Source organism: Ralstonia sp. A12 (genome assembly GCF_000801955.1).
In the GTDB taxonomy this organism is placed as follows: Bacteria; Pseudomonadota; Gammaproteobacteria; order Burkholderiales; family Burkholderiaceae; genus Ralstonia.
In genome coordinates this window covers 115,344-230,056 of sequence record NZ_JSZO01000028.1, presented here as the reverse complement: position 1 = coordinate 230,056, position 114,713 = coordinate 115,344, and the positions used below count along the sequence as shown (strand labels likewise).

General features: G+C 64.0%; 105 protein-coding genes and 1 pseudogene (2 of these 106 cut by a window edge). 53 read left to right on the top strand and 53 right to left on the bottom strand.

All coding sequences use genetic code 11. From position 1 onward, the window contains the following. The 6 genes from PI87_RS23070 to PI87_RS23045 all read left to right on the top strand — a co-directional run. Positions 1-265, top strand: partial view of a YhdP family protein gene (locus tag PI87_RS23070; RefSeq protein ID WP_039600043.1) — the 3' portion only. 3,995 nt of this gene lie to the left of the window's left edge; only the last 265 of its 4,260 coding nucleotides appear in the window; the start codon falls outside the window, past its left edge; its stop codon occupies positions 263-265. Positions 266-270: 5 nt separating this feature from the next. Next, positions 271-1,143, top strand: a complete 873-nt coding sequence (locus PI87_RS23065; RefSeq protein WP_039600042.1) for a carbon-nitrogen hydrolase family protein — start codon at positions 271-273, stop codon at positions 1,141-1,143. Positions 1,144-1,169: 26 nt separating this feature from the next. Next, positions 1,170-2,633: a metalloprotease TldD gene (tldD, locus tag PI87_RS23060; protein WP_039600041.1), complete on the top strand. Its 1,464-nt coding sequence runs from the start codon at positions 1,170-1,172 to the stop codon at positions 2,631-2,633. Positions 2,634-3,011: 378 nt separating this feature from the next. Beyond that, positions 3,012-4,091 carry a 3-deoxy-7-phosphoheptulonate synthase AroG gene (aroG, locus tag PI87_RS23055; protein WP_039600040.1) on the top strand — a complete coding sequence of 360 codons (1,080 nt, stop codon included), beginning with the start codon at positions 3,012-3,014 and terminating at the stop codon, positions 4,089-4,091. A gap of 241 nt (positions 4,092-4,332) precedes the next feature. Further along, the gene (locus tag PI87_RS23050) at positions 4,333-6,510 is read left to right on the top strand and encodes a c-type cytochrome (RefSeq protein WP_039600039.1); all 2,178 of its coding nucleotides are present in this window, start codon (positions 4,333-4,335) and stop codon (positions 6,508-6,510) included. 159 nt (positions 6,511-6,669) lie between these two features. Beyond that, positions 6,670-7,572, top strand: a complete 903-nt coding sequence (locus PI87_RS23045; protein WP_039600038.1) for a mechanosensitive ion channel family protein — start codon at positions 6,670-6,672, stop codon at positions 7,570-7,572. A 70-nt stretch (positions 7,573-7,642) separates the two neighbouring features. Here PI87_RS23045 and PI87_RS23040 read toward each other — a convergent pair whose 3' ends face one another. Then, positions 7,643-8,200: a cob(I)yrinic acid a,c-diamide adenosyltransferase gene (locus PI87_RS23040; protein ID WP_039600037.1), complete on the bottom strand. Its 558-nt coding sequence runs from the start codon at positions 8,198-8,200 to the stop codon at positions 7,643-7,645. A gap of 160 nt (positions 8,201-8,360) precedes the next feature. Between PI87_RS23040 and PI87_RS23035 the strand changes: the two genes are divergently transcribed. From PI87_RS23035 to PI87_RS29465, 12 genes are all read left to right on the top strand, one after another. Further along, entirely contained in the window at positions 8,361-9,779 is a 1,419-nt protein-coding gene (locus PI87_RS23035; RefSeq protein ID WP_039600036.1) for an FAD-binding oxidoreductase, read from the top strand. Positions 9,780-9,792: 13 nt separating this feature from the next. After that, positions 9,793-10,683 carry a LysR substrate-binding domain-containing protein gene (locus PI87_RS23030; RefSeq protein WP_039600035.1) on the top strand — a complete coding sequence of 297 codons (891 nt, stop codon included), beginning with the start codon at positions 9,793-9,795 and terminating at the stop codon, positions 10,681-10,683. 360 nt (positions 10,684-11,043) lie between these two features. Continuing rightward, positions 11,044-12,537, top strand: a complete 1,494-nt coding sequence (locus PI87_RS23025) for an FAD-linked oxidase C-terminal domain-containing protein (RefSeq protein WP_039600034.1) — start codon at positions 11,044-11,046, stop codon at positions 12,535-12,537. Positions 12,538-12,553: 16 nt separating this feature from the next. After that, positions 12,554-13,492, top strand: coding sequence for an ion transporter (locus tag PI87_RS23020; RefSeq protein ID WP_052321700.1), 939 nt, complete (start codon positions 12,554-12,556; stop codon positions 13,490-13,492). A 21-nt stretch (positions 13,493-13,513) separates the two neighbouring features. Then, entirely contained in the window at positions 13,514-14,647 is a 1,134-nt protein-coding gene (gene glcE, locus PI87_RS23015; protein WP_039600033.1) for a glycolate oxidase subunit GlcE, read from the top strand. A gap of 12 nt (positions 14,648-14,659) precedes the next feature. Continuing rightward, positions 14,660-15,904: a glycolate oxidase subunit GlcF gene (gene glcF / locus PI87_RS23010; protein WP_039600032.1), complete on the top strand. Its 1,245-nt coding sequence runs from the start codon at positions 14,660-14,662 to the stop codon at positions 15,902-15,904. Between the two features lie 52 nt (positions 15,905-15,956). Next, on the top strand, positions 15,957-16,334 hold the full coding sequence (locus PI87_RS23005; RefSeq protein ID WP_039600031.1) for a CidA/LrgA family protein: 378 nt from the start codon (positions 15,957-15,959) through the stop codon (positions 16,332-16,334). Continuing rightward, on the top strand, positions 16,331-17,062 hold the full coding sequence (locus PI87_RS23000) for an LrgB family protein (protein ID WP_039600030.1): 732 nt from the start codon (positions 16,331-16,333) through the stop codon (positions 17,060-17,062). Before PI87_RS23005 ends, PI87_RS23000 begins: the two co-directional genes overlap by 4 nt. Positions 17,063-17,231: 169 nt before the next feature. Continuing rightward, positions 17,232-17,627, top strand: a complete 396-nt coding sequence (locus tag PI87_RS22995) for a VOC family protein (protein ID WP_039600029.1) — start codon at positions 17,232-17,234, stop codon at positions 17,625-17,627. A gap of 61 nt (positions 17,628-17,688) precedes the next feature. Next, positions 17,689-18,168: a cupin domain-containing protein gene (locus tag PI87_RS22990; RefSeq protein ID WP_039600028.1), complete on the top strand. Its 480-nt coding sequence runs from the start codon at positions 17,689-17,691 to the stop codon at positions 18,166-18,168. Between the two features lie 41 nt (positions 18,169-18,209). Continuing rightward, entirely contained in the window at positions 18,210-18,908 is a 699-nt protein-coding gene (locus PI87_RS22985; protein WP_039600027.1) for a helix-turn-helix transcriptional regulator, read from the top strand. 10 nt (positions 18,909-18,918) lie between these two features. Next, complete coding sequence (locus tag PI87_RS29465; RefSeq protein ID WP_052321699.1) at positions 18,919-20,025, top strand: TPM domain-containing protein; 1,107 nt, start codon at positions 18,919-18,921, stop codon at positions 20,023-20,025. Between the two features lie 14 nt (positions 20,026-20,039). On the opposite strand, the gene PI87_RS22975 is transcribed toward PI87_RS29465, so the two are convergent. The 9 genes from PI87_RS22975 to PI87_RS22935 all read right to left on the bottom strand — a co-directional run bounded on the left by PI87_RS22975 (position 20,040) and on the right by PI87_RS22935 (position 29,504). Beyond that, positions 20,040-20,546, bottom strand: coding sequence for a glutathione peroxidase (locus tag PI87_RS22975; protein WP_039600026.1), 507 nt, complete (start codon positions 20,544-20,546; stop codon positions 20,040-20,042). A gap of 97 nt (positions 20,547-20,643) precedes the next feature. Further along, entirely contained in the window at positions 20,644-23,895 is a 3,252-nt protein-coding gene (locus tag PI87_RS22970) for a pilus assembly protein (protein ID WP_039600025.1), read from the bottom strand. A 31-nt stretch (positions 23,896-23,926) separates the two neighbouring features. Next, the gene (locus PI87_RS22965) at positions 23,927-24,508 is read right to left on the bottom strand and encodes a pilus assembly PilX N-terminal domain-containing protein (RefSeq protein WP_039600024.1); all 582 of its coding nucleotides are present in this window, start codon (positions 24,506-24,508) and stop codon (positions 23,927-23,929) included. A 3-nt stretch (positions 24,509-24,511) separates the two neighbouring features. Then, complete coding sequence (locus tag PI87_RS22960) at positions 24,512-25,555, bottom strand: PilW family protein (protein WP_039600023.1); 1,044 nt, start codon at positions 25,553-25,555, stop codon at positions 24,512-24,514. Next, positions 25,552-26,148, bottom strand: coding sequence for a type IV pilus modification protein PilV (gene pilV, locus PI87_RS22955; protein ID WP_039600022.1), 597 nt, complete (start codon positions 26,146-26,148; stop codon positions 25,552-25,554). Before pilV ends, PI87_RS22960 begins: the two co-directional genes overlap by 4 nt. Further along, positions 26,145-26,621, bottom strand: coding sequence for a GspH/FimT family pseudopilin (locus PI87_RS22950; protein ID WP_039600021.1), 477 nt, complete (start codon positions 26,619-26,621; stop codon positions 26,145-26,147). Before PI87_RS22950 ends, pilV begins: the two co-directional genes overlap by 4 nt. 2 nt (positions 26,622-26,623) lie before the next feature. Further along, positions 26,624-27,061, bottom strand: a complete 438-nt coding sequence (locus PI87_RS22945; protein ID WP_039600154.1) for a type IV pilin protein — start codon at positions 27,059-27,061, stop codon at positions 26,624-26,626. Between the two features lie 199 nt (positions 27,062-27,260). Continuing rightward, positions 27,261-28,400 carry a PilT/PilU family type 4a pilus ATPase gene (locus tag PI87_RS22940; protein WP_084210066.1) on the bottom strand — a complete coding sequence of 380 codons (1,140 nt, stop codon included), beginning with the start codon at positions 28,398-28,400 and terminating at the stop codon, positions 27,261-27,263. Positions 28,401-28,460: 60 nt separating this feature from the next. Then, the gene (locus PI87_RS22935) at positions 28,461-29,504 is read right to left on the bottom strand and encodes a type IV pilus twitching motility protein PilT (RefSeq protein WP_039600020.1); all 1,044 of its coding nucleotides are present in this window, start codon (positions 29,502-29,504) and stop codon (positions 28,461-28,463) included. Between the two features lie 122 nt (positions 29,505-29,626). On the opposite strand from PI87_RS22935, the gene PI87_RS22930 reads away from it, so the two are divergent. Then, positions 29,627-30,349 (top strand): YggS family pyridoxal phosphate-dependent enzyme, encoded by a 723-nt coding sequence (locus tag PI87_RS22930; protein ID WP_039600019.1) that lies wholly within the window; start codon positions 29,627-29,629, stop codon positions 30,347-30,349. 30 nt (positions 30,350-30,379) lie between these two features. Continuing rightward, a complete protein-coding gene (proC, locus tag PI87_RS22925) occupies positions 30,380-31,204 on the top strand; it encodes a pyrroline-5-carboxylate reductase (RefSeq protein WP_039600018.1) in 825 nt (274 codons plus the stop codon). Positions 31,205-31,322: 118 nt separating this feature from the next. On the opposite strand, the gene PI87_RS22920 is transcribed toward proC, so the two are convergent. The 6 genes from PI87_RS22920 to PI87_RS22895 form a co-directional block, all read right to left on the bottom strand. Then, the gene (locus PI87_RS22920) at positions 31,323-31,940 is read right to left on the bottom strand and encodes a 3'-5' exonuclease (RefSeq protein WP_039600017.1); all 618 of its coding nucleotides are present in this window, start codon (positions 31,938-31,940) and stop codon (positions 31,323-31,325) included. A gap of 142 nt (positions 31,941-32,082) precedes the next feature. Further along, positions 32,083-32,958, bottom strand: a complete 876-nt coding sequence (gene ubiA / locus PI87_RS22915) for a 4-hydroxybenzoate octaprenyltransferase (protein WP_039600016.1) — start codon at positions 32,956-32,958, stop codon at positions 32,083-32,085. 75 nt (positions 32,959-33,033) lie between these two features. Beyond that, positions 33,034-35,211 (bottom strand): catalase/peroxidase HPI, encoded by a 2,178-nt coding sequence (katG, locus tag PI87_RS22910; RefSeq protein WP_039600015.1) that lies wholly within the window; start codon positions 35,209-35,211, stop codon positions 33,034-33,036. Positions 35,212-35,349: 138 nt separating this feature from the next. Beyond that, positions 35,350-35,856, bottom strand: a complete 507-nt coding sequence (locus PI87_RS22905; protein WP_039600014.1) for a Dps family protein — start codon at positions 35,854-35,856, stop codon at positions 35,350-35,352. Positions 35,857-35,995: 139 nt separating this feature from the next. Beyond that, on the bottom strand, positions 35,996-36,238 hold the full coding sequence (locus tag PI87_RS22900; RefSeq protein WP_039600152.1) for a hypothetical protein: 243 nt from the start codon (positions 36,236-36,238) through the stop codon (positions 35,996-35,998). A 318-nt stretch (positions 36,239-36,556) separates the two neighbouring features. Continuing rightward, the gene (locus PI87_RS22895; RefSeq protein ID WP_039600013.1) at positions 36,557-37,504 is read right to left on the bottom strand and encodes a LysR substrate-binding domain-containing protein; all 948 of its coding nucleotides are present in this window, start codon (positions 37,502-37,504) and stop codon (positions 36,557-36,559) included. A 169-nt stretch (positions 37,505-37,673) separates the two neighbouring features. On the opposite strand from PI87_RS22895, the gene PI87_RS22890 reads away from it, so the two are divergent. From PI87_RS22890 to PI87_RS22880, 3 genes are all read left to right on the top strand, one after another. Next, positions 37,674-38,525 (top strand): AraC family transcriptional regulator, encoded by an 852-nt coding sequence (locus tag PI87_RS22890; protein WP_198139608.1) that lies wholly within the window; start codon positions 37,674-37,676, stop codon positions 38,523-38,525. A 90-nt stretch (positions 38,526-38,615) separates the two neighbouring features. Continuing rightward, positions 38,616-39,512 (top strand): alpha/beta hydrolase, encoded by an 897-nt coding sequence (locus PI87_RS22885; protein WP_039600012.1) that lies wholly within the window; start codon positions 38,616-38,618, stop codon positions 39,510-39,512. Positions 39,513-39,635: 123 nt separating this feature from the next. Further along, complete coding sequence (locus tag PI87_RS22880) at positions 39,636-40,472, top strand: undecaprenyl-diphosphate phosphatase (protein ID WP_039600011.1); 837 nt, start codon at positions 39,636-39,638, stop codon at positions 40,470-40,472. Positions 40,473-40,535: 63 nt separating this feature from the next. Here PI87_RS22880 and PI87_RS22875 read toward each other — a convergent pair whose 3' ends face one another. Beyond that, positions 40,536-40,967 carry a winged helix-turn-helix transcriptional regulator gene (locus PI87_RS22875; RefSeq protein ID WP_052321698.1) on the bottom strand — a complete coding sequence of 144 codons (432 nt, stop codon included), beginning with the start codon at positions 40,965-40,967 and terminating at the stop codon, positions 40,536-40,538. A gap of 104 nt (positions 40,968-41,071) precedes the next feature. Between PI87_RS22875 and PI87_RS22870 the strand changes: the two genes are divergently transcribed. Continuing rightward, the gene (locus tag PI87_RS22870; RefSeq protein WP_157003210.1) at positions 41,072-41,743 is read left to right on the top strand and encodes a hypothetical protein; all 672 of its coding nucleotides are present in this window, start codon (positions 41,072-41,074) and stop codon (positions 41,741-41,743) included. 154 nt (positions 41,744-41,897) lie between these two features. Here the strand turns inward: PI87_RS22870 and PI87_RS22865 are convergent, their stop codons facing one another. Continuing rightward, complete coding sequence (locus PI87_RS22865; protein WP_157003209.1) at positions 41,898-43,643, bottom strand: hypothetical protein; 1,746 nt, start codon at positions 43,641-43,643, stop codon at positions 41,898-41,900. An 802-nt stretch (positions 43,644-44,445) separates the two neighbouring features. Here PI87_RS22865 and PI87_RS22860 point away from each other — a divergent pair. The 3 genes from PI87_RS22860 to PI87_RS22850 all read left to right on the top strand — a co-directional run bounded on the left by PI87_RS22860 (position 44,446) and on the right by PI87_RS22850 (position 46,401). Next, a complete protein-coding gene (locus tag PI87_RS22860; RefSeq protein WP_039600009.1) occupies positions 44,446-45,480 on the top strand; it encodes a sensor domain-containing diguanylate cyclase in 1,035 nt (344 codons plus the stop codon). Between the two features lie 218 nt (positions 45,481-45,698). Next, on the top strand, positions 45,699-46,130 hold the full coding sequence (locus PI87_RS22855; RefSeq protein ID WP_039600008.1) for a hypothetical protein: 432 nt from the start codon (positions 45,699-45,701) through the stop codon (positions 46,128-46,130). 58 nt (positions 46,131-46,188) lie between these two features. Next, positions 46,189-46,401: a GDCCVxC domain-containing (seleno)protein gene (locus PI87_RS22850; RefSeq protein WP_039600007.1), complete on the top strand. Its 213-nt coding sequence runs from the start codon at positions 46,189-46,191 to the stop codon at positions 46,399-46,401. A 13-nt stretch (positions 46,402-46,414) separates the two neighbouring features. On the opposite strand, the gene recG is transcribed toward PI87_RS22850, so the two are convergent. Further along, positions 46,415-48,592, bottom strand: a complete 2,178-nt coding sequence (gene recG, locus PI87_RS22845) for an ATP-dependent DNA helicase RecG (RefSeq protein ID WP_039600148.1) — start codon at positions 48,590-48,592, stop codon at positions 46,415-46,417. Between the two features lie 93 nt (positions 48,593-48,685). Here recG and queA point away from each other — a divergent pair, with 93 nt between their 5' ends. From queA to PI87_RS22805, 8 genes are all read left to right on the top strand, one after another. Further along, positions 48,686-49,756, top strand: coding sequence for a tRNA preQ1(34) S-adenosylmethionine ribosyltransferase-isomerase QueA (queA, locus tag PI87_RS22840; protein ID WP_039600006.1), 1,071 nt, complete (start codon positions 48,686-48,688; stop codon positions 49,754-49,756). A 2-nt stretch (positions 49,757-49,758) separates the two neighbouring features. Next, positions 49,759-50,910 carry a tRNA guanosine(34) transglycosylase Tgt gene (gene tgt, locus PI87_RS22835; protein WP_039600005.1) on the top strand — a complete coding sequence of 384 codons (1,152 nt, stop codon included), beginning with the start codon at positions 49,759-49,761 and terminating at the stop codon, positions 50,908-50,910. A gap of 108 nt (positions 50,911-51,018) precedes the next feature. Further along, a complete protein-coding gene (gene yajC, locus PI87_RS22830) occupies positions 51,019-51,348 on the top strand; it encodes a preprotein translocase subunit YajC (protein WP_039600147.1) in 330 nt (109 codons plus the stop codon). 111 nt (positions 51,349-51,459) lie between these two features. Next, positions 51,460-53,340, top strand: coding sequence for a protein translocase subunit SecD (secD, locus tag PI87_RS22825; RefSeq protein WP_039600004.1), 1,881 nt, complete (start codon positions 51,460-51,462; stop codon positions 53,338-53,340). A 76-nt stretch (positions 53,341-53,416) separates the two neighbouring features. Further along, positions 53,417-54,385 (top strand): protein translocase subunit SecF, encoded by a 969-nt coding sequence (secF, locus tag PI87_RS22820; protein ID WP_039600003.1) that lies wholly within the window; start codon positions 53,417-53,419, stop codon positions 54,383-54,385. Positions 54,386-54,775: 390 nt separating this feature from the next. Next, complete coding sequence (locus PI87_RS22815) at positions 54,776-56,026, top strand: cytochrome c (protein WP_442965510.1); 1,251 nt, start codon at positions 54,776-54,778, stop codon at positions 56,024-56,026. Beyond that, positions 56,023-56,496: a (2Fe-2S)-binding protein gene (locus PI87_RS22810; RefSeq protein ID WP_039600001.1), complete on the top strand. Its 474-nt coding sequence runs from the start codon at positions 56,023-56,025 to the stop codon at positions 56,494-56,496. Before PI87_RS22815 ends, PI87_RS22810 begins: the two co-directional genes overlap by 4 nt. After that, positions 56,497-58,776 carry a xanthine dehydrogenase family protein molybdopterin-binding subunit gene (locus PI87_RS22805; RefSeq protein WP_039600000.1) on the top strand — a complete coding sequence of 760 codons (2,280 nt, stop codon included), beginning with the start codon at positions 56,497-56,499 and terminating at the stop codon, positions 58,774-58,776. It abuts the gene before it with no gap. Between the two features lie 82 nt (positions 58,777-58,858). On the opposite strand, the gene PI87_RS22800 is transcribed toward PI87_RS22805, so the two are convergent. The 4 genes from PI87_RS22800 to purB all read right to left on the bottom strand — a co-directional run bounded on the left by PI87_RS22800 (position 58,859) and on the right by purB (position 62,397). Further along, positions 58,859-59,458 carry a YceI family protein gene (locus PI87_RS22800; protein WP_039599999.1) on the bottom strand — a complete coding sequence of 200 codons (600 nt, stop codon included), beginning with the start codon at positions 59,456-59,458 and terminating at the stop codon, positions 58,859-58,861. Between the two features lie 49 nt (positions 59,459-59,507). Further along, positions 59,508-60,080 (bottom strand): YceI family protein, encoded by a 573-nt coding sequence (locus PI87_RS22795; protein WP_039599998.1) that lies wholly within the window; start codon positions 60,078-60,080, stop codon positions 59,508-59,510. 91 nt (positions 60,081-60,171) lie between these two features. Then, positions 60,172-60,753 (bottom strand): cytochrome b, encoded by a 582-nt coding sequence (locus PI87_RS22790; RefSeq protein ID WP_039599997.1) that lies wholly within the window; start codon positions 60,751-60,753, stop codon positions 60,172-60,174. 264 nt (positions 60,754-61,017) lie between these two features. Beyond that, positions 61,018-62,397 (bottom strand): adenylosuccinate lyase, encoded by a 1,380-nt coding sequence (gene purB / locus PI87_RS22785; protein WP_039599996.1) that lies wholly within the window; start codon positions 62,395-62,397, stop codon positions 61,018-61,020. A gap of 229 nt (positions 62,398-62,626) precedes the next feature. Between purB and PI87_RS22780 the strand changes: the two genes are divergently transcribed. Continuing rightward, a complete protein-coding gene (locus PI87_RS22780; protein WP_039599995.1) occupies positions 62,627-63,235 on the top strand; it encodes a glutathione S-transferase N-terminal domain-containing protein in 609 nt (202 codons plus the stop codon). A gap of 26 nt (positions 63,236-63,261) precedes the next feature. Here PI87_RS22780 and PI87_RS22775 read toward each other — a convergent pair whose 3' ends face one another. From PI87_RS22775 to PI87_RS22765, 3 genes are read right to left on the bottom strand one after another with little or no spacing between them, the layout of a single operon-like run. Beyond that, the gene (locus PI87_RS22775) at positions 63,262-64,680 is read right to left on the bottom strand and encodes a YfcC family protein (RefSeq protein ID WP_052321696.1); all 1,419 of its coding nucleotides are present in this window, start codon (positions 64,678-64,680) and stop codon (positions 63,262-63,264) included. Positions 64,681-64,715: 35 nt separating this feature from the next. Then, positions 64,716-65,480, bottom strand: coding sequence for an IclR family transcriptional regulator (locus PI87_RS22770; protein ID WP_039599994.1), 765 nt, complete (start codon positions 65,478-65,480; stop codon positions 64,716-64,718). Beyond that, positions 65,477-66,349: an N-formylglutamate amidohydrolase gene (locus PI87_RS22765; RefSeq protein ID WP_039600145.1), complete on the bottom strand. Its 873-nt coding sequence runs from the start codon at positions 66,347-66,349 to the stop codon at positions 65,477-65,479. The genes PI87_RS22770 and PI87_RS22765 overlap by 4 nt, the downstream gene beginning before the upstream one ends. A 246-nt stretch (positions 66,350-66,595) precedes the next feature. Between PI87_RS22765 and PI87_RS22760 the strand changes: the two genes are divergently transcribed. Next, positions 66,596-67,627 (top strand): porin, encoded by a 1,032-nt coding sequence (locus tag PI87_RS22760; protein ID WP_039599993.1) that lies wholly within the window; start codon positions 66,596-66,598, stop codon positions 67,625-67,627. Between the two features lie 24 nt (positions 67,628-67,651). On the opposite strand, the gene PI87_RS22755 is transcribed toward PI87_RS22760, so the two are convergent. The 3 genes from PI87_RS22755 to PI87_RS22745 form a co-directional block, all read right to left on the bottom strand. Continuing rightward, a complete protein-coding gene (locus PI87_RS22755; RefSeq protein WP_039599992.1) occupies positions 67,652-69,250 on the bottom strand; it encodes an FMN-binding glutamate synthase family protein in 1,599 nt (532 codons plus the stop codon). Between the two features lie 91 nt (positions 69,251-69,341). Next, a complete protein-coding gene (gene mnmA, locus PI87_RS22750; protein WP_039599991.1) occupies positions 69,342-70,457 on the bottom strand; it encodes a tRNA 2-thiouridine(34) synthase MnmA in 1,116 nt (371 codons plus the stop codon). Continuing rightward, positions 70,457-70,960 carry an NUDIX hydrolase gene (locus PI87_RS22745; protein WP_039599990.1) on the bottom strand — a complete coding sequence of 168 codons (504 nt, stop codon included), beginning with the start codon at positions 70,958-70,960 and terminating at the stop codon, positions 70,457-70,459. Before PI87_RS22745 ends, mnmA begins: the two co-directional genes overlap by 1 nt. 274 nt (positions 70,961-71,234) lie before the next feature. Between PI87_RS22745 and PI87_RS22740 the strand changes: the two genes are divergently transcribed. The 9 genes from PI87_RS22740 (at position 71,235) to PI87_RS22700 (ending at position 81,494) form a co-directional block, all read left to right on the top strand. After that, positions 71,235-72,374 (top strand): Re/Si-specific NAD(P)(+) transhydrogenase subunit alpha, encoded by a 1,140-nt coding sequence (locus PI87_RS22740; RefSeq protein WP_039599989.1) that lies wholly within the window; start codon positions 71,235-71,237, stop codon positions 72,372-72,374. Between the two features lie 87 nt (positions 72,375-72,461). Next, on the top strand, positions 72,462-72,824 hold the full coding sequence (panD, locus tag PI87_RS22735) for an aspartate 1-decarboxylase (protein ID WP_009241493.1): 363 nt from the start codon (positions 72,462-72,464) through the stop codon (positions 72,822-72,824). Between the two features lie 79 nt (positions 72,825-72,903). After that, a complete protein-coding gene (locus PI87_RS22730; RefSeq protein WP_039599988.1) occupies positions 72,904-73,239 on the top strand; it encodes an NAD(P) transhydrogenase subunit alpha in 336 nt (111 codons plus the stop codon). Further along, positions 73,239-74,696 (top strand): NAD(P)(+) transhydrogenase (Re/Si-specific) subunit beta, encoded by a 1,458-nt coding sequence (locus PI87_RS22725; RefSeq protein WP_039599987.1) that lies wholly within the window; start codon positions 73,239-73,241, stop codon positions 74,694-74,696. The genes PI87_RS22730 and PI87_RS22725 overlap by 1 nt, the downstream gene beginning before the upstream one ends. Positions 74,697-74,881: 185 nt before the next feature. Continuing rightward, positions 74,882-75,919 carry a response regulator gene (locus PI87_RS22720; protein ID WP_039599986.1) on the top strand — a complete coding sequence of 346 codons (1,038 nt, stop codon included), beginning with the start codon at positions 74,882-74,884 and terminating at the stop codon, positions 75,917-75,919. A gap of 640 nt (positions 75,920-76,559) precedes the next feature. Beyond that, positions 76,560-77,954, top strand: a complete 1,395-nt coding sequence (locus tag PI87_RS22715; protein WP_039599985.1) for a class I SAM-dependent methyltransferase — start codon at positions 76,560-76,562, stop codon at positions 77,952-77,954. After that, positions 77,955-79,298 (top strand): sensor histidine kinase, encoded by a 1,344-nt coding sequence (locus PI87_RS22710; RefSeq protein ID WP_052321695.1) that lies wholly within the window; start codon positions 77,955-77,957, stop codon positions 79,296-79,298. It abuts the gene before it with no gap. A gap of 8 nt (positions 79,299-79,306) precedes the next feature. After that, on the top strand, positions 79,307-80,413 hold the full coding sequence (gene phcR, locus PI87_RS22705) for a two-component system hybrid sensor histidine kinase/response regulator PhcR (protein WP_039599984.1): 1,107 nt from the start codon (positions 79,307-79,309) through the stop codon (positions 80,411-80,413). Positions 80,414-80,483: 70 nt separating this feature from the next. Continuing rightward, on the top strand, positions 80,484-81,494 hold the full coding sequence (locus PI87_RS22700) for a response regulator (protein WP_039599983.1): 1,011 nt from the start codon (positions 80,484-80,486) through the stop codon (positions 81,492-81,494). A gap of 37 nt (positions 81,495-81,531) precedes the next feature. Here PI87_RS22700 and PI87_RS22695 read toward each other — a convergent pair whose 3' ends face one another. The 8 genes from PI87_RS22695 to PI87_RS22660 all read right to left on the bottom strand — a co-directional run bounded on the left by PI87_RS22695 (position 81,532) and on the right by PI87_RS22660 (position 90,858). Next, the gene (locus tag PI87_RS22695) at positions 81,532-82,953 is read right to left on the bottom strand and encodes a THUMP domain-containing class I SAM-dependent RNA methyltransferase (protein WP_039599982.1); all 1,422 of its coding nucleotides are present in this window, start codon (positions 82,951-82,953) and stop codon (positions 81,532-81,534) included. A gap of 16 nt (positions 82,954-82,969) precedes the next feature. Next, entirely contained in the window at positions 82,970-83,392 is a 423-nt protein-coding gene (locus PI87_RS22690) for a CopD family protein (protein ID WP_039599981.1), read from the bottom strand. Between the two features lie 59 nt (positions 83,393-83,451). Beyond that, positions 83,452-84,732 (bottom strand): glutamate-5-semialdehyde dehydrogenase, encoded by a 1,281-nt coding sequence (locus tag PI87_RS22685; RefSeq protein WP_039599980.1) that lies wholly within the window; start codon positions 84,730-84,732, stop codon positions 83,452-83,454. 76 nt (positions 84,733-84,808) lie between these two features. Continuing rightward, positions 84,809-85,885, bottom strand: a complete 1,077-nt coding sequence (gene holA / locus PI87_RS22680) for a DNA polymerase III subunit delta (RefSeq protein WP_039599978.1) — start codon at positions 85,883-85,885, stop codon at positions 84,809-84,811. A gap of 18 nt (positions 85,886-85,903) precedes the next feature. After that, complete coding sequence (locus PI87_RS22675) at positions 85,904-86,428, bottom strand: LPS-assembly lipoprotein LptE (protein ID WP_039599977.1); 525 nt, start codon at positions 86,426-86,428, stop codon at positions 85,904-85,906. A 30-nt stretch (positions 86,429-86,458) separates the two neighbouring features. After that, entirely contained in the window at positions 86,459-89,104 is a 2,646-nt protein-coding gene (leuS, locus tag PI87_RS22670; RefSeq protein ID WP_039599976.1) for a leucine--tRNA ligase, read from the bottom strand. A gap of 176 nt (positions 89,105-89,280) precedes the next feature. After that, on the bottom strand, positions 89,281-90,072 hold the full coding sequence (gene dapB / locus PI87_RS22665; protein ID WP_039599975.1) for a 4-hydroxy-tetrahydrodipicolinate reductase: 792 nt from the start codon (positions 90,070-90,072) through the stop codon (positions 89,281-89,283). Positions 90,073-90,198: 126 nt separating this feature from the next. After that, positions 90,199-90,858 (bottom strand): outer membrane protein assembly factor BamE, encoded by a 660-nt coding sequence (locus PI87_RS22660; protein WP_039599974.1) that lies wholly within the window; start codon positions 90,856-90,858, stop codon positions 90,199-90,201. Between the two features lie 163 nt (positions 90,859-91,021). On the opposite strand from PI87_RS22660, the gene fur reads away from it, so the two are divergent. Beyond that, positions 91,022-91,453 carry a ferric iron uptake transcriptional regulator gene (gene fur, locus PI87_RS22655; RefSeq protein ID WP_021196003.1) on the top strand — a complete coding sequence of 144 codons (432 nt, stop codon included), beginning with the start codon at positions 91,022-91,024 and terminating at the stop codon, positions 91,451-91,453. Positions 91,454-91,525: 72 nt separating this feature from the next. Here the strand turns inward: fur and PI87_RS22650 are convergent. From PI87_RS22650 to PI87_RS22590, 13 genes and pseudogenes are all read right to left on the bottom strand, one after another. Beyond that, a pseudogene (locus PI87_RS22650) lies at positions 91,526-92,559 on the bottom strand (LysR family transcriptional regulator). A gap of 322 nt (positions 92,560-92,881) precedes the next feature. Next, positions 92,882-93,880 carry a type I glyceraldehyde-3-phosphate dehydrogenase gene (gene gap / locus PI87_RS22645; RefSeq protein ID WP_039599973.1) on the bottom strand — a complete coding sequence of 333 codons (999 nt, stop codon included), beginning with the start codon at positions 93,878-93,880 and terminating at the stop codon, positions 92,882-92,884. Between the two features lie 85 nt (positions 93,881-93,965). Further along, positions 93,966-95,981 carry a transketolase gene (tkt, locus tag PI87_RS22640; protein ID WP_039599972.1) on the bottom strand — a complete coding sequence of 672 codons (2,016 nt, stop codon included), beginning with the start codon at positions 95,979-95,981 and terminating at the stop codon, positions 93,966-93,968. Positions 95,982-96,104: 123 nt separating this feature from the next. Beyond that, the gene (gene dgoD / locus PI87_RS22635) at positions 96,105-97,253 is read right to left on the bottom strand and encodes a galactonate dehydratase (protein ID WP_039599971.1); all 1,149 of its coding nucleotides are present in this window, start codon (positions 97,251-97,253) and stop codon (positions 96,105-96,107) included. Further along, positions 97,250-97,885, bottom strand: coding sequence for a 2-dehydro-3-deoxy-6-phosphogalactonate aldolase (locus PI87_RS22630; protein WP_039599970.1), 636 nt, complete (start codon positions 97,883-97,885; stop codon positions 97,250-97,252). The genes dgoD and PI87_RS22630 overlap by 4 nt, the downstream gene beginning before the upstream one ends. Positions 97,886-97,888: 3 nt before the next feature. Then, positions 97,889-98,686, bottom strand: a complete 798-nt coding sequence (locus PI87_RS22625) for an SDR family oxidoreductase (RefSeq protein WP_039599969.1) — start codon at positions 98,684-98,686, stop codon at positions 97,889-97,891. Positions 98,687-98,689: 3 nt separating this feature from the next. Beyond that, positions 98,690-99,568: an aldose 1-epimerase gene (locus PI87_RS22620; protein WP_039599968.1), complete on the bottom strand. Its 879-nt coding sequence runs from the start codon at positions 99,566-99,568 to the stop codon at positions 98,690-98,692. Then, the gene (locus PI87_RS22615; RefSeq protein WP_039599967.1) at positions 99,549-100,460 is read right to left on the bottom strand and encodes an SMP-30/gluconolactonase/LRE family protein; all 912 of its coding nucleotides are present in this window, start codon (positions 100,458-100,460) and stop codon (positions 99,549-99,551) included. The genes PI87_RS22620 and PI87_RS22615 overlap by 20 nt, the downstream gene beginning before the upstream one ends. Beyond that, positions 100,457-101,467 carry an L-arabinose ABC transporter permease AraH gene (gene araH / locus PI87_RS22610; RefSeq protein WP_039599966.1) on the bottom strand — a complete coding sequence of 337 codons (1,011 nt, stop codon included), beginning with the start codon at positions 101,465-101,467 and terminating at the stop codon, positions 100,457-100,459. Before araH ends, PI87_RS22615 begins: the two co-directional genes overlap by 4 nt. A 17-nt stretch (positions 101,468-101,484) precedes the next feature. Next, positions 101,485-103,020, bottom strand: coding sequence for an L-arabinose ABC transporter ATP-binding protein AraG (araG, locus tag PI87_RS22605; protein WP_039599965.1), 1,536 nt, complete (start codon positions 103,018-103,020; stop codon positions 101,485-101,487). Between the two features lie 33 nt (positions 103,021-103,053). Continuing rightward, positions 103,054-104,058, bottom strand: a complete 1,005-nt coding sequence (locus tag PI87_RS22600; protein ID WP_039599964.1) for an arabinose ABC transporter substrate-binding protein — start codon at positions 104,056-104,058, stop codon at positions 103,054-103,056. Positions 104,059-104,168: 110 nt separating this feature from the next. Next, positions 104,169-105,188 carry a 2-dehydro-3-deoxygalactonokinase gene (locus tag PI87_RS22595; RefSeq protein ID WP_039599963.1) on the bottom strand — a complete coding sequence of 340 codons (1,020 nt, stop codon included), beginning with the start codon at positions 105,186-105,188 and terminating at the stop codon, positions 104,169-104,171. A gap of 166 nt (positions 105,189-105,354) precedes the next feature. Then, the gene (locus PI87_RS22590) at positions 105,355-106,419 is read right to left on the bottom strand and encodes a porin (protein ID WP_039599962.1); all 1,065 of its coding nucleotides are present in this window, start codon (positions 106,417-106,419) and stop codon (positions 105,355-105,357) included. A gap of 175 nt (positions 106,420-106,594) precedes the next feature. Here PI87_RS22590 and gcvA point away from each other — a divergent pair, with 175 nt between their 5' ends. The 4 genes from gcvA to PI87_RS22570 all read left to right on the top strand — a co-directional run bounded on the left by gcvA (position 106,595) and on the right by PI87_RS22570 (position 109,512). Then, positions 106,595-107,521, top strand: a complete 927-nt coding sequence (gene gcvA, locus PI87_RS22585) for a transcriptional regulator GcvA (protein WP_039599961.1) — start codon at positions 106,595-106,597, stop codon at positions 107,519-107,521. 78 nt (positions 107,522-107,599) lie between these two features. Continuing rightward, positions 107,600-108,022, top strand: coding sequence for a VOC family protein (locus PI87_RS22580; protein WP_039599960.1), 423 nt, complete (start codon positions 107,600-107,602; stop codon positions 108,020-108,022). Positions 108,023-108,061: 39 nt separating this feature from the next. Then, complete coding sequence (locus tag PI87_RS22575; protein ID WP_039599959.1) at positions 108,062-108,811, top strand: 16S rRNA (uracil(1498)-N(3))-methyltransferase; 750 nt, start codon at positions 108,062-108,064, stop codon at positions 108,809-108,811. Positions 108,812-108,894: 83 nt separating this feature from the next. Next, complete coding sequence (locus PI87_RS22570; protein ID WP_039599958.1) at positions 108,895-109,512, top strand: YidB family protein; 618 nt, start codon at positions 108,895-108,897, stop codon at positions 109,510-109,512. A gap of 84 nt (positions 109,513-109,596) precedes the next feature. Here PI87_RS22570 and PI87_RS22565 read toward each other — a convergent pair whose 3' ends face one another. From PI87_RS22565 to PI87_RS22555, 3 genes are all read right to left on the bottom strand, one after another. Next, the gene (locus PI87_RS22565) at positions 109,597-110,211 is read right to left on the bottom strand and encodes a barstar family protein (protein ID WP_039599957.1); all 615 of its coding nucleotides are present in this window, start codon (positions 110,209-110,211) and stop codon (positions 109,597-109,599) included. Further along, positions 110,208-110,639, bottom strand: a complete 432-nt coding sequence (locus PI87_RS22560; protein ID WP_039599956.1) for a ribonuclease — start codon at positions 110,637-110,639, stop codon at positions 110,208-110,210. Before PI87_RS22560 ends, PI87_RS22565 begins: the two co-directional genes overlap by 4 nt. Positions 110,640-111,115: 476 nt before the next feature. Continuing rightward, positions 111,116-113,461: an NADP-dependent malic enzyme gene (locus PI87_RS22555; RefSeq protein ID WP_039599955.1), complete on the bottom strand. Its 2,346-nt coding sequence runs from the start codon at positions 113,459-113,461 to the stop codon at positions 111,116-111,118. 240 nt (positions 113,462-113,701) lie between these two features. On the opposite strand from PI87_RS22555, the gene thiL reads away from it, so the two are divergent. Together thiL and PI87_RS22545 are read left to right on the top strand one after the other, a co-directional pair. After that, positions 113,702-114,709 (top strand): thiamine-phosphate kinase, encoded by a 1,008-nt coding sequence (gene thiL / locus PI87_RS22550; RefSeq protein WP_039599954.1) that lies wholly within the window; start codon positions 113,702-113,704, stop codon positions 114,707-114,709. After that, positions 114,706-114,713, top strand: partial view of a phosphatidylglycerophosphatase A family protein gene (locus PI87_RS22545; RefSeq protein ID WP_039599953.1) — the beginning only. 571 nt of this gene lie beyond the right edge of the window; 8 of the gene's 579 nt are visible here — the first part of the coding sequence; it begins with the start codon at positions 114,706-114,708; its stop codon lies beyond the right edge, outside the window. Before thiL ends, PI87_RS22545 begins: the two co-directional genes overlap by 4 nt.

The window sequence follows — 114,713 nt, the reverse complement described above, 5'->3', positions numbered from 1 at the left end:
CTCGGCCAACATCCTCGATGAAACGCAGGATCTGCACGTGAAGGTCACGCCCAAGGTGGACGCCACGTCTGCATCGCTGGCCGCAGCGTTCATCAACCCGGCCATCGGGCTGGGCACGCTGGCAGCCCAGTTGGTGCTGGGCGACCAATTGTCGAAAGCATTCGCTACGCAGTATCACGTCACTGGAAGCTGGGCCAAACCGAAGATCGATAAGGTCGCGTCCAACTCCGGCACAGGCAGCCATTCCGAAACCTCGGCAAAATAGGCCCTATGACTTCCTCCACGACCGTTGCTCCTGCCCATGCCGCATCCGGCTCGGGTGTGCCCTTTGAGGCACCTTTCCGCGTCGCCGCCATCCAGACGGTGACGGGCATCGAGGTGGACGCCAACCTGGCGCGCGCCGAGGCGTTGCTCGCCGAGGCCGCCGCCCAAGGCGCGCAACTCGCATTGCTGCCCGAGTACTTCTGCAAGATGGGCCGCAAGGATAGCGACAAGGTCGCCATCCGCGAGGATGACCAGGATGGCCCGATTCAGGCATTCCTGGCTGACGCTGCACGACGCCACAAGCTGTGGCTTGTCGGCGGCACGCTGCCGATGTGGTGCGAAGACAAACAACGCGTGCGCAATACATCGCTCGCGTTCAATCCGGCCGGCGTGCGCGTTGCGCGCTACGACAAGATCCACCTGTTCAACTTCGTGCGTGGCGAAGAACGCTACGATGAAGCCCGCACCATCGAGCCCGGCGCCACGCCGGTCGCCTTCGATGCGCCGTGCGGCCGCGTGGGCATGTCGGTGTGCTACGACCTGCGCTTTCCGGAGCTGTACCGCGCGCTGTCGTCGCAGGGCAACCTGAACTTGATTCTGATGCCGGCGGCCTTCACCTACGTGACGGGCGCCGCGCACTGGGAAATCCTCCTGCGCGCCCGCGCTGTCGAGAACCAGTGTTACGTGCTCGCCGCCGCACAGGGCGGGCGCCACGAAAACGGCCGCCGCACGTGGGGCCACTCTATGCTGGTCGATCCCTGGGGCGAAGTCATCGCCGCCTTGCCGGAAGGCGAAGGCGTGGTCGTCGGCGACATGGACCCGACCCGACTCGCACAAGTGCGCCAGGATCTGCCGGCGCTCAAACACCGCGTGATGTAGCCCAACCGAATTTCAAAGGACCCACCATGAACGCAGGCAACATCGCCATCCAGAACCTGTCCATCGCACGCCGCGTGCTGCTGGACCCGTACGGCCTTGACGAAGCGCACCTGCAACGCGCGCTGGCCGACATCTTCACGCACCGCGTCGACTATGCCGACCTCTACTTCCAGTACACCCGCAACGAGGCGTGGAGCCTGGAAGAAGGCATCGTCAAATCCGGCAGTTTCAGCATCGACCAGGGCGTGGGCGTGCGCGCCGTCTCGGGCGACCGCACCGCGTTTGCCTACTCCGACGACATCAGCCTGCCCGCGCTGATGCAGGCCGCTGGCGCCACGCGCACCATCGGCAAGGCTGGCGCCGGCCGCGTGAAAGTGGCGAACAGCCTGGCCAGCACCGCCGGCAGCCGCGAACTCTACGCACCGAACGACCCGCTCGATTCGATGACGGCCACCGAAAAGGTCGCCCTGCTGGAGCGCATCGAAAAGCTCGCCCGCGCCAAAGACCCGCGCGTGGTGCAGGTCATGGCCGGCCTGGCCGGTGAATACGACGTGATGCTGGTCGCGCGCAGCGACGGCGTGATCGCCGCCGATGTGCGCCCGCTGGTGCGCATCTCCGTCACCGTCATTGCCGAGCAGAACGGGCGCCGCGAAATGGGCAGCTCGGGCGGTGGCGGCCGCTATGCCTACGGCTACTTCACCGACGATCTGCTGCGCGAATACGTGGACGAGGCGGTTTCCTCTGCACTCGTCAACCTGGAAGCCAAGCCGGCACCGGCGGGCACGATGACTGTGGTGCTCGGCCCGGGCTGGCCCGGCGTGCTGCTGCACGAGGCCATCGGCCACGGGCTGGAAGGCGACTTCAACCGCAAGGGCTCGTCCGCGTTCTCCGGCCGCATGGGCGAGCGCGTGGCGGCCAAGGGCGTCACCGTGGTGGATGACGGCACGCTGGCCAACCGCCGCGGCTCGCTCAACCTCGACGACGAGGGCAACCCCACGCAGTGCAACACGCTCATCGAAGACGGCATCCTCACCGGCTACATGCAGGACACGCTCAACGCGCGCCTGATGAAGATGCCCGTGACCGGCAACGCCCGCCGCGAGAGCTACGCTGCCCTGCCGATGCCGCGCATGACCAACACCTACATGCTCGGCGGCGACAAAGACCCGCAGGAGATCATCGCCAGCGTGAAGAAGGGCCTGTACGCGGTCAACTTCGGCGGCGGTCAGGTCGACATCACCAACGGCAAGTTCGTGTTCTCCGCCAGCGAGGCGTACATGATCGAGGACGGCAAGATCACCTACCCGGTCAAGGGTGCGACGCTGGTCGGCAGCGGCCCAGAATCGCTCAAGCACGTGACCATGATCGGCAACGACATGCGACTGGATTCGGGCATCGGCGTGTGCGGCAAGGAAGGCCAGAGCGTGCCGGTGGGCGTCGGGCAGCCGACCCTGCGCATGGAGAACATGACGGTGGGCGGCACGGCCTGACGGCCGCAACGCCGTCGCTTTGACGCCGCGGGCCCGGAAAACCCGCGCTTGCGGCGCTCAAAAAAAGCAGCTATAAAGACGGTTCGATTGGTGCGGCGCAGTAGCGCTTCCCTGATTTTTGTTGCAGTACTTAGCATTCTCTCCATGTCCTTCGCCAAGTTTTTTTACTTTTACTTTTGGCATCTCGCACCGCTGGCGGAAGGAGAGGGGCGCTTGCAGCAAAAATAAAGCACCCAACAGATACCGAAAACCGCCAGCGACCCTGGCGGTTTTTTTTTCGCCCTGTCACCTGCCCCACCCCGGCGCCGACGCGAAACATGATCCGAACACAGTAGACGTTTCCAATACACGAACCAAGACATCCCCCTGGAGCTTTCCATGCCGAAGAACACCGATGATTTGCGCATTCGCGAACTGAAAGAGCTGACGCCGCCGTCGCATCTGATCCGCGAATTCCCGTGCAGCGACACCGTATCCGACCTGATCTATCAAAGCCGGAACGCGATGCACCGCATCCTGCACGGCATGGACGACCGCCTGATCGTCATCATCGGCCCCTGCTCCATCCACGACACCAAGGCCGCGATGGACTACGCCCGCCGCCTGGTCGAGCAGCGCGAGCGCTTCAAGAACGAGCTGGAAATCGTCATGCGCGTGTACTTCGAGAAGCCGCGCACCACGGTCGGCTGGAAGGGCCTGATCAACGATCCGCACATGGATAACAGCTTCAAGATCAACGACGGCCTGCGCACCGCGCGCGAGCTGCTGATGAACATCAACGAGCTGGGCTTGCCGGCCGGCACCGAATATCTCGACGTGATCAGCCCGCAGTACATCGCCGATCTGGTGAGCTGGGGCGCGATCGGTGCGCGTACGACGGAAAGCCAGGTGCACCGTGAGCTGGCGTCCGGCCTGTCGTGCCCGGTCGGCTTCAAGAACGGCACCGACGGCAACGTGAAGATCGCCGTGGACGCCATCAAGGCCGCGTCGCAGCCGCACCACTTCCTGTCGGTCACCAAGGGCGGCCACTCGGCCATCGTGTCGACGGCCGGTAACGAGGATTGCCACATCATCCTGCGCGGCGGCAAGGCGCCCAACTATGACGCGGCCAGCGTGCAGGAAGCCTGCGAAGCCATCGCCAAGTCGGGCCTGGCCGCGCGCCTGATGATCGACGCCTCGCACGCCAACAGCAGCAAGAAGCACGAGAACCAGATCCCGGTGTGCGAAGACATCGGCCGCCAGATGGCCGCGGGTGACAATCGCATCGTCGGTGTGATGGTGGAGTCGCACATCAACGCCGGCCGTCAGGACCACGTGCAGGGCACGCCGGTATCCGACCTGGCCTACGGCCAGAGCGTGACCGACGCCTGCATCGGCTGGGACGATTCGCTGAAGGTGCTGGAAACGCTGGCCGAGGCCGTGCGCAAGCGCCGTCTGGTGCCGGGCAGCGGCAATTGATCTGCGTTGACCGATTGTGAGAAAGGACGCCTGCGGGCGTCCTTTTTTTTGTGCCGCCCCGTCCCCGGTCACCGCGCCTGCAAGGGCCTGCTCGCCCCGCAACACAGTCATGAGGTGGATCAAACAGAGGCGAGGTCGATGTGATCTTGAGAGTACCCATCTCCATAGAATAGGGTCGTACCCGAGGATGCCGATCACCCCAGAAAAATAACCTGTCGGCAGGGGCAACGCTCACACACCTATGCGTACGACAAAGCGAGTTCTGCAGCGCACCCTGATCACGATGGCTTTCGCAGCATTGCAGTGGGGGGCGCACGCGCAGCCACAACAACCATCCGCTGCAGCGCCTGCAACTGAAGCCACCACATCCACACATGCGCAGGTGCCGCAGGTCATTGACGACTTGCCCGCGAGCATTGCCAAGGACATGGACGATGCCACGCGCGCGCAGGTGGAGCGCGGCCGTTATGTCGCGCGCCTGGGCGACTGTGTTGCCTGCCACACCAGTGACAAATCCAAGCCGATGGCGGGCGGGCTTGCGCTGCAGACACCGTTTGGCGCGCTGTATTCGACCAACATCACGCCGGATGCCACGACAGGCATTGGGCGCTATACGTTCGAGCAGTTTGATCGTGCGATGCGCAAGGGCGTCGCCGCGGATGGCCATAACCTGTATCCGGCGATGCCGTATCCGTCCTACGCCAAGACAACGCCGGAGGACATGCGCGCGCTGTACGCGTATCTGATGAAGGGCGTGGCGCCGGTGCAGCAGACCAACAAGCCGCTGGGGATGTCGTTTCCGTTCAACCAGCGCTGGGGGCTGTCGCTATGGAACTGGGCCTTTCTGGAGAGTGAGCCTTTCCAGCCGAATGCTTCGCAGTCTGCGGAGTGGAACCGGGGCGCGTACATCGTGCAGGGCCTAGGGCACTGCGGCGCGTGCCATACACCGCGCGGTCTCGGCTTCCAGGAAAAGACCCTGTCTGAGGCCAGCGCCAAGGGCAAATACTTCCTGGCCGGTGAAACGGTGGAAGGCTGGCGCGCCCTGAGCCTGCGCAGCCTGTGGACACCGCAGGACGTGGCTGAAATGCTCAAGACCGGGCGCAACCGCTACGGCGCCGTGTCCGGCAACATGGTGGACGTGGTCCAACACAGCACGCAGTACATGACGAACGGCGATCTGCTGGCCATTGGCGAGTACCTCAAGTCCTTGCCCGCCAGCAAGGTCGATAAGCCGATGCAGGTTGCGCAAGGTCCGGCACCCGTCATCGTGCCGCCGCAGTCGGGCGCATCTGCACAGCCCGCGAGCCTCTACACCAGCCGCGGCGGCCTGGGCTACTTGCAGTTCTGTGCCGACTGCCACCGCGGCAACGGCGATGGCGTGCCCAACGTGTTCCCGCCGCTGGCAGGCAATCCAGTACTGAGCGACGGCAACCCGGCCACGCTGCTGCACATCCTGCTGACCGGCTCTGCCACAGCGCAGACGGTCAGCCATGCCCGGGTACTGACCATGCCTTCGTTTGCCCGGCTGGGCGACCAGGAAATTGCCGACATCGTGAACTTCACACGCGAGAGCTGGGGCAGCGCCAAACGGCAGCCGGTGGCGGCATCCGACGTGAGCAAGGCCCGCAAGGAACTGGAAGTCAGAAAGCTGGATGCCACGCAGTTCGAAACCCCGCGCTTGGCCGCCATGCTCAATGAACCCAACGCCAAGCAGTTGGTGCTGGGGGCGCGCCTGAACATCGATACGCACAACCTATTGCCCAAGAACGTCGGCAACAAGCTCAATTGCGCCAGTTGCCACCTCAATGCGGGCACGGTTGCCGATGGGTCCCCGTATGTCGGTCTCTCGGCGTTCTTCCCGAGCTATGCGCCGCGCGCTGGGCGCGTCATCACGCTCGAAGACCGCATCAACGGCTGCTTCCTGCGCTCGATGAACGGCAAGCCTCTGCCGGTGAATTCCGAAGAAATGAAAGCGATGGTCGCCTACTTCGACTGGATGAAGCGCGAGACCAAGCCGGAAGACAAGGTGGCTGGGCGCGGCGTGGGCAAGATCGACAAGAGCCTGGTGCCCAATGCAGAAAATGGCCGGGGTATCTACGCAGCGCAATGCGCGCTGTGCCACGGCGCCAACGGCGAAGGCATCACGAACGCACAGGGCCAGTACGTCTATCCGCCGTTGTGGGGCGACCAGTCGTTCAACATCGGAGCCGGCATGGCACGTACCTACACAGCGGCCGCGTTCGTGAAGAACAACATGCCGATCGCGTTTCATAATCGGTTCCCGCTGGGGCAAGGCGGGCTGACGGATCAGGAAGCCCTGGATGTGGCGCAGTTTTTCTCACACATGCCCCGCCCGGATTTTGTACCCAAGGTCAACGACTGGCCCCGGGACAAAAAGCCTGCCGACGCCCGCTATTGACCCATGACGCCCCTGCCCAGCAGGGGCCACGCATGTCGGTGCCGACGGTTGGTGCGGCGCAATATATAACAAATGTGACCAAAACGTATCAAAGTCACACAAGTGCGTTGTCTTTGACATATCTTAGGTGGGATCCCCTGCTCACCCTTGGAGGCAACCATGGCAGACACCCTGGCGGATACCGCCGTCAACACCGCAAGCAAGTACCAGGCGATCATCGCGCAGTACGCCACCGACGTCGGCATGAAGATCCTCGCCGCCATCGTCTTCTGGGTGGTCGGCCGCTGGCTGATCAACCTGGCAGTACGCATGGTGGAAGGCTCGTTGAGCCGGCAGAAGGTCGATCCGACCGTGCTGCGGTATGTGGGCTCGATCATCACCGTCACGCTGAACGTACTGCTGGTGATCGGCATCCTGGGCTACTTCGGCATCCAGACGACGACGTTCGCAGCGCTGATTGCAGCGGCCGGTGTGGCCATCGGCATGGCGTGGTCGGGGCTGCTGTCGAACTTTGCGGCGGGCGCGTTCCTGATCGTGCTGCGGCCGTTCAAGGTGGGCGACTTCGTGACGGCCGGCGGCGTGACGGGCACGATCAAGGAGATCGGCCTGTTTGCCACGACGATCAACACGCCGGACAACGTGGTCACGATTGTCGGCAACGGCAAGATCTTCGCGGACACGATCCAGAACTACACGTCGAACCCCTTCCGCCGCGTCGAGCTGAAGGCGCAACTGGCCGGCAGCGCCGACCACCGCGCCGCCATCGCGCTGCTCAAGGAGAAGGTTGCCGCCATCCCGAACGTGCTGGCCGATCCGGCGGTCGACGTGGAGATCCTGGAATTCAACCTGGTCGGGCCGGTGCTGGCCGTGCGCCCCTACACGCACAACGACAACTACTGGCAGGTCTACTTCGACACCAACCGCACGATCAAGGAAGCGCTGGCCGAAGCCGGCTTCCCGGCGCCCACGCCTTCGCAAGCGCTGACCATCACGACGCCGGGTCAGCTGGCAGGCCTGACCGCCGTGGCACAAAGCACGACGACGCCGACGAGCGTGAACTGATCCACGCATCCGCAAAAGCAAACGGCCCGGTGCAGAACCGGGCCGTTTTGTTTTGGTGCGCCGATGACGACTACGCCGGCTTGTGCTCGTCGCGTTTCCACAGGACATCGGTGCCGCCATCCACGCGATTCAGCACACGTGCCAACACGAACAGCAGGTCCGACAGGCGATTGACGTACTGGCGCGGCGCCTCGCCGATGGTCTCTGCGCGACCGAGCGCAACGATGCTGCGCTCGGCACGGCGTGCAACGGTGCGGCACACATGCGCCTGCGCCGCCGCGCGGCTGCCGCCGGGCAGGATGAATTCGGCCAGACGCGGCAGATCGGCGTTGTAATCCGCCAGCCATTGGTCAAGCCGCAGCACGTGCGCGGTGGTGACCATCGTGTAGCCCGGGATGCACAGCTCGCCGCCCAGATCGAACAAGTCATGCTGGATGGCCGTGAGTGCCGCGCGCACGCCGTCGGGCAGCGTTTCCGTCAGCAGCACGCCGATATGCGAGTTCAGCTCGTCAACGTCGCCAATAGCGGCGATGCGCAGGCTATCTTTTGCTGTGCGGCTGCCATCGCCGAGGCCGGTGGTGCCGTCGTCGCCGGTGCGCGTAGCGATCTTGGATAAGCGGTTGCCCACGGTGCGTCTCCTGGTAGGTGTGCCCTGCATTATCGCAAGTGCGGAAAGCGCCGGCCACGTGCGGCGTTAGAATCGCAGGATCAGGCCCGCCGCCAGAGCGGCCCCGGCGCTTCCAGTGTGATGCGGAACAGCGCCCTCACAGCATCCGCGCGAGACCATCATGAACCACCCCGTTCCCCCGCATCAGTTGATCCGCAAACCGATTCCGCCCGTGATGCTCGACGCGTTGCGCTCACGCTTTGGCGATCGCCTCTCCACCACCGAAGCCGTGCGCGCTCACCACGGCCGCGACGAATCCGCCTACGACCCGATGCTGCCCGACGCCGTCGTCTTCGCGCAGACCACCGAAGACGTCGCCGCTGTCGCCAAGCTGTGCTTCAAGCACGAGATCCCGCTGATCCCCTACGGTGCCGGCTCGTCGCTCGAAGGCCATCTGCTGGCCGTGGCCGGCGGCGTGAGCCTCGATCTCTCGCAGATGAACCACGTGCTGTCGGTGCATCCGGAAGACCTGACGGTGACGGTCGAGCCGGGCGTCACGCGCAAGCAGCTCAATACCGAGATCCGCGAGACGGGCCTGTTCTTCCCGATCGACCCGGGTGCGGATGCGTCCATCGGCGGCATGTGCGCGACGCGTGCTTCGGGCACCAACGCCGTGCGCTACGGCACGATGCGCGAGAACGTGCTGAACCTGACGGTGGTGACCGCCGACGGCCGCATCATCAAGACCGCCAACCGCGCGCGCAAATCGTCGGCGGGCTACGACCTGACGCGCCTGTTCATCGGCAGCGAGGGGACGCTGGGCATCATCACCGAGATCACGCTGAAGCTGTATCCGCAGCCGGAGGCGGTGTCCGCCGCGGTGTGCGCCTTCCCGAGCATGGGCGATGCGGTGTCGGCCGTGATCGACACCATCCAGATGGGCGTGCCGATTGCACGCGTGGAGTTTGTCGACGCGCTGGCCATCCGCGCGATCAACCAGTACGACAAGCTGACGCTGCCTGAAATGCCGACGCTGTTCTTCGAGTTTCACGGCTCGGAGCACGGCGTGCAGGAACAAGCCGAGACCGTCCAGCAGATTGCCGCCGAACACAAAGGCCAGGGCTTCGAATGGGCCACGCGCCCAGAAGACCGCAGCCGCCTGTGGAACGCCCGCCACAACGCCTTCTTCGCCTTCCTGCAGCTCAAGCCCGGCTGCCGCGCCGTCACCACCGACGTGTGCGTGCCGATCTCGCGCCTGGCCGAATGCGTGGTCGAAACGGAGCAGGACCTGCGCGCCAGCCCGCTGCAACTGCCCGCGCCCATCGTCGGCCATGTGGGCGACGGCAACTTCCACGTGTGCCTGCTGATCGACCCCGACAAGCCGGAAGAGCGGGAAGAAGCCGAACGCATCAACCGGCGCATCGTCGCGCGTGCGATTGCCATGGATGGCACCTGCACGGGCGAACACGGCGTGGGGCTACACAAGATGGACTCGCTGGTTGCCGAGCATGGCGACGGCGCCATCGACCTGATGCGCAGCGTCAAGCAGGCACTGGACCCGAAGCACATCCTGAACCCCGGCAAGATCTTCCACCTGTAATAGACCGACCCGCATGGCTTCCGTCTTCAAGCGCGTTCCTCCGCTGCATCTGCTGATTGCCTTCGAGGCGGGGGCGCGCCACGCGAGCTTCGCGCGTGCGGCCGAAGAGCTGTCGGTCACGCCGAGCGCGGTATCCCACCGCATCAAGAACCTCGAAGAGCTGTGGGGCGAAGACCTGTTCGTGCGCACCGGCACGGCGCTGCGGCTCACGGCTGCCGGCACGCGCTACCTGCGCAGCGTGCAGGACGCGCTCAAGAGCCTGCACGAACTGGCGCGGCCCGAATTCAGCAAGCAGCGCGCGCGGCTGCGCGTGGCGATTCCGCCCACCTTCGGGCGCCAGCACCTGGTGCCGCGCATTCCCGAGTTCAACGCGCTGTACCCGCACATCGACGTTGAGCTGCACCTGTCCATTCCGTTCCTCGACGTGAAGGCCGAGGACACGGACGTCGAGATCCGCTACGGCACCGGCCGCTATCCGGACCTGAAGACCACGCTGCTGCTCAACGAGCCGGTGTTCCCCGCGTGCGGGCGCGCCTACTTCGAGCAGATCAGCGGCAACACCATCACCGAAGCCGCGCAACTGCTGAACCTGACGCTACTGCGCAGCCCGCTGGAGCCGTGGCGCCCGTGGTTCGAGGCCGCCGGGCTGGATGCTCCGGAGCCGTCCACCGGATCGCTGTTCAACGACATTGGCCTGATGCTCGAAGCGGTGGCCTCCAACCAGGGCGTGGCGCTGGTGCGGCAGGCCATGGCCCGCAACTGGCTGGCCTCGGGGCAGATCGTGCGGTTGCTGGACATCGAATCGACGTCGCCGCATGCTTATTACATCGTCCAGCGCGAGCAGGCGCCGATGAAGCCCGAGGCGCAGCATTTTGTGGATTGGCTGCTTGGGCTGGATTGGTAGATCGCCCGGGCCTTGTGCGGCTGCCCCTTACCGCCGGAGTTCAAACTCTCGGATTCGATACCTTGAGTGCCGACGCTGAGGCTCAGATTCGAAACTTTTAGTGTGGAACGCGAAGGTTTGAGCCTCACCGTCGGCCGTCGAAGCCTCGATCGTGAAGGTTGGAACCCCGTGTACGGCCGCCTTCCGGGTCTCGACACGCGAGCGCAACCCTTTGCTGCAGCGCGATGAACGCGATTGGCCGTTTGCGCGAGCCAAATTCATCGCCGCAAAAGTCCTTAACACGCCGCGCGGCGCGGCGGCCGGGCTATAGTGCCTCCGACCCCGGCCCCTGCGCCCGGTGATAACGATGCGAGACACCCCATGAATGCGCCGCTGCCCGCCACCGCCCGTGACCAGTCTGCCCTGCAGGCCGAGTTGACCGCCGCGCTGTCGCAGATCGTTCCCGACGACGCGCTGCTCTGGGAGCGCGAAGACACCACCCCGTATGAATGCGACGGCTTGGCCGCCTACCGGCAGGTGCCGCTGGCCGTAGTGCTGCCGGACACTGAGGCGCAGGTCATCGAGATCCTGCGCGTCTGCCACCGCATGGGTGTGCCCGTGGTGCCGCGCGGTGCGGGGACGAGCCTGTCGGGCGGTGCGATGCCCACGCCGGGCGGGCTGGTGCTGTCGCTGGCCAAGTTCAAACGCATCATCAAGGTTGATGCGTACACGCGCACGGCAGTCGTGCAGCCGGGCGTACGCAACCTCGCCATCTCGGAGGCGGCCAACCCGCACGGGCTGTATTACGCGCCCGATCCCTCATCACAGATCGCCTGCACCATCGGCGGCAACGTGAACGAAAACTCGGGCGGTGTGCACTGCCTCAAATACGGCCTGACCGTGCACAACGTGCTGCGCGTGCGCGCCGTGATGATGGACGGCGAGGTGGTCGAGTTCGGCAGCGAGGCGCCCGACGCGCCGGGCCTGGACCTGCTCTCCACCGTGATCGGCTCCGAAGGCATGCTGGCCGTGGTGACCGAGGTGACCGTGCGCTTGATCCCCAAACCGCAGTTGGCGCAGGTGATCATGGCGAGCTTCGATAACGTAGAAGCCGGCGGCAACGCCGTGGCCGACGTGATTGCCGCGGGCATCATCCCCGCCGGTCTGGAGATGATGGACAAGCCCGCCACCGCAGCGGTGGAAGAGTTCGTCTGCGCCGGTTACGACCTGAACGCCGCTGCGATCCTGCTGTGCGAATCCGACGGCACGCCCGAAGAGGTGGCCGAAGAGATCGCCCGCATGAGCGAAGTGCTGCGCGCCTCGGGTGCCACGCGCATCCAGGTCTCGCAAAGCGAGGCCGAACGCCTGAAGTTCTGGAGCGGCCGCAAGAATGCCTTCCCCGCAGCGGGCCGCATCTCGCCCGACTACTACTGCATGGACGGCACCATCCCCCGCAAGCACATCGGCACGCTGCTGCGGCGCATCCAGGAGATGGAGCAGAAGTACGCCCTGCGCTGTATCAACGTGTTCCACGCGGGCGACGGCAACATGCACCCGCTCATCCTCTTCAACGGCGAAGACCAGGACGAATGGCACCGCGCTGAACTGTTCGGCTCGGACATCCTGGAAACGTGCGTGGAACTGGGCGGCACGGTGACGGGTGAGCATGGCGTGGGCGTCGAGAAGCTCAGCTCGATGTGCGTGCAATTCTCGACCGAGGAGCGCGATGCCTTCCTGCGCGTGAAGGCGGCCTTCGACCCGGTGCGTTTGCTCAACCCCGATAAGGCCATCCCTACGCTCGCCCGCTGCGCTGAGTACGGCAAGCTGCACGTGCGCAACGGCCTGCTGCCGCATCCGGACCTGCCGCGCTTCTGAGCCTCCTTAGCCGCCCATGAGCCAGAACCCCTCCCGCACGAACCGATACCGGTGGCACGCCCACAACGCGCGCCTGGGCGAGTACCTCGGCAAACCCGAAGAAGACGGTTGGCGCCGCCGCTGGTACGTCATCATCTTCGAAGCCGAGACCCGCGCGGGGCGCCAGTTTGACGTGACCCTGCTGATCGCCATTCTCGCCAGCGTGCTGGTGGTGATGCTCGACAGCCTGCCGAGCATGCACGAGCGCGCCGGCACGCTCTTCACCGTGGTCGAATGGCTGGCCACGCTGCTGTTCACCGCGGAGTACATCATGCGCATCCTGGTGGTGCGCAAGCCGTGGCGCTATGTGCTGAGCTTCTACGGCGTCATCGATTTCGTCTCGATCCTGCCGACGTGGCTGGCGGTGTTTGCGCCGGAAATGGCTTACCTGATCGACGTGCGCCTGCTGCGCTTGCTGCGCGTGTTCCGGGTGCTCAAGCTCACGATCTACTTTGAAGAAGCGCAGGTGCTGCTGCGCGCGTTGGTCAACGCCCGGCACAAGATCTTCGTGTTCCTGGGCACGGTGTTCATCATCACCATCATCCTGGGCACGGTGATGTACGTGGTGGAAGGGCCGCAGCACGGCTTCACCAGCATTCCGGTCAGCATGTACTGGGCGGTGGTCACGCTCACCACCACGGGCTTCGGTGATCTGGTACCGAAGACGCCGCTCGGGCAGTTCATCACCTCGCTCACCATCCTGCTCGGCTACAGCATCATCGCGTTCCCCACCGGCATCATCGGTGCGGAACTGGTGAACACCATGCGGCAGAACGCGCCCAAGGCCCGTACGTGCACGCACTGCGCCACCGAAGGCCACGACACCGACGCCGTCTTCTGCAAGCGCTGCGCGACCAAGCTCCCGCCCATCCCGAACGAAACCGCGGAGACCGCGGAGACCGCGAACCACCCGTGAGCTGCACCCCGAAGGTTTGACATGCCAACCACGCCAGACACCGCCCTCTCGCCCGTGCTCGCCCGCTTTCGCGGTGCCATCGCGCAGGCTGCCGACAGCCGCACACCGCTCACCCTGCGCGGCGGCGGCACGAAGGATTTCTACGGCCGCGCACCGGTGCCGAACGGCACCGTGCTCGACACGCGCGAGTGGTCCGGCATCGTCGACTACGACTGCGCAGAACTCGTCATCACCGCACGCAGCGGCACCCCACTCGTCGAGATCGAAGCCGCACTGGCCGAGCACAAGCAGATGCTGGCGTTCGAGCCGCCGCACTTTGCTGCAGACGGCAAGCTCGCCACCGTGGGCGGCGCGTTTGCGTCCGGCCTGTCGGGCCCGCGCAGACAGTCGGTGGGCGCGCTGCGCGATTTCGTGCTCGGCGCGGTGGTGATGGATGGCCGTGGTGACATGCTCAACTTCGGCGGCCAGGTGATGAAGAACGTGGCCGGCTACGACGTCTCGCGCCTGATGGCGGGTGCGCTCGGCACGCTCGGCCTGGTCGTGCAGGTGTCGCTGAAGGTGCTGCCGATGCCGTTCTGCGATGCCACGCTGCGCTTTGCCATGCCGCAAGCCGAAGCCATCGACACGCTCAACCGCTGGGGTGGCCAGCCGCTGCCGATTGCGGCCTCGGCTTGGACGAACGGCACGCTGTGGGTGCGCCTGAGCGGCGCTGATGCCGCCGTGCGTGCCGCCATCACCAAACTCGGCGGCGAGCGTGTTGATGATGCCGAAGCCACCACGTTCTGGCGCGACCTGCGAGAGCAATTGCATGCGTTCTTCGCTCGCGCGGTGCAAGGCAACCAGCCGTTGTGGCGCATTGCCCTGCCCCCGGCCACGCCTCCGCTGGCGCTTGGGGCTGCATCGGCTGACGAACAGCTCGTCGAATGGGGCGGCGGCCAGCGCTGGTGGATCGACACCGCCAACACCCCCGCTGAGATCATCCGCGATGCCGTGAGCAAGGCCGGCGGCCACGCCACACTGTTCCGCAACGGCGATCGCGCCAGCACCATCTTCACACCCGTCGCTGCGCCGTTGATGGCCGTGCACAAGCGCCTGAAAGAGAGTTTCGACCCGCACGGCATCTTTAACCCGGGCCGTCTCTACGCCGATTTCTAACGCACGCTCATCATGCAAATCACGCTCGCGGCGTTCCTGCGCAACACCCCCGATGGCGAAGAAGCCCAAAGCATCGTGCAGAAGTGCGTGCATTGCGGCTTCTGCACGGCCACCTGCCCGACCTACCAACTGCTCGGCGACGAGCTGGACGGCCCGCGCGGGCGCATCTACCTGATGAAGCAGGTGCTGGAAGGCCAGCCCGCAGGCCAGGCCACCCGCCTGCACCTGGACCGCTGCCTGACCTGCCGCAACTGCGAATCGACCTGCCCGTCCGGCGTGACGTACGGACGCTTGGTGGAGATCGGCCGCAAGATCGTCGACGACCAGCTCGACGCGAAAGGTGAGTCGCGCCCCCTGGGCGAGCGCGCCGTACGCTGGGTGCTGCGTGAAGGCCTGACGCGGCCCGCACTGTTCGGCCCCGCGCTCAAGCTTGGGCAGGCCGTGCGTCCACTGTTGCCGCCGGTGCTGCGCAACAAGGTCCCGGCCAAACAACCGCGTGCCGGTGTGCGGCCAATCGCCACACACGTGCGCAAGATGTTGCTGCTCGAAGGCTGCGTGCAACCAGCCATGTCGCCCAACATCAACGCGGCCACGGCGCGCGTGTTCGACAAGCTGGGCGTGCAGCTCATCAGCGCAGACCGTGCCGGCTGCTGCGGCGCCATCCGCTATCACATGAACGACCACGTGGGCGGCCTCGGCAACGCACGCGCCAACATCGACGCATGGTGGCCACATATCGAAGCCGGTGCCGAAGCCATCGTCATGACGGCCTCCGGCTGCGGTGCGATGGTCAAGGACTACGGCCACCTGCTGCGTGACGACCCTGCCTATGCCGAGCGTGCGGCGCGCGTGTCGGCCATGACGCGCGACCTGTGCGAGGTGCTGCCGGCCTTCTCCAATCAGCTGTTGCAGAAAGCCAAACCTGAAGCACAGCGCCCGCGCGTGGCCTGGCATCCGCCCTGCACGCTGCAGCATGGTCAGCAGATTCGTGGTGCGGTGGAAACGCTGCTCGGCTCGCTGGGCGTGGACGTCAAGCTCTGTGCCGACAGCCACCTGTGCTGCGGCTCGGCGGGCACGTATTCGGTGCTGCAACCCGAGCTGGCCTACCGGCTGCGCGACGACAAGCTGAGCAAGCTGCAGGCCACGCAACCGGAGCGCATCGTCACCGCCAACATCGGCTGCGTGACGCATCTGCAGAGCGGCACGGACACGCCGGTCGAGCACTGGATCGAACTGGTGGACCGGATGCTGGCCTGAAGCGTCGGCGCGTCGGTTCTATACTGCCCGCTTCGTTTTGCCCGGAGGCCCCATGCTGCAAACCTTCGCGATCCTGTTGACGTTCCAGTCGGTGGGAGAGCTGCTCACGTATTCGCTGCACCTGCCGGTGCCCGGTCCGGTGATCGGCATGGTGCTGCTGGTCATCTACCTGTTGGTGGACAAGGGTCGCGTGCTCGAAGTCATGCAGGGCACCGTCAGCGAACTGATGCGCCACCTGACCATCCTGTTCGTGCCGGCCGGTGTGGGTGTGATCACGCAACTGAGCCGCATCGGCCAGGAGTGGCTGCCGATCGTGGTGGCGACTGTCGTGTCGACATGGCTATCGATTGCCGCGGGCGCGCTCGTCACGCGCGCCCTGATGCGCCGCATGGGGGACCACGGCGAGGCCAACGAGGAGCTTGCCCCATGAACACGATGGCGCCCAACCTGTACCAACTCTGGGTCTACCTGTCCGCCAGCCCGCTGCTGGGCCTGACCGCCACGCTCATCGCGTACCTGATCGGCGTGCGCCTCCATGAGCGCAGCCACTTCAACCCGATGGTCAATCCGCTCCTGATTGCGGTGGCCATCCTGGGCACGCTCCTGACAGTGACGCACACGCCGTACAAGACCTACTTCGACGGCGCACAGTTCGTGCACTTCCTGCTGGGGCCGGCCACGGTGGCGCTGGCGGTCCCACTCTACCAGCAATGGGCGAAGCTGCGCCGACATGCGATCCCGCTGATGATCGGGCTGCTGGCGGGGTCGGTCGTGGCGGTGGTGTCAGCAGTGGGTATTGCGTGGCTGCTGGGCGCATCGCCCGAGACGCTGCGCTCCATGGCGCCGAAATCGGTGACGATCCCGATCGCCATGGGCATCTCGGAGAAGATCGGCGGCGCACCAACCATCACGGCGGTGCTGGTGCTGATTACCGGCATCGTGGGCGCGACCACCACCACGCGGCTGCTGAACCTGCTGCGCATCCGCGAGTACAGCGTGCGCGGCTTTGCCACCGGCATCGCGGCGCATGGCATCGGTACGGCGCGCGCGTTCCAGGTCAATCCGGAGGCGGGCGCGTTCTCGGCGCTTGGCATGGGCTTGAATGGCGTGCTGACGGCGGTGCTGGTGCCGCTGCTGGCGGGCTGGATTCCGCGTTAGATTCCCCTTCTCTCCGCCCAACGTTCACTGCCTGGGCAATCTACAACACCTTCCGCACCCCTCCTGAATGCTCCTGACAGAACGCTGTCAGGAGCCCCCCGCCACAATCGCTCCACCTTAACCGGCAACGGCACCCCCAACCGCCTGAGCCACCTACCGGAGCGACATCATGGCAAGCGTCATCAACTGGTTTGAAATCCCGGCGAACGATTTCCCCCGCGCCGTGAAGTTTTACGAGAACGTCTTCGACACCCAGCTCAAGCAGGAAGACATGGGCGACCTGACCATGGGCGTGTTCCCGGCAGGTGAGACGACCATCCACGGCGCGCTGGTCAAGGGCGAAGGCTTTGCACCGTCCGACAAGGGCAGCGTGGTCTACCTGAACGCACCTGATCTGGATGCCGTGCTGGAGCGTGTGAATGGCAACAAGGGCCAATGCGTGTTCGGCCCGATGACGCTGCCTGACAACATGGGCCGCATCGCCCACATCCTGGATACCGAAGGCAACCGGATCGGCTTGCACGAGCCGGATGCGAAGACGCAGGCGTACCTGCTACAGCAGTAACGCCCCCCCCAAAGGCCGGTGCACGGGTGCCGGCCTTCCCTACGAGACAGAGAAAAACACCATGCCGAGTCAGTCCCCGTATCTCATGCGCGCCGCCGATATTGCTGCGCGCACGCAGTCGTTTTCACACCCCTGGAACAGCCTGTCGGAAATCCACGGCACGATGATGGGCCGGCTGCTCGGGCTCAAGCGCACCGGCGTGAATTTCGCGCGTGTGCCGCCGGGCAAGGAATCGTTCGTCTACCATTCGCACCAGCGTGAGGAGGAATGGATCTACATCCTCTCGGGCGAGGCGCAGGCCGAGATTGCCGACAGCATGTTCACCGTCCGCGCAGGCGATTTCATGGCCTTCCCGGTCGGCATTGCGCACCACCTGCGCAACTGCGGCAAGGACGACCTGCTCTACCTGTGCGGCGGCGAGCATCTCAATATCGAGATTGCCGATTTCCCCCGGCTCGGCAAGCGCATGCTGCGCCGTGGCGAGCAGGTCGACGTCGTCGATATCCACCCGCAGCGTGAGCTGACGCCCTTCGGCGCGTAGGGGAAATGGCCCGCATTGCACCCGGGCCGAAGCCCACTACAATGCCGCGCATGACCCGCCGCGCCGACCGTCTCTTCCAGATTGCCCAGATCCTGCGAGGCCGCCGCCTGACCACGGCGGCGATGCTGGCCGACCGCCTTGGCGTGTCCGAGCGCACGGTGTATCGCGACATCCGCGACCTCTCCGTCTCGGGCGTGCCGATCGAAGGCGAGGCCGGCATCGGCTACCGCATGCGTGCCGGCTTTGACCTCGCCCCGCTCATGTTCACAGCGGATGAAGTGGAAGCACTGGTGGCCGGTGCGCGGATGATCAAGGCGTGGAGCGGCGGCACCATGGCCGGCTCGGTTGAAGCCGCGCTGGAAAAACTCATGGGCGCCCTGCCCGCCGAGCGCCGCTCCGAAGCCGAGACCACGCGCATCTTTGCCCCCGGTTACGGCATGGGCAGCGAGGTCAAGCAGGTCTTCGATACGCTGCATTCCGCACTGGGCCGCCATGCCGTTGCGCGGCTCTCCTACCGTGACGCGCAGGGCCAGTTGACCGAGCGGTGCATCCAGCCGCTCGGACTGTTCTTCTGGGGGCAGGTGTGGCTGGTGGCCGCCTGGTGCGAACACCGCCAGGACTACCGCACCTTCCGCCTGGACCGCTGCGTCAAGGTCGACATCCTGGAGCGGCAATTTGCCGAATCCGCCGAGCGCTCGCTGGCGGATTTCATGCGCAAGGTGCGCGGGTCGTCGGACTGACGGGACGCGGATGCACGCATTGCTCAACGCACGCACCCGCAGCGCCGATGCCGCCCTGTGGCAGATCTTCCTGACACTCTTCCTGGGCACCCTGTCCGCACTGCTACCGGCAGCGCCAGCTCATGCACAGACACTGCGGCCTGTGCCCGCGCTTGCCCGGCAGGTGACCGACCTGACCGATACGCTCAGCAGCACGTCCGCGGTGCGGCTTGAACGCAAACTGGCCATCTTGCAGGAACGCACGGGCGCGCAGATCGCCGTGCTGATCATCGACAGCACCCAACCCGAACCTGTCGAAGCTTTTGCGGTGCGCGTGTTCGATGCGTGGAAGCTCGGCCGGCGCGGCGTCGACGATGGCGTCCTGCTGGTGATCGCCAGGCAGGACCGCAAGATGCGCATCGAAGTCGGCTACGGGCTGGAAGGCCAGATCACCGACCTCAAGGCCAGCCGCATCAACCGCGACATCATGGTGCCGGCTTTCCGCCAGGGTGATTTCATCGGTGGCATCGACCGGGCGGTCGATGCATTGATTGCGTTGATTCCGGGGGCGGGAGCGCCCATCGTCGTCTCGGATGCCCCGCTCCCTCCGGCACAGAGCAACCCCGCATCCTCCGGACATTTGCCGTACGAAGGATTCGCGCTGCTGATGGCAATACTAATGGGCGTGATGGGTGGCCCCGTGCTGGCGGCACGGCCATCGCGCGGGCTCTGGTTGCTGCCGGCCATTGCGATCATGAATGCAATGCTGGCGGCCAAGATCGACGGGCCGGAATGGATCCGTTGGCTATTCGCACTGCCTGTTGTCGTGCTGACGAGTGGCGCGATCAGTGCGGCTGTATGGCATACGTGGTTCCGCATGCCGCCCGACACCCCGGCCAACACGAGCCCACTGCTATCGAAGGGCGCCAAGCGAAAGGCAGCGCGCAAGGCTGCACACCGGCCACCGCGCCAGCCAGGCCGCAAGCAAGTCCGCGAGCAGGATCGCTCCAGCACATCGGACAACTATGCGCCCTGGACCATCGACAGCGGCAGCTCCAGTTCCAGCGTGTCGAGCGACAGCAGCTTTTCCGGCGACGGTGGCTCCAGTGGTGGTGGTGGCTCGTCGGATAGTTGGTAGGGCTTGCGCTGGCCTCAAGCCGCCGGCAACGGATCCGGCTCCGCCAGCAACGCCTCGATATCACCGAGGATTTCTTCCGGCTTGGTCAGCGGCGCATAGCGCTTGTAGACCGTGCCATCGCGACGCAGCAGAAACTTGGTGAAGTTCCACTTGATGGCCTCGATGCCGAGCACGCCCGGTTTTTCCGAGGTCAGCCATTTGTAGAGCGGATGCGCGTTCGCCCCGTTCACGTCGATCTTGCTGAACATCGGGAACGACACACCGTAGTTCTTCTCGCAGAACGCGCCGATCTCTTCTGCGCCGCCCGGCTCCTGCTTGCCGAACTGGTTGCAGGGGAAGCCAAGCACCTCCAGGCCCTTTTCGTTCAGTCGCTTGTAGACAGCCTCCAGCCCCGCGTATTGCGGCGTGAAACCGCAATTGCTTGCCGTGTTCACGATCAGCAGCACCTTGCCGCGATATTGCGAAAGCAGCACGCGCTGCCCTGCCAGCGAATCCGCTTCGAACGCGTAGACGTCACTCATGATCACCCTCCGGATGTCTGCGGAAATGTTCCGCACCTGACAAGAATTGTAGCGGCCCGCGCTTGGCGGGCCGTCTGGAGTCAAGGATGCTTATCGCTCAGTGCTTGTCAGTCTCGGAGTACCAGAAGGTGCGCTTGCGCTTACCCAGCCCGGTGGGTGTGACCTTGACCGGCGCCAGTGCGGAACCGCCGCCGCCCGTGCCCGTCTGGTTGCCGCAGCCAAAGCACACTGGCACCGGCGTCGTACCACCACTGCCGTTGTTCACCAGCACCACGCCATACACGGACGACGGTGGGAAGCCACCGCCATCGAGCACGACAGAGCGGTTGGGGTTCTGGCCAGTGCCGGTCAGGAAGCTGACCGAGTACGTGCGGGCGATGCCCAGGTTCGGGTAGCACGCGCCCGCCGAAGGCACGGCCGGCGTGTTGGTGCCGAAGGTGGTGTAGCCGGCCACCGTGAGCGGCGCGTTCACGACCTTCTCACCCGCATTGGGCAGCGTGACGAAGAAGCCCGAACCCGAACCGCTGTAGGCCACCGAGGTGGCATCGGTCAGGTTGGCCTCGGTCAACGGCACCCAGCCTGTCGGCATGGGCCCGAGGTTCGGGTCCTTAAGCATGTAGAAGCGGTTGACCACGTTATAGGCCGTGCCCGGCGTGGTCGACGCGGAATACAGCGGATGCTCGCGGTCGCCAGTGCCGGCCATGACGGCGTTGAATCCGGAGGTGGGCACCACATCGGGCGCGTAGAAGAACTTGCGCGCGTTGTTGGTGTTGGCCGCACCGCCCAGCGTGGCGAACAGCGTCAGTGCCCAGTTGGCCGGGGCGTTGCCGGAGGCGGACTGGAAGTCCACGCGCCAGATGTTGCCGCCCACATCGCCCACGTAAGCCATCTGGATATAACCGCTGCCGGTGCGGTCGACCGTGGTCACATCCGAAGCAATCGAACGCGTCAGGCTGGTGTTCTTTACGCACACGCCGGCCACGCCATTGCAGTTGGCCAGCGCGCTCCACACCGGCACGCCGGTGTAGGCGTCGAGCACGACGATGCCGCGGCCCATCGTGTCGGTACCGGGTGCCGGGTCGCTGTCTTCGGAGGCCGCATCGTAGCCGGCACCCATGATCAACACCGGGTTGGAATAACCAGCCACACGCATCAGGCGCGGCTTGGACCAGGTCTGGCCGAGCTCCGGAATATCGGTATTGCTGCGCGACCACAGGTAGCGCGGATTGACCGGGTCCGTCACATCCAGTGCATAGAGCAGACTGCCACCGCGCCGTGCGGTCAGGTAGATGATCGTGCGCGGGCTGGCCGGGGTGCGCTGATCCTGCATGACGGTGGTGCTGCCGTCGAAGAAGTCGTCACGCGGCGTCGGTGTCGGCGTGATGCCGCTGGGCGTGGTGGACAGCTTCACTTCCGGCGAGTTGGCATACAGCCGGCTCAGCTTACCGATGAATTCCGGTGGAATGAAACCCCACAGCTCGCCCCCTGGGCGCACACCGTTGACACCCATCGTCTGGTTGCCGTTGATGGCGTGGAACACCCCATCGTTGGCGCCGTAAAAGACCACGATCCCGGTGGTACCGCCGTAGTTGATCACCACGGGGCGCGAGTGCAGCACGTCACCATGGATCGACGGGCGCACCGTCACCGGCGAACCCGGCCCGGTCTCTGCTTCCTGCCCCGCTACGGTGGAGCCGTCGAGCGCATAGACATCACGCCCGCGCACCCAGTTGATGAAGTTGGTCTGCTCGCTCGACGCAATGGTGGGTGCGCCGTTGGTACTGTTGTAGGAGTTGATGGCGCTCAGGCCCGAACTGCCGGCAAGCCACGTGTTGGCCGTGTCGAACGTCGGCATGGCCTTGGCGGTTGGGCATGTGCCAGCGCCGTTGCAGGTCAGCAGGGTGCGGCTGGTCTGGCTGGTCAGAAGCTGCACACGCAGCATTTCACCCGCGCCGCCTTTCTCAACCACTTCACCATCCGGCGAGTCAAACGCCCATCCCTTGCTGGACGGGCTGTTCTGCCAGAAACCGCCGCTCGGCCAGTTGGCAACGGCACTGCCATAGCCGCTGGAGCCGAATGACAGCGGCGGATCGGCCGTCCAGAAGCTGGTGGCGTTGGGCGACATGAAACCGGTGCCCGCGTTGCTGAGCGCTGCCTTGCCGACCGAGTCCAGCAACTGGAGATTGCCGTTGGCGTCATAGCCAACCTGATACTGCTTGAGGTTGCCCATCCAGCGCGGCGCGGCCGTGGCGTCCGGGCGGAACATGCCGATGTACACCTGGTTCAGGAACTGACCCTGCGCATTCACGGCGGCCGGCAAGCTGACCGAGGCAAACACGCTGTTGACGGCCTGGATTTCGTTGAGGATCGACAGCAGTGCATCCTGCAGGCCCTGCACATCGCCAAGGTTGACCGTGTAGGACTTGCCGCCACCATTGGTGGCCATGCTGTTGTCGAAATTGATGTAGTCAGGATTGGCGTAGTTGCCCTTGCTATCGAGCCCGGCAACCGAGATCGAGTACGTAATGACGTTCTGCGGATTGGCGGTGTTGGCGGTGCCCTGCAGATCGCTCTGGTACATGTAGCGCGCCCACTCATCACCCCAGTTCGACGCGTACTTGCTGTTGATGTTGATCTGCGTGGTTTGTGCCGCCGTGGGCGTGGGCACTGCGGCCTGCAGCGCGGCCAGCATCTTCGGGTCGCTTTCCGCCGGGTGACCGCTGTTGGTCGCGTTGCCGATGTAGATGATGAAGTTGCGCTGACACGGATTGCTGATGGGCGACGTGTACTGCGTGCCCGATAGACCCGTCACGCCGGTATTCTTGTAGCCCGCATAGAACGCCCAAGCCTCCTGCATCGCGCCGGAAAGCTGCACGTTGTTGCCGTTCAGATCATTGGGAAACTGGTTCTGTATGTAGGACAGAAAGCTGTTGACGCCATTGCTGTCCATCAACTGCAGCGTCTGCGAAGACTTTGGGTTCGCACTGGGGAAAGTGAACAGGCCGCCCGAACTCTTCGGGTCGAACATCATCAGTCCAAGATTGACGTTGGCCAGCAGCGAAGGGTTTTTCGCGATCGACTGCGCGGCGCCATACAGTGCGCACTGCTCCGCCCCCGAGCTCTTGGAAGGGTTGGCAACCGTCAGCCCGGTCGCCGAGCAGGTGAACGTGGCGTTGGCATCCGAGTTGGCACCATCGTCAAAGATGATGACCACATTCGGCTTGCCGGCGTTCTGCTGCAGCCCCGTGTAAAGGTCAATGTCTTCTGCACACGCGGGCTGGGCGCCCACCAGTGCAAGCGCCAGGGTTGCCGTGGCGGTCAGTGCAAGTCGTCGGGCAATGGAGCGCATATCGATTCTTCCTGGCTAGGTGCCGTCAGGCTTACGGACACGCGGTACCGGTCAGTACCCGTACCGCAACCCCTTGATGCAAAGTGGTGTTGGTGTTCGTTGCGTTGGCGTCGTTGACGTTGGCAGACACGTCCCATTGCGTGGCGCTGCAGTTCGACATGCCGCCGGGCGTACCGTTGGCCGTCAGGATGCCGGTGTCGGAGTTGTTGTTGACGCCGCCAAAGCAGGACGAATCCGAGGTGTAGTTCGGGTTGGCCGGGTCCGTCGTCAGTTGCGTGTCGGCAATCTGCTTGGTTGCCATGCACACGGGTGCTGCCACCTGCGCCGTGTAATCCGTCTTGCCGTCGCCGTTCACGTCCACCGGCACGCTGGTGGCGACCGGGTTCGACGTGAAATCCTGGCTGATGACCTGCTCGATGCCCTGCTGCGCCGCGCCGCGCGCTTCCACGCTGTACTGCTGGTTGGCGGCAATCTTCGTGTTGATGACGCTCGAGTTCATGATCATCACGACCACGGCCATGAAGATGGCCAGGAAAATCAGCGTGACAACCAGGGTCACGCCCGACTGGCGTGCTGGCCGACGTACCGGCGGGCGAACCAATAGACGCCGCATGGCTTACTCCCGTGGGCCGGCCACGTTGGCCGCCCGTGCAACTTCTACGTAGACGTGCCGTTTGTAGCTGTCATTGAAAGGACCGGACATCGCGTTGCTGCCGCGCCCCAGGTCATAGGTGCGGTTGTCTGTCCAACCAGCCGCCGGCTTGAGCGTGCTGGCGAGCACGTTGATGCGCACGGCGGTCACGTTGCTCCAGTTGGTCGTGGCGGAAGTGTTCCAGTTGTAACCACCCACGTTGTTGCAGGCGGCACTGTTATTGATGCCGGGGTTGGCCACGTAGCAATCGGGCGAGCCATTGCCATCCACATCCACGCCGTAGGAGAAATGCATGTCCTGGATGCCCTCGGCGATCGATTGGGGTTGCATCGCCCCCCCCGACAGCTCCGCCACCTTGAGCGTGAGAACACCGTTGTCATTGCCCTTGCAGAGGTCACACGTGGCGATGTAGAAGGCGCGTACGCTGACCTGGCGCAGTTCGGCCGGGTTCGAGCAGGTCTTGTCCTTCAAGGTGAAGTCCGTCGAGGTGCCGCTGAAGACAAACGGTGCCGTGTCCGTGGTGCAGAACGAATCCTGCAAATAGGCTTGGCCCGCAGTGATGGCGCTGGGCGACGCGACCTTGGTGCTCGATACGCGTCGCACCACCAGGATCTCCGAGCTGGGCGACAGATTGGGAAGGCAAGTTGCCGGATTCGTCCCGGGTGCATACCCGTAGATCGCCACCGGCACCGTCGCCGGACTGTTGGTGAAGCCCAGCGCGGTGGTGGCCACGTTGCACACGTCGGGGGTGGAAATCGCGGACGTGCCCAGCAGGTTCAAGTCCCCCAGGTAGCCGGCCAGCCCGATCTCCTGGCTGATGACGTCGAGGGCGTAGCGGCCGTTTTCGATCTGCGTAGCACTGTTGCCCAGTTGCACGCGCGACTGCGAGGTCGACGCATACAAGCTGGCCAACGCGGTGAGCAGCAACAGGCCGAGTGTCATCCCGACCATCAACTCGATCAGCGAGATCCCGCGCTGCCGGCGCAACGGCTTGTGCAGCGGCCTCATGACAGCACTCCGATCCGGACCTGCGTGCTGATGGCGCGACGATAGGCCTCGTTGCCGAAACTGCCGCTGCCACATGGCAAAGACGACGGCACCGTCTGCACCAAGCCCTGCCAGGCCACGGTCACACGGTAGATCTGGTTGACCGTATCGACGGCTTCGATGCACCCGCGTGCGCCGATCATGGCGCCAAGTGCAACCGTGCCGCTGGCGGCCGTCTCCGCGCTACCGAGCAGCGCCGTGTTCCAGGCGGCAAGGTCAGCCGTGACGGTGGCTTGCTGGGCTGCGCTGCCGGTCGAGCAAGCCGGTGCCGACATGCCGCCGTTGCCTACCGTGGTGGTCGCACCGGCAATCGCATAGCAGGTGGCAACCTGCCGATTGGCATTGAGCCGTGCGGACATGTCCTGCAGCAGGGTCAGTGCCTGTTCGCGTTGATAGGACTCCATCTCGGACTGGCTGGAGCGCGCCATCATGCCTGCTGCGCCAAGCAGAGCCACCAGTAGGATCACCACCGAGATCAGAATTTCGATGAGGGTCGTGCCGCGCTGCCCAGTCTTGCGCGGCCACGCGCGGTGCAGGCGTGTGGATGCACTCATGAGCAAACTCCCGAGACGATGGCAACCCGGCCAGTTCCACCCACCTGCACGCAAGCAGGTGAGACAGACTGTCCCTGCCCGGAGGGTGTGACCTGGAATGTGCTCGTGCCCGCAGTCGGCCGGCCGTCATTGCCAAATGACAATGACAGGGGGTTGCTGCTGCTGGACGTAATGGTGACGCCGCTGTACGGACCAAACGTGCGAACAACCGTGGCGTTCACGGTCAGCACCCAACCCGTCGCCCAATTGCTCGTGGTCGACACGGTGGCGATGGCGTTTTGCTTGACCGCTTCGCTGCGCGCCATCGCCATGGCCGAGGACAAATCGAACGACGCATTGCGCGTGGCCTGCGTCGCCACCATGTTCGAGAAGGACGGCACGGCAATGACCACGAGGATGGCCAGCACGGCCAGCGCGACCATCAACTCAGTCAGCGTGAACCCCTGGCAGAGCGGCTTGCGAATCGTCTTCATGCCTACTTCCAGCAAGTAGAGCCGCTACCGGAAGCCGTCTTGGCACCCGTGTTGGTCAACGTCAACTGACCGCAGGCAGTGTCGTTGGTCTGCTGCGAACCCTGTGGTTTGGCAACCAGTTGGTAGGAAGGCGGTACGCTGCTGGCGCTCAGCAGGAACGTGTAGTTGGGCGCAACGTTGGCAGGCACGTTGCTGGCGTACTGCAGCGTCGTCAAATCGGGCGCATAGGCCCGGTTGTCGAGCAGGAAGCGCTCCTGTGCCGCGGCAACCTCCTGCATGAAGGATTCCGCGGCCGCGCGATTGGAGCGCACGATGTACTGGACGTACGAGGGATAAGCGATGACCGTCAGGATGGCAACGATCGCCACCGTGATCATCAGCTCGATCAGCGTAAAGCCTCGCGCCGCTTGCGCGCGCTGGCATATCGGCTTGTTAGCCACGTGTTCACCCACCCGTATTTGCTGAAGCAGCTATTTCTTGTAGTACACGCCTGTCAAGCGGATCGATAGGCGTGCTGGCCGGTTATACGGCACTTCTCAGCAAATATTAAGGAAAGACAATGAAGTTAGGGTGACGCGTAGCCAGGCGCAAACGTTATGCGCCCCAAAATACCTCAGATGGTGTAGCCGTCGAGCGACATCACACGACGTTCAGATGCTCGGTACCGGCCGACAGGTCAGTCTGGCCGCCGCGCTTGCTGTTCAGCTTGATCTGCAGGCGCAAGTCGTTGAGCGAGTCAGCGTTGCGCAGCGCGTCCTCGTACGTGATCTTGTTTTCCTCGTACAACTCGAAGAGCGCCTGGTCGAACGAAATCATCCCCTGCTCGCGGGATTTCTTCATCACCTCTTTCAGCTCGTGCACCTCGCCCTTGAAGATGAGGTCCTGCACCAGCGGTGTCGCCAGCATGATCTCCACCGCCGGCACACGCCCCTTCTTGCCCTGACGCGGTAACAGGCGCTGCGCAATCATCGCGCGCAGGTTCAGCGACAAGTCGATCAGCAGCTGCTGACGCTTCTCTTCCGGGAAGAAGTTGATGATCCGGTCGATTGCCTGGTTCGAGCTGTTGGCGTGCAACGTGGCCAGACACAGGTGGCCGGTTTCCGCGTACTGGATGGCGTACTCCATCGTATCGCGATCCCGGATTTCGCCGATCAGGATCACGTCCGGCGCCTGGCGCAGCGTGTTCTTCAGCGCCACGTGCCACGACTCGGTGTCGACGCCCACCTCGCGCTGCGTCACCACGCAGTTCTGGTGCGCGTGCACGTATTCCACCGGGTCTTCAATCGTGATGATGTGGCCGTACGAATTCGCATTGCGATGCCCCACCATGGCTGCCAGCGAGGTCGACTTGCCCGAGCCCGTCGCACCCACCACGATCACCAGCCCGCGCTTGCTCATCACGATCTCGTTCAGGATCGGCGGCAGGTCCAGTTCGCCCAGCGAGGGAATCTTCGTGTTGATGGTCCGCAGCACCATGCCGGCGCGGCCCTGCTGTATGAACGCCGACACGCGGAAGCGCCCCGCGCCCGCCGCCGTGATGGCGAAGTTGCACTCGGAGCTGTCTTCGTACTCGCGCAACTGCTTCTCGTTCATGATCGACTTGACCAGACCGATGGCCTGCACCGCACTCAGCGGCTGCTGCGAGATCGGCGTGACCTTGCCGTCCACCTTGATGGCCGGCGGGAATTCAGCGGTGATGAACAAGTCCGAGCCACGGCTGTTCACCATCAACTGCAAGAGTTCGTGGATGTATTTGGTGGCGGCTTCGCGGTCCAGCATGGCGTGCCCCTCCTAAAAGGAATTGGAATGCGCGCTGACGTGTCAGTCAGCGCATCAGCATCAGTTCGCGAACGCGTCCGGGTTCTTGGCGATGGCGCGTGCGTCTGCGTAGTTGATCGCCGAGCGCTTGATGAGCTCCGACAGGCACTGGTCGAGCGTCTGCATGCCCATGCCGCTGCTGGTCTGCATCATCGAGTACATCTGCGAGATCTTGTTCTCGCGGATCAAGTGGCGGATGGCCGGCGTGGCGATCATGATCTCGTGCGCCGCAATCCGGCCCGAACCATCGCGCGTCTTGAGCAGCGTCTGCGAGATCACCGCCTCAAGCGATTCGGACAACATGGTTCGGACCATCTCCTTCTCGTCGGACGGGAACACGTCGACGACCCGGTCAATGGTCTTTGCTGCAGAACTGGTGTGCAGCGTGCCAAACACCAAGTGGCCGGTTTCCGCCGCGGTGAGCGCTAGGCGGATGGTTTCGAGGTCACGCAATTCGCCGACCAGCACCACGTCCGGATCTTCACGCAGCGCCGACTTCAGTGCATTGGCGAACGAGTGCGTATGGGGCCCCAGCTCGCGCTGGTTGATCAGGCTCTTCTTGGATTCGTGCACGAATTCGATCGGGTCCTCCACCGTGAGGATGTGGCCCATGTCGTTTTCATTGCGGTGGTTCACCATGGCCGCCAGCGTGGTCGACTTGCCCGAGCCGGTCGGGCCCGTCACCAGCACGAGACCGCGCGGTTTCATGGCGAGGTCGGCAAACACCGCCGGCGCCTTCAGGTCATCCAGCGTGAGCACCTTGGACGGAATCGTCCGGAACACGGCCGAAGCGCCGCGGTTCTGATTGAACGCGTTGACCCGGAAACGCGACAGCCCCGGGATCTCAAACGAGAAGTCGACTTCCAGGTTTTCTTCGTAGACCTTGCGCTGCCCGTCGCTCATGATGTCGTACACCATGGAGTGCACGTCCTGGTGCGTGAGCGGTGGCACGTTGATCCGGCGCATGTCGCCGTGGATCCGGATCATCGGCGGCAAGCCGGCCGACAAGTGCAAGTCCGACGCTTTGTTCTTGGCGGAAAACGCCAGAAGCTGCGCGATGTCCATCTTATAATGACCCCCGACTTTTTTATGTCGCCCAGGCGTCGCAATGGCGCTTCCCCGGGTGCTGCCGGCATTGTCAACAACATGCCGGAGCCTTGTTTATTTGTAACAAACGTCGCCGGATTATGTCTGTAATCGCCGCCAACTTGCAAGCCGTGCGTCAACGGATCACAACGGCCTGCACACTGGCTTCGCGCGATCCCGCGGGTGTCATATTGCTGGCCGTTTCCAAGACGTTCGACGCCGATGCCGTGCGTGCCGCGTATGCCGCCGGGCAACGCCTTTTCGGCGAAAACTACGTGCAGGAAGGCCTCGCCAAAATCGACGCACTGGCCGATCTGCGCTCCGGCGCTGACCCGATCGGCTGGCACTTTATTGGGCCGCTGCAAAGCAACAAGACACGCGCCGTAGCCGAGCGTTTCGACTGGGTGCACAGCGTCGACCGACTCAAGATTGCCGAGCGCCTGTCGGCCCAGCGCCCTGAGCACCTCCCCCCCTTACAGGTCTGCCTGGAGATCAACATCAGCCGGCAGGCCAGCAAGCATGGCTTGCTGCCGGATTTCGAGGAAGTCCTTGCCGTGGCACGCGCGGTAACGGCCCTGCCCCGCCTGCAGTTGCGCGGCCTGATGGCCGTGCCTGAGCCTACCGACGACCCGGCGGCCCAGCGCGCGCCTTTTGCCGCCCTGAGCACATTGGCCAACCAGCTAAGAGACGCCGGCATCGCCATCGATACCCTGTCGATGGGCATGTCCGCCGATCTGGAAGACGCGATTGCCGAAGGCGCCACCATCGTGCGCGTCGGCAGCGCCATCTTCGGGGCGCGGCAGTATGCGCACGCGCCCGCCTGATTTCCCGTTGTTATTCATCCCACCACTCTCATGCTCGACACTCTGAAACTCGGCTTCATCGGCGGCGGCAACATGGCGGCAGCCCTCATCGGCGGCCTGATTGCCAAGGGCGCGCACGGCGCCAATATTGTGGTGGTGGATCCGACTGAGCCGGCCCGCACGCGCGCCGAGCAAACCTGGGGGGCCCGCGCAGCAGCCGCCCCCGGTGTTGAACTGGCCGACCGCGACGTGATTGTCCTGGCCGTCAAGCCGCAGCAGATGCGTGAGGTGTGCGCACAGCTCGCGCCGCATCTGGGCAACAGCCTGGTGCTGTCGGTGGCGGCGGGCATCCGTATTCAGGATCTGTCGCGCTGGCTGAATGGGCATGCGCGCATCGTGCGTGCGATGCCGAACACACCGGCACTGTCGGGCCTGGGTATGACGGGGCTGGCAGCCAACGCTGGCCTGTCCGAAGCCGATCGCGCTACGGCCAGCACCGTCGCCAACGCTGTCGGCAAAAGCGTGTGGGTGCCTGCCGAGGCGCAGATTGATGCCGTCACCGCCATCTCGGGCAGTGGGCCGGCCTACGTGTTCTATTTCATCGAAGCCATGCAGCAGGCTGCGCAAGAGCTGGGTCTGTCGGCCGAAGACGGTCGCACGCTGGCCGTGGAAACGTTCATCGGCGCGGCCACGCTGGCTGGCCAGTCGAATGAGCCTGTGGAAGTGCTGCGCGAGCGGGTGACGTCCAAGGGTGGTACGACCTACGCGGCACTTACGGCGATGGAAGGTGCGGACATCAAGGCTGCCTTTGTGCGTGCGATGCATGCTGCGGCTGCACGCGGTAAGGAAATGGGCGAGGAATTCGGCCGCGATTAAAGGCCAATCACTCAACCCCAGCCAAAACGACAAGGCCAACCTCACGATAGGTTGGCCTTTGTATTTTGATGCTCCGAAGAGGCCGGGTCGAATAGCGCAGAGAGACAATCAAAGTAACTCAGCGCTGATCGCCAGACAGCGACCGCAAGAACGGCGCAACCTTCGCCTTGCTGGTCTTCTGTAGCCGAGCCATGAAAGCGTGATCAATCTGGCCCAGCCCGTAAATCTGAGCGATGTCGTGCTGCATGCGACACCAGAGGTGACTGGCAGTCTCGGCATCAACCATCGCTCGGTGGGCCCGGCCCAATTTCGGGAGCCTTAGCATGTCCGCCAAGCTTGATAGGCGGTGACTCTGAGCGTGCGGGTAAATGCGCCTTGAAACGAGCATCGTGCATGCGAATGCGTGCTCCGCGGCCACACCAAGACACTCGAGCTCAGCTTGCCAAAATCGCTTATCGAAACCAGCGTTGTGAGCGACGACAGGATGGCCTCCCACAAATGCGGCTGCCTCCTTCATGACCTTTGAAGCTGCGGGAGCCGACGCGATCATGTCGTTCGTAATCCCGGTGAGCGCGACGACGTCGGATGGAATACGTCGGCCTGCATTCATCAAGCTCTGGTAGCGGTCAATGATCTGGCCATCACGTAGAAGGATGATGGCGATCTCGGTAGCCCTGTCTCCCAGGTTTGGGGAAAGCCCGGTTGTTTCAAAGTCCAGTACCGCGACGGTTTGCATGGTTTAGCCAGATGAAAGATTCTTGGCGCGCGACGCGGGGGATGTGATGCTTGCTCGGGTTCAATTCTTCGTGTTCTTGTCCGATGCCCAGCCCCGACACGGGATGAAACAAAGGATGCACCACAAGCACCCAGCTTGAGAATCAGCGCAGCGCGTACGCAGCAGCCACACCCGCAAACACGCAGGCGCCCAGCCAGTTGTTGTGGCGGAAGACGAAGAAGCACTTCATGCGATCCCGCGTACGCAGCATCGGGTAGTACCAAAGCGCCATCGCCACGGCAGCCGCTAACCCAATCCAGAACGCCACACCCAGCGCCATCACATGCCCAGCCCAGGCCATGATCCCAAAGAACGCCGCATAGCACAGCATGATGGCTGCGACGTCATAGCGGCCGAAGGTGATCGCTGACGTCTTGATGCCGATGAGCAGATCATCATCCCGATCGACCATTGCGTAAGCAGTGTCATAGGCAACGGCCCAGAACACGTTGCCAATGAGCATCAGCCACGCCAGCACCGGCACCTGGTCCTGCACCGCCGCATACGCCATCGGAATACCAAACCCAAACGCAATGCCCAGGTACGCCTGCGGAATCGCAAAGAACCGCTTGAAGAACGGATACGTACCGGCAATCACAATGGCCGCCACCGACATCCACTTGGTCAGCGCATTGAGCGGCAGGATCAAGGTGAAGGCGATGAGCGAGAGCACCGCCGCCACGGCCAGTGCCTCCCACGGGGCAATCAGGCCCGCAGTGAGCGGCCGCTCTTTGGTGCGTTTGACGTGCTTGTCGAAATCCCGGTCCGCCCAGTCATTGACGGCGCAGCCGGCCGAGCGCATCAGGAACGTGCCAACCGAGAAGATCACCACGAACGCAACCGGCGGATGCCCATCGGATGCCATCCACAGCGCCCACAGCGTCGGCCACAGCAACAGCAGCGTGCCGATCGGTTTGTCCATGCGCATCAGGCGCGCATAGAGCACGAGGCGGCTGGGTTGGGCAGCAGACGATTGCATGGGAAATCACCAAAGAAAAATGGCGCCTGCACGAGGCAAGGCGCCATTTTAGTCCTGATGACTTGGGCTTAAGGCTTAGGCCAGATCGAAACGGTCGAGATTCATCACCTTGACCCAGGCCGCCACGAAGTCGGTCACGAAACGCGCTTTGCCGTCGGCACTGCCATACACCTCGGCGAGCGAGCGCAGGATCGCGTTCGAGCCGAACACCAGATCAACGCGCGTGCCGGTCCACTTGACTTGCCCTGTCTTGCGATCGACGCCCTCGTAGACGTCGCCAGCCGCCTTCCACTCCGTCCCCATGTCGAGCAGGTTGACGAAGAAGTCGTTGGTCAGCGCACCCGGGGTGCTCGTGAACACGCCATGCTGGCTGCCGTCAGCGTTGATGTTGATTGCTCGCAGGCCACCAAGCAGCACCGTCAATTCGGGCGCCGTCAGCGTCAGCAACTGGGCCTTGTCGATCAGCAGCGCTTCGGCCGGTACCGAGAACTTGGCCTTCTGATAGTTGCGGAAGCCATCGGCGATGGGTTCGAGCACGGCCATTGCGACGGGATCGGTCTGCTCGGGCGTGGCATCGACGCGGCCCGGCGAGAACGGCACCGTAACACTCACGCCGGCTACCTTCGCCGCCAGTTCGATACCCACATTGCCTGCCAGCACAATCACGTCAGCCAGCGAGGCCTTGCCCGAGGCTTGCTGGATCGCTTCCAGCTTGGCCAGCGTGCCTGCAACCGACTGGTTGGCAGCCCAATCCTTCTGCGGCGCCAGGCGGATGCGCGCACCGTTGGCGCCACCACGCTTGTCCGAACCGCGGAAGGTCGAGGCAGATGCCCAGGCCACGGCCACCAGTTCCGATGCCGACAGGCCAGACGCCGCGATCTTCGCCTTCACGTCGGCAATGTCCGCGTCGCTCGGCTTGTGCGTTGCAGCCGGCAGCGGGTCTTGCCAGATCAGGTCTTCGCGCGGCACTTCCGGGCCGAGGTAACGCGACTTCGGGCCGAGATCGCGGTGCGTCAGCTTGAACCAGGCGCGTGCGAAGGCGTCGGCAAAGGCTTGCGGGTTGTCGTGGAAGCGTTGCGAGATCGCTCGGTAGGCCGGATCCTTGATCAGCGACAGATCGGTGGTCAGCATGGTCGGGCGACGCTTGGGCGAATCGGGCGTCGGGCCGGGAATGATCGCCTCGGCACCCTTGGCCACCCACTGCAGCGCGCCAGCAGGGCTCTTCTCTTGCTCCCATTCGTTTTCGTACTTGAACAGGATCTCGAGGAAGTCGTTGCTCCACCGCGCCGGCGTCGTCGTCCAGGTGACTTCCAGACCGCTGGTGATCGCATCAGCGCCCTTGCCGGATTGGAAGGTGCTGGCCCAGCCCAGGCCCTGTGCCTCAAGCGGTGCAGCTTCGACGTCCGGCCCGACGTTGCTTGCCGGGCCCGCGCCGTGTGTCTTGCCGAAAGTGTGGCCGCCGGCGATCAGCGCCACGGTTTCTTCGTCGTCCATCGCCATGCGGGCGAAGGTTTCGCGAATGTCACGCGCGGCCGAGATCGGGTCGCCGTTGCCGTCCGGGCCTTCCGGGTTCACGTAGATCAGGCCCATCTGCACGGCGGCGAGCGGGTTGTCGAGATCGCGCTCGCCCGAGTAGCGGCTATGCGGGTTGTTGGTGGGCGCGAGCCAGGTTTTCTCGGCGCCCCAGTAGACGTCGTTGTCCGGTTCCCAGGTGTCTTCACGGCCGCCGGCAAAGCCAAATGTGCGGAAGCCCATGGTTTCCAGTGCAACGTTGCCAGTGAGGATCAGCAGGTCAGCCCACGAAATCTGCTGGCCGTACTTCTGCTTGATCGGCCACAGCAGGCGGCGCGACTTGTCGATGTTGACGTTATCGGGCCACGAGTTGAGCGGTGCGAAACGCTGCTGGCCACGACCGGCGCCACCACGGCCGTCGCCAGTGCGGTAGGTGCCGGCAGCATGCCAGGCCATGCGGATGAACTGCGGGCCATAGTGGCCGAAGTCGGCTGGCCACCAGTCCTGCGAATCAGTCATCAGGCGGCGCAGATCCGCCTTGAGCGCGTCGTAGTCGAGCGCCTTGAAAGACTTGCGATAGTCAAATTGGGACCCGAGCGGATCGGATTTTTCGGAATGCTGGGCGAGCAGATCAACACGCAGTTGATTGGGCCACCAGTCCTTGTTGGTCGTGCCACCGCCATCGGCTTGGGAAGCCGCAAGCGCTTGGCTGGAAAACGGGCATTTAGCTTCAGTAGTCATCGCTCTCTCGTTTCGGTCTGGGGGGATGAGGCCCCACCCGCAGCACAGCAGGCTGACGGGCGGGGGGAGGAATTCACTGTTGTCGAAACACCTGTCGTCGCTTGGCGGCGCGACCGCTCGCGCAGACTTCGCCCTGGCCTATGCCAGCAGCGAGCGCAGCATCCACGCGGTCTTTTCGTGGGTGTCCATGCGTTGCGTGAGCAGATCGGCGGTCGGCTCGTCGGCGGCCTTGTCGACGTCGGGGAACAGGCTGCGGGCGGTACGTGTCACGGCTTCGTGGCCGGCCACCAACTCGCGCACCATGTCCATCGCCTCGGGAATGCCCTTCGATTCCGGGATCGACGACAGCTTGGCGAACTCGGTGTACGAACCCGGCGCCGGATAGCCCAGAGCACGAATGCGCTCAGCCACGGGGTCGACGGCGTTCCACAGTTCGTTGTACTGCGTCTCGAACATCAGATGCAGCGTGTTGAACATCGGGCCGGTCACGTTCCAGTGGAAGTAGTGCGTCTTCAGGTAGAGCGAATACGTATCGGCCAGCAAGCGCGAGAGGCCGTCAGCAATCTTCTTGCGGTCCTTGTCAGCAATACCGATGTTGATCTGGGCTGCTGCTGTAGCGGTAGCAGCACTGTTCTTCTTTGCCATCTGGATTCCCTTGAAAAGTGGTATGCAAAAACGCAAGTGCCTAGCCCCGGTGGGGTCGGACGGCGTGCTTCGAGCATGTCGTTCGGTTGCCGCCAGCACAACAAGTTCCGATTGTGGCACTCGCCTACAACGAAGGCGATCAGACCATCGTGTGCACCATGCCGTGCAGGAACACGATCATAGCGCCGGCGGCAACGATGGTCAGGCCGATCTGCTTGCGCACCCATTTGCGGTGCAGGCGGGCGGGTTCAGTGCTCGGCGTGCTTCGGCCACCGGCCGCACTGCCGGGCAAGCCGGACAGCATCGGCACCTCAGCCTGCGATGCGCGTACTGCGCCTCCAAACGCCTGCCATTCCGAAACGAACATCCGCACCATTGCCATGATCTTTTCTCCTTGCTGCATTGCATGACTTCAAACCCCGTGCTTGCTAGTGCTCGCACCGCAAGCCAGGGCGATCTCGGGAACCCGCGAGATCAATGCGATTCACCATAGGCGGCGAGCCATTCCAGCACGGTTGCGACAGCATTCGAGGCAAGGTGGTAGGACATGACGGGCTCCATGGCGATGCTGCGATGAGCAACGCGCTCACCATGGAAAAGAGTTTACCAATCAGCTATTAGAACGGTAAGTTGATTGTTTTTATCTATCAATTAGGCGTGCGCTATCGCCGTCATGAAACGTGACGACAGCGCATGACAATCAGTGGATCAGCGGTGTAATGGGCAGCGGTTTGATGCCCGGCAGATCGCATTGCGCGACCGCCTTGGCCACCGCCTCGATGGCGGCGATGCGGGTGAAGCTCTTGCGCCAGGCCAGCACGACGCGGCGGTCCGGCACCGGCTCCTGGAATGGCACATAGGCCAGCAAATCGGTGGCAGCCGGCTGCATGTTCGGCACCGAGGTGCGTGGCAGCACGGTAATGCCGACGCCGCTGGCCACCATATGACGGATCGTCTCCAGCGACGAACCTTCAAAGGTTTTCTGGATGCCGTCTGCGTTCTGCGAGAAGCGCGACAGCTCCGGGCAGACGCCCAGCACGTGGTCACGGAAGCAATGGCCGTTGCCCAGCAGCAGCATGGTCTGCTGCTTGAGCGCTTCCGGGTCCACCGCCGGCATCTTGGCCAGGTCATGACCGCGCGGCACGGCCACCACGAAGGGCTCGTCGTACAGCGGCACGGTCATCAGCCCGGCTTCGGGAAATGGCTCGGCCATGATGGCGCAGTCGATCTCGCCCTGCTTGAGCAACTCCACCAGCCGCACGGTGAAGTTCTCCTGCAGCATCAACGGCATCTGCGGGACGGTGTCGATCATCTGCTTGACCAGCGCCGGCAGCAGGTACGGCCCGATCGTGTAGATCACCCCAAGGCGCAGCGGCCCAGCCAGCGGGTCCATGCCCTGCTTGGCGATCTCGCGAATCGCCATGGTCTGCTCCAGCACGCGCTGGGCCTGCGTGACGATCTGCTCACCCACCGGCGTGACGCTCACCTCCGACGCGCCGCGCTCGAAGATCTGCACGGCCAGCTCGTCCTCCAGCTTCTTGATGGCGACCGACAGCGTCGGCTGCGAGACGAAGCAGGCCTCGGCGGCACGGCCAAAGTGGCGTTCCCGTGCAACGGCGACGATGTATTTGAGTTCGGTTAGCGTCATGGCAATCAATCGGCTTTTGGGAGTCGATAGATTTTAACTTGTGACGCGGGAGATTGCTTGGACTTCGCGAGGTCTTGCTGGCACTGCGTAAAGCGTGGACCAACGTCGGCGGAAACCGGCTGCAGCCGTCCACTACACTTGTGCGCAATCATTCGCTTTACCAAGACACATGCCGCCCTCGCCCAAACCTGATGACTGTGCGCACCGGCCTCGCCAACTGCGTGGCCCGGCGGTCGACGCCAAGAGCCTGAACCCGCGCGACTACCAACACACGCCGGGCCTGGCGGCGGTGATGCCCAAGCGGTTCCCCAACGGTTTCGTGGTGGCGGCACACGAGCACGCGCGGGCGCAGCTGATCTTCGCCACGAGCGGCGTTGTGGAAGTCACGGCCAACCACTCGCTCTGGCGCATTCCGCCCCAGAAGGCGCTGTGGATTCCGCAGGGCATGCCGCACGCCATGCGTGCCTGTGGTGATGTCGAGATGCGCACGGCGTATGTCAGCCCAGAGGCTTTCGGACAGAGCGCGCCGCCAGTGCCACGCATGGTCAATGTGTCGCCGCTGTTGCGCGAGCTGATTGTGCGCGTGGCGGCGCTGCCCGTCGGGCATCCGCCGGCCGGCCGCGAGGCATTGATGACCGAACTGATGCTGGCGGAGATCGAGTGGTCGCCAGACCAGCCCCTACCCCTGCCCTCCGGCTCGGACCGCCGCCTGGCCCGCATCTGTAGCGCCATCCTCGCCGACCCGTCAGACCAGCGCACGCTGGAAGACTGGGCCGCCGAGGCTGGCGCATCCAGCCGCACGCTTTCGCGCCTGTTCGTTGCGCAGACGGGGTTGTCCTTCGTGCATTGGCGGCAGCAGGCCCGCCTCTGTGCTGCGCTGCCGTTGCTGGCCGCCGGCATGCCCGTTACGGCGGTGTCGGCCGGGCTGGGCTATGAGACCGTGGGGGCGTTCTCGACCCTGTTCAGACGCTTTATCGGCGTGCCGCCCAGCGCGTACGCCACGTTGTCCGATTCGGCGTAGCAAACGTCCGCCACGCAGATGCGCCGCTGAGGTGCGCCACCTATCGTGTTGCCCAGCACAACCCGTGCAGCAAACAAATAGGGACCCGACATGGTGCGTGAAGACGTTGAATTTCTATCCGAAGGCGTGATCCTGCGCGGCTGGTTCTATCCGGCCGTGGATGCACGCTCAGACCAGGCCAGCGCCGCCATTGTGATGACGCACGGCTTTTCCGGCGTCAAGGAGCAATACCTTGACCGCTATGCCGAAGTCTTCGCCCGCAGCGGCTTGGCGGTGCTGGCCTATGACCATCGCAGCTTTGGGGCAAGCGATGGCCTGCCGCGCCAGGAGGCCGACCCCGTGATGCAGAAGCGCGGCTACCGCGATGCCATCAGCTATCTGCTCACACGGCCAGAGGTGGACGGTCAGCGCATCGGCCTCTGGGGGACGAGCTTCAGCGGGGGGCATGTACTGGAGGTCGCTGCTGTCGACAAACGGGTCAAGTGTGTGGTGTCGCAGGTGCCCACCATCAGCGGCTACCAATCCGCTTTGCGGCGCACGCGTGCGGATCTCGTGCCGGCAGCGCTCGCACGCTTTGCACAGGATCGGCAGCAGCGCTTCGAGGGCGGCGCACCAATGATGGTGCCTGCCGTGTCCGCCGACCCGACAGCGGCGTGTGCGATGGCCGGTGCGGACAGCTTCCGCTTTTTTATCGACACCGCGCCGTTCGCGCCGAACTGGCGCAACGAAGTCACGCTACGCAGTGCGGAACTGTCGCGCGAGAACGAGCCGGGCGCCTTTGTCGACCGCATCTCGCCCACACCCCTGCTGATGATCGTGGCTGACCAGGACGTGCTGACGCCGGTCGACCTCTGCCTGCAGGCTTACGAGCGCGCGCTGCAGCCCAAGGCACTGGTGCTGATCAAGGGCGGACACTTCACACCCTACATCGAACATTTTGAGCAGACCAGCAGCGCCGCAGCCGACTGGTTTGCCAAGCACCTTTGACCTTGCCGACCAGGGGCAGCGCAAACCCGTCTTGATGATCTGATACCGTTTCGGTCTGGCGCGCCTTGGCCATGCCACGCGCACGTCACTACACAACGTTCAGTCCATCGCCCCCAACCAAGCATGACCACGCTTCACATCATCATCCTGGCCTGCGTCCAGGGCCTTGCCGAGCTGCTGCCGGTTTCCAGTTCCGCCCACGTCATCCTGGCCGAGAAATGGCTTGGGCTGGATCCAACCTCCCCTGACATGACGCTGATGCTAGTCATGTTGCACACGGGCACCATGTTTGCCGTCATCGTGTATTTCTGGCGCTCGTGGCGGCAGACGTATTTCTCGTCGACCAAGGCGCTGTGGAACAACGGTGTTCAGTTGGCGGTGGCGACAGCCGCCACGGGCGTGGTCGGGCTGACCTTGTTGTATGCGATCAAGCACGCCTTCATGGGTGGCGCAGACAGCTTCGAGGTGGAGCATCTCTTTGGCAACACCAAGTTGATGGCGGTCAGCCTGGCGGTGGCCGGCGTGCTGATCATCGTGTCGTCCAGGCATGCCAACACGGCCACCGGTGAGCTGACCGGCTGGCGTGCGCTCTGGATCGGGGCCGTGCAGGGGCTGTGCCTGCCGTTCCGCGGGCTGTCGCGTTCGGGTGCAACGATCTCCAGCGGGATGCTGGTGGGCGTGCAGCGCCGCCGTGCCGAGGAGTTCAGCTTCGCGCTCGCCGTGGTGCTGACACCGGCAGTCATCGCCAAGGAAGGCTATCGCTTCTACAAGGCCTATGCAGGCGCGGCCGGCGGCATGCTGCACATGCTGGCACCCAGCCTGCTGGGCATGGTGTTCAGCTTTATTGCCGGCCTGGTGGCCCTGCGCTGGCTGTCGCGCTGGCTGGAGCAGGGGCGTTGGTACCTGTTCGGCTGCTACTGCCTGGTCGCGTCGGCGGCTGTGTGGATGTTTGCTGGCTGAGACTGCGTCTGCTTCGTCGAAGGCGGTTGGCCGCAGCACCTTTGCGGCCATCGGAAGCATGCGCTAGCCGGCATTCGGCTTGCGCCGCGCCCGGGTCGAACGCGGGGCCGGCTCACTGCTTTCCACTGCGCCGGACGCCAGTTCGTCGAGCGTATATGTGCCGGGCAGATGCTGCTTGCCCCACTCCACCATCGCCTGCAATACGCCCCGCAATGCCTGGCCTTTTTCGCTGAGCGCATAGGCGTAGCGCACCGGGCGCTCCTGATAGGCACTGCGCACAATGATCCCGGCCTCTTCAAGGCGCTTGAGGCGATCGGCGAGGATGTTGGTGGGGATGCCCTCGGGCGAATGCTGCAGTTCGCCGTACGTGCGCTCGCCGCGGCGCAGATCGCGGATCACGAGCAACGACCATTTGTCGCCCATCACGTCCAGCGTGTTCGCAATCGGACAGGGGGAGCGGCGAAACGCATTCTCCTTCTCGGGCTTCACGTTCATCTCCTACCGGAATCGTACTGACGAGTCACTTGCATATTACAAGTGTCAAGACTAGGCTGACAAGTAGCTTGCATTATGCAAGTGACCCAGTAAGGAGAGCCGCCATGTCGAACGCCATCCTGTCGTCTTCCAGAGAATCGAGACCACCGGCGCCTTCTGGGGTGCACGTGTTCGTTGCCGTGGCGCTCGCCGTCTGGCTCGGGCTCGTGCTGTTCCTGGGCGCCAAGGGTGCCTTCGCCAGACCGCTCGGGGCGCCGCCGCTACCGATTCTGATTGGGGTTGTGGTCCCTATCGTCGCGTTTGTTGCGATTTTCAGGACCTCCAGTGCCTTCCGCGATTTCATCCTGGGAATTGACCTCCGCTTGGTGATCGCCATACAGGCATGGCGATTCGCGGGTCTCGGGTTTCTAGACCTGTATGCGCATGGGTTGTTGCCTGGCCTGTTCGCGTGGCCAGCAGGTCTCGGCGATGTCGCGATTGGGTTGAGCGCGCCCTGGCTGGTCCTGACCCTTATCCGACAACCCGGTTTTGCGGCCAGCAAGGCATTTGCTACGTGGAATGCGGCCGGCATGCTGGATCTGGTGGTAGCGCTTGGCACCGCAGCAGTCAGCACGATCTTCGTGGGCAACGGCGCTGGACAGGCCACCATGGCGCCGATGACGCAGTTGCCGCTTGTGCTGGTTCCGGCATACCTCGTGCCGTTGTTTGCCATGCTGCATCTGACCGCGTTCCTGCAGCGGCGGCAGCTCATGGCGACGTCTGGCCGCTCGCACTGAGCACTCTGCTGGCGCGGCGAAGCCGTTGCCGGAAGGGCCGATCTCGTCCGGCAAATGGAGGCGCAAGCGCAGCCTTGATCCACACGTAGCGCGGGGCATCGACGGAATCGTTCGTATCCGTCGATGCCCCCGCGTCTCATTACAGCGTTGCGGATCAGGGCAGCGGCGTCAGCCTCGGATAGACGTGGCTGACCGGCACCTTGTTGGTCGTATGGCACGAGAAGCAGTTGGCGCTCGGGGCAGACGGCGTGGCACCTTGCGCGAAGGTTTCCATCGTCGCATTGGCAAGATGGTTCGTGCCGACCTCGTTGCCACCGTTGGGCGGCGCACCGAAAATCGTCCACGTCGTGCCAAGCTGGAAGTACTGCCGGCGCACGTCGGCCGCGTTGAGCTGGGAAATCACGCTGGCGTTGGCCGAAATCACCTGCGTGTTCAGGCCCGCCGCATTGGCAGGGTTACCGCCGTCATTCGAGCCCCAGGGCTTGGCACGGAGCACCGGCGACGGGCCGACCGGCGTGCCGGTGATGGCGGTGCCCGTCCAGCTGTTGTTGGTGGCATTGAACGGACCACTCGACCCACTGGGCGTGAACAGCCAGTTGCCCGCGGTGTCCTGTGTGACCGTCTTCATGCCGCTGGTCGAGTTGTAGGCGTACGTTGCGTTCGGTGCGTTGCCCTCGTGCTCAAACGTGCCCCACACCATCTCGCCGTGCCCGCTGGTCGAGCCCACCACGTGCAGGCCCAGCATCACCAGCTTCAGCGTCGTCTGCCCGTTGGGAACCCAGTTGTTCGGGTTGCTCTTGTCGAACGTCGGGACCACGGCCTCAACCTGAATGTAGTCGTTCGGGTTGGCCACCTTGCTGGCATCCATCCAGCTCGATTTGCTCTCGATGGCCAGCGCCTTCGGGTCCTGGATCGTGTGGCCCTTGCTGGCCGCAAAGCTGACCACAGCATTCACGTCGGCCATCGAAGTTGGGAACGCGATATTGGTGTTGCCCGGAATCACCGCCGCACCCTGCATCGTGCGGTGGAAGGCAAAGACATCGTTCACCGCGATGATGTAGTAGATCAGCGACCCGTTCTGCGAGATCAGCACGCCGCTGTCTGCCTGACCGGGCTCGACGTCGATCACGTTACCGGCCGGGTCGATAAAGATCGGGAAGCCCTTGATGATCAGCTTGCGTGCCTGAATGGCAGAGGTGAACGCCTTCATCGGCACCACCGGCACCGGCCGATCCGCCGTAAGCAGTGCACGCTGGCGAATGATCGGCGTGAGCTTGAGCACCTTCGGCGCCAGCAGCTTGCCGCGCGCATCGAGCAACTCCAGCGTGCCTTGCTCGGTCTTGCGCACGTTCTGGATTTGCGTGCCCGGGATCAGCCTGCCGTTGGCCAGGCGGATCGACGGCGGCTTCTGCCCTGGCTTCTCGTGCGGCACTTCCACGATCTGCCCGGTGCGCGCCATGACGATCGGCAAGCCGTGCGGGCCGAGTTCCATCGCGCGCAGGAACATGTTGATCGGCCGCCCCGGCGAGTTGGGGATGAAGTTGCGGCGCCCGCTGCTGTCTTCAGGGCTGACCGTATAGAACTGCGGCGAGAACATGACGTGGCTGCCGCCGCCATACGTGGCCGGTGCGGGCGACGTCAGCCACAGGAACATCTGCTCGGTCCACTGGAAGAAGCCGCAGTTGGGCGCGAGCGCCACCGTGCTGTCGGCGGGCTTGACCACACCATTCAGCGTGACGGTACCGCTCTGGAAAAAACTCGCGACGGTGGCCGGTGAAATCGGGCATCCACCGGCGGCATCGGTCGGCACGGCTTGTGCCGCAGCTGTCTGCGCAAACCCCAATGCGGCCAGCAGCGCCGCACCTCGCAAAGCTTGCTGAACTCCGGAACGCAGTGACATAGCTCCTCCCCAGGTCGTGGTCATTGTTCCTTCGGTGCTGATCGCGCTGAATCGGGTGCGTTCATCTCCTGATGGATACGCCGCAGCATCTGCAGCACGCAGGCGCAGACAGCGGCATGAACGGCGCAGTCGGGTCGGAGGCGTGTGGATACGCACGCTGCAGTTCGAGGAGGTACCCCGATGACTGCACTCGCTTGCACAGTGCGTTGCCGTGATTGTTGTGTGTGGATCTGGCACGCACTGCGCGGGGACTGCGCAATGGCAGTCCTAGCCTAGGAGATGACCTGGGCGCTCAAGCATGAAATTTTCTTTGCTCTGATGTGCATGCAACCGCATGAGATACGCCTGCATTGGAGCGCCTTCGAAGCCAAACGTTTTGCGCGCAAGGCAACATCTGCACCCCCGACGCAGCGAGAGAAATGCCGTGCCTCGACCACGGAAAGAAGAGCGATCGCGTCGTCGGAAAACGCAGCACGTCACGTCTGGCGTCTGTGGCGTTAGGTGATCTGCGTTGTCCGCTTCGCAGTCGTCCCGCCTTTCGCGAAGCGTTTTTGTAGAGGACATAGCCCCGTACGGAAAACAACGCGGTTCCTGAAGCCCTCTGACATCCATGCGCTTCAACGGAAGAGGCCATCCGGACGAAGAGTGAAGCCCGGCGCAGCTCTTGTACAAGGTTAAACGCACGCACCATTGCGGGGCATCCGAAAGTCCTAAGCCCCTATGCCTGCCGCGGCATTTTGATCTACGCAATTCGGCCGACCACGCTAGAATTTCCGGCTCGAACGTCCCGCTTTGCCGCCCCATGCAGTCCGTCGATCACCTTAACCTGCAGGACCCCGCCACCCTCATCGAGATCGTGCGGGCACAGTCCGAAATCGCCAAACTCGGCACGGACCTGGGCGCCATCATGGCGCTCGTCACCGAGCGGGCGCAGCACCTGACCTGCGCAACCGGCGCCGTGCTGGAGCTGGCCGAAGGTGAAGAGATGGTCTATCGCGCCACGTCCGGCCTGACCGATTCACTGCTGGGTCTGCGCCTGGCGCGCAAGGGCAGCCTGTCGGGCCTGTGCGTGCAGACCGGCGACATCCTGAACTGCGAAGACTCCGAACTCGACCCGCGGGTCGACCGCGAAGCCTGCCGCCGCGTAGGCCTGCGTTCGATGGTGGTGACGCCGCTGCGGCACCTGGACACGACCGTCGGCGTGCTCAAACTGGTGGCACCCGAAGTGGGCGTCTTCACCGAGCGCGACATCGGCGTGCTGGGGTTGATGTCCGAGCTGATTGCCGCGGCCATGTTCCACGCCGCCAATGCCGAGCGCGACCAGCTCTACCTGCGCGCCACGCACGACGCGCTGACGGCCCTGCCCAACCGCGCGTTGTTTTACGACCGCCTGCGCCAGTCGATCCACCTCGCGCAGCGTGCACAGGGCGCGCTGGGCGTGCTCAACGTCGACATGGACAACCTCAAGCTCATCAACGACCGCTACGGCCACCGCGCGGGCGATGCGGCCATCCGCGAGACCGCGCAGCGCATGAGCCGAAGCGCGCGCCGCTCCGACACCGTGGCGCGCGTGGGCGGCGACGAGTTTGCCGTCATCCTGCCGGGCATCGATGCGCGAGGCGACGCGCAAACCCAATGCGAGCGCCTGATCGAAGAGGTGCAGCAACCGTATGCGTTTGAAGGCCAGTCGCTGGATCTGCGTGTGAGCGTGGGCGTGGCCGTCATGCCCGAAGACGGCACCGAGATCACCACCCTGCTCGATCAGGCCGACCGCGCGATGTACGCGACCAAACGCCTGCGCAAGCAGACCCAGCCGAGCGTCGCCACCCCGAATTGAAGGCCGACGTATCGGCCACATCACCTGGCAATAAACCGTTACACCTGCAACGTGCCCGCGCTGGAATAAAGCGCGGGCACGTTCGGTTTACGTGGGTGCAGGACGCGCCGTGCAAGCATGTCGGCGCCATCCCGCAGGCAAACCGATGTGCCGAACAATACGACCGGACAGGTCACTGAAGTGCCGTATTGAGACGTCGGGCATTCCTGGAGTGGGGGATGAACATGAAGCGTCTGACAGTCTTGACGATGGCGCTGATGAGCTTCGGCATCTGCGCATGCGCGACGGCGCAAGACGTGCCCGTCGGCACCTGCCAGCCGATGGTGGGACAAACCGAGATCAACGGCGTCATGCAAGAGGTGCAGGGCACCGCGTGCCTGCAACCGGACGGCACCTGGCAAATGGTGGACACCGACGGCTACCCCGTCACCTATGCTGGCCCACCGTACTACGTCGATGACACGTGGTACTGGGGCCCGCCTGTGTTCTTTGGCAGCGTGGTCTTCATCGATCGCTTCCACCACGTGCACCGCATGCATAGCGTGTTCTTCCGCCATGGCGGCGGCGTTGGGCGGGGCGGTTTTCGAGGCGGATTCCACGGTGGGCACACTGGCGGCTCCCATGGCGGGAACGGCAACTCACACCGTTGACGGCAACGGGCGGGCACTCCAATACTGGTCCCCATCCACTGAAGGCAAGGGAGTCCCGATGGGTACCGCAACGCTCGAATCCATCCTGACGTGCCCGCGCTGCGGCTTCGCCCGGCAGGAAACCATGCCCACCGACGCCTGCGTCTTCTTCTACGAATGCTCGGCTTGCCACACGTTGCTGCGCCCTGAGCCGGGCGATTGCTGCGTGTTCTGCTCGTACGGCTCGGTCAAATGTCCGCCGGTGCAGGAACAACGCGGTTGCTGTGGCTAGTGCCGGCTACCGGCTAAACGCGCAGATAGTGCTCGCGCTCGCCCAGCCAGCGCTTGAGATGCGCTTCCACGGCTTCGGGAAAACGCGCGAGCATCTGCTCCGCCGCGCCCTGCGCAAACTCGACCAGCCACGCATCGTGATTGAGATCGGCGAAGCGCAGCATGGCCTCGCCCGATTGCCGCGCGCCGAGAAATTCGCCAGGGCCGCGGATGTCCAGATCGCGCCGGGCGATCTCGAAACCATCGGTGGTCTCACGCATGGTCTGCAGGCGCTGCTTGGCCGTGGGTGACAACGGCGCCTGATACAGCAGGATGCACACCGATTCCGCCGTGCCGCGCCCCACCCGCCCGCGCAACTGGTGCAGCTGCGCAAGGCCGAAGCGCTCGGCATGCTCGATCACCATCAGCGAAGCATTGGGCACGTCCACCCCAACTTCGATGACCGTGGTAGCCACCAGCACGTGCAGTTCACCGCTGGCGAAGGCGCTCATCACGGCGGCCTTGTCGGCGGAGGGCAGGCGGCCATGCACGAGGCCCACCTTCAAGCCTTGCAAGCTTTGCGAGAGCGTCTCGAAGGTCTCCACAGCGGTCTGCAATTGCAGCGCTTCACTTTCTTCGATCAGCGGGCAGACCCAGTAGACCTGGCGCCCTTCCTGCGCGGCGGCATGGATGCGCTCGATCACTTCGTCGCGGCGCGCATCGTTCACCAGCCGCGTGACGATGGGCGTGCGGCCGGGCGGCAACTCGTCGATGGCGGAGACGTCCAGATCGGCGTAGTACGTCATCGCCAGCGTGCGCGGGATGGGCGTGGCGGACATCATCAACTGGTGCGGCACTTGGGCGCTGGCGGCGACAGGTGCATCGCCGTTGCTTGCCTTGCCACGCAGGGCCAATCGCTGCGCCACGCCAAAGCGGTGCTGCTCATCCACCACCGCCAGGCCAAGGCGCGCAAAGGTGACGGAATCCTGAATGAGCGCGTGCGTGCCGATCACCAGCTGCGCGGTACCGGCGGCCACGCGTGCGGCGGCTTCGTCCTTCTGTTTGCGCTTGAGGCTGCCGGCCAGCCAGACGATATCCACACCCAGCGGCGCAAGCCATGTGGACAACTTGCGGTAGTGCTGCTCGGCCAGCAGTTCGGTCGGCGCCATCAGCGCGGCCTGCCAGCCGGCATCGATGGCCTGACACGCCGCCAGCGCGGCGATGACGGTCTTGCCGCTGCCCACGTCGCCCTGCAACAACCGCTGCATCGGGTACGGGTGGGCGAGGTCGGCGCGAATCTCTTCCCACACGCGGGCCTGGGCACCGGTCAGCTTGAACGGCAGCGCATTCATGAAGCGCGCGAGCAGACCATCCTTGCCGCTGGTGCGCAAGATGGGCGCGTTGCGCATGCGGCGCGCAGCCTGCGCGCGCTTGAGCGAAAGCTGCTGCGATAGCAGCTCATCGAACTTGATCCGCAGCCACGCCGGGTGCGTGCGCTCGACGAGGCTGTACTCATCCACGTCGGGCGTCGGCTGATGCAACAAGCGCACGGCTTCGGCCGGGGCCATCAGCTTGAGCGGCGCCAGCGGGCCGGTGATCAGGCTGTTCGGCACCGTTTCCGGCAACGGCGTGCGCGTGAGCGTGTTCAGGATCGCCTTGCGCAGATACGCCTGCGGCACCCCCGCCACGGTCGAGTACACCGGGGTCAGCCGATCGGGCAGCGGCTCATCGGGCGCCACGGCGCGCACGGTGGGGTGCACCATTTCCGCGCCGAAGAAGCCGCCGCGCACCTCGCCGCGCACGCGCAGGCTCACGCCTTCGGCCATCTGCTTGACCTGGCTGCCGTAGAAATTGAGGAAACGCAGTACGAGTTCGCCGGAGTCATCCGCGATATGCACGACGAGCTGCCGACGCGGCCGGAACGCCACTTCGTTGCGCGTGACCGTGCCTTCCACCTGCGCGACCCAGCCGGTATTGGCACGGGCAACCGCCTCGGCGATGGTCAGGAGTGTGGTTTCGTCCTCGTACCGCATCGGCAGATGCAGGACGAGATCGACGTCGCGGTGCAGGCCCAGCTTGGCGAGTTTGTCGGCTGGGCGGGCAGTCTTGGCCGACTTGTCTACCGCGGCCGCGCGCTTTGGCTTGGGTGCCGGCGCATCATCATCGTCGGGCAGAGAAGCAGCATCAGTGGCGGAACGGGTGCGAGGCGGCACAGGACGTTTACAATGGCGAACTTTGCGGTTGCGCCCGATTGTACCGGCGCCCGCCACCATCACTTGGCGCAATCCACGTCTGCGCCACTTTTCATGCTGACGCTGTCCGATTTCGATTTCGATCTGCCGCCCGAGCTGATCGCGCAAACCGCCCTGCCCGACCGCACCGCGAGCCGCCTGCTGGCCGTGCGCCGTGAGGCCGATGGCGTGCACTCGGGTGTGTCCTATGAAGACCGCCAGTTTGCTGACCTGGTCGATTACCTGCGCCCCGGCGACCTGCTCGTCTTCAACGACACGCGTGTCATCAAGGCCCGCTTCTTCGGCCACAAAGCCAGCGGCGGCAAGGTTGAAGTGCTGGTCGAGCGCCTCCTGGACGAGCACACCGTGCTGGCGCAGATCCGTTCCAGCAAATCGCCGGTGGAGGGCACCACGCTGCGCCTGGCCGACGCCTTTGACGTGACGGTTGGCCCGCGCGCCGAGCCGTTCTTTACGCTGCGCTTCCCGCAGCCCGCACTGGACCTGATCGAGCAGTACGGCCGCCTGCCACTGCCGCCCTATATCGAACACGATCCGGACAGCTTTGACGAAACGCGCTACCAGACCGTCTATGCACGCAACCCGGGCGCCGTCGCGGCACCCACGGCGGGCCTGCATTTTGACGATGCGCTGTTCGCCAGGCTCGACGCCATGGGCGTCCAGCGCGGCTTCCTGACGCTGCACGTGGGCGCGGGCACGTTCCAGCCGGTGCGCGTGGAGAACATCGCCGAGCACCGCATGCACAGCGAGTGGTACGCCATCACACCCGAGCTGGCCGAGGCCAGCCGCGCCACGCGGGCAGCCGGCGGGCGGGTAATCGCCGTGGGCACGACCTCCATGCGTGCACTCGAATCGGCTGCACAGCCTGACGGCACGCTCCACGCGGGCAGCGGCGAGACCGACATCTTCATCACCCCCGGCTATCGCTTCCGCGCCGTTGACGCGCTGGTGACCAACTTCCACCTGCCCAAGTCGACGCTGCTGATGCTGGTGTCGGCGTTTGCGGGCCTGGCGGCCATCCGCGGCGCCTACCAGCACGCCATTGCCCAGCGCTACCGCTTCTTCAGTTACGGCGACGCCATGTTCCTCACGCGCGCTGAACCCGACACCGAATCCACCTCCGCCTGACCATGCTCAAGTACGAACTGCTCACCACCGATGGCCTCGCACGACGCGGCCGCATGACCCTGAACCACGGCGTGGTGGAAACGCCCATCTTCATGCCGGTGGGCACCTATGGCGCGGTCAAGGCGATGTCGCCGGCAGAGCTGAAGGACATCGGCGCGCAGATCATCCTCGGCAACACCTTCCACCTGTGGCTGCGTCCAGGGCTGGAGGTGATGGATGCGCACAAGGGGCTGCACGGCTTTAATGGCTGGAACAAGCCCATCCTGACCGATTCCGGCGGTTTTCAAGTCTTTTCGCTGGGCGATCTACGCAAAATCACCGAAGAAGGCGTGACGTTTGCTTCGCCCATCAACGGCGACAAGCTGTTTTTGTCGCCCGAGATCTCCATGCAGATCCAGCGCCGGCTGAACTCCGACATCGTCATGCAGTTTGACGAGTGCACGCCGTACAAGATCGGGGATCGCCCCGCTACCGAGGCTGAGGCGGCCGCATCGATGCGCATGAGCCTGCGCTGGGCGCAGCGCTCGCGCAATGAGTTCGAGCGCGAGAACAATCCCAACGCGCTGTTCGGCATCGTCCAGGGCGGCATGTTCGAGCAACTGCGCGATGAATCGCTGGCCGGGCTGCAAGCCATCGACGAGAACGCCGGCGGCCAGGGCTTTGGCGGTTACGCCATCGGCGGGCTGTCGGTCGGCGAGCCGAAGGAAGACATGATGCGCGTGCTGCAGCACGTGGCACCGCGCCTGCCCGCCAACAAGCCGCACTACCTGATGGGCGTGGGCACGCCGGAAGACCTGGTGGCGGGTGTCGCCACCGGCGTCGACATGTTCGACTGCGTGATGCCGACCCGCAACGCCCGTAACGGCTGGCTGTTCACCCGCTTTGGCGACATCAAGATCAAGAACGCGGTGCACCGCAATGATCCGCGCCCGCTGGACGAGACCTGCGGCTGCTACACCTGCAGCAACTTCTCGCGCGCGTATCTGCATCATCTGCAGCGCGTGGGCGAGATCCTGGGCGCGCGCCTGAACACCATCCACAACCTCTATTACTACCTGGAACTGATGGCCGAGATGCGCACCGCCATTGAGTCGCACAGCTTTGCTACCTTCCAGGCGCGCTTTGCCGCCGACCGGGCCCGCGGCGCACTCTGACGGCCCCTTGACAGGACTGGCCATGCGCCCATTTGCCGCAAGGCGGCAATGGTAGAATGTCCGGTCCAATTTTTGACCGATTGACGAACCATTTACGGAGTTTTGACCGTGTTCCTCATTTCCGACGCTTACGCGCAAACCGCACCGGCTGGTGGTGCCGCAGGTGGCCTGATGAGCTTCCTGCCCATCATCCTGATGTTCGTGGTGCTGTGGTTCATCATGATCCGCCCGCAAATGAAGCGCCAGAAAGAAACCAAGACGATGCTCGAAGCCCTGGCCAAGGGCGACGAAGTCGTCACCGCCGGCGGCATCCTGGGCAAGGTAACCAAGGTAGCCGAGCAGTACGTCACCGTGGAAGTCGCTGCCAACACGGAAATCACCGTCCAGAAGAGCGCCGTAACGACCGTGCTGCCCAAGGGCACGCTCAAAGCGCTGTAATCGGCCTCTCCCGGCGCCATGCGTGATTCACGCTGGCGCCGGAATCTTAGGCAGCGCCTATTCTTAGAATCCGCGCCCGCGCTGCTTGGCGCCGCCTCACTGCCCTCCAAGATGAATCGTTATCCGCTCTGGAAATACATTGTGATCCTGGTGGCGCTTGCCATCGGGTTCCTCTATACGCTCCCGAATTTCTTCGGCGAGGCGCCTGCCGTGCAGGTGTCGTCGGGCAAGGCGACCGTCAAGGTCGACCTGAACGTGCAGAAGCAGGTCGAGAGCCTGCTGGCTGCAGCCAGCATTCAGCCCACCGGCGTGTTCTTCGACAACAACGGCACCTCCAACAGCGTGCGCGTGCGCTTTGCCGATACCGACACGCAGCTCAAGGCCAAGGACATCCTGGCCCGTGGCCTGAACACCGACCAGACCGACCCGACCTACATCGTCGCGCTGAACCTGCTGTCGGGCTCGCCGCGTTGGCTGACCTCCATCCATGCCCTGCCGATGTTCCTGGGCCTGGACTTGCGCGGTGGCGTGCACTTCCTGCTGCAGGTCGACATGAACGGCGCGGTCACCAAGAAGCTCGACTCGCTGGCCGGTGACATCCGCACGCAATTGCGCGACAAGAACATCCGCCACAGCGGCATCGACCGCAGCGGCAACACCATCACCATCAAGTTCAGCAGCGCTGACGACGCCGATCGCGCCCGTGGCGTACTGGCCGACTCCACCCGCGAACTGGCCTACAACGTCGACAAGACCGCTGACGGCGCCACCCTCACCGGCACCTTTACCGCAGCCGCGATGAAGGAAGTGCAGGACAACGCCGTCAAGCAAAACGTCGTGACGCTGCATAACCGCGTGAACGAACTGGGCGTAGCTGAGCCGGTGATCCAGCAACAAGGCCCGGACCGCATCGTCGTGCAGCTGCCCGGCGTGCAGGACACCGCCAAGGCCAAGGACATCATCGGTCGCACCGCCACGCTGGAAGCCCGTCTGGCAGACCCGAATGCACCGCTGGTGCCGCGCGCCGGCGACCCGGTTCCGCTGGGCGACGAGCTCTTCACGCAAGGTCGCAGCGCGCCCGTGCTGCTGCAGAAGCAAGTGATCTTCACGGGTGACCGCATCACCAGCGCCTCGGCCGGCTTCGACCAGAACCACAATGCGTCGGTGGACATCACGCTCGACGGCCAGGGCGGCCGCATGCTGCGCGATGTCTCGCGCGACAACATCGGCAAGCGCATGGGCATCGTCCTGTTCGAAAAGGGCAAGGGCGAAGTGCTGACGGTGGCCACCATCCAGTCCGAACTGGGCTCGCGCTTCCAGATCACGGGCATGGGCTCGACCGAAGCCTCGGCCGACCTGGCGCTGCTGCTGCGCGCCGGCTCGCTGGCCGCACCGATGGAGATCATCGAAGAGCGCACCATCGGCCCGTCGCTGGGTGCCGACAACATCCGCAAGGGCTTCGACTCGGCGCTGTACGGTTTCCTCGCCGTGTCGGTGTTCATGGTCCTGTACTACATGCTGTTCGGCGTGTTTTCGGTGGTGGCGCTCGGCGTGAACGTGTTCCTGCTGATTGCCGTGCTGTCGATGCTGCAGGCCACCCTCACGCTGCCGGGCATTGCCGCTATTGCGCTGGCACTCGGTATGGCCATCGATGCGAACGTGCTGATCAACGAGCGTATCCGTGAAGAATTGCGCAACGGCGCCTCGGCCCAGATGGCGATTGCCGCGGGCTTCGAGCGTGCGTGGGCAACCATCGTGGACTCGAACGTCACCACGCTGATCGCGGGCCTGGCGCTGATCGCCTTCGGCTCCGGTCCGGTGAAGGGCTTTGCCGTGGTGCACTGCCTGGGCATTCTGACTTCGATGTTCTCGGCAGTGTTCTTCAACCGCGCCCTGGTCAACCTCTGGTACGGCCGCCGCAAGAAGCTGCAAGGTCTGGCAATCGGTCAGATCTGGAAGCCGGGCAATACTGAAACGCCGGCGAAGCAGTAACGCGCATCACCCACAGAAATCTTGCATAACCGGCACCGGCCCGTACCTTCGGGCCGGTTGCCACAAAGGGCAGACCATGGAGTTTTTCCGCATCCGCCGCGATATTCCGTTCATGAAGCACGCGTTGATCCTCAACGCGCTGTCGTTCCTGACGTTTATCGCCGCTGTCTTCTTCCTGTTCCACAAGGGGCTGCACCTGTCGGTGGAGTTCACCGGCGGTACGGTGATGGAAGTCGCCTACACCCAGGCCGCCGATCTGCCAAAGGTCCGTGCCGACGTTGAGAAGCTCGGCTATGCCGATGCCCAGGTGCAGAACTTCGGCACCTCGCGCGACGTGATGATCCGCCTGCCGCTCAAGAACGGGCCGGACGGCAAGCCCATCGCCTCGGCCGTGCAGAGCCAGCAGGTGATGACGGCCCTGAACGCCACCACGCCGGATGCCAAGCTGCAGCGCGTCGAGTTCGTCGGCCCGCAGGTCGGCAAGGAACTCGCCACCGACGGCCTGCTCGCGCTGCTGTTCGTGGTGATCGGCATCGTTATCTACCTGTCGATCCGCTTCGAGTGGAAGTTTGCAGTGGCGGGCATCATCGCCAACCTGCACGACGTGGTCATCATCCTGGGCTTCTTCGCCTTCTTCCAGTGGGAGTTCTCGCTGTCGGTGCTGGCGGGCATCCTGGCCGTGCTGGGCTACTCGGTGAACGAATCGGTCGTGATCTTCGACCGGATTCGCGAGGCGTTCCGCAAGTACCGCAAGATGAACACGCACGAGGTGATCGACCACGCCATCACGAGCACCATCTCGCGTACGATCATCACCCACGGCTCGACCGAAATGATGGTGCTGTCGATGCTGGTGTTCGGCGGCCCGACGCTGCACTACTTCGCCCTGGCGCTGACGATCGGCATCTTGTTCGGTATCTACTCGTCGGTGTTCGTGGCAGCCGCGCTGTGCATGTGGCTGGGCGTCAAGCGCGAAGACTTGGTCAAGGCCGAGAAGAAGGCCACCGGCCCGAACGACGATCCGAACTTCGGCGCGCAGGTCTAACCTCCCTCGCCAGCCAATCAGGCAACAAGAAAAGCCCCGCAGTCGCGGGGCTTTTTCTTTGGCAAGCCACCGAAGCCACACGGATCGTTTCGCGCCAGATCGCGCTCGATATCGGACTTTTCCGATTTCGGAAGTCCGGGCGATCCCGCAAAGTCTCGGGTAGACGCGCTCCATACGTGCCCCCGGGGCCGATTCGAGCAGCCCGCCCTCCCGCATGGCAGATCGGACACCCGAAAGCGCAACGCTTGCCCAACCCGGCGCGACGCTCAACCGAACCTCGCCTGTCGATTCCCCTGGCTTTCACCGCACGCCAATGCGGCGCGTCACGTTCAGCAACGGCTTTCTTCGCAACTGCGAGAGCCATTGCAGACTTCGACAAAGGACAGGCCGTTGAGAACCCGACTTCCCGCAATACTCGTGCTGTTGAGCACCATCGGCATCGCCCGGGCAGATCAGCCAGGCCCCGATCACATGCTGATCGAACGCGGGCGCTATCTTGCGCAGGCCGGCGACTGCGCCGCTTGCCATACCGGCAAGGGTGCCGCGCCCTTCTCTGGTGGTCTGAAAATGAACGTGCCGATGCTCGGTGCGATTTTCTCGACCAACATCACACCCGACCCGGAAACCGGCATCGGACGCTACAGCGAAGCCGAATTCGCGCGTGCATTGCGCGACGGGGTGGCCAAGGACGGGCACAACCTCTATCCGGCGATGCCCTACCCGTCTTACGCCAAGGTATCGGATGAAGATGCCGCTGCGCTGTACGCGTACTTCATGCATGGCGTCGAACCCGTGAAGCGGGCCAATCAGGCCCCCGAGATTCCGAAGCTGCTGCAGATGCGCTGGCCGCTGAAGATCTGGAACATGCTGTTTCTCGACAATCAGCGTTTCAAACCCCTCCCCGCCAAGAGCGTGGAGTGGAACCGTGGCGCCTATCTGGTGCAGGGTCTGGGCCACTGCGGTACGTGCCATACGCCGCGCGGCATCGGTCTTCAGGAAAAGGCTCTCGACGAGCGCAGCAGCACGTATCTATCCGGTGCGGTACTGGATGGTTGGTTTGCCTCCAACCTGACAGGCAACCCAACCACGGGCCTCGGCAAGTGGAGTGACCAGGACATCGTGGACTTCCTCAAGACCGGTGCCAACACACACGCGACCGCGTTCGGGCCGATGACAGAGGTGGTGAACCACAGCACACAGTGGATGACCGACCGCGACCTCGCCGCGATGGCGCGCTATCTGAAGTCTTTGCCTGCCGCGGGTGCATCTGCAGTGCCGCCAGGCGCGATCAGCCCGCAAACGATGGCACATGGCGCCCAGGTCTACCAGAACTTCTGCGTGGCCTGCCACCTGCCCAACGGGAACGGCACGGCGCCGTGGCTGGCACCGCTGGCAGGCAATCCCAACGTGCTGGAGCCCAACCCGCTCTCGCTCATCAATGTGACCTTGAACGGTACGGAAGCGCTCGTCATCGACGGTGTGCCTGCGCCGTATCCGATGCCGGCCCACCGCCCCGCCCTCAGCGATGCGGAGATTGCCAACGTGCTGACCTACACGCGCAACAGTTGGGGGAATCAGGCCCCCGCCGTAACGGCTGATGAAGTCAAGGCACTGCGCAAAGAAACCGGAAGCGACAAATGACCGCCACCACTCACAATCACATCGCGCTGCACGTCAACGGGAACGTAGTTGACGTCAAGGCAACGCCCGAAACACCGCTGCTGTATGTCTTGCGTGACCAGCTGCACCTGAAGGGACCTCGCTTCGGTTGCGGGCTTGGACAGTGCGGCGCGTGCTCTGTGCTCATCGATGGCGCAGTCCAACGTTCGTGCGTGCTGCCGGTCTCGGCTGTGGCGGGCCGCGCGGTTACGACGCTCGAAGGCATGGGCACGCCTGCCAAACCCGACCCATTGCAACAGGCATTCATCGACGAGCAAGCCGTGCAGTGTGGCTACTGCATCAACGGCATGCTGATCGCGGCACGCTCGCTGTTGAACACCAATCCGAAGCCAACCGAAGCGCAAGTCAAAGAGGCGCTCGCCTCCAACCTCTGCCGCTGCGGCACACACATGCGGATCGTCCGCGCCATCCTCAAAGCCAGCGAGGCCTAAATGCGCGCCAGTCATTCCACCTCCGAATCCACGTCCTTCTCGCGCCGGCGCTTTCTCAAGCAAGGGGCCGCGCTTGCGATTGGTTTCTCCTTCTCCGGGCTGGCTGCGGCCAAGGTTCTGGGCGAAATTGCCGAAGTCGGTGCAACCGCCACAGCCAAGACCAAGTCCATCGACGCCAAGCGGGTTGATGCTTTCCTCGTACTCGAAGGCGACGGCACGCTCACGATCTACACAGGCAAGGTCAATCTCGGCACAGGCAACACCACGGCACTCGCTCAAATGGCGGCGGAAGAGCTGGAGTTTCCGATCGATCGCGTCCGCGTGGTGCAAGGTGATACAGCCATGACGGTGGACCAGGGCGCCACGATTGGCTCGCTGTCGATTTCCAACGCCGGCATTCAGCTACGCCAGGCCGCGGCCACGGCTGCTGCGGCCATCCGCGAGGTAGCTGGCAAGGCCTATCGCATCGCACCGGCCGATGTGCGCCTGGAAGACGGCCTCGTCTTTCGCAACGCGACCGACAAGCAAGGCACGCCGTACCACCGTTTGCTGGCGGCACACCCACTGGCACTCAATCTCGATCCCAACGCACCGCTCAAGGCACCCGGCAGCTACAAGCTCGTCGGCCAGCCGGTCAAGCGCGACGACGTGCGCGCCAAGGTCTTTGCCGACTTCCTGTTCATGCAAGACGTGAAGGTGGAGGGCATGGTGCACGCCCGCGTCATCCACCCCAATGCGTACGGCGCGCAATTGGAGAAGTTCGATGACACCCACGCGAAGAAGGTGCCGGGCTTCCTGCGCACCGTACACGTGGAGAACCTGCTGGCCGTCATCGCCAGCGACGAGTGGGCGGCCATCCGCAGTGCGCGCGCCGTACAAACCACGTGGTCTGCATGGGCGGGCCTGCCCGAGCAAGCCAAGTTGTACGACGCTGTGCGCGCTCTGCCGATACATGATCAGGGCAAGGTGCTGGAGCGCGGCAACGCCGTCGAGCAGATCAACAAGGCCAGCAAGGGCAAGGTGGTGCGCGCCACGTACTGCTGGCCGTTCCAGACGCACGGCTCGATTGGTCCGTCGTGCGCGATTGGTGACTACCGCAACGGCAAGTTGACAGTGTGGTCGGCCACGCAATCGCCACACCTCACGCGCGATCAGATTGCCAAGATGCTGAAGATGGACAAGGGCGATGTGCGCCTGATCTACGTGGAAGGCGCGGGCTGTTACGGCCGCAACGGCCACGAAGACGCCGCCGCGGAAGCCGCCATCCTCTCCAAGGAAATCGGCCGACCCGTGCGCGTGCAATGGATGCGCGACGACGAACACGGCTGGGACCCGAAGGGCCCGCCCGTCATCTCCGACGTGGCCGCCACGCTGGACGACCAAGGCAAGATTCAGGCATGGCAATACGAATCGTGGGTGCCGTATCGCGCTTCGGGCAGCATCGACGTGCCCCTGCTGGCCGGCGAACTCACCCGCACGCCAACGCTGGCCGAGCCGCTAGACAACCCGGGCGGCATGGAATTCAACATGGTCTCGTCGTATGCGGCGCCCAACGTGAGCGTGGTGGTCAACCGCATTGCACGCACGCCGCTGCGCCCGGCGTGGCTGCGTGGCCCGGGCCGCCTACAACACACGTACGCGAACGAATCATTCATCGACGAACTGGCCGTGGCCGCCAAGGCCGACCCGATCGAATTCCGCCTGCGCCATCTGTCCGAACCGCGCACCATTGCGGTACTGAATGTGGTGGAGAAACAATCCGGTTGGGTACGCCGTCCGCTGTTTGCGACCAAGCCCAGCGGCAATATTGCGCACGGGCGCGGCGTTGCCTGCGTGCGCTACGAGCCCAACAATTCCTTCGTGGCAGCCGTCATTGAAGTGGAGGTGGACCGGACCACCGGCGTCATCCAGGTCGGCAAGGTCACGCTGGCGCACGACTGCGGCCTGATCGTGAACCCCGACGGCGTGCGCAACCAAGTGGAAGGCGAGGTCGTGCAGACCATTAGCCGGACGCTGTTTGAGGAGGTCAACTTCACAACGTCAGCGGTCACTAGCCTCGATTGGCTGACCTACCGCTTGCTGAAGTTCCCGGAGTTGCCCAAGCAGGTGGACGTGGTGCTGATCGATCGGCCAGACCAGCCGCCCACGGGGGCGGGCGAACCCGCTGTCGCGGTGATCCCGTCGGCCATTGCCAGCGCGGTATATGACGCCGTAGGCGTGCGCCCGCGTACGCTGCCGTTCAACCCGGCATCCATGCGCGAATTGCTCAAGCAAACATAACGCGCGATTGGATATACAAGAAAGAACGCCCCGACCTCACTGAAAGGTCGGGGCGTTCGTTCTTCAGCTTGCGCGTTGAGCTTTACTGCTGTGCAACGCTAGCCGCATCCTGCTTCAAACCTTCCACCTGGATCTTCAGCTTGGTTTCCATGTTGAAACCGTAGGCCTTGCCGTAGTCGAGGCCGAACTCGTCGCGCTTGAACGTCATTTCGGCGTCGGCGCCGCAGACTTCACGCTTGAGCATCGGGTGCTGCATGCACTTGAACGCATCGATTTCCATCTTGACCGGCTTGCTCACGCCACGCAGCGTGAGTTGGCCTTCGGCTTCGGTCGGCACGTCACCCTTGAACTTGGTGAAGTTGCCCTTGAAGGTGGCGGTCGGGAACTTGGCCACGTCAAACATCTCGGCGCCCTTGGCGTGCTCGTTCAGCTTAGCCATGCCGAAGTCGATGCTGTCGGTCTGCACGGTCACGTCGATCGTGCCCTTCTTGGCTTCACGGTCCAGGGTGACGGTGCCGCTGGACTTTTCGAACTTGCCGCGCCACTTCGACAGGCCGCCCATGTGGTCAGCTTCGAAGCTCGGGTAGGTGTGGGTCGGGTCCAGTTGGTACGTGGCCGGTGCAGCAAACGCGGCGGTAGCGGCAACAGCGGACAGTGCAGCAACGAGGGTACGCAATTTCATGTGAACTCCAGCGAATGATTGGGGCAAAAGTGAGGCGTCGAGGGGTGAGTTACTTCTTGGCGATGACGACGCGGAACTTGATCGTCACGTCATCGGCAACGACGGAGGTGTCCTTCCAATCGCCGTCACCGACCTTGAACGCGTTGCGCTTGACGGGCAGCGCGCCTTCAAAGACTTGGGTGGCACCATCCTGCTTGACGGTGAAGGGCGCGGTCACGTCTTGCGTGATGCCCTTGATGGTCAGCTTGCCGACCACGTCCACCTTGCCATTGGCGCCAGGCTTGAACGCCGACGACACGAAGGTGGCCTTCGGATACTTGGCAGCGTCAAACCAATCCTTCTTCTTCAACTCGTCGTTGTATTCCTTGCTGCCCACGTCGACGCTGTTGATGTCGATATCGACCTTGGCCGTGGAGGCGGCCACGTTGGCCGCGTTGTAGTTCACGGCGGCGTCGAACTTGCCGAACTTGATGTCCATCGGCACGCCGAGCTGCTTGCCGGTGGCCGTCACACTGCTCTTGGCGGCGTCCACTTGGGCAAAGGCCGATACCGATACCGCAGCGATCGACAGCGCGCCGGCGGCAACCAGGGCAATAGCGCGGGGGCGCACAAAACGTTTCATCGTCAGACTCCTTCGGTCAGGCCGGATCGTGCCGGCGGTCTTGGTCAGGATGGGAAGCTAGGGCACCGGCACACACCGGTGCGTTTGGAAATCAGCGCAAGAAGGGCAGCATGCGGCGCAGCGTGCCATCGCGGTCCACGATGTGATGCTTGAGCGCGGCCAGGATGTGCAGCACAACGATGGTGGCCATGGTCCAGTTCAGCCATTGGTGCGCAACAGTGAAGATGTCCTTGAGCGCATCGCTCTTCTCGAACGGCATCGGCATTTCCCACACGCCAAGGTAGACAACCTTGATACCGGCCGCCACGCTGAGCAGGTAGCCGGTGAGCGGCACCGCCAGAATCAGCAGATAAAGCACGATATGCGCGCCCTCGGCAGCCCGATGCTGCCACTTCGGCATGCCGGCCACGGGCGCGGGCGCCGGATGCGTCAGGCGCCACAGTACGCGCAGTGCGGCAAAAATCAGCACCGTGATACCGATCCATTTGTGATACGAGAACAGCTTCAGCTTGGTCGGCGTGAAGCCGGGGATATCGGTCATGTACAGACCGAGCCCGAACGCGGCGAAGATCAGCAGCGCGATGATCCAGTGCAGCGCAATGGCGGGCTTGCCGTAGGCGCCGTCGTCAGCGGCGGCGCGCGCGGTGAAGTTCGGTTGGGCAGCTTGTGACATCGATTCCCTCGGTTCAGAGGTGCTCTAGGTTGGCGGCACCTGTGGGTAAGACCACGGCGCCAGAAGTTTGTGCATTATTGAAGCGATCCGGGCAGACAGGACGGCCGGAAGTTCATCGAGAAATTCAAATTTTTTGATGAACAAAAAGCGCGGTCTGACCTAACAAGGCCGCCCATTCTACAGAGCCCACATGGCAAAACAGCCTCCTCCGTAACCGTACGGAGGAGGCTGTTTTTGGGTCAGCCCAACAAATTTTCGGAACAATCAGAGCGTATTGATCCGGCGCGCCAGTTCTTCGGCCTTGCCGATATAGCTGCCGGGGGTCATATCCAGCAGCAGCTTGCGGGCGTCTTCCGGAATGGCCAGCGTGCCGATGAATTCACGCAGCGCCTCGCGCGAGATGCCCTTGCCGCGCGTCAGCTCCTTCAGTTGCTCGTACGGGTTGGCGATGCCATAGCGACGCATCACGGTCTGCACCGGCTCGGCCAGCACTTCCCAGCAGTTGTCCAGGTCTTCGGCCAGACGCGACGGGTTGGTTTCCAGCTTGCCCAAACCGCGCAGGCACGCGTCGTAGGCCAGCAGGCTGTAGCCAAAGGCCACGCCGATGTTGCGCAGCACGGTCGAATCCGTCAGGTCACGCTGCCAGCGCGACACCGGCAGCTTCTCCGACAGATGGCGCAGCACCGCGTTGGCCAGGCCGACGTTGCCTTCCGAGTTCTCAAAGTCGATCGGGTTGACCTTGTGCGGCATGGTCGACGAGCCGATTTCGCCAGCCTTGGTCTTCTGCTTGAAGTAGCCCTGCGAGATGTAGCCCCAGACGTCGCGGTCCAGGTCCAGGATGATCGTGTTGGCGCGCGCCACGGCGTCGAACAGCTCGGCCATGTAGTCGTGCGGCTCGATCTGGATGGTGTACGGGTTGAACGTCAGGCCCAGGCGGGTCTCGATCACGTTCTTCGAGAAGGCTTCCCAGTCCAGCGACGGATACGCCGACAGGTGCGCGTTGTAGTTGCCCACCGCGCCGTTCATCTTGCCCAGCAGTTCGACGGCCTCGATACGGCGGATGGCGCGATCCAGACGCGCGGCCACATTGGCCATTTCCTTGCCCAGCGTGGTCGGGCTGGCCGGCTGGCCGTGCGTGCGCGAGAGCATCGACACGTCGGCATTGGCGTGGGCCAGTTCCACCAGGCGGGCCTGCACGCGGCGCAGCGCCGGCACGACCACCGTGTCGCGTGCACCCTTGAGCATCATGCCGTGCGAGGTGTTGTTGATGTCTTCCGAGGTGCAGGCGAAGTGGATGAATTCGCTGGCGGCTTCCAGCTCGGCGTTGCCCTTCACGCGCTCCTTCATCCAGTACTCGACGGCCTTCACGTCGTGGTTGGTGACCGCTTCAATTTCCTTGATGCGGGCGGCGTCTGCCTCGGCAAAGTTCTCGACCAGAGCCAGCAACGCTTGCTCGGCTGCGGCCGAGAAACGCGGGATCTCCGCCAGACCGGCCTGCGACAGGGCGATCAGCCAATGCACCTCCACCTTCACGCGGTTGCGCATGAAAGCGGCTTCCGACAACCACTCGCGCAGCGGATCGGCCTTGGCGGCATAGCGGCCATCAATGGGAGACAGGGCGGTCAGGGCAGAAAGCGACGACATGGCAGGCGGGGAAAAATGTGAAGGGAATCTCAATCCGGACAACCCGGACGCTGCATCGAGCGTTGAACCAAGGTGCATACGCGCACCCCAGCGAGCCTGCGATTTTACCACCCGGCACACGTCTTTCATGGCCAATCCAGCCCAAAGCAAGCCTCCATTTGGTTGAAGCGCCGCCCAGAGCACGCAGGAAAGTGCGCAGCTATACTTCCGCCTCCAACATGACATGCCTATGAAACTGATCGGATCCCACGCCAGCCCGTACACCCGCAAGGTCCGTGTGGTGCTGGCCGAGAAGAAAATCGACTACCAGTTCGTCCTGGAAGACGTCTGGAGCGCCGACACGCAGATCCACCAGTTCAACCCGCTGGGCAAGGTGCCCTGCCTGGTGATGGACGACGGCGGCGCCCTGTTCGATTCACGCGTGATTGCCGAATATGCCGACACGTTGTCGCCGGTGGCGCGCCTGATCCCGCCCTCGGGCCGCGAGCGCGTGGAAGTGCGCTGCTGGGAAGCGCTGGGCGATGGCCTGCTCGACGCCGCCATCATGCTGCGCGTGGAGCAGACCCAGCGCACGCCAGAACAACGCAGCGACACCTGGATCGCCCGCCAGCATCACAAGATCGACGATGCACTGAAAGCCATGTCGCAAGGCCTGGCCGACAAGACCTGGTGCAACGGCAACCACATGACGCTGGCCGACATCGCCGTCAGCTGCGCACTCGCCTATCTGGATTTCCGCCAGCCGCAGATCGACTGGCGCGAGCGTCACGCCAACCTGGCCGCGTTTTACGCGCGCATGGAAAAGCGGCCGAGCTTCATGGAAACCCAGCCGCAATAAACACCCTGCCGCGTGGCCGTTCGGGGTCAGTAGCCGATCTCGACCGCCACGCCCAGTGCCAGCAGCGACAGCACGAACAGCGTCGCAAACAGCGGGAACACGAAGGCCACCCACTGGCCGTAATTCACGCGTGCCGTCGCCAGGTAGGCCAGCAGCATGCCCGACGTGGGCGTGACCATGTTCATCAGGCCGCCGCCCATCAGGAACGCCAGCACGCAGGTCTGCCCGCTCACGCCCGACAGGTGAGCGATCGGCGCCAGGATCGGCATACTCACCGCGGCCTTGCCCGAGAGCGACGGCATGAACACGTCAAGAATCATCTCCATGACCATGATGCCGCCCGCCACCACCGGGCGCGCGCTGTCCTGCGTGAGGCGCGTCAGGCTGTGGATGATGGTGTCGAGCACCAGGCTGTTCTGAAGGATCAGCTCCACGGCGGATGCGAGCCCGATCAGCAGGCCGGCCAGCATCATGCCCTTCATGCCGTCGACAAAGGCTTCGGACGCCACGCGCGAATCCAGCCGCCCTGCCAGCGCAATCGCTACGGCCATGATGATGTAGAACGCGGCCAGCTCCACGTTATGCCAGCTCCACAGGCGCGTGCCGACAATCATCATCACGCTCGACGCCAGCAGCACGAGCAACACCGCCACGTGGCGGCGCGACAGGCGCGCCTGTTCCGTCGGCACGTAGGTCGTCACCAAACCGGAGCGGCGCACGCGCCAGAGCCAGTAGCCGATACCGATGGCCATGAAGACGACGAACACGGCGAGGCGCAGGTCGATACCCGAGAATAGCGGCACGCCCGCCAGAGGCTGCGCAATCGGCAGCGCCAGCGGATTGGTGACCGACGCGATGTAGCCGATCTTGGCAGCAATGGTCACCAGCGCCAGCCCGTACAGCTCGTTCAAACCAAGCCGCCGCGCCATCGCCACCACGATGGGAATCACAACGAGGTATTCGGAAATTAGCCCGAGGAAGCTACTGCCCAACCCGAGCACGATCATCACAGCGGGCGCGAGGCGATAAACATTGCCGCCGGTGATCTGCAGCAGGCGATCAATGCCCGCGTCAATCACGCCCGTACGACGCATCACCCCGAACATGCCGCCCACGAACATCACCATGAAGACCAGCGGCGCGCTCTTGATGAGGCCCTGCGGAATCGCCATGACCGCGCCGACCACGCTGGCGGCGTGCGCCTCGGCTGGCGTGCTCTTGTGCGGCATCGGCGAGGCCAGCTCCGGCAGCCCTGCCACCTTCGGCACCAACTGGTACGTGCCCGGCACCACCAACTTGCCCTTGCGCTCGAACTTGCCTGCATCCACCAGGTAGGTCATGCAGATGGCCGCGAAAATGACCCACAGCATCATCACAATCGGGTGCATGAACCCGGCGTGCGGGCGTTGCGTTTCTACGCGTTCGGTCTCCAGGGTGGCAGACATGCAAATGGCTCCTGCTGCGGATCGTTATTGAAGAATCAGGGAGGTGGCGGGTTGTAGCCGAGCTCGCGGCCGATGCTTGCGGCACAGGCCAGCAGCGGCTCCAGCAATTGCGGCACATCGCGCGCGGTAATACGCGTGTCCGGACCTGACACGCTGAGCGCGGCGACAGCCATGCCGCTCACGTCGCGCACCGGCACAGACACGGCCGCGGCACCCGGCGTGACTTCACCAAAGCTGGTGGCGTAACCCTTCTGCTGGACGGCGGCGATCTGCTCGGCAATGACTTGCGGCTCGGGCCCGAGCGATTCGGCGGCGAGTTGCTTGACCTTGCCCAGGTACTGCGCGCGCACCTCTTGCGGCGCGAACGCCAGCAGCACCTTGCCTGCCGCGCCGTACCACAGCGGGCGGCGGTTGCCCACGCGGCCGATGATGCGCATTTCGTGCGAGGTTTCGCAGCGCGCCACGCATACGGTCTCCTGCCCCTCACGTACGCGCAGGATGATGGTCTCGTTCACCTGCTGGTTGAGCAGCAGCATGTGCCGGTGCGCGGTGCGCACCACGGCGTCCTGCGCGGCAGCGGCCACGCCCACCACGAAGGCCTGCGGGCCCAGCGCGTAGGTCGACGTCTTGGCATCGAGAATGACGAAGCGGTGCGCCTCCAGCGTGTGCAGCAGGCGGAACGCGCGCGACTTGTTGATGCCGAGACGGTTGGACAGCTCAGTCACCCCGAGGCCCGGATGTTCCGCCACCAGCGTCAGCAACGACAACGCGCTGTCGACCGATTCGACGATGTAGCTCATGGTGTCTGACCCTTGATTCGTTCGTTTACGTAGCCGCGCAAGGCTTCCACGAAACGGGTCAGTTGTCCACGCAAAGCCGCGAAGCCATCGTGCTTTTCGCAGGTGGCTTCATCCATGTAGAGCGCGCGGTTCAGTTCGATCTGGATGCTGTGCCGGTGTGCTGCTGGATTGCCGTAGCTGCGCACCAGATCACCACCGCGATACGGATCGTTGATCTGTACTGAGAAGCCCAGCGCGCGCAGCGTGTCGGCCACCCACGCGGTGAAGGCCGGATCAGCGCTGGTGCCGCTACGATCGCTCACGACCACATCCGGGCGCAGCGCGCCGTTGTCTTCGTTCATGGCGTTGCCGCGCGACTTCATCGAGTGGCAGTCCACGTGCCAGACATGGCCGAACTGTTGCCACGCGCCGTCGAGCGCCGCTTCCAGTGCCGCGCGATACGGCAGGTAGTAGTGGTCGATGCGCGCACGCACTTCGGCCAGCGGCAACAGCACGTCGTACATCGGCACGCCGGGCAGCGCGAATCGGCGGATCAGCCCCATGCCCCGCGCCGTGTACGACTCGGGCTGCAGCGGCTCGGGCCACGGCTCGGCCAGCAGCGCTGCATCAATATCGCGGATCGAGCGGTTGGCGTCGATGTACGCACGCGGAAACGCCGCCGCCAACAGCGTGCCGCCCTGCTCGGGCACAGCAGTCCATAGCTCGTCGACGTAGGCATCCCACGTGGTCAGCAGCGCCTCTTCCGACGCCACCGTCGCAAAACCTTCAGGAAACGCACGCGAGCTATGCGGCGAGTCGAAAACGACGGGCATGGCCGACGCTTGCGGCAGCGTGAGGTGGAAGGCGGCGGGAGATGACAACGGCGGCATCGACATCGAACAAGCTCAGCGAATTTTTGAAACGCTGTTTTATTTAATGAAACCGAAGTGTGAGGGTGTGATGCATCAACTGACAACGAGGGTTATCCCGTAAACACCGCATTTCGGTCACTTATCTTTGATTACAAGCGTTTACGGGAAATCACCCATACCGATGCGCTTGACACCGGATCAGCCCCGCCCGCACGATTTATTAAAACATTGTTTCATTCTATAAAACCAAAGAGGAGGAACCCCATGCAACGTTTTGCCCCGGCCGGCCTGTTGGCATTTGGCTGTCTGATGTCGTTTGCCGCCCCGAGCGCCGCCGCCGACGTCACCCTGTACGGACGCGTCGATCTGGATGCGGAAATCCAGAAGGGCCCGAAGGGCTCGACCGCGCAGGAAACCGACAACGCCTCACGCTGGGGCATGCGTGGCACAGAAAACTTGGGCAACGGGATGACCGCCGTGTTCGGCCTGGAGCAAGGCTTCAACGCGGACGACGGTACCGCGGTCACCCCGCAGTACCGCAATGCCTATGTCGGGCTGACCGGCGCGTTTGGCGCGTTTGCCTTGGGGCGGCTGGACTCGGCCACGCCTGTGGGCTCACCGATCTATTCGCAGATCACGCACATCACGGATTTCGTCATCCACGATGCCGGCGCCACGGCCATCGGCACCAAGGTGCTCAATGCGCGCAACCGCGTGTCGAACGCGTTTGGGTATCAATCGCCGGATTTCGGCGGCTTCTCGCTGCGCGCGCGGATGTACTTTGCCGGCCCGGAAACCCCGCCGTCCAACCCGGCAGCCCAGGTGCGCTTCGAAAGCGATTGGCGCGCCTACGACGTCGGCCTGAACTACGACCGCGGCCCGTTCTCGGCCGGCCTTGGCTACTCGAAGGACGACAAGCGTGGCGGCCTGGTTGCCAATGATTTCAACGACAAGGTGCAGTTGGCGGTCGGCTACAACTTCACGGTGGTCAACACCTACGCCGTGATCGGCCGCGACCGCTATGCTGGCACCGCCAGCACGCGCTCACAGGTGCGCTACTGGTTGGCAGGCTTCACCGTGCCGTTCGGCACCGCACACCAGATCACCGCCAACTACATGGAGCGCGACGTGCAGACCGACCGCGCGGGCAAGCTGAAGAAGTTCCAGATCGGCTACGGCTACAACCTCAGCAAGCGCACCATGCCGTACGTGTTCTTCGACCGCGAAGATCCGAACTCGAACGTGCGCGGCAACCGCGTGACGACGTACGGCGCCGGCATCAAGCACCTGTTCTGAGTTGAGCGGTCGATCTGACGCGCGTTACACCGCCACCGGGTCGAACCGTTCAGCCTGGGCCATCGGCCAGTAGCGCTCGTAGAGCTGATAGCGATAGCGCCCGGCAAGCAGATCGCCGGGTTCGAGGTATTTCAGCAGCGTGGAAAGCAACTGCACCTCGTTGCCCGACACGCGCCGCACGATGTGGTGGGCGCGGAAATCTGCCGGGTGCTGCAGGCCGGCGGCCTGTGTCAGTTCCAGCAGCGCGTGCAGCGTGTGGTCGTGGTACTGATGCACGCGCTCGGCCTTGTCCGGCACCACGAGCGCCTTCTGGCGGGATTTATCTTGCGTGGCCACGCCGGTCGGGCAGCGGTCGGTATGGCACTTCTGCGCCTGGATGCAGCCCAGCGCAAACATGAAGCCGCGCGCAGCGTTGCACCAGTCGGCGCCCATCGCCAGCGTGCGGGCCACGTCGAAGGCGGTGACGATCTTGCCCGACGCGCCAATCTTGATCTTGTCGCGCAGGTTGGTGCCCACCAGCGTGTTGTGCACCAACAGCAACCCTTCTTGCAGCGGCGTGCCGACGTGGTCGGTAAATTCCAGCGGCGCCGCACCCGTACCGCCCTCGGCACCATCCACCACGATGAAGTCCGGCAGGATGCCCGACTCCAGCATCGCCTTAACGATGCCGAAGAACTCCCACGGGTGGCCGATGCACAGCTTGAAGCCGGTGGGCTTTCCACCCGACAGCGTGCGCAGCCGGTCGACAAACTGCAGCAGCCCCAGCGGCGTCGAGAATTCCGAATGCGAGGCCGGCGAAATGCAGTCCTGCCCGATCGGAATGCCGCGCGTGGCAGCAATCTCCGGCGTGACCTTGGCAGCCGGCAGCACGCCACCGTGACCGGGCTTGGCCCCTTGCGACAGCTTCACCTCGATCATCTTCACCTGCGGGCTGCGTGCCTGCTCGGCAAAGCGGTCCGCGTCAAAGCGGCCATTGGCATCACGGCAGCCGAAGTAGCCCGAGGCGACTTCCCAGATCAGGTCACCGCCCTCTTCCCTGTGATACGGCGAGATCGAGCCTTCGCCCGTGTCATGAATGAAGTTGCCAAGCTTGGCACCGCGGTTGAGCGCGCGAATGGCATTGCCCGACAGCGCCCCGAAGCTCATCGCTGAAATGTTGAACACCGACATCGAATACGGCTTGGCGCGGCCTTCGCCCACCAGCACGCGGAAGTCTGACGAGGCGATGCGCGTAGGTGCCAGCGAATGGCCGATCCATTCGTGCCCTGCCACCTTCACATCGACTTCGGTGCCGAACGGGCGGCTGTCGACTTCGCCCTTGGCGCGCTGGTAGACGATGCTGCGCTGGGCACGCGAGAACGGACGCTCGTCGGTGTCGTCTTCGACGAAGTACTGGCGGATTTCCGGGCGGATGAACTCGAACAGGAAGCGGAAGTGGCCCCAGAGCGGGTAGTTGCGCAGCACCGAATGGCGCGTCTGCGTCACGTCGTAAATGCCCAGCAGCACCAGCAGACCCGGGATGAGCGCACACACCCAGTGCAGGTGCCCCGCCGCCCAGAACCCGGCGGTGATGACGAACAACAGCGCAACACCCGCAAAGGCCCAGTAGCGACGTGGCAGCATGACAAACCCTGTGTGGAGACGAATCAGGGCGCCAGCTTAAACGACCATCGCGACAGCCGCAGCCATCGCAACGGACTGTTGCGAAAACCAGTCAGGCGATGGCTTTCTCGGGCACGACTGCTTCAGCAGCCGAAATGATGCCGCCGCCCAGGCAGATCTCGCCGTCGTACAGCACGGCGGATTGGCCCGGCGTCACGGCCCACTGCGCCTCTGGGAAGGCGAGCGTGAGCGCACCGTCGGTTGCGCGCGCGACCGTGCAAGGCGCATCCGCCTGGCGGTAGCGCGTCTTGGCACCGATGACGGCGCCCTCGGCGGGCGCATGGCCCGCAACCCAGCTCAGATCCTCGGCGTGCACGGTATGGGCCAGCAGCCACGGGTGGTCATGGCCCTGCACCGCGTACAGCGTGTTGGCCGCCATGTCCTTGCGCGCCACGTACCACGCATCGCCGTTGCCATCGCGACTGCCACCGATGCCGATGCCCTTGCGCTGCCCCAGCGTGTAGAACGCCAGGCCGATGTGCTCGCCGATCGTCTTGCCGTCCGGTGTCTTGATCGGGCCCGGCTTGGTCGGCAGGTAACGGTTCAGGAAGTCGCGGAACGGCCGCTCGCCGATGAAGCAGATGCCGGTGGAATCCTTCTTCTTGGCGTTCGGCAAGCCAATCTCGGCGGCAATCTCGCGCACTTTCGTCTTCGGCATCTCACCCAGCGGGAACAGCGTGCGCGAGAGCTGCGCTTGGTTCAGTCGGTGCAGGAAGTAGCTCTGATCCTTGGTGTGGTCGAACGCCTTGAGCAGCTCGAAGCGACCGTCGACCTCACGCACGCGGGCGTAGTGGCCGGTGGCGATGGTGTCCGCGCCCAGCGCCATCGCGTGATCGAGGAAGGCCTTGAACTTGATTTCGGCGTTGCACAGCACGTCGGGGTTGGGCGTGCGGCCGGCGGAGTATTCGCGCAGGAAATCGGCAAACACGCGGTCCTTGTACTCGGCGGCAAAGTTGACCGCCTCCACGTCCACGCCAATCAGGTCGGCCACCGACACCACGTCGATCCAGTCCTGCCGAGTCGAGCAGTATTCGCCGTCGTCATCGTCTTCCCAGTTCTTCATGAACAGGCCGACGACGTCATAGCCCTGCTGCTTGAGCAGCCACGCGGTGACGGAGGAATCCACGCCGCCAGACATGCCGACGACGATGCGTTTCTTGTTGCTCATCAGTCTGCTCCCACGCCCGAGTTGAGCCCATAAGCGCTGGCGTGCGTGTGGATGATGTCGAGCGGATAGCGCTTGCCAGCGAGGTAGTCCTCCACGCAGGCGAGCAGCAGCGGGCTGCGGTGGCGCTCTTGGCTGGCGCGGATCTCGTCTGCCGTCAGCCAGACGGTGCGAACGATGCCCTCGTCGAGGGTGCGGCGCGGGTCTTGGGGTCCCAATTCGCCGGTAAAGGCCATCCGCACGTAGGTGACGGGGTCGCCCTGCGGCGGTTGAAACTGCGCCATATAGCAACCGAGGAAGGCGGTCGGCACGAAGCTGTACGTGGTTTCTTCCAGCGCTTCGCGTGCGACAGCGTCGACCAGGCTCTCGTCCGGGTCGAGGTGACCGGCAGGCTGGTTCAGGCGCAGACCGGCATCGGTGTGCTCCTCAACCAACAGAAAGCGCCCGTCCCGCTCAATGACAGCGGCAACGGTGACGCTGGGTTTCCAGCGAACGGCTTGGCTCATGGCAAAAATGGCAACAAAAACAAGGCGTTATTGTAACGGGCGGGCGCGCTTCCCGCTCGCACTGGCGGATCGTCGTTCGTTGCCCTAAGTTGTGCTCAGTTCGGCACACGTTTGCGGCGGATCGGCGCGCGTTCCCCAATCCTTCGGAATCTCGATGTGATCTTCGAGGAGCGTCCACCTGCCAAAAACTTCGGGTAAGCTGCACAGCGTTCAACAAAACCGACCAAAGCGCGCATTTCTTCACCCTGGCGCGCACGACAACGAGGAGAACACGATGCACATCGGCATCCCGCAGGAGACGCGGGCGGACGAGACGCGCGTTGCCGCGACCCCGGAGACGATCAAGAAGTACATTGCGCTTGGCCATCAAGTCACAGTGCAGTCTGGTGCCGGCGTTGCCGCTGCCCAGCCTGACGAGGCTTACGTGGCTGTCGGCGCGAAGATCGGCACCGCTGCGCAGGCGCTTGGCGCACAGATCGTGCTCAAGGTGCGCTCACCTGAGCCAGCGGAGCTGGCCCAGATGCAGGCGGGTGCCGTGCTGGTCGGCATGCTCAACCCGTTTGACGACGAGAACACCGCGCGCCTGGCCGCAGCGAACGTCACCGCGTTTGCGCTGGAAGCCGCGCCGCGCACCACGCGCGCGCAGAGCATGGACGTGCTCTCCTCGCAGGCCAACATTGCCGGTTACAAGGCCGTGATGGTGGCCGCGAACCACTATCAACGCTTCATGCCGATGCTGATGACCGCCGCCGGCACCGTCAAGGCCGCGCGTGTGCTGATCCTGGGTGCCGGCGTGGCCGGCCTGCAGGCGATTGCGACAGCCAAGCGCCTGGGTGCCGTCATTGAGGCATCCGATGTGCGCCCCGCCGTGAAGGAGCAGATCGAATCGCTGGGCGCCAAGTTCCTCGACGTGCCGTTCCTGACCGACGAAGAACGCGAGATCGCGCAGGGCGTGGGCGGCTATGCCCGCCCAATGCCGCCCGACTGGATGCGCCGCCAGGCTGAACTCGTGCATATACGCGCAAGCCAGGCCGACATCGTCATCACCACTGCACTGATCCCGGGGCGCCGCGCGCCGACGCTGCTGTCCGAAGCCACCGTGCAGGCAATGAAGCCGGGCTCGGTGGTGGTCGACCTGGCCGCCGCGCAAGGCGGCAACTGCCCACTGACGGAAGCCGATCGCGTGGTCATCAAGCACGGCGTCACGCTGGTGGGCCATACCAACCTCGCGTCGATGGTGGCGGCCGATGCCTCCGCCCTCTATGCGCGCAACGTGCTGGATTTCCTCAAGCTGATCATCGACAAGGACGGTGGCCTCGCCATCAACCTCGAAGACGACATCGTGGCCGCCTGCCTGCTGAGTCAGGCCGGCCAGGTGGTGCGTGCTCCTGCTGCCACGAGCACCGCCAAATAACAAGGAGACTGCGGCAGGCGCGTGCAACACCCAGCCTGCCGCATGTGGCGCTTTGGTTTCTGTCATCTCTGTTTCAAGGAAGGCTTCATGCAACGCAACATGCTTCGCGCCAAGCTGCACCGCGCGACGGTCACCCAGGCCGATCTGGACTACGAAGGCTCGTGCGGCATCGACGAGGATCTGCTCGACGCCGCCGACATGCGCGAGTACGAAAAGATCGAGCTGTACAACGTCAACAACGGCGAGCGCTTCTCGACCTACATCATCAAGGGCAAGCGCGGCTCGGGCGAGATCTCGCTCAACGGCGCCGCTGCACGCCGCGCGCACGTGGGTGATCTGCTCATCATCTGCACCTACGCGCCGATGAACGAAGAAGAAGTCGCCAGCTACAAGCCCAAGGTCGTGCTGCTGGGCGAAGGCAACAAGATCAAGGCCATCAAGGAAACCTGACGCGCAGTACGGCCCCGCAAGAAAAAAGCAATGCGCGGGGCCGCACGGCACATCGACCAAGAAGCGAGGAGGAGCATTCATGGAGCTGGTCAATCACACGGTGATCAACCTGATCATCTTCGTGCTGGCGATCTACGTCGGCTACCACGTGGTCTGGACGGTCACGCCGGCGCTGCATACGCCGCTGATGGCCGTGACCAACGCCATCTCGGCCATCATCATCGTCGGTGCGATGCTGGCAGCGGGCCTTACGCAGACGGGGCTGGGCCGCACCATGGGCGTGGTGGCGGTGGCGCTGGCGGCGGTCAATGTGTTTGGCGGCTTCCTGGTCACCCAGCGCATGCTTGAGATGTTCAAGAAGAAAGAGCCGAAGGCCAAGGCAGGCGGCAATGGTGCAAACGGGGAGGCCAAATAATGAGCATGAACCTCGTCACCCTGCTGTATCTGCTGGCGTCGGTCTGCTTCATCCAGGCGCTCAAGGGGCTTTCGCACCCCACCACGGCGCGACGCGGCAACGCGTTCGGCATGACGGGCATGGCCATCGCCGCCGTCACAACCCTCGCTCTCATCGTCAAACTCAAAGCCGAGATGTTTGCCGGCACCGAGAGCGGCACGTCCACGGGTTTCATCCTGATCTTCGCGGGCCTGGTGGTCGGCGGCGGCATCGGCGCCTATGTGGCGCGCACGGTCGAGATGACCAAGATGCCCGAGCTGGTGGCGGCCATGCACTCGCTGATCGGTCTGGCGGCGGTGTGTATTGCCGTTGCCGCCGTGGCTGAACCGTCGGCTTTCGGCATCACGATGGCCGGTGACAACGTGCTGCCGCTGGGCAACCGCGTGGAGCTATTCATCGGCACGTTTGTCGGCGCCATCACGTTCTCCGGTTCGGTGATCGCCTTCGGCAAGCTGTCGGGCAAATACAAGTTCCGCCTGTTCCAGGGCGCGCCGGTGCAGTTTGCCGGCCAGCACATGCTGAACCTGCTGCTGGCAGTGGCCATGCTCGGCTTCGGCATCCTGTTCTTCCTAAGCCAAAGCTGGCTGCCGTTCATCATCATGACGGCCATCGCGTTCGTGCTGGGCGTGCTGATCATCATCCCGATCGGCGGTGCCGACATGCCGGTGGTGGTGTCGATGCTGAACTCGTACTCGGGTTGGGCGGCGGCGGGCATCGGCTTCTCGCTCAACAACCCGATGCTGATCATCGCGGGTTCGCTGGTGGGTTCATCCGGTGCAATTCTGTCTTACATCATGTGCAGGGCGATGAACCGGTCGTTCTTCAACGTGCTGCTGGGCGGCTTCGGCTCGGAAGCATCGGCCGGTGCCGCCGCGGGTGACGGGCAGCAACGCCCCGTCAAATCCGGCTCGCCGGACGACGCGGCCTTCCTGCTGGGCAATGCCGAGACGGTCATCATCGTCCCAGGCTACGGCTTGGCCGTGGCACGTGCACAGCACGCGCTCAAGGAGCTGACCGAACTGCTCACGGAAAAGGGCGTGACCGTCAAGTACGCCATCCACCCGGTCGCCGGCCGCATGCCCGGCCACATGAACGTGCTGCTGGCCGAGGCCGAGGTGCCATACGACCAGGTGTTTGAAATGGAAGACATCAACAGCGAGTTCGGCCAGGCCGACGTGGTGCTGGTGCTGGGCGCCAACGACGTGGTCAACCCGGCAGCCAAGAACGATCCGAAGTCTCCCATTGCCGGCATGCCGATCCTCGAGGCGTACAAGGCCAAGACGATCATCGTCAACAAGCGCTCCATGAACGCCGGCTACGCCGGGCTCGACAACGAGCTGTTCTATATGGACAAGACGATGATGGTGTTCGGCGACGCCAAGAAGGTCGTGGAAGATATGGTGAAATCTGTGGATTAAGGCGGCGCACTGACCGCCGTCAACGCGTCATCAGTTCTCGGCATCAGTTCACCCGCGTTCTGCTTGCCCCCGGCGGCGGCAGGCAGTAACTTAGTGCTAACGGGCAGCGCAGGCCACACCGGCCGGCGCTGCCTCTTTTGCCCTTTCTTGTCCCTTTTCGGCCCCTCTTCCCCCCATCCCGACGTATGCAACAGGACAGCGCCCTGCCGGTCTACTTCCACCCGACCCTGACTGTGGTGGTCGACGACAGTCAGTCGTTCGTGGAAAGCCTCGGGTTTCAGATGGACCCGTCGCGGGCAATGCTGGCCTTCAATGATCCGGATGAGGCACTGGCGTGGCTGCGCCAGTGGCATTCACTGCGCATGCCGGGCTTCCTGCCCGTGCGCGTCACGCACGACGATCTCACCTTCTCCAGCGAGCGCCGCACCATCCAGCTCGACGTCGATCGCGTCTATCGCCAGATCCATGAGGTGAACCGCTTCCTGCAGCCGTCGGTAATCGTGGTGGACTACTCCATGCCGCGCATGAACGGGCTGGAGTTCTGCGCCAAGCTCAAAGAGCTGCCGTGCATGACAATCCTGCTCACCGGTATGGCCGATGAGAACATCGCCGTGCAGGGTTTCAACGACGGGCTGATCGATCGCTACATCAAGAAGGATCACCCGGCCATGGCCGAGCGTCTGGGCGCGGAGATCGAAGCGCTGCAGATGCGCTATTTCAGTACGCTGTCGAGCACGTTGCGCGAGTTGCTGTCGCGCCACTCGTTCAGCTTCCTGTCGGACCCGGCGGTCACCCAGCTTGTGCGCGATCTGTCCGCGCGCTACCGCTTCATCGAGTACTACCTGTACCCGCATCCGGCCGGCGTGCTACTGCTCACCGCCGACGGACGCGCCACGCTCATGGTCATCGAGACCAACGCGAGCATGCTCACGCATCTGGAAAACGCCGAGGCGTACAACGCGCCCGACGCCCTGCTCAAGGGCCTGCACGACAAGCAGATCGTGCCGTTCTTCTGGCCGGGCGACGGCATGTACACGCCTGCGTGTGTGGAGTGGGAGCAATACTGTCTGCCGGCCGAGGTGTGCCAGGGTCGCGAGCCGTACTACTACGCGCTGTTCGACATGCCCAGCCACCTGCTGCCCGCACAGATCTACAGCTATACCCAGTTCCTCGCCAACTACAAGCAGGATCCGGATGCGCTCACCGGCCGCAAGCCACGCTGAAAGCAGCACATTCTGATTTGCGCTGCACTGCGGGAATCCACATTGTGTGGGGTACATTGGGCAAGTACAATCGATTGAGTCACCCGGCATCCATGACGTCAGAGCATGCACCGGCTGAATCGCCCTGATGCGTACGTGGCAGTGCTGCGGCATCATGGCGAGCGAGAGCGTCGGCGGGCAATCTACGGTACGGCGCTCCGAAAGTATTACTGTGCGGGATTCTCCTTGAGAGACGATTTGGGATGCAGCAGCGGGCCGCGCGCCAAACCAGCGCGTGTCGCGGATGTCAGGGGAGTGCATCGTTCCAGTCTGTTTGCGGTCGCACGATTCCCGTTGCCACGCTGTTGATCTGCAGGTTGCGCAAGCATGATCGCTTTCGCAATGGCAGATCGCCTTCTCTGATCTTCTCGAAGCGGGTTTGGGCGAGAGACGCCCGGGCCGATGCGCGGTAGGCGCGGCCAACGGACGGCTTCAAGCACGCTTTCACGACTGATGCGACGGCATGCCCGGCGGTCTCTCGCTGTGGTGGTGCTGTGTTCGTTGTGCCCAGAATTTGCAGTGCGGGCCCGGACGCGCGGTGGTTGGAGTGAGCGTCCCGCTTGGCAGACGTTTTCCCTGAAGTCTCCGGCAAATTCGCACCGTGTACTCACCCAATCAAATCGATCCGGCGGTCAGCTTCCGCAACTCACAGGGTCAGCAGGTCCGCGGCACCATCATCACGCTGCAGCGACGCGCCCTGGTGATGGAGATCTACAACCCGTACTCGATCGTGCAGGTGAGCGAGGTCCTCTCCGACCTGGCGATCAAGATCGGTACGCGGCAGGTCTACCTCGGCAAGGCAGTGGTGATCAGCCTGGTCAACACGGGCCTGACCGCCGTCGTCTCGCTCACGCTGATCGACGAATGGCGCGAGCTGTCGGAGATGGCCGACACGCCCGCCTCGGTGGGCGAGGAAGCGCGAACGTTCGTGCGGGATTGGCAGGAACGCTTCCGCATCCGGCGTGAATACCAGATCGTCATCAACGAAATGCGCGCCTTCCTGGCGGAGGTCTCGCGCTGGGTCGAGCAGGTCGATCTGTCCAAATCCTTGCCGCGTGAAGACAACAAGCTGCGCACCGATGTCTTCATGGAGCTGGCCGAGCCCGTGATGCTCCGGGTCAAGCACTACCTAGACATCCTGGAGACCGAAGCCTCCGACATCGAGGCCAGCCTGGCGCCCTCCCACCGCGCCTTCGCACAAACCGCGCTGCACCCGCTGCTCCTGCGCTCGCCATTCGTCTACCGCACGTTCACCAAGCCGCTGGGCTACGCGGGTGACTATGAGATGGTCAACCAGATTCTGGGCGACCCGCAGGAAGGTCCAAGCACGTACTTCCAGATCATCAACGTCACGTTCCTGAAGGCGCAGGTTGCACAGGCGCACAGAAACCGCATCGACATCCTGGTCGATTTCCTTAAGAAGCTTGCGATGCAGGCAAAAGCCGAGGGACGCCGGTACCGCGTCATGAATCTCGGCTGCGGCCCAGCAGTGGAAATCCAGCGCTTCCTGCGCGAGTTCGAAGAATCGCACCTGCTTGAGTTCGAGTTGATCGACTTCAGCCAGGAGACGCTGGACTACGCCAAGGCGCGACTGACCGAAGCGGCCCGGCAAGGTGGCACCACGCTGCAGGCGGAGTTCGTCCACCAATCGGTGCACGAGCTCATCAAGCGCCCCGCGCGCAGAGCTGAGGAAGTGCGCGATTGCGACGCCGTCTATTGCGCGGGGCTGTTCGACTACATCTCAGACAAGGTCTGCAATCGATTGCTGACCTACTTCACGACGCGCACTCGCCCGGGCGGGCGCATCCTGGCCACCAACGTGCACTCGGACAACCCGGAGCGGCTCTTCACCATGGAGCATCTGCTCGAGTGGTACCTGATCTATCGAAACGAAGAGCAACTCTCAGCCACCTTCCCGGAAGAAGCATGCCGGGACATCAAGGCCTACGTCGATGCCACCGGCGTCAATGTGTTCAGCGAGGCAACGGTGATCTAGATGACCGAGCGCGCAATTGACCCCCTGAAGAGCGCGTTCTACCGCGCCGAGCGAGAAGGCTTCCGGCTGTCATTCAGCCGGACCACCGCGCTGGTCGGTATCGTGCTGGTGCTGATGGGCGCCGGTCTGGACTACAACACGTACCCGGGCAATCTCAAGCCGTTCTTCTTTGCACGCGTCTTTGTTTCGCTGCTGATCCTAGTCGTCTATCTGATCCTGCCAACGCGGTGGGGAAGGCAACGGCTGTCATATCTGACTCTGCTCTGGCTGTGCTTTCCGCAGATCATGATCGCGTGGATGATCTCCGTCACGGAGGGTGCCCACTCGATCTACGCAACCGGCCTGCACCTGGCAGTCTTTGCGGCGGGCAGCGTGCTGCCATTCAATACCAAGCAGACCATCGGCTTCGGCGTCATCACCTATACGCTGTACCTCCTGGCCTGCCTGTCGCACGATCCGGCCAGTGTGGCCGGCAGCACGTTCTTCGTGAACTCCCAGTTCCTGATCTTCACCTCCACGCTGGGCGTCTTCTGCACCTACTTCAACGAGAACAGCCGGTTTGAGCTCTTCAAGCTGAAGGAAGAGGTGGCCGACAAAAACAGTCAGCTTGAAGACACCAACAGCAGCCTCGTCGAGATCAAGGGCCAGCTCCTGCAGCAAGAAAAGATGGCCGCCATCGGCACGCTGTCTGCGGGCCTGCTGCACGAGATCAATAACCCGGTGAACTTCTGCCTGATGGCGATTGCGGTGGCGCAGGAAGACCCGACCGCCAAGGGCAGCCCCATGCTGCTCGAATGCCTGGTCGACGCCAAGGAAGGTATGCAGCGCGTGCAGCATATCGTGTCGGATCTGAAAACCTTCGCCTACCGCAGCCCCGAGAAAGGCGAAGCCGATTCGCCCTTCCTGGTGGAGAAGGCTATCGATTCGGCCATCCGTCTCACGAGCCATGAACTGCGCGGCGTGACCGTCGAGCGCAAGCTGCCGCCCGACACGCTGGTACGCGGTGACGAGGCAGCCATCATCGGTGTGCTGATCAACCTGCTGTCGAACGCGGCGCTGGCCATGCACAAGGTGCAGCGCGAAAACCCGCGCATCGAGATTGCGGCCGAATGGATCGACCACCGGCTGCACGTGGTGGTAACGGACAACGGCCCGGGCATCTCCGAGAAGAATCTCTCGCGCGTGTTCGAGCCGTTCTTCACCACGCGCGAAGTCGGCAAGGGACTGGGGCTGGGCCTGTCGATCAGCTACAGCGTGATCCAGCGCCACGGCGGCACGCTTGCCGTGACGAGCCAGGAAGGCGAATGGGCGCGCTTCACGTTCGATCTGCCGCGCTCGGAGTAGGACGCATCATGGACATCACGCCGGACACCGTCACCATCCTCTACGTCGACGACGAGCAGCAGGCCTGCAAGTGGTTCGCGCGCACGATCGGCGACGGCTACGAAGTGCTGACGGCCAACAGCGTGGAAGAAGCCAAGGCCGTACTGCACGACGCGTACGAGCGCATCAGCGTGGTGCTGACGGACTTCCGCATGCCCGGCGGCAACGGCACGGAGCTGCTGCGCTTCATTGACGCGGAGTACGGCGATATCGCCACCATCCTCGTCACCGCGTATGCCGACAAGGACCTGCTGATCCAGGCCGTCAACACCGGCCGCGTGTTCAAGATTCTGGAGAAGCCCTACAAGCCGGAAGACGTGCGGCGCTCGCTGCAGGAAGCCCTGGCGCTGCGCCAGGACCGCCTGCTGCGCACGCAACGCCTGATGGCCATCGACGAGACGCTGGCCTTCCTCGCGCACGAGCTGAACACGCCGCTAGCAGCCATCTCCAACTTTGCGCGCGGCATCCGCATGCGCGTGGATCAGACGGCGTTCGCGCCGGAAGCCCTGCCCGACATCGGCCGCGCAGCCGATCGCGTACAGGACAACGCACGCTATTGCCTGTCGGTGATCGCCACCTTCCTGAACTCGGTGCGCAACACCTACGGCAAACCAGGCACGGCGGCAGCGCCCAACAGCGCGAGCGGGCTGATCCGCTCATTGTTCGATACCTACCCGTTCACGAACACGCAGCGCGCCTGGGTGTCATACCGCGTGGAGCAGGACTTCCCGATCATGACGCTGCCCAACTGCGTGATGCTGGTGCTGTCCTCGCTCACGAGCAACGCGCTGCATGCGCTGCGTCGTACCGACGCTCCGCGGCTGGAGATCATCGCCAGCAGCACACCGGAAGTGGACGGCATACGCCATATGATCCGCATTGAAGACAACGGCCCCGGCATCGCCCCGGACGTCCTCAAGCGGCTGACCATCGACCCCGTGACGACGCGCGCAGAAGAAGGCGGCAACGGCATGGGTATGATTTTTTGTACGCGGATCATGCAATCGTTCGGGGGAGCGATTGCGATTGACTCTGCACCCAGCGCAGGCACGCGCGTGACCCTGACGTTCCCATGACACCATCAACAACACGAACCACGCCACACATGATCCGCGCGTTTGCTGCATTTGCTATGAGGAGTGATGGATGACCAATCCCGGGGGCAATGAGCCCAAGATTCTGTACGTGGACGACGAGACATTGGCGCTGACTTACTTCGGCCGTGCCATCGGTTCACTGGCGCCGGTCGTCACCGCCACCTCAGTCGAAGAAGGTAAGCGCATGCTTGACCAGCATGCCGCCACGCTGGGCGTGCTCGTATCCGACCAGCGCATGCCCGGTGAACTCGGCAACGAGCTGCTGCGCTACGCACGCGAGCGTTATCCGCACCTGGTGCGTATCCTGACCACCGCCTACTCGGAAATCGAAGACACGGTGGAGGCCGTCAATCAGGGGCAGATTCATCGCTACATCAAGAAGCCGTGGGACATCACCGCGCTGCGCGTGGAACTGAAGCAGGCGTTGGAGTTCTCCGACCTGCGCCGCGAGCGTGATGCCCTGCTGCGCGAGAAGATGACCGTGCGCCAGAGCCAGACGCTCACGCATCGCATCGGCGCGTTACAGACGTTGTATCTGGCGGTGTCGGGACTGTCGTCGTTCAGCGCGGTCAACGATTACCTGCGCGCAGCGGCGGCGGTCGGGCTGCATGCGGTAGAGCAGCCCGACTGGGCGATGAAGGACTACACCGAGCTCGTCGGCGAAGAAAGCCTGCGCACCGGTGAATTCAGCCACGCAGTGCGGCAGGCCTACCAGGACCTGTCGTCGCACTTTGACAGCAAGCCCGCCTCGCAAGCGCTGGATGTGCTGGCCGAGGTGCTGCAGGGTAAGGTGTCATCGGCTGGTGGCGATTCGGCGGCGGTGGTCGATCTCACTACGCTGACGGAGTTCCTGGAGGCGGCATCTACGCACAAGGTGTCGGAGTCGCACGCCAAGTGGCTGGCCTTCCTGCTGTGGCTTGACGGCAAGGGCTGGTCTGTCACCGCCAAACGCGATGGAGCCACCGTTGCGCTGCGCCTGGTCGACAACCAGACACAGCTCACGCCCGATCAGCTCGCCGGGTGGATGGAGCACTTCCAGGAGCAGCAGCAGGCCGCCTGACCGCGCTGCCGCGTAAGGTTCAACGCAACGCCGATGCTTATGCGTCGGCGTTGTCGTTTCCGGCGTCTGAAGCGGCGTCACCCTTCGTGGTGCGTTCCGGACGGTCACGCATGCCGCCCTTCACCATCTCGAATCGGAACAGGCGGCATTCGATGTTGCCGTTGTAGAGCGGCGTGCGCTGCGATTCCTTCAACCGCATGCGGCGCGGCATCGAGAGATCGCCGGTGAAGACGAACGCCCTCCAGCCGGAGAATTCGCGCTTGAGCGTGCCCGCAAAGGCCTGGGCGAATTCGTTGGCGGCGGCTTCTTCCACCGGATCGACGGGCGGCGGCGGTTCCGGTTGACGTTGCTCGCGCATCGGACGGCGAGCGTCGTCACGCGGCGCCCCCATCGCACGGCTGGCACGCTCGAACACGGTGCCGTCATCCTCGTCCTCGCCTTCCGGCCGACGACGACGCGAACCCTGTGCACCGCGCACGGCGATACGCTCGCCGTACGGCGGGTTCATCAGCAGCACACCAGCGGCTTCGAACGGCGGCTTGCCGAAACGTGCATCGACCTGCTTGAGCATGGGCTCGCCCGGCAGACCGGCGCGCTGCCAGTTGGCGGCGGCATAGGCCAGCATGTCGGTGGAGATGTCAGCGCCCGCTACCAGCGGCGGCGCACGGCGCATGGATGCGGCCGCCGCATCCGCAGCAGCTTCACGCAGGCGCTTGAAGCATTTGGCGTCGTGGTCTTGCAGCCACTCGCAAGCGAAGGCACGCTTGCCACCCGGTGCAATACCCAAGGCGCGCTGCGCAGCCTCGACGAGGAACGTACCGCTGCCGCACATCGGGTCGTAGAACGGCACGCCGTGTGCGCCAGTCCAGCCGGTCAGGCGCAAGATGCCGGCGGCGAGGTTTTCCTTCAGCGGCGCCTCACCCTTCTCCTCGCGCCAGCCGCGCTTGAAGAGCGGCTCGCCAGTGGTGTCGAGGTAGATCGTGCAATCGGTCTCGGTCAGGTACGCGTAGATGCGCACGTCGGGCGAAACGGTATCGACGCTGGGGCGTGCGCCCGTGCGCTGGCGAAAGCGGTCACAGACGCCATCCTTCACGCGCAGGCCGACGAACTTGAGGCTCTGCAGCGGCGACTTGTGCGCGGTCACGTCCACGCGGATCATCTCGTCGGGCGTGAAGTAGTCTTCCCAGCGCTGCGCGGCAGCCAGCGCATAGATGTCGTCTTCCGAGCGATACCCGCGCGAGGCCAAACGCATCAGCACCCGGCTGGCGATGCGGCTGTGCAGGTTGACGGCATACGCCGCACCCTGCGTACCGAAGAAGTGCACGCCGCCCGGCACGGTGCGGCCCACCTCGAACGCAGCCAGCTCATCCACCTCAGGGCGGATGGAGATTTCGGCCAGTTCATCGGCCAGCGCTTGTTCCAGCCCACGGGGGCACGGCGCAAAGTAAGCAGTTGCCATCGGAAAACCAAAGAGATCAGAACGGCTTCACGACCACCAGGATCGTAATCGCCAGCAACAACAGCACCGGCAGTTCATTGAACCAGCGGTAGAACGTGTGCGAGCGCTTGTTGGCACCCGCTTCGAATTTACGCAGCAGCACGCCGCAGCCGTGGTGGTAGCCGATCGCCACCAGCACCAGCGCCAGCTTGGCGTGCATCCACCCGTTGGGCGGCGTCAAGCCGATGCGGTAACCAAAAAGCAGCCACAGGCCAAGCAGGATCGCGACGATCGCCAGCATGGTCGTAAAGCGGAACAGCTTGCGCGCCATGATCAGCAAGCGCGTGATGGCCGCGCGCTCGGTTTCCATCGCCAGGTTGACGAAGATGCGCGGCAGGTAGAACAGACCCGCAAACCACGACGCGACGAAGACGATGTGAAAGGCTTTGACCCAGAGCATGTGTTGTTCTCGTTAGAAGCAATGCGCGCCGCTCGTGGCGGCGCGCTGGTGGCGTCAGATCAGGTACGGATCTCGCCGTGTCCGAACACGACGTACTTGAGCGAGGTCAGCCCTTCCAGCCCAACCGGCCCGCGTGCGTGCAGCTTGTCGTTGGAGATGCCGATCTCCGCGCCCAGGCCATACTCGAAGCCATCGGCAAAACGCGTCGACGCGTTGATCATCACGCTGGCCGAATCGACCTCGCGCAGGAAACGCATGCCGGTCGAGTAGTTCTCAGTGATGATCGAATCGGTGTGTGCCGAGCCGTAGGTATTGATGTGCTCGATGGCGGCGTCCAGACCGTCGACGGTGCGGATGGACAGGATCGGCGCGAGGTATTCGGTGTGCCAGTCGGCTTCGACGGCGTCCTTCAGGTTGCCGAAACCGGCGGCTTCCAGCGTGGCGCGCGTGGCCGGGCACACACGCAGTTCGACGCCCTTGTCCTGGTAGATCTTCACCAGCGGCGGCAGCGCGCGTGCAGCGATATCGCGCGACACGAGTAGCGTCTCCATCGTGTTGCATGGCGCATAGCGTTGCGTCTTGGCGTTGTCGCACACGCGCACGGCCTTCTCGATGTCAGCGTCGACATCGATGTAGACGTGGCAGATGCCGTCCAGGTGCTTGATCATCGGCACGCGTGCTTCTTCCATCAGGCGCGCGATCAGGCTCTTGCCGCCGCGCGGCACGATCACGTCGACGTACTCCGTCATGGTGATGAGCTTGCCGACGGCGGCGCGGTCCGTCGTGGCCACCACCTGCACGGCGTTGGCCGGCAGGCCGGCATCGGCCAACCCTTCTTCGATCAGCGCGGCCAGTGCGCCGTTCGATTCAATCGCCTCGGAGCCACCGCGCAGAATGGTCGCGTTGCCCGACTTGATGCACAGCGCCGCGGCGTCGACAGTCACGTTCGGACGCGATTCGTAGATGATGCCGATCACGCCCAGCGGCACGCGCATCTGGCCGACCTGGATGCCGGTCGGACGGAACTTCATGTTGCTGATCTCGCCGATCAGGTCCGGCAGCGCGGCGATCTGCTCTAGGCCGGCGGCCATGGTGTCGATGGCACGATCGGTGAGCGTGAGGCGGTCGATGAAGGCAGCATCCTGACCGTTGGCGCGGGCACGCTCGACATCGCGGGCGTTGACCTCTTTGAGCTTGGCGGCATCGCGGCGGACAGCGGCTGCAATATGCAGCAACGCGCGGTTCTTCTGCGCGGTGCCGGCACGAGCCATGCCGCGCGAGGCGGCACGCGCCTGACGGCCGACCAGGGCCATGTATTCGTTCACGTCGAGCTGCTTCATGATGATCGCGGCCGGCGAGCTGCCGGCAAATTCAATGTGAGGACAATTCGGATGGCTTTGCAGCCAATCGCGTAGATTACGCTGGAACCGGAAGGCTGCCCGGCCGCGCGATGCGCATTGCCAATTGCAGCAGGCCATCCCACGGCTCGGCTGGCAGCGAGGGTTCACGCAGGCCCTTGACCTGCCGATCCAGCTTGGCTGCCATGGCCAGCGCCCCCTCCAGCTCGCGCTGCGACAAACGCTGCGCCGCCTGCGGCACCAGCCGCTCGCGCGGGCCCCAGACCCGCAGCTCGCGCAGCATCGAAGCCGCCGGCTTGCCTTGGGCCACGCCCGAGGCGATTTTTGATAATACGCGAATTTCTTCGGTCAACGTCCAGAGCACCAGCACCGTGGCTTCGCCCTCGCCGCGCAGGCCTTCAAGCATGCGCACCAGGCGCGGCACATCGCCCGCGAGCATCGCTTCGGACACCTTGAACACGTCGTAACGCGCCACATTGAGCACCGCATCGTGCACATCGTCGAAGGTCAGCACGCCCGGCGGGTGCAGCAAACCGAGCTTCTGAATTTCCTGGTGTGCGGCCAGCAGGTTGCCTTCCACACGGTCGGCGATGAACTGCAGGGCACGGCGGCCGGACTCGCCGGGTTCCACGCGCTGCTGCTGACGGGCGAGGCGCTCGCCGATCCAACCAGGCAGCTTGGTGCGGTCGACCGAATCGACCTTGATCGATACGCCCGCACCTTCCAACGCCGCAAACCACGCTGACTTGGCAGTCGCAAAATCCAGACGCGGCAACGTGATCAGCGTGAGGGTGTCGGTGGCCGGGCCGGAGGGCGTGCCCGCAGCCAGTGCACGCAGAGCCTCACCGCCGTCCTTGCCGGGCTTGCCGGAGGGAATCCGCAACTCGACGATCTTGCGATCCCCGAATAGTGACATCGACTGCTGCGCCTCCGTCACCTTCGACCATGAAAAGCCGCGCTCGACGCTCATCACCTCGCGCTCGGTGAAGCCTTGTGCGCGTGCGGCCTGGCGAAGCGCATCGACCGCTTCCAGCACGAGCAAGTGCTCGTCGCCATGCACCACATACAGCGGTGCCAGGCCCTTGGTGCCGGCCTGCTTGAGATGCCCTTCGAGCGCGTCGAGCCGCAGTTGCATGACCAGATTGGCCGCCGCTTACGACGGCAGCTTCACGGCAGCCAGACGCCGCACGAGCTGGTTGATCGTGTCGCCCTGCATGTCGCGGTAGAGCGCGGCTTCTTCGTAGTCCTTGGCGAGCACTTGAGTCTCGTTGTACGACAGGTCACGGAACTGCGTGATCTCCGACGGCGGGATCAGCATGTTGTCGTGCGCGTCACGCAGTTGGAAGTTGAAACGATACGTGATGCGGTACTCACGCACCACGCCCTGCGGCGTGAGCGACGAGATCGTCTTCACGCGGTTTTCGGCCAGCACATCCAGGAAGGCATCTGCATCCTTCTTGTCCGACACGATGATGGTGTCGGAGCCGTTGTCGATCAGCCGGCGCAGTTGCGCACGCATCTGCGAGTTCTGCGGCAGGTTGATGTACAGCCGCTTGAACGCGAAGTCGGTATTCCCACGCATGTGGAAGCCGCAGGCAGACAACACTGGCAGCGCAACAGCCAGGGCAAAAACAGCGCGACCAAATCGACGGCGGGACAGACTGCGGGACAACGACATAACCATGCGTTCCTTGAGTGGGATGGCCGATCAGGCCACCACGTTCACCAGACGACCGGGCACCACGATGATCTTCTTGGGCGGCTTGCCTTCTGCAAATTTCTGGACTGCCTCGTCCTTGGCGGCAATCGCTTCGATGGCGGCACGGTCGGCATCGGCCGGCACCACGATGCTGCCGCGCACCTTGCCGTTGACCTGCAGCACGAGTTCGATCTCGCTCTGCACCAGCGCGCCTTCGTCGACCTGCGGCCACGGGGCGTCGAGCAAGTCGCCATAAGCATCGGCGTAACCCAGTTCCTTCCACAGCACGTGCGTGATATGCGGCACCACCGGGTACAGCACACGCAGCAGGATGCCCAGGCCTTCACGGCGCGCGTCGGCGCCGGCGTCCTTGGCGCCTTCCAGCGCATTGAGCATCTTCATCGTCGCCGAGACGACGGTGTTGTACTGCAGGCGCTCGTAGTCGTAGTTGGCTTGCTTGAGCACGGTGTACAGCTCACGGCGCAGCGCGCGGTCAGCATCCGTGGTGCCAGCGACGACGCCGTTACCGTGGCCCGCACGAATCGCATCACCATGCGCCACGCCAAAGTTCCACAGGCGACGCAGGAAGCGCGAGGCGCCTTCCACACCGGCATCGTTCCACTCGAGCTGTTGCTCGGGCGGCGCGGCAAACATCGTGAACAGGCGCGCGGTGTCGGCACCGTACTGGTCGATCAAGGCTTGCGGATCGATGCCGTTGTTCTTCGACTTCGACATCTTCTCCACGCCGCCGATCACCACCGGCTGGCCGTCGGCCTTGAGCGTCGCGCCAACCGGGCGACCGCGCTCATCGGTCTGCACGTCGACATCCGCCGGGTTGATCCACTGCTTCTTGCCAGACGCGTCCTCGCGGTAGTACGTCTCGTTGAGCACCATGCCCTGCGTGAGCAGGTTGGTGAACGGCTCGTCGAACTTGACCAGGCCCAGGTCACGCATGACCTTGGTCCAGAAGCGTGCGTACAGCAGGTGCAGAATCGCGTGCTCGATGCCGCCGATGTACTGGTCCATCGGCATCCAGTAATCGTTGCGGGCGTCGACCATGGTTTCGCCGTCCGGGCACGTATAGCGCATGTAGTACCAGCACGAATCGATGAAGGTATCCATCGTGTCGGTCTCGCGACGTGCGGGCTTGCCGCACGACGGGCACGTGCACTCCAGGAAGCGCGGGTCCTTGGCGAGCGGGTTGCCCGTGCCGTCCGGCACGAGGTCTTCGGGCAGGCGCACCGGCAGGTCTTGCTCGGGCACCGGCACAACGCCGCAGCTCTCGCAATGGATCAGCGGGATCGGCGTGCCCCAGTAGCGCTGGCGCGAGATGCCCCAGTCGCGCAGACGCCAGGTGGTCTTCTTCTCACCGAGGCCCTTGGCGGCCAGGTCAGCAGCGACGGCATCGACGGCTTGTTGATAGTTCAAGCCGTCGTACTTGCCGCTGTGGAACAGCACGCCATGTTCCTTATCGCCGTACCACTCGGCCCAGGTGGTCGTGTCGTACGGCTGGCCCGCTTTTTCGTCCGCCTTGGCGATGACTTGCTTGATCGGCAGGCTGTACTTGTTGGCGAACGCAAAGTCGCGCTCATCGTGCGCGGGCACACCCATCACGGCGCCATCGCCGTAGGTCATCAGCACGTAGTTGCCGACCCACACCGGCACGGATTCGCCCGTGAGCGGGTGCGTGACGGTCAGGCCCGTCGGCATGCCCTTCTTCTCCATGGTCGCCATGTCGGCTTCCATGACGCTGCCGTGCTTGCATTCTTCGATGAACGCGGCGAGTGCCGGGTTGGTCTGCGCGGCATGCGTGGCGATCGGGTGCTCGGCGGCCACGGCGCAGAAGGTCACGCCCATGATGGTGTCGGCGCGCGTGGTGAAGACGTACAGCTTGCCGTCGTTGATCACCTTGCCGTCATCACCCGGGATGCTGTGCGGGAACGCAAAGCGCACACCTTCGCTCTTGCCGATCCAGTTCTGCTGCATCAGCTTGACGCGCTCGGGCCAGCCCAGCGGGTCGAGGTCGGACAGCAACTCCTGCGCGTACTCGGTGATGCGCAGGTAGTACATCGGGATCTCGCGCTTTTCCACCACCGCGCCCGAGCGCCAGCCGCGCCCGTCGATCACCTGCTCGTTGGCAAGCACGGTCTGGTCGACCGGGTCCCAGTTCACGGTGCCGGTCTTGCGGTAGGCGACGCCCTTTTCGAGCATCTTCAGGAACAGCCACTGGTTCCAGCGGTAGTAGTCGGGGCTGCAGGTCGCCACTTCGCGCGACCAGTCGATCGCCAGGCCCATCGACTGCATCTGGCGCTTCATGTAAGCGATGTTGTCGTAGGTCCAAGCGGCAGGCGCCACGCCGTTGTTGAGCGCGGCGTTTTCCGCCGGCATGCCGAAGGCGTCCCAGCCCATCGGCATCAGCACGTTGTACCCCTTCATGCGCAGCTGACGCGTCATCACGTCATTGATCGTGTAGTTGCGCACGTGGCCCATGTGCAGCTTGCCCGACGGATACGGCAGCATCGAGCAGGCGTAGAACTTGGGCTTGTCCGAGCCATCGGCGGCGCGCGCGTGTTCGGTCACACGATAGGCATCGTTGGCCTGCCAGTGTTGTTGCGCCTGCTGTTCGACGTCGGACGGGGAGTATTTGTCTTGCATTGTGATGGGTCGTCCGGGGTGCCCCAGGCGATTGCGGCCGCAGCGCTGGGCGCACGGCCAGATTGAATGGCGGAAAAGGCCCGATTATACCGTCGCCAACCACCCCATCCGGGCCATGGCGACGTGGCAAAAAGGCGCCGGACAGGCCTGCCGGCGCCCCTTCATACCCGGCCGACTTATAGGCCGAGCACGTCGTTCATGTCGTACAGACCCTTCTTGCCGGCCAGGTACACCGCCGCACGCACGGCGCCCTCGGCATACGACTGGCGCGTGTTGGAACGATGCGTGATCTCGATGCGCTCGCCTTCGCCGGCAAACAGCACCGTGTGGTCGCCCACGATGTCGCCGCCGCGGACGGTGGCAAAGCCGATGGTGCCCAGCTCGCGCGGACCGGTCTCGCCTTCGCGCGCGTAGACAGCACGATCAGCCAGCTTCGTTCCCTGCGCCTCGGCAACAACCTCGCCCATCTTGAGTGCGGTGCCCGACGGTGCGTCGATCTTGTGCTTGTGGTGCGCTTCGATGATCTCGACGTCGTAGCCCTGCGCCAGGATCTTGGCGGCGACTTCAAGCAGCTTGAACGTCGCGTTCACGCCCACGCTCATGTTGGGCGCCCACACCACGCCGATCGACTCGCCGTAGGTCTTGAAGCTGGCCTTCTGCTCAGCCGTGAAGCCGGTCGTACCGATCACCACGCCCGTACCCAGCTCGCGTGCGATGTTCAAGTGATTGAGCGTCGCATCGGGGCGGGTGAAGTCGATCAGCACGTCGGCCTGCGACAGCCCGGCGCGCACGTCGTCGGTCACGATCACGCCCGTGGCTTTACCCAGCTTGGCGCCAGCGTCTTGGCCCAGCATGTCGCTGCCGGGGCGGTCCAGTGCGGCAGCCAGCGTCGCACCCGGGGTACGCAGTACGGTGTCGATCAGCATTTGGCCCATGCGGCCCGAAGCGCCTGCAATCGCGATTTTCATGTCGGTCGGAGCAAAGAAAAGCGGAAAAAAGAAACGGTCTGTACAACGGACAAGCGGCGGAACCAGTCCGCCGCTCGCTTGAAGATGTCATGCCGGTTGCTGGCAGCGGCACCCTTCAGGGCACGGTCACTGAGATTGGGTGGCCGGCGGGGGGACGCTGGTGTCGGTACCGCCACCGCCGGTCTGGCGCTCAGGCAGTTTGACGTCCACGGTGTTCTTGGAGCCCGCCGTCGACTGCACACGGTCAGCCACCTCTGCCGACGGGATCGACGGCGCACGCACCGCCGGTGCGGCACCCGCCGCCGCAGCAGCTTCGGCAGCATCTTTCTTCGGGCGCTTGATGCCGTCGATTTCGGCAATCAGCTCGGTCTCGGACGGCAGATCATCCGCGCCCACCCACTTGGCCAGACGATCACCGTCAAACCACAACGTCAGCTTGCGCTCCTGCACCACGTTCGTGTTGCCGCGCTTGAACGAGAAGACGTAATCCCAGCGGTTGGCGTGGAACATGTCGGTCAGCAGCGGCGTGCCGAGCACGAAGCGCACCTGATCACGCGTCATGCCTTCCTTGAGTTGCGCGGCTTGCTCACGCGACACAAAGTTACCCTGCACGATATCGATGCGATACGGCGTGATGGCATTGGCGATCTTGCGCGTGGTGCTGTCGTAGGTCCCGCATCCAGCCAGCAGCGCCGATGCAGCAAGCATGGCACCCAACACGAGGCCACCACGACGGGCAGCGATGGTGGCAAAACGGACAGGACTGCGCGCAACGGAAAAGGTCATGAGCGATCGGCCTTGAAACGGTCCCGGGGCAGGCCCGGTGCGAGAGGGATGGCGACGGCTCAGGCACATCCCATATGCCCGTTCAGCCTGTCCAATAGGACTTTTGCCGCCAAAACCCTTATGATTGAAATATCCGAACATTGTACTCTAGGGAGCCAGGCGCATGCCGAGTCCTGCAGACCTCAAGAACATCGGTCTGAAAGCCACGGTGCCGCGGTTGAAGATCCTCGAGATCTTTCAGACCAGCGAAGAGCGCCACATGAGCGCTGAAGACGTGTACCGCATCCTGCTCGCCGAGCACATGGACATTGGCCTGGCCACGGTCTACCGCGTGCTGACGCAATTCGAGCAGGCCGGGCTGCTGTCACGCAACAACTTTGAGTCCGGCAAGGCCATCTACGAGCTCAACGAAGGCAAGCACCACGATCACCTCGTGTGCCTCGATTGCGGCCGCGTGGAAGAATTCTTTGATGCCGAAATCGAACAACGCCAGCAAAGCATTGCCCGCGCGCGCGGCTTTGCGCTGCAGGAGCACGCGCTGTCGCTCTACGGCAATTGCACGAAAGAGCCCTGCCCGCATCGCCCGAAACGCTGAAGCGTCGTCTGCAAAAGAAAACGGCCGCATCATCTGCGGCCGTTTTTCATTGGGGCTGGAGTGCAACGGGTGTCAGGCGGACAGCCGCGTCTCGTCCTCCTTTTCTGCATCACCCTTGCCGGCCTTACCGGAATCGTCAGCCTGCAGCGGCGAGTGCGTCGGCGCGCCCGATGCCTGACCTGTGTACTCGGCAACCACCTGTTTGAAGAGGTGGCGCGCCCACACCAGCATCGGATGCGTGTTGCGGCTGCGGTGCCACAGCATGTTCAGGCCCAGCACGGTTTCAAGCTCAGCCGGCAGCGGGAAGGCGTTCAGGTTGTACGCATCGCACACCAGATCCTTCATCAGCGAGTTGACCGTGAAGATCATGTCGGTCTGGCTGGCCACCTCGGCCTGGGTACGCCAGCCGTGCACGGTCATGGTCGAGTTGCGCTTCAGGCCACGCTGCTGCAGCGCGTAGTCCAGCGGAATGAGCGACGGCGCCACGCGATTGCCCGGGCTGCCCTGCGCGATGAAGATGTGCTCGCACTCGAGGTACTGCTCGAGCGTGCAGCGCTCAGCCAAGATCGGATGGTCGCGGCGCGCGCAGACCCACATGTTGAAGGAGGTCACGACCTCTTCCATGATCTCCGGGTGGCGCGTCGGGAACGGCGAGAACGCCAGGTCCAGCTCGTTCGCACGCATGGCGGCGACGTCTGCCTCCCACGAGGTGGATTCCGTCAGACGCACCTGCAGGCCCGGCGCGAGGCGCTTGATGCGCAGCAGGAAGCGGTCGAACAGCGCATCGCCCAGCGTACCGGCAAAGCTGACGTTGAAGGTACGGTGGCTTCAGCCGGGTCAAACGTGGCGATGTCGCCCTCGTTGATGGCTGCCCACAGGTCGAGCATCTCGCGCACCTTGGGGCCGAGCTCAAGCGCCTTGGGCGTCGGTGTCAGACCATGCGGTACACGGATGAAAAGAGGATCGTCGAAGATCTCGCGCAGACGGCCCAGCGAGTGGGACACCGCTGGCGCGGTCATGTGCATCTTTTCGGCGACGTACGTGGCGTTCCGCTTGCTGAGCAGCTCGACAAAAACCACCAACAGCTTGGTATCGACGTTGACCATGGGACGCCTTGGCTCAGACACGTTGGAAAGCTGAAATGGCAAACGTTGCGGGAGCAACGGCCAGATGGGGCGCAAATAGCCGCCACATCACAATGTAGTATTTGTTCAGTGTACGGAACACGTCCCGATTTTCAAAGCGAATTCCTGCCGCCCGCACCTTAAATTTGCTTCTACGCAAACGTTTTCGTTGCGCACTATAACAAAGGCGGCATGACAGGCCGGAAAGCCCATCATGCCGCCTTTGCATGAAGCGCCAGTCAGATTAACTGGCCTGCATCATAGACACGTCAGTGGCGCGTTCCCGTGCCACACAAAGTGCCGATTACTTGGCCACCACGCGCGCCATTTCCAAGCACTTGTTCGAATAGCCCCACTCGTTGTCGTACCAGCTCACCACCTTGATGAAGGTGCCGTCCAGCGCGATACCGGCTTCAGCGTCGAAGATCGAGGTACGAGCGTCACCGCGGAAGTCGGTCGCAACGACCTTGTCTTCGGTGTAACCCAGCACGCCCTTCAGCGCGCCTTGGCTCTGTGCCTTCATTTCGGCGCAGATTTCAGCGTACGTGGCAGCGCTTTCCAGCTCAACGGTCAGGTCGACCACCGACACGTCGGAGGTCGGCACGCGGAACGACATGCCGGTCAGCTTCTTGTTGAGCTGCGGGATCACCACGCCCACGGCCTTTGCAGCGCCGGTGGAGGACGGGATGATGTTTTCCAGGATGCCGCGGCCGCCGCGCCAGTCCTTGTTGGACGGGCCGTCAACGGTCTTCTGCGTGGCGGTGGCAGCGTGCACGGTGGTCATCAGGCCGCGCTTGATGCCCCACTTGTCGTTCAGCACCTTGGCAACCGGTGCCAGGCAGTTGGTCGTGCACGAGGCGTTCGAGATGATCGCTTCGCCCTTGTACGACTCATGGTTCACGCCGAACACGAACATCGGGGTGTCGTCCTTGGACGGAGCCGACATGATCACCTTCTTGGCGCCCGCGTCGATGTGCTTCTGTGCGCCTTCCTTGGTCAGGAAGATGCCGGTCGCTTCGATCACCACGTCGGCGCCGACTTCGCCCCACTTCAGCTCGGCCGGGTCCTTCACGGCGGTCAGGCGGATCTTCTTGCCGTTGACGACGAGCGTGTTGCCGTCGACCGACACTTCACCGTCAAAGCGGCCGTGCACCGAGTCGTACTTGAGCATGTACGCCAGGTAGTCGGGCTCGAGCAGGTCGTTGATGGCAATGACTTCAACGTCCTTGAAGTTGGCGATGGCGGCGCGGAACACCATGCGTCCGATGCGGCCGAAGCCGTTGATGCCGATCTTGATGGTCATGGTCAGTCTCCTGATAGCAAAGATGAAATCGATGATGCGATAAAACCAGCGCGGCACCTCGTGGGTGCCGCGTGCGCAAATTCAGTTAAGCAATGACGCTCTTGGCGGTGTTCACCACGTTCTCGACGGTGAAGCCGAAGTGCTTGAACAGCACGCCCGCCGGGGCCGACTCGCCGAACGTGTCGATACCGACCACAGCTTGCACCTGGTACTTCCACCAGAAATCGGTCACGCCCGCTTCCACGGCGATACGCGGCACGCCGGCCGGCAGCACGCTGGCCTTGTAGGCGGCATCTTGCTTGTCGAACACGGTGGTGGCGGGAATCGACACCACGCGCGCGTGGATGCCTTCAGCGGCCAGTTGGTCAGCCGCGCCGACGGCCAGACCAACTTCCGAACCGGTTGCGATGATGACCACATCCGGCTTGCCGTTGGCGGCATCACGCAGCACGTAGCCGCCGCGGGCGATGGCTTCACGCGTGGCCGGGTTGCGTGCCTGGAACGGCAGGTTCTGGCGGCTGAAGATCAGGCAGCTCGGGCCGTTCTGGCGCTCGATGGCGGCAGCCCAAGCGACAGCGGTTTCAGTGGTGTCGGCGGTGCGCCAGACATCCATGTTCGGGATCAGGCGCAGGCTGGCGACGTGCTCGATCGACTGGTGCGTCGGGCCGTCTTCGCCCAGGCCGATGGAGTCGTGCGTGAAGACGAAGATCGAGCGGATCTTCATCAGCGCGGCCATGCGCAGCGCGTTGCGGCTGTAGTCGGAGAACGTCAGGAACGTGGCGCCGTACGGAATGTAGCCACCATGCAGCGCGATGCCGTTCATGATGGCGCTCATGCCGAACTCGCGCACGCCGTAGTTGATGTGGTTACCCCAGGCGTCCACACGCACGGCCTTGCTGCCGCTCCAGTTGGTCAGGTTCGAGCCGGTCAGGTCGGCCGAGCCGCCCAGCAGTTCACCCAGCACCGGGCCGTAGGCTTCCAGCGTGTTCTGGCTGGCCTTGCGGGTGGCGATGGTCTCAGCCTTCAGCTCGCACTTCTCGATGAACTCGGCGACGGCCTTGTCGAAGGCTTCCGGCAGCTCGCCACGCATGCGGCGCTCGAACTGCTCGGCTTCTGCCGGGTAACGCTCGGAGTACGCATCGAACAGCGCGTTCCAGGCCTTCTCCAGGGCTTGGCCCTGGCCCTTGGCATCCCACGCGTCGTACACCGCTTGCGGCACTTCGAACGGGGCGTGCGGCCAGGCCAGCGCTTCACGCGCGGCGGCGATTTCAACGCCACCCAGCGGCGCACCGTGCACATCGTGGCCGCCTTCCTTGTTGGGTGCACCCTTGCCGATCACGGTGCGGCAGCAGATCAGCGTCGGCTTGTCGGACTTCTTCGCTTCGGCAATCGCGGCTTCCACGGCGGCGACGTTGTGGCCGTCGACGGCGCGGATCACGTTCCAGCCGTAGGCTTCGAAGCGCTTCGGGGTGTCGTCGTTGAACCAGTGGACGACGTCGCCGTCGATCGAGATGCCGTTGTCGTCCCACAGGGCGACCAGCTTGTTCAGCTTGAGCGTGCCGGCCAGCGAGCAGGCCTCGTGGCTGATGCCTTCCATCAGGCAGCCGTCGCCCAGGAACACATAGGTGTGGTGGTTGACGATGTCAAAGCCCGGGCGGTTGAACTCTTCGCCCAGCAGGCGTTCGGCCAGCGCCATGCCGACGGCGTTGGTGATGCCCTGGCCCAGCGGGCCGGTCGTCGTCTCAACGCCCGGGGTGATGCCGTATTCCGGGTGGCCGGCAGTCTTGCTGTGCAGCTGGCGGAAGTTCTTCAGTTCCGACATCGGCAGGTCATAGCCGGTCAGGTGCAGCAGCGCGTAGATCAGCATCGAGCCGTGGCCGTTCGACAGCACGAAGCGGTCGCGGTCCGGCCAGCGCGGGTTCAGCGGGTTGTGGCGCAGGTGGCGGCTCCACAGTGCCACGGCGATGTCCGCCATGCCCATCGGCGCGCCGGGGTGGCCGGAATTGGCTTGCTGGACGGCGTCCATGGCAAGCACACGGATGGCATTGGCCATCAGCTGGGTGGGCTGGGTGGTAATCGAATGGAGGGCGGGAGCGGTCATGCGAACCTGCGGGCTGGAGGCGGGAAAATCGCGATTTTACCAGACAGGGGGGACCTGACTGGGGCGGTTTTCGTCGAGGATCAGGCGGTTGCAACCGGCTGCAACCGCCCTCGCCCGCCCGGCTTACCACTCCGCGACGGAACCGTCGGCGTGACGCCACACCGGATTGCGCCAATCCGGGGCTTCCTTGCTGCGTTCGATGACCAGGGCTTCGTCAATATCCACGCCCAGCCCCGGCAGACGCGGCGGGCGGATATAGCCGCCTTCCAGCGCGAAATCGGCCTTATTTCGCACGTAATCGAGCAATTCGGCACCCTTGTTGTAGTGGATGCCCATGCTCTGCTCCTGCAACGTGGCATTCCAGCTGACGAAGTCGATGTGCAGGCAGGCGGCCAACGCGATCGGCCCAAGCGGGCAATGCGGCGCCAGCGCCACATCGTAGGCCTCGGCCATGCCGGCGATCTTCAGGCATTCGGTAATGCCGCCCGCGTGCGACAGGTCCGGTTGCAGGATCGACACCCCGCCCGCCTCCAGCACGCGCTTGAAGTCGAAGCGGGAGAACATGCGTTCGCCGGCGGCGATCGGCAGGTGCGTGTGCGCGGCCAGGCGGGCATAGCTCTCGGCCTGCTCGGCCAGCACGGGCTCTTCAATGAAGAGCGGGCGATACGGCTCCAGCTCCTTGATCAGGACCTTGGCCATCGGCGCAGAAACGCGGCCGTGAAAATCCAGCCCAAACTCGACCGTGTTACCGAAGGCTGAGCGAATCTCAGCAACCTTCGCGACCGCCGCATCCACCGCGCGGGCGGTGTCGATGATGCCCATCTCTTCACAGCCGTTGAGCTTGAAGTGGTCGAAGCCGCCGGCCTGCAGCGCTTTCATGCCGGCAATCACATCGGCCGGACGATCGCCGCCAACCCAGCTGTAGGTGCGCATCCTGTCGCGCACGAGGCCGCCGAGCAGCTCGTACACCGGCACACCCAGCACCTTGCCTTTGATGTCCCACAACGCCTGGTCAATGCCGGCGATGGCGCTCATCAGGATCGGCCCACCACGATAGAAACCGGCGCGATACATGGTCTGCCACAGGTCATTGATGCGGCTCGGGTCCTGGCCGACGAGGTAGTCGGACAGTTCATGCACCGCCGCCTCCACCGTGCGCGCACGGCCTTCGATGACGGGTTCGCCCCAACCGGTGACGCCCTCGTCGGTTTCGATTTTCAGGAACATCCAGCGCGGGGGCAGGCGGTAGGTAGTCAGGCGGGTGATTTTCATGGATGGATCGTGCGGTCGGATTGGATGGTGCGGTACGCGGTGACGAAGGCGTGCGCGCGTTCAGCGGTGCGCTCGACGGACTGGCCTGGGCGATACAGATCACCGCCGAGCCCAGCACCGATGCAACCGGCGGCAAGGTAATCCGCGAGGTTCTCTGGCGTGATGCCGCCGACGGCAAACACCGGTACCTCGGGCGGCAGCACCGCCTTGAGCGCGCGCACGTAGCCGGGACCGAGCGCGCCTGCGGGAAAGATCTTCAGCGCCTCGGCACCCGCGTCGAGCGCAGCAAAGGCCTCGGTGGCGGTCATGCAGCCAATACAGGTGACCAGCTTGCGCGCGGCAGCAGCGCGGATGACGTCGGCATTGGTGTTGGGTGTCACGACCAACTTGCCGCCCGCGCCGACCATCAACTCGACGTCTTCCGGGCGCAGCACGGTGCCGGCGCCGATCAGCGCGCGGTCGCCAAAGGCGCGTGCGGCCAGTTGTACGCTCTGCGCCCAATCGGGGGAGTTGAGGGGAATTTCGATCGCGTCGAAACCGGCATCGACAAGCGCTTGCGTATGGGCCAGCACCTCGTCGGGCCGAATGCCGCGCAGGATGGCGATCAGGGGTAAGTGGGCAGTCCAAGTCATGCGTTACTCGTGATAAAGCTGCGAGCGGCCACCATCGATCAGGATATCGGTCGCGTTGATGAAGCGGGCCTCGTCAGAGGCGAGGAACAGCGCGGTGTAGGCCACCTCTTCGGGCTCGCCGATGCGCTTGCATGGCAGCAGCTCGGCCTGGCGGTGGCGCTCGGCTTCGGGGTCGGGCGCGGCAGCAAAACCGGCCTCGGCAATCGGCGTAAGGATCAGCCCCGGCGAAATCGAATTCACGCGAATCCCGCGCGCCGCATATTCAATGCCCAACGCGCGCGTGAGCCCGATCAGCCCATGCTTGGCTACGGGATACGGAAACGCACCCGGAATGATCTTGTGCCCGTGCACAGAGGCGATGTTGACGATGCTCCCTGCGCCGCGCGCCAGCATGTGCGGCAGCACGGCACGCGCGCAGTGCCACGCGCCCTCCAGGTCGACGGATAGACAACGCGCCCAATCCTCCTCGCTCAGCTTGAGCGGATCGGAGAACACGTTGATGCCCGCGTTATTGACCAGCACATCGATGCCGCCGAAGCGCTCGACGCCCGCGGCGACCATCGCGTCGATCTGATCGCGGCGACGCACGTCGGCCTGCACGAGGAGGATGTTGTCGTCGTTGCCGATGGACGCAGCAAATGCCTCGGCGCGTTCGTCACGCACCAACGCGTTGACGATCACGCGCGCGCCGTGCTGCGCGAACAGCTTGGCGATCGCGCCGCCAATGCCCTGCGTGGCGCCCGTCACCAGGGCGACCTTGCCGGCAAGGCGCGGCGGAAAGGACGTGGGAGAAACAGTCATGCGTCAGATCGATGTCACGGTGAATTGGTAGCCACGCTGCAGGCTCTGGCCTGTGCCGAGAATGGTCAGGCCGTGGTCTTGCGGCAGACCCGGCAGGTTGTGCGCGTTGATGGTGTGGTCGACCGGCTCGAAGCAGAAGAAGTCGTACTCGGCCGGGGTGTACAGCACGTAGCGCGAGGTGGTGGCGGTCACCCGCACTGACAGGCGACGGCTTGGCCAGACGATCTCGGCAGCGCCGTCCCAGCCCTCGAAGCTTTGGTTGATGGTGTGGCCGGGCTCCAGTGGTCGAGGCTTGCGGAAATCCGCGTGCGGAGGTGGTGCCTGCAAGACGGTGGGCAGATCGTCCGGTGCGGATTGCCACATGCCGGTGGCGCTCGCGTGCAGGCGCACATCTGGCGTGCGCGGGAAAAACGGATGCACGCCCAGCCCGAACGGCAATGGCGCGCCCTCGTTGCGCACCGTCAACGCGATCTGCAGTGTGTTGCCCGCCAACGTGTAGCACTGCAGCGCGAGGTAGCGAAACGGCGTGCCGTGGTCGACCATGGCCGCCAGTTCGACAAACGTCTCACCCTCGGCCACCCGGTGCCATGGCATCAGCCAGCCGTGGCCGTGCAGCGGATACGTTTCGTCTTCACGCGTAAGTGGCACCTCGATGGTCCGGCCCTGAAATGGGAAGCGCCCGCCGCCGATGCGGTTGGACCAAGGCACCAGTGGATAACACGCCAGCGCCTTGGACTCACGCAAGGCCTCGTCGAGTTGGCCGGGCCGGAAAACAGGCACGGCTTCACCGTCGCGCAGGAAGTCGAAGCGCAGCAACCCACCGCCCGCCTCGGGCAGCACGTCGGCACACAGCACGCCGTTCTCAAGCCGCAACGTAGGCATGACCGAAACGGGCCTCGGGTAACCCGCGTACGTTGGAAACAGCCAGCTGGAACACCGCGCCCGCGTTCACATCCTCAGCCAGGCGGCGTGCAGACAAACCCTCGCGTGCACTGGTCACGTACAAAGTATCGAGCGCCGCGCCGCCAAATGCCGGGCAGGAAGGCTGCGACGCCGGCACCGCCACATGCACCAGCACACGTCCGTCCGGCGCATAGCGTGTGAGGCGATTGCCGCCCCACTCTGCATTCCACAGGCAGCCATCCGCATCGACGGTGGAGCCATCGGGTGAGCCCTTGTGGCCGACGCCGTCATCCGCGTCACGTAGATTCGCAAAGACGCGCGTGTGGCCGACTGCGCCGGTCTGGCCGTCGTAATCGCATGCGTGGATGCGGCGGCTGTGCGTATCGCACCAGTACATCGTCGCACCATCGGGGCTGAAAGCGATGCTGTTGGCGATGGTGATGTTAGGCAGCGCCAACCGCTGCAGCACGCCCAACGGCGTGAAGCGGTAGAAGCTGCCGATGGGTTCCGGACCGCCCTCGTGCATGGTGCCGAAGACGTAGTTGCCGGAGCGATCGGCGCGGCCGTCATTGACACGCGTGCCCGCTACATCCAGTTCCACAGGCGCGAGCAACGTCAGCGTGTTGGTTCGCGTATCAAAGCGGGCGACGTTCTTGGCGAGCCCAAGAATCAGCACGCCGGGCTCGTCAGTCAGCACGAAGGAGCCCACGCGCTGCGGCAGCGACCACTGGCGCTCCTGCCCCGTCGCCGGATCGTGCTGCCACAGCAGGGACTCCTGGATGTCGGTCCACCACAGCACGTGCAGGGTGTCGTCCCAGACGATGCCTTCACCCAGCGTGCAGCGCAGGTCGGAAAGCGTGGTTGCGCTCATCGCTCAGCCCCACCGCGGTTCTTCAACTGATCCACCAGCACCGCCGCCAACAGAATGCCGCCGCGCACAAGGTACTGATAGAACGCGTCAATGTTCAGCAGGTTCATCGCGTTCTGCACCGTGCCCATGATGAGCACGCCGACCAGCACGCCGGTGATCGTCGCGCGACCACCCAAGAGCGACACGCCGCCCAGCACGCATGCCGAGATCACGTTCAGCTCAAAGCCCTGCGCCGCGTTCGGCTGACCGCTCGTAATGCGCGCCGCCAGAATCACGCCTGCCAGCGCGGCAATCACGCCCTGAATCAGGAAGATGACGATGCGCGTCATGTTGACATTCACGCCCGCCAGCCGTGCCGCCTCCGGGTTGCCGCCAATGGCCAGCGTATTGCGCCCGTACACCGTCTTGTTAAGCAACACGCCGAAGACGACAAAGCACAGAGCCGCCACCCACACCGGCGTCGGCACGCCCAGGACGATGGTGTTACCCAGATCGAAGAACGCCATTTCCGACACGCCCACCGCCTGCCCGTGCGAGGCAATGAAGGCGAGACCACGCACGATTTCCATCGTGGCCAGCGTGGTGATCAGTGCATTGATCTTCAGCCGCGCGATCACGAAACCATTCACGCCGCCGATGATCGCGCCCGCCACCAGGCTCCCGCCGATGCCCAGCGCGATGCTGCCGGTGGCGTTGATGATCATCGCGCAGAGCACGCCGGCAAACGCCACCGTCGAGCCGATCGACAAGTCAAAGTCGCGCGAGGCGAGGCAGAACATCATCGTGCACGCCACCATGCCGATCTGCGACACGGAGAGCGCGAGGCCCACCATGTTCTGCCACGAGAAGAAGTACTCGACCGAGAACGACAGCGCAGCAAACAGAATGGCGAAGATCAGCGGCAGGCTGAAATCGTCCAGCAGGCGGAGCAGGCGCGTTTTGTTCATGGCGGAGCGAGCCGACGCAGCCAAGGCGTCGGAATGTTGCAACGGTTGAGACTGGGACATCTTGGACTCCGGGGTTCTCATGCAGCCAGCGGTGCGTGTGGTGCGGTGGGCAGCGGCGCGGATTCAGGGCGTAGCGCAAGCTTGAGCACGGCCTGTTCGTTGGCCTGCTCACGCGGCAGTTCTCCGGCGATGCGGCCTTCACTCATCACCAGCACGCGGTCAGCCACGCCGAGGATTTCCGGCAGTTCGCTGGAAATCATCAGCACAGCCACGCCGCGTTCGGCCAGCTCGTACAGCACCTGGTAGATCTCGTTCTTGGCACCGACGTCGATGCCGCGCGTGGGCTCGTCGATGATGAGGACGCGCATGTCGTCTTCTGCCAGCCAGCGCGCCAGGATGGCCTTCTGCTGGTTACCGCCGGACAGCAGGCGGATCGGCTGCTCACGGTTGGGCGTCTTGATGCGCATGCGGGTGATGTAGTGGTCGGCCGTCTTCGCTTCCAACCTGTCGTTGACGAACAAGCCGAAGCGCCGCTGGTTGCGCCGGCAACTGATGTTGATGTTCTCCGACACCGAGCGGCAGCCAATGATGCCCTCTTCCTTGCGGTCTTCCGGGCACAGCACGATGCCCTGCCGGATAGCATCAGCCACGTCGCGGATGCGGATCGGCGCACCGTCCAGCACGATCGTGCCCGCGGTCTTGCGATCGGCGCCGTAGATCAGCCGCGCCAGTTCCGAGCGCCCCGCGCCCACCAGCCCGAACAGGCCGACGATCTCGCCGCGCCGCACAGACAGGTTCGCCGGCTCGGCCAACTTCGGTCCCATCAGGCCCTCCACCTGCAGGCGCACCTGACCCAGCGCGCGTGGGCGGTAGTCGAAGATGTCGTCGATCTGGCGACCAACCATCTGCGCGACCAGTTGATCGCGCGTGACGCTGGCCATTGATGGGAAATCCGTCACCTTGCGGCCGTCGCGGAAGATCGTGCAGCCGTCGCACAGCTCGAAGATTTCATCGAGCCGGTGCGAGATGTAGATCAGCGCCCGGCCCTGCGCACGCAAGTCCTTCACGAGGCGGAACAGGATGTCGGTCTCGCGGATCGACAGCGAACTCGTCGGCTCATCCAGCGCAATCACACGGGCATCGCGCAGGATCGCCTTGCAGATCTCCACCATCTGGCGCTGGCCGATCGACAGGTGCTTCAGGCGGGCGCGCGGGTCCAGATCGACGCCGATGCGGCCGAGCTGTTCGCGCGTCCACGCCATCGCCTCGCGCTGGCGGATAAACCCGCCGCTGGCCGGCAGGTGGCCCAGCAGCAGGTTGTCCATCACCGTCAGCTCGGGCACCGTCTGCAGCTCCTGGTGGATGACGGCAATGCCGGCATCGAGCGCCGCCCGCGTGGTCGGGAACGCAGTCGGCTGGCCCTCGACGACGATCTGCCCGCCATCAGGCTGATAGTCGCCGCCCAGGATCTTCAACAGCGTCGACTTGCCCGCGCCGTTCTCGCCCAGCAAGCCGTGCACGCGGCCGCATTCGATGCCGAACGACACATCGGACAGCGCCCGCACGCCCGGAAACACCTTGCTGATGCCACGAAACTCAAGAAACGCCGACATGGCAAGTCTCCTTCGCTAACATCGTCCGCAAGATCACAAGCCCATCTCTTGGCGGACTGCCTTCTCGTTGTCGCGCGTCATCAGGCGGCCGCTGGTGAGGATGAGCGGGTCCGGCGCCTTGTTGTTCTTGATCCAGTCGTACATGTTCAGCGACGTCTCATAGCCGTGACGCTTCGGGCTGATGAGCACGGTGCCGAAGAAGCCGGTCTTCTCAGGCTTGGAGAATTCGTTCATCGCCGACTGGCTGCCGCCGATGCCCACGCCGATGATGTCGGCCGGCTTCACGCCATGACCTTCTGCCGCGCGCACGGCACCCAGCACCGCCTCATCGTTCAGACCAAACGCGATCCAGTGCTTGAACTTCGGGTTCTTGGTAAGCGTGATGTTGGCGGCGTTGAAGGCGGCCTCCGTATCCGTCTTGGCCTGCGGGCTCGTCAGCACGTTGGTGGCCGGGAAGCCTGCCTTGGTGAGCGCAGCCACGGCGCCATCGGTGCGCTCCTTGGCGGTGGGGAGTTGGTCGTACGCAATGCGGATGGCGCCAACGTCGGCCAGGTTCCAGCCGCGCTTCTTCATCTCCTGCGCGATGGCGTCGCCCACCTGCTCGCCAATTTTCGTGGCCGAGATGCCCATGTGCGGCACGGAATCGATCGGTTTGCCGCCGCCATCCACCAGGCGATCATCCACCGTCATCAGCTTGAGGTTGTTCTGGCGGGCCTTGGCCACCACGGCTGGCCCGAGCTTCACATCCGGCACGCAGATCACAAAGCCCTGCGCATGCTGCGCGCCCAGGTTGTCGATGGCGGTCAGCACCTCGCCGCCGCTGGGCACGCCGATCTTCACCAGCTTGAAGCCTTTCTCCTTGGCGGCCTGGTCGGCGAACTTCCATTCGTCCTGGAACCAGGGCTCTTCCGGCTGCTTGACCAGGAAGCCGATCTTCACTTCATCGGCCGCGTGGGCAAACACTGAAAAGCCACCGGCCATCGCGAACAGCGTGGCGGCCGCAATAGCCTTGAAAGTACCGCGTCGTTGTTGGTTCATCTTGTCTCCTTGCGATGCCGTCTTGGCGGCACCTGTTTTGCTGTGGATAACCACTGTGGACAACTACTGTGGATAACCGTTGTGGATAAATGGATCAGGCCGCGCCAGCGCTAGGCTTGCGCCACCTTCAACGTCTTCACCAGACCACGCTCACGTGCGATGGCAATCGCGCCGCTGCCGGCCAGGTGTTCCTGCTGTTCACTGCTTGTAACGGTGACCTTGCCCGAGAAGAAATCGTCGTCCGACACCAGCACGGCCAGCGCTTCGCGCAGCAGCGGCTTGCCGGTGATGACGAATTGCGTGCCCGGGTTCATGCGGATCGCGCTGCTGTTCTTGAGCGTAAGTAGATCCGCGCCCAGCACCGCGCCCAGCAGGAAGTTGGCCCGCGCATTGCGCTCGTAGATCGTGAACTGGCCCAGCGTGCGCACCATGAAACAGGCACGCCCCAAGCCGATGCTGCTGGCGCTGCGCGCGCCGGCCAGCAACATCTCCGGATCGACCTCGTTGGCGAAGTCGGAATCCAGCGCGTCGGCCAGGATGGTGTTGTGCGTAATCACATGCAGCAACTCGCCAGCCAGCGTCGTGACGCAACCGGTGATGCGCTGGTCGGCATCCAGATGCACGAACTTCGAGTGCGAACCCGGCAGCACGATCACCGCCGGTTCGGTGATCCCGAGGCGCGAGACCAAGCCCATCGTCTCGACCTCTTCGCCACGCATCATGTCCATCGACTCGATGTTGTGCAGGCCGAGGTTGTCCACCGGATTGCGCACGCCCGGCACAAACCAGATCGGCTGGGCGCACACCTCGGGGATGCTCGCCTGCACCATGCCGGCAGCCAGATCGCGCAGGCCGGCCGGCGCCACCAGGTGCGGCACCTCGTGCAGGCCGACGTTGGAAGTGATCATGCCGGACGCCAGCACAAGGTCGACCTGGCTGAGGGCGAGGCTAGCCTTCTGCAGCGCGGCTTCAACGGTGTCCTGCACGCCGCGCTGCAGCGTCGTCTTGTTGCCGGTGATGGCGGTGTCGCGCACCCCAACCTGGCGCGCGGCCTGGCAGAGTGCAACGTCATCACGCCAGACCGTGACGCGCGTGTTGGTGGTACCGGTATCGATGGTGAGGATGTTCATGCGTGGCATTGCTTGGGTGGTACGAAGGACATGGCCCGGGGTTGAAACCTGTTCAGGATCCGTAGCGAGCGGTCCGAGGTTGCCCCGAGAAGCGCAACCGTACATGGGTACGGTGAGCATCGCAGGGCCAAGAGCGGGGCGCGCAGTAGGATCATGAGCAGGTTTGTCAGAACGAGTGGACGATGCCTGTGTAGGCCCCCAACTGGTTCTTGCCCGGTGCCGGGTTGTTGTTGGTCGCCTCCACCGAGAAGTTGGCGGTGGCGCTGTTTTGCACGGTGCCAACGCTGGCGTACAGCATCGTGCGCTTGGACAGGTTGTAGTTCGCGCCGGCCATGAACAGGTTGGCGTTGCCGCCACCATGGTTCACGTTGATGCGGTAGGCCGCGCCGATCAGCGTCAGCGCCGGCGTGACCTCGTAATTCACACCCAGCCAGTAGTGGTTGGCCTTGGTGGGCGCACCGACTGGGGCATCCGGCGCAGACAAGTTCTCGTACACGGCAAACAGCTTCGCTTTGCCAATGGTGTACGTACCGCCGATCGTCGCTTCCTTCGAGAAGTTGAAGAGATCGCTGAACTTGCCGTTGGCATCGCGGATCACGTCGTAGATCGCGCGCACTTCCACCGGCCCTGCGGTGTAGACGGCGGACACGCCATCCCGGCGGCTGTTCTTGAACGAACCCGGCTGCTCGCCCAGCCCGGTCTGCAGCCCGATCTGGAAGCCGCCCCAGGTCGGGCTCTGGTATTCGACGATGTTGTTGGCGCCCGGCCAGTTGCGCCCCCGCACCAGCGTGGCGGAGCCGATGAACTGCTGGCCGGTCGGGTCCAGGTACCAGACGTCATTGCTGATGAACAGGTTCTTGCCCGCCGTCAGCGTGCCCCAGGTCGGGCTCGACAGGCCGACGTACGAACGGCGGTTGAAGAGCGCATCGCCATTGGTTTTGCCCTGCGCGGCGCCAAAGCCTGACTCAAGGCGGAAGACGGCCTGCAAGCCACCGCCCAGATCCTCCTTGCCCATGAACCCGAACATGCTGGTCCCCCACTGGTTGTCAGCGGCGCGCCAGAGGCTGCCGCCGGGCGAAGTCGCCGTGGGGGCGACGTTGTTCTGGTAGTCGATGCCGCTGGCTACGCGGCCGTACAACGTAACGCTGGTTTGCGCGAGGGCTGGGGCAGCCCAGCCCGCCAGCGCAAACCCGCACGCCAGCATCCCGCGAACAACGGTGGTTCGATTCATGACGTCTCCTGTGATGTTTTTGTAGTGGGGTCCGGCTGGTTCGCGTGATTGAGATCGCTTGTGCAAACCGAGTCGTAGCTCGCGCCGTCCCCAGGCGCATTTGTAGTCGGTGGCGCCTAAGCGTGGCAAACTACAAATTCTTCGCGAGACGTTAAATTTTTCTTAACGAGAACGCATGGCACGACGCCTTCCTCCCCTTAATGCATTGCGCGTCTTTGAAGTCGCAGGCCGCAACCTGAGCTTCAGCCGGGCCGCCGACGAGCTATGCGTGACCAACGCCGCGGTCAGCCACCAGATCAAGCAGCTCGAAGACCATCTGGGCAAAAAGCTGTTCATCCGCCGCAACAACCAGCTCGCGCTGACGGATGCCGGCGACAACTACCTCCCCCGCGTGCGTGACGCTCTGCGCGCGATCGAACAAGCCACCGACCTGCTGATGGACACTGCCGACGCCCCGTTGCGCGTGGCCGTGCCGCCAACCTTCGGCGCTAAATGGCTGGTGCCGCGTCTGTACCGTTTCTTCAACCAGCATCCGCACGTGCGCGTCGAGGTCTCCACCGCTGACGTGCAGGATCACGGTCAGTTCGACCTGTGCATCGACGACCGCCAGGTCAATGCGCCCAACCTGCGCGTCGAGTGGTTCACCTCCACCGACTTCTTCCCCGTGTGCAACGCCGCGCTGCAACAGGCGATCCGCATGCCGCAGGATCTGGCCGCGCATACGCTGCTGCATGAGCGCGGCGGGCGCCATCTCGCACACCACCCGACATGGCAGCAATGGCTCGATGAAGTGGGCGTACGCCAGATCAATGCCACGCGCGGGCCGGCCTTCTCTGAGGCACTGATGGCGCTGCAGGCGGCCATCGATGGTCAGGGTGTCGCACTCGGCCAGGGCATCCTCGTCGAATACGACATCGCCGCGGGGCGCCTCGTGCGGCCACTGGCGACGGAGGCGTCATTGCGCCTGTCGTACTACCTGATCCATCCGCATGAGGCGGTGGAGCATCCGGGCTTCGCGCTGTTCCGCCAATGGCTCGCAGATGAAGTGGCACGCAGCGGCGGCCGCGCACGCAACCAGCAACTGCCGGGCGAGGTGTTTTGATTTCTTTTGATTGTGGTGTGGCGAGCGCTCTACACTAGTCGTCCGAGGTCATCTTGCACCTGCTGCAGGAGCAACATCATGAGCTTCCCCCGCCCCGCCCATACACCCTGGCTCGTCCCGTACCTGACCGTGCACGACGCGGCTGCCGCCATCGCCTTCTATCGCAATGCCTTCGGCTTCGGGGTGCAGGATGAAGTGCACGACCACGGACGCCCGATCCACGTCGAGATGACCTACCAAGGCGAGTTGATCCTGATGTTCGCGCCCGAAGGCGCATTCGGCTCCACGGCCCGCGCACCGGCTGCCGCGGGCTTCGAATGCCCGCAGAGCTTCCACCTATATTGCGAAGACGTCGACGCCGTCTACCAGAGCGCGCTGAACCAAGGCGCCACCTCGGTCATACCGCCCGCCGACGTCTTCTGGGGCGAGCGCTACGCCGTCGTGCGCGATCCCGACGGCTACCGCTGGGGCCTCGCCTGCCGGCCAGCCACCGAAGGCTGATCGCCTCGTCTGACCCGATTCACCACAAGGATTGCTTCAATGGGGCTTCCCCGTTTCTACGTCGACACATCGCTTAGCCCCCACACTGCCGTCACCCTGTCTGAAGCCGTCACGCGCCACATCCACGTGCTGCGCCTGACCGTCGGTGACGACGTCTGCCTGTTCGATGGCTCCGGCCACGAATTCCGCGCGCGGCTCGATGCCATCAACAAGCGCGATGCCACCGCCAGCCTCGCTGAGTCGACACGGCCCGACACCGAAGCGCGCTACAACATCACCCTCGCGCAGGGCATTGCCGGCGGCGACAAGATGGACTGGCTGATCGAAAAGGCCGTTGAGCTTGGCGTGCACGCCGTCGTCCCGCTGCAAACCGAGCGCGGCGTAGTGCGCCTTTCCGGAGAGCGCGCCGCCAAGCGCGTGCAGCACTGGCAAGCGCTTGTGCAGGCCGCGTGCGAACAGTGCGGCCGCGCACGCGTACCAGCTGTCGCGCCAGTTGCGACGCTGCGCGAGTGGCTGGCGACGGCCAAGTCGACGGAGGCATCGCGCGCCCTGCTGTCACCGCGCGGCACACAATCGCTCACGCAATGGGCCATGCAATCGCGCGAGCGCATCGAAAGCGCTGGCGTGGAATTGCTGATTGGCCCAGAAGGCGGCCTCTCGCCCGATGAGGAGGCACTGGCCGAAAGTGCGGGTTTCTTACCACTGACACTCGGGCGACGTATTCTGAGAACGGAATCGGCGGCGCTCGTTGCCGTGTCCGCGCTGCACGCCGTGCTCGGCGAGTTCTGAGTTATGACCACGAAACACTGACCGTTTGATCCCACCCGGCGGGCCTTTTCCCCTCTCCCGCCACTGACCAAAGGAGCTTCATCATGGGTCTACTTGATTCGATCCTCGGCGGCGGCAATGACGCCAGCGGCGGCCAATCGTCCTTGCTGGGCAACAAGAAGGTGCTGCTGGCCGTGGGCGTGCTGGCCTATCTGGCAATGAAGCGCGGCGGCAACGCACAAGGCGCCGGCGATGCAGCATCGCAGGCTGACCAGGGCGGCGGCCTACTCGGTTCGCTGGGCGGCCTGGGTAGCCTGCTCGGTGCGGCTGGCGGCGCGGGTGCGCTCGGCAGCCTGCTCGGTGGTGCGGGCGGTGCGGGTGGCCTGGGCGGCCTGCTCGGCGGTCTGCTGGGTGGCGGCAATTCGGATCACGCAGCGGCAGTCGACGCAGCGGCACCGGCTGGCCTCGGCCCGCTGCAGCAGATCCTGGAACAAGCCGGTCTGGGCGAACAGGTCAAATCGTGGATCGGCAACGGCCAGAACCTGCCCGTCTCCGGCGAGCAGATTACGCAAGCCCTGAGCGGTACGGGCGCGCTGGAGGAAGTGTCGAAACTGGCCTCTACCTTCGGCATCAACGAAGGCGACCTCGCCAACCAGCTGGCCGAAGGCCTGCCGGAAGCGGTCAACCACCTGACCCCGCAAGGCACGCTGCCGGCAGCCTGAGCACCGCAGCAAGAAAGCAAAAAGCCCGCATTTGCGGGCTTTTTTATTGCAACGCCGATCAATCAGCGTTGAATCAGTTCGGCTTCACGCGAACGAGTAGAACACGCGGAACTGCACCTTGCGCTCGCCCCAGAACTCGGCGGCGTCGCGGAATACGTCGAGCAGCACCTCGCGCGCTTCCTTGTCGAACTTGGGCTGGCACGGCAGGCCTTCGAGCACGATCACGAAGCCCGGCTGCGGCCCGGCCTTGTAGATCATGTCGGTCAGGCAATCGGCCAGCGCATCGAAGTTCTTGCCGAAATGCTTGGGGAACAGGAATTCGCGTGCGATCACGTCGAGCACTTCGCTCTTGGTGGTCGCCGCTGCGCAGTTGGCATACAGGAAGTGCTGGCCCAGGCTGGCCGCCGACTCTGCCAGATCCGCCACGCGAAACGCGCGGATCGACTGCACGATATTCGGACGCACCGTCTTGAACAGGTTCATGGCGTCTTCGCGACCTCCGTCGTCGTCCGTCTTGGTGATGTCCTGCGTCATGATGTTCTGCTGCGGTTTTGCCGCCGCGCCCCCAGCGCGTGCGCCCAGGGATTGCATCCCGACCACGCCGTCGTACAGATTCTGCGCCTTGTGCCACGCTTCGCGGGCCACGCGCTCATCGCGTGCGGTGAGCGAGTCGTCCAGCCCAAACATGTTGGTCGTCATCGCTGTATCCGTTGAAAACTGTTGTAGTGATCTTCCGTGTAGTAGCAGTCGTTGGCCGCTTGCTGGTCGCCGCCGCAAATAATGCGTTTGGCGCCCCGGTTGCGTGCGCCACGCGTCTTGACCGTGTACTCGCGGTAGTAGCCACGCCGCTGCGCAGGCAAACGTCGTTCATAGTTGCCGAACGTGCTGCCATCTTTCGCATACGGGAACGGGCCGCCCTGCTCAACCAGTGCAAATGTGCGCTGTGCCTCGTTGGGCAGATCCGCTGCGCGAATGGTTCCCGCAGCGGCCGCCATACCGGTCGTGTCCCGAGCCATCGCGCTGACCGGCAAGCCTGCCGCAGACAACGCGAGCGTCGCCGCCAGCGCGCCACGCGCTACTGCCTGAGATACGGAGCGGCCAATCCACGCTCCAAGTCGCTTGGTCATCAGCAAGCCCTAACGGGAGAATCGCGCCAAGCGGACAGCCCGGCGCAGGTCACAAGCGCAGGTGGCCGCCAGATCATGATCCGGACAGCCGGTTTGCAGCTGAAAGCGAAGCGGCTCAATGCGTGAGGGCTTGCGGGGGAGAATGACAAGTCGGGCGACTGCCGAAGACTTGGGGAATCCTTCCGCCTGCAAACACCTACCAATTGCGCGCACCAGAATGAGGCAAATCCAGTCAGACATGTGGCCAGAAAATCGCTTTTCCAGCCCCATCCAGCCCAGCGCAGGCCTCATGTGCTCAGAAGCACCCCTTCAGCCCGTAAGGGTACGCTCATCGATGACAACAATCAACCGACGGTCAATGTTTGAAGGGTTTTTTGAATCCACAATTAGCATTGCACAAATGTGAGCGCACGCAAACTTAGCGAACAAAAAAAGGGAGCGCAGTATCGTGCGCTCCCTTTTCGTGCAGTGCGGAATTAACGCTGTGCTTGTGCGGCGGCGTCCACAACGGTCAGCGCCGTCATGTTGAGGATGCGTCGCACCGTGGCCGACGGCGTCAGGATGTGCACCGGCTTCTGGGCACCCAGCAGGATCGGACCGATGGCAATGTTGTTACCCGCAGCCGTCTTCAGCAGGTTGTAGGCAATGTTGGCAGCATCAATGTTGGGCATGACCAGCAGGTTGGCCTCGCCCTTGAGCGCCGAATCCGGCACCAGCGAATCGCGCAGCTTTTCATCGAGCGCCGCATCGCCGTGCATTTCGCCGTCAACTTCCAGGTTCGGGGCACGTTCGCGCAGGATGGCAAGCGTTTCGCGCATCTTGACGGCGGAAGGCGCTTCCGACGAGCCGAAGTTCGAGTGCGACATCAGCGCGACCTTCGGCTTGATACCAAAGCGGCACAGCTCTTCGGCGGCCATGATGGTGATCTCAGCCAGTTGCTCAGCGGTCGGGTCAATGTTGACGTGCGTATCCGTCAGGAAGATCTGGCGACCCGGCAGCACGAGGCCGTTCATGGCGGCGTACACGCAGTTGGTGCCGCCGATGACCTGATCGATGTAGCGCAGGTGCGCGGCGGTGTTGCTGACCGTGCCGCAGATCATGCCGTCGGCTTCGCCCTTGTGGATCATCACAGCGCCGATCAGCGTGGAGCGGCGGCGCAGTTCCAGCTTGGCGTACTGCGGCGTGACACCCTTGCGCGCCATCAGCTTGTAGTACGTCTCCCAGTAGTCGCGGAAGCGTTCGTCGTGCTCGGGGTTGACCACGGTGAAGTCCACACCTTCGCGCAGGCGCAGGCCGAAACGCTCGATGCGGTGGGCGATCACGCCCGGGCGGCCGACCAGGATCGGGCTGGCGAGCTTTTCATCCACAACGATCTGCACGGCGCGCAGCACGCGCTCTTCTTCGCCCTCGGCAAAGACGATGCGCTTGTTGTCCATCGGTACTTTGCGGGCGGCCGAGAAGATCGGCTTCATCAGCGTGCCCGAGTGGTAGACGAACTGCTGCAGGTGCTGACGGTAGGCGTCCATGTCTTCGATCGGGCGCTTGGCCACGCCGGAATCCATGGCGGCCTGCGCCACGGCCGGCGCGATCTTGACGATCAGGCGCGGATCGAAGGGCTTCGGGATCAGGTATTCGGGGCCGAACGAGAGGTCCTGGATGCCGTAGGCGGAGGCGACGATGTCGCTCTGTTCCTGACGGGCCAGCTCAGCCACGGCGTGCACGGCGGCGACTTCCATCTCACGTGTGATGGTGGTCGCGCCCACATCCAGCGCGCCGCGGAAGATGAACGGGAAGCACAGGACGTTGTTGACCTGGTTCGGGTAGTCGGTGCGGCCGGTGCCCATGATGACGTCCGGACGCACTTCCTTGGCCAGCTCCGGCAGGATTTCCGGGTTCGGGTTGGCCAGCGCGAAGATGATCGGCTTGTCGGCCATCTTCTTGACCATGTCCTGCTTGAGCACGCCGGCGGCGGACAGACCCAGGAAAATGTCGGCGCCGTCGATGACTTCAGCCAACGTACGCAGATCGGTCTTCTGTGCAAAGTGCGCCTTGTCCGGGTCCATCAGTTCGGTGCGGCCTTCATAGACCACGCCGGCCAAGTCCGTCACCCAGATGTTTTCGCGCGGCAGGCCCAGGTCGACCAGCAGGTCCAGACAGGCCAGCGCTGCTGCGCCCGCGCCCGACGCCACCAGCTTGACCTTCTTGATGTCCTTGCCGACCACCTTGAGCGCGTTGGTGATGCCTGCGCCCACCACGATGGCGGTGCCGTGCTGGTCATCGTGGAAGACGGGGATCTTCATGCGCTTGCGCAGTTCGCGCTCGACGAAGAAGCACTCCGGTGCCTTGATGTCTTCCAGGTTGATGCCGCCGAAGGTCGGCTCCAGCGAGGCAATGATATCGACCAGCTTTTGCGGGTCTTTTTCGTTGATCTCGATGTCAAACACATCGATACCAGCGAATTTCTTGAACAGGCCAGCCTTGCCTTCCATCACCGGCTTCGAGGCTTCCGGGCCGATGTCGCCCAGGCCAAGCACGGCCGTACCGTTGGTCACCACGCCGACGAGGTTGCCGCGGGCGGTGTAGCGGAACGAGTTCGCGACGTCTTCAACGATTTCTTCGCAGGCTGCGGCCACGCCGGGGGAATAGGCCAGGGCCAGGTCGCGCTGGTTCGACAGCGGCTTGGTCGGCGTGACGGAAATCTTGCCCGGGGTCGGAAACTCGTGATACTCCAGCGCGGCCTTGCGCAAGGCGGCGCGTTGCTGCGCCTTGAGTTCTTCATCCGTGCGGGCGGGCTGCTGAGGCTGGGTATCCACCGTGGTCATGGGGTGTCTCTCATCATGGGTGGCCAGCGCGCGCGCCGGCCGTCGCATCTAGCGGGCCACCGGGAAACCACATGAGGGTCACGGTATTACGGTCCGCCTCCTTGGGCCCGTCATTTTATATAGTGAAAAGCGATCTCACAACGGGATTTTGGGTGGGAGTGCTATGCGCAACCGCTACAATATTCCACCGTCCTGCTACGGCACTATCGGGCTTGCCCTCTTTCTTACATTGCCGCTGTCGTGTCCAAGCCCGCCGCCTCCGCCAACTCCGCCGATCACGCCGCTGAACTGTCCGAATTCGGACTGATCCGCCGTTATTTCACACGACCGGCCCGACAAGCGATTCTGGGGGTCGGCGATGACTGCGCCCTGCTTGGTGCCCGTCCTGGCCATGAATTGGCGATTTCCACCGACATGCTGGTCGCCGGTCGCCATTTCTTTGCCGATGCGGAGCCCAGAGCACTTGGGCACAAAGCGCTGGCTGTCAACCTGTCGGATCTGGCTGCCATGGGCGCCGAACCGCGTGCCTTTACGCTAGCCGTGGCCTTACCGGAAGCCAATGCGGCCTGGCTCAAACCGTTTTCCGAAGGCCTGCTGGCGCTGGCCGATGCTTTTCACTGCGAGCTGATCGGCGGGGACACGACACGCGGGCCACTCACCCTCAGTTTGACCGTTTTTGGCGACGTACCGGCCGCTGCGGCGTTACGCCGCGACGCTGCCCGCGCCGGCGACGACCTGTGGGTGTCGGGCACTGTCGGCGATGCGCGACTCGCCCTGGGTGCGCTGCGCGCCGAATGGGCGCTGGCACCGGAGGCCCTCGCCCAGGTGCAGCCGCGCATGGACATGCCGACACCGCGCGTTGCACTGGGGTTGGCGCTACGCGGCATTGCGCGTGCGGCGCTCGACGTGTCCGACGGGTTGCTTGGTGATCTGGGCCATATCCTCACGCAATCGCACGTCGGCGCCACCATTGAGGTCGATCGCGTACCGCGTTCCGCGACGCTCGCCGCACAGCCGGCCGCACGTCAGTTGCACTGCACGCTGGCCGGCGGCGATGACTACGAGCTTTGCTTTACCGCCCCAGCCGAAGCGCGCGACGCCGTGCTCGCAGCCGGTCAGCGCGCCGGCGTGGCCGTCACACGCATCGGTCGCATCGATGCCGAATCCGGCCTACGCCTCGTCGATGCGCACGGTGCGCCTGTCACCTTTACGCATGGCAGCTTCGATCATTTTTCGTCCGCATCATGATGTC

Excerpts from the sequence above, each read along its gene's own strand:
- PI87_RS23065 (WP_039600042.1), top strand. The coding sequence starts at position 271 with ATGACTTCCTCCACGACCGTTGCTCCTGCCCATGCCGCATCCGGCTCG.
- tldD (WP_039600041.1), top strand. The coding sequence starts at position 1,170 with ATGAACGCAGGCAACATCGCCATCCAGAACCTGTCCATCGCACGCCGC.
- aroG (WP_039600040.1), top strand. The coding sequence starts at position 3,012 with ATGCCGAAGAACACCGATGATTTGCGCATTCGCGAACTGAAAGAGCTG.
- PI87_RS23050 (WP_039600039.1), top strand. The coding sequence starts at position 4,333 with ATGCGTACGACAAAGCGAGTTCTGCAGCGCACCCTGATCACGATGGCT.
- PI87_RS23045 (WP_039600038.1), top strand. The coding sequence starts at position 6,670 with ATGGCAGACACCCTGGCGGATACCGCCGTCAACACCGCAAGCAAGTAC.
- PI87_RS23035 (WP_039600036.1), top strand. The coding sequence starts at position 8,361 with ATGAACCACCCCGTTCCCCCGCATCAGTTGATCCGCAAACCGATTCCG.
- PI87_RS23030 (WP_039600035.1), top strand. The coding sequence starts at position 9,793 with ATGGCTTCCGTCTTCAAGCGCGTTCCTCCGCTGCATCTGCTGATTGCC.
- PI87_RS23025 (WP_039600034.1), top strand. The coding sequence starts at position 11,044 with ATGAATGCGCCGCTGCCCGCCACCGCCCGTGACCAGTCTGCCCTGCAG.
- PI87_RS23020 (WP_052321700.1), top strand. The coding sequence starts at position 12,554 with ATGAGCCAGAACCCCTCCCGCACGAACCGATACCGGTGGCACGCCCAC.
- glcE (WP_039600033.1), top strand. The coding sequence starts at position 13,514 with ATGCCAACCACGCCAGACACCGCCCTCTCGCCCGTGCTCGCCCGCTTT.
- glcF (WP_039600032.1), top strand. The coding sequence starts at position 14,660 with ATGCAAATCACGCTCGCGGCGTTCCTGCGCAACACCCCCGATGGCGAA.
- PI87_RS23005 (WP_039600031.1), top strand. The coding sequence starts at position 15,957 with ATGCTGCAAACCTTCGCGATCCTGTTGACGTTCCAGTCGGTGGGAGAG.
- PI87_RS23000 (WP_039600030.1), top strand. The coding sequence starts at position 16,331 with ATGAACACGATGGCGCCCAACCTGTACCAACTCTGGGTCTACCTGTCC.
- PI87_RS22995 (WP_039600029.1), top strand. The coding sequence starts at position 17,232 with ATGGCAAGCGTCATCAACTGGTTTGAAATCCCGGCGAACGATTTCCCC.
- PI87_RS22990 (WP_039600028.1), top strand. The coding sequence starts at position 17,689 with ATGCCGAGTCAGTCCCCGTATCTCATGCGCGCCGCCGATATTGCTGCG.
- PI87_RS22985 (WP_039600027.1), top strand. The coding sequence starts at position 18,210 with ATGCCGCGCATGACCCGCCGCGCCGACCGTCTCTTCCAGATTGCCCAG.
- PI87_RS29465 (WP_052321699.1), top strand. The coding sequence starts at position 18,919 with ATGCACGCATTGCTCAACGCACGCACCCGCAGCGCCGATGCCGCCCTG.
- PI87_RS22975 (WP_039600026.1), bottom strand. The coding sequence starts at position 20,546 with ATGAGTGACGTCTACGCGTTCGAAGCGGATTCGCTGGCAGGGCAGCGC.
- PI87_RS22970 (WP_039600025.1), bottom strand. The coding sequence starts at position 23,895 with ATGCGCTCCATTGCCCGACGACTTGCACTGACCGCCACGGCAACCCTG.
- PI87_RS22965 (WP_039600024.1), bottom strand. The coding sequence starts at position 24,508 with ATGCGGCGTCTATTGGTTCGCCCGCCGGTACGTCGGCCAGCACGCCAG.
- PI87_RS22960 (WP_039600023.1), bottom strand. The coding sequence starts at position 25,555 with ATGAGGCCGCTGCACAAGCCGTTGCGCCGGCAGCGCGGGATCTCGCTG.
- pilV (WP_039600022.1), bottom strand. The coding sequence starts at position 26,148 with ATGAGTGCATCCACACGCCTGCACCGCGCGTGGCCGCGCAAGACTGGG.
- PI87_RS22950 (WP_039600021.1), bottom strand. The coding sequence starts at position 26,621 with ATGAAGACGATTCGCAAGCCGCTCTGCCAGGGGTTCACGCTGACTGAG.
- PI87_RS22940 (WP_084210066.1), bottom strand. The coding sequence starts at position 28,400 with ATGCTGGACCGCGAAGCCGCCACCAAATACATCCACGAACTCTTGCAG.
- PI87_RS22935 (WP_039600020.1), bottom strand. The coding sequence starts at position 29,504 with ATGGACATCGCGCAGCTTCTGGCGTTTTCCGCCAAGAACAAAGCGTCG.
- PI87_RS22930 (WP_039600019.1), top strand. The coding sequence starts at position 29,627 with ATGTCTGTAATCGCCGCCAACTTGCAAGCCGTGCGTCAACGGATCACA.
- proC (WP_039600018.1), top strand. The coding sequence starts at position 30,380 with ATGCTCGACACTCTGAAACTCGGCTTCATCGGCGGCGGCAACATGGCG.
- PI87_RS22920 (WP_039600017.1), bottom strand. The coding sequence starts at position 31,940 with ATGCAAACCGTCGCGGTACTGGACTTTGAAACAACCGGGCTTTCCCCA.
- ubiA (WP_039600016.1), bottom strand. The coding sequence starts at position 32,958 with ATGCAATCGTCTGCTGCCCAACCCAGCCGCCTCGTGCTCTATGCGCGC.
- katG (WP_039600015.1), bottom strand. The coding sequence starts at position 35,211 with ATGACTACTGAAGCTAAATGCCCGTTTTCCAGCCAAGCGCTTGCGGCT.
- PI87_RS22905 (WP_039600014.1), bottom strand. The coding sequence starts at position 35,856 with ATGGCAAAGAAGAACAGTGCTGCTACCGCTACAGCAGCAGCCCAGATC.
- PI87_RS22900 (WP_039600152.1), bottom strand. The coding sequence starts at position 36,238 with ATGGCAATGGTGCGGATGTTCGTTTCGGAATGGCAGGCGTTTGGAGGC.
- PI87_RS22895 (WP_039600013.1), bottom strand. The coding sequence starts at position 37,504 with ATGACGCTAACCGAACTCAAATACATCGTCGCCGTTGCACGGGAACGC.
- PI87_RS22890 (WP_198139608.1), top strand. The coding sequence starts at position 37,674 with ATGCCGCCCTCGCCCAAACCTGATGACTGTGCGCACCGGCCTCGCCAA.
- PI87_RS22885 (WP_039600012.1), top strand. The coding sequence starts at position 38,616 with ATGGTGCGTGAAGACGTTGAATTTCTATCCGAAGGCGTGATCCTGCGC.
- PI87_RS22880 (WP_039600011.1), top strand. The coding sequence starts at position 39,636 with ATGACCACGCTTCACATCATCATCCTGGCCTGCGTCCAGGGCCTTGCC.
- PI87_RS22875 (WP_052321698.1), bottom strand. The coding sequence starts at position 40,967 with ATGAACGTGAAGCCCGAGAAGGAGAATGCGTTTCGCCGCTCCCCCTGT.
- PI87_RS22870 (WP_157003210.1), top strand. The coding sequence starts at position 41,072 with ATGTCGAACGCCATCCTGTCGTCTTCCAGAGAATCGAGACCACCGGCG.
- PI87_RS22865 (WP_157003209.1), bottom strand. The coding sequence starts at position 43,643 with ATGTCACTGCGTTCCGGAGTTCAGCAAGCTTTGCGAGGTGCGGCGCTG.
- PI87_RS22860 (WP_039600009.1), top strand. The coding sequence starts at position 44,446 with ATGCAGTCCGTCGATCACCTTAACCTGCAGGACCCCGCCACCCTCATC.
- PI87_RS22855 (WP_039600008.1), top strand. The coding sequence starts at position 45,699 with ATGAACATGAAGCGTCTGACAGTCTTGACGATGGCGCTGATGAGCTTC.
- PI87_RS22850 (WP_039600007.1), top strand. The coding sequence starts at position 46,189 with ATGGGTACCGCAACGCTCGAATCCATCCTGACGTGCCCGCGCTGCGGC.
- queA (WP_039600006.1), top strand. The coding sequence starts at position 48,686 with ATGCTGACGCTGTCCGATTTCGATTTCGATCTGCCGCCCGAGCTGATC.
- tgt (WP_039600005.1), top strand. The coding sequence starts at position 49,759 with ATGCTCAAGTACGAACTGCTCACCACCGATGGCCTCGCACGACGCGGC.
- secD (WP_039600004.1), top strand. The coding sequence starts at position 51,460 with ATGAATCGTTATCCGCTCTGGAAATACATTGTGATCCTGGTGGCGCTT.
- secF (WP_039600003.1), top strand. The coding sequence starts at position 53,417 with ATGGAGTTTTTCCGCATCCGCCGCGATATTCCGTTCATGAAGCACGCG.
- PI87_RS22810 (WP_039600001.1), top strand. The coding sequence starts at position 56,023 with ATGACCGCCACCACTCACAATCACATCGCGCTGCACGTCAACGGGAAC.
- PI87_RS22805 (WP_039600000.1), top strand. The coding sequence starts at position 56,497 with ATGCGCGCCAGTCATTCCACCTCCGAATCCACGTCCTTCTCGCGCCGG.
- PI87_RS22800 (WP_039599999.1), bottom strand. The coding sequence starts at position 59,458 with ATGAAATTGCGTACCCTCGTTGCTGCACTGTCCGCTGTTGCCGCTACC.
- PI87_RS22795 (WP_039599998.1), bottom strand. The coding sequence starts at position 60,080 with ATGAAACGTTTTGTGCGCCCCCGCGCTATTGCCCTGGTTGCCGCCGGC.
- PI87_RS22790 (WP_039599997.1), bottom strand. The coding sequence starts at position 60,753 with ATGTCACAAGCTGCCCAACCGAACTTCACCGCGCGCGCCGCCGCTGAC.
- purB (WP_039599996.1), bottom strand. The coding sequence starts at position 62,397 with ATGTCGTCGCTTTCTGCCCTGACCGCCCTGTCTCCCATTGATGGCCGC.
- PI87_RS22780 (WP_039599995.1), top strand. The coding sequence starts at position 62,627 with ATGAAACTGATCGGATCCCACGCCAGCCCGTACACCCGCAAGGTCCGT.
- PI87_RS22775 (WP_052321696.1), bottom strand. The coding sequence starts at position 64,680 with ATGTCTGCCACCCTGGAGACCGAACGCGTAGAAACGCAACGCCCGCAC.
- PI87_RS22770 (WP_039599994.1), bottom strand. The coding sequence starts at position 65,480 with ATGAGCTACATCGTCGAATCGGTCGACAGCGCGTTGTCGTTGCTGACG.
- PI87_RS22765 (WP_039600145.1), bottom strand. The coding sequence starts at position 66,349 with ATGCCGCCGTTGTCATCTCCCGCCGCCTTCCACCTCACGCTGCCGCAA.
- PI87_RS22760 (WP_039599993.1), top strand. The coding sequence starts at position 66,596 with ATGCAACGTTTTGCCCCGGCCGGCCTGTTGGCATTTGGCTGTCTGATG.
- PI87_RS22755 (WP_039599992.1), bottom strand. The coding sequence starts at position 69,250 with ATGCTGCCACGTCGCTACTGGGCCTTTGCGGGTGTTGCGCTGTTGTTC.
- mnmA (WP_039599991.1), bottom strand. The coding sequence starts at position 70,457 with ATGAGCAACAAGAAACGCATCGTCGTCGGCATGTCTGGCGGCGTGGAT.
- PI87_RS22745 (WP_039599990.1), bottom strand. The coding sequence starts at position 70,960 with ATGAGCCAAGCCGTTCGCTGGAAACCCAGCGTCACCGTTGCCGCTGTC.
- PI87_RS22740 (WP_039599989.1), top strand. The coding sequence starts at position 71,235 with ATGCACATCGGCATCCCGCAGGAGACGCGGGCGGACGAGACGCGCGTT.
- panD (WP_009241493.1), top strand. The coding sequence starts at position 72,462 with ATGCAACGCAACATGCTTCGCGCCAAGCTGCACCGCGCGACGGTCACC.
- PI87_RS22730 (WP_039599988.1), top strand. The coding sequence starts at position 72,904 with ATGGAGCTGGTCAATCACACGGTGATCAACCTGATCATCTTCGTGCTG.
- PI87_RS22725 (WP_039599987.1), top strand. The coding sequence starts at position 73,239 with ATGAGCATGAACCTCGTCACCCTGCTGTATCTGCTGGCGTCGGTCTGC.
- PI87_RS22720 (WP_039599986.1), top strand. The coding sequence starts at position 74,882 with ATGCAACAGGACAGCGCCCTGCCGGTCTACTTCCACCCGACCCTGACT.
- PI87_RS22710 (WP_052321695.1), top strand. The coding sequence starts at position 77,955 with ATGACCGAGCGCGCAATTGACCCCCTGAAGAGCGCGTTCTACCGCGCC.
- phcR (WP_039599984.1), top strand. The coding sequence starts at position 79,307 with ATGGACATCACGCCGGACACCGTCACCATCCTCTACGTCGACGACGAG.
- PI87_RS22700 (WP_039599983.1), top strand. The coding sequence starts at position 80,484 with ATGACCAATCCCGGGGGCAATGAGCCCAAGATTCTGTACGTGGACGAC.
- PI87_RS22695 (WP_039599982.1), bottom strand. The coding sequence starts at position 82,953 with ATGGCAACTGCTTACTTTGCGCCGTGCCCCCGTGGGCTGGAACAAGCG.
- PI87_RS22690 (WP_039599981.1), bottom strand. The coding sequence starts at position 83,392 with ATGCTCTGGGTCAAAGCCTTTCACATCGTCTTCGTCGCGTCGTGGTTT.
- PI87_RS22685 (WP_039599980.1), bottom strand. The coding sequence starts at position 84,732 with ATGAAGCAGCTCGACGTGAACGAATACATGGCCCTGGTCGGCCGTCAG.
- holA (WP_039599978.1), bottom strand. The coding sequence starts at position 85,885 with ATGCAACTGCGGCTCGACGCGCTCGAAGGGCATCTCAAGCAGGCCGGC.
- PI87_RS22675 (WP_039599977.1), bottom strand. The coding sequence starts at position 86,428 with ATGTCGTTGTCCCGCAGTCTGTCCCGCCGTCGATTTGGTCGCGCTGTT.
- leuS (WP_039599976.1), bottom strand. The coding sequence starts at position 89,104 with ATGCAAGACAAATACTCCCCGTCCGACGTCGAACAGCAGGCGCAACAA.
- dapB (WP_039599975.1), bottom strand. The coding sequence starts at position 90,072 with ATGAAAATCGCGATTGCAGGCGCTTCGGGCCGCATGGGCCAAATGCTG.
- PI87_RS22660 (WP_039599974.1), bottom strand. The coding sequence starts at position 90,858 with ATGACCTTTTCCGTTGCGCGCAGTCCTGTCCGTTTTGCCACCATCGCT.
- fur (WP_021196003.1), top strand. The coding sequence starts at position 91,022 with ATGCCGAGTCCTGCAGACCTCAAGAACATCGGTCTGAAAGCCACGGTG.
- gap (WP_039599973.1), bottom strand. The coding sequence starts at position 93,880 with ATGACCATCAAGATCGGCATCAACGGCTTCGGCCGCATCGGACGCATG.
- tkt (WP_039599972.1), bottom strand. The coding sequence starts at position 95,981 with ATGACCGCTCCCGCCCTCCATTCGATTACCACCCAGCCCACCCAGCTG.
- dgoD (WP_039599971.1), bottom strand. The coding sequence starts at position 97,253 with ATGAAAATCACCCGCCTGACTACCTACCGCCTGCCCCCGCGCTGGATG.
- PI87_RS22630 (WP_039599970.1), bottom strand. The coding sequence starts at position 97,885 with ATGACTTGGACTGCCCACTTACCCCTGATCGCCATCCTGCGCGGCATT.
- PI87_RS22625 (WP_039599969.1), bottom strand. The coding sequence starts at position 98,686 with ATGACTGTTTCTCCCACGTCCTTTCCGCCGCGCCTTGCCGGCAAGGTC.
- PI87_RS22620 (WP_039599968.1), bottom strand. The coding sequence starts at position 99,568 with ATGCCTACGTTGCGGCTTGAGAACGGCGTGCTGTGTGCCGACGTGCTG.
- PI87_RS22615 (WP_039599967.1), bottom strand. The coding sequence starts at position 100,460 with ATGAGCGCAACCACGCTTTCCGACCTGCGCTGCACGCTGGGTGAAGGC.
- araH (WP_039599966.1), bottom strand. The coding sequence starts at position 101,467 with ATGTCCCAGTCTCAACCGTTGCAACATTCCGACGCCTTGGCTGCGTCG.
- araG (WP_039599965.1), bottom strand. The coding sequence starts at position 103,020 with ATGTCGGCGTTTCTTGAGTTTCGTGGCATCAGCAAGGTGTTTCCGGGC.
- PI87_RS22600 (WP_039599964.1), bottom strand. The coding sequence starts at position 104,058 with ATGAACCAACAACGACGCGGTACTTTCAAGGCTATTGCGGCCGCCACG.
- PI87_RS22595 (WP_039599963.1), bottom strand. The coding sequence starts at position 105,188 with ATGAACATCCTCACCATCGATACCGGTACCACCAACACGCGCGTCACG.
- PI87_RS22590 (WP_039599962.1), bottom strand. The coding sequence starts at position 106,419 with ATGAATCGAACCACCGTTGTTCGCGGGATGCTGGCGTGCGGGTTTGCG.
- gcvA (WP_039599961.1), top strand. The coding sequence starts at position 106,595 with ATGGCACGACGCCTTCCTCCCCTTAATGCATTGCGCGTCTTTGAAGTC.
- PI87_RS22580 (WP_039599960.1), top strand. The coding sequence starts at position 107,600 with ATGAGCTTCCCCCGCCCCGCCCATACACCCTGGCTCGTCCCGTACCTG.
- PI87_RS22575 (WP_039599959.1), top strand. The coding sequence starts at position 108,062 with ATGGGGCTTCCCCGTTTCTACGTCGACACATCGCTTAGCCCCCACACT.
- PI87_RS22570 (WP_039599958.1), top strand. The coding sequence starts at position 108,895 with ATGGGTCTACTTGATTCGATCCTCGGCGGCGGCAATGACGCCAGCGGC.
- PI87_RS22565 (WP_039599957.1), bottom strand. The coding sequence starts at position 110,211 with ATGACGACCAACATGTTTGGGCTGGACGACTCGCTCACCGCACGCGAT.
- PI87_RS22560 (WP_039599956.1), bottom strand. The coding sequence starts at position 110,639 with ATGACCAAGCGACTTGGAGCGTGGATTGGCCGCTCCGTATCTCAGGCA.
- PI87_RS22555 (WP_039599955.1), bottom strand. The coding sequence starts at position 113,461 with ATGACCACGGTGGATACCCAGCCTCAGCAGCCCGCCCGCACGGATGAA.